Annotated in this window: 76 protein-coding genes, 1 tRNA gene and 2 pseudogenes; 34 read left to right on the top strand and 45 right to left on the bottom strand. The window is 66.8% G+C overall.

Features of this window, described 5'->3' with window-relative positions; genetic code table 11:
* Positions 1-98 precede the first annotated feature (98 nt).
* A complete protein-coding gene (locus BST38_RS22195; protein WP_083145639.1) occupies positions 99-752 on the bottom strand; it encodes a TetR/AcrR family transcriptional regulator in 654 nt (217 codons plus the stop codon).
* A 128-nt stretch (positions 753-880) separates the two neighbouring features.
* Here BST38_RS22195 and BST38_RS22190 point away from each other — a divergent pair, with 128 nt between their 5' ends.
* A complete protein-coding gene (locus BST38_RS22190; RefSeq protein WP_237160882.1) occupies positions 881-2,941 on the top strand; it encodes an MFS transporter in 2,061 nt (686 codons plus the stop codon).
* A gap of 79 nt (positions 2,942-3,020) precedes the next feature.
* Positions 3,021-4,628, top strand: coding sequence for an MFS transporter (locus tag BST38_RS22185; protein ID WP_083145638.1), 1,608 nt, complete (start codon positions 3,021-3,023; stop codon positions 4,626-4,628).
* 36 nt (positions 4,629-4,664) lie between these two features.
* On the opposite strand, the gene BST38_RS22180 is transcribed toward BST38_RS22185, so the two are convergent.
* Genes BST38_RS22180 through BST38_RS22150 form a run of 6 tightly spaced genes read right to left on the bottom strand, consistent with a single transcriptional unit; the run spans position 4,665 to position 12,172 of the window.
* On the bottom strand, positions 4,665-5,204 hold the full coding sequence (locus tag BST38_RS22180; protein WP_181792004.1) for a YceI family protein: 540 nt from the start codon (positions 5,202-5,204) through the stop codon (positions 4,665-4,667).
* A gap of 16 nt (positions 5,205-5,220) precedes the next feature.
* Positions 5,221-6,150 carry an NAD(P)/FAD-dependent oxidoreductase gene (locus BST38_RS22175; RefSeq protein ID WP_083145637.1) on the bottom strand — a complete coding sequence of 310 codons (930 nt, stop codon included), beginning with the start codon at positions 6,148-6,150 and terminating at the stop codon, positions 5,221-5,223.
* A 17-nt stretch (positions 6,151-6,167) separates the two neighbouring features.
* On the bottom strand, positions 6,168-7,136 hold the full coding sequence (gene nrfD, locus BST38_RS22170; protein WP_083145636.1) for an NrfD/PsrC family molybdoenzyme membrane anchor subunit: 969 nt from the start codon (positions 7,134-7,136) through the stop codon (positions 6,168-6,170).
* Positions 7,133-8,062 (bottom strand): 4Fe-4S dicluster domain-containing protein, encoded by a 930-nt coding sequence (locus BST38_RS22165; protein WP_165761624.1) that lies wholly within the window; start codon positions 8,060-8,062, stop codon positions 7,133-7,135. The genes nrfD and BST38_RS22165 overlap by 4 nt, the downstream gene beginning before the upstream one ends.
* Before the next feature lie 14 nt (positions 8,063-8,076).
* Complete coding sequence (gene fdh / locus BST38_RS22160; protein ID WP_237160881.1) at positions 8,077-11,370, bottom strand: formate dehydrogenase; 3,294 nt, start codon at positions 11,368-11,370, stop codon at positions 8,077-8,079.
* Between the two features lie 52 nt (positions 11,371-11,422).
* Complete coding sequence (locus BST38_RS22150) at positions 11,423-12,172, bottom strand: IclR family transcriptional regulator (protein ID WP_420872566.1); 750 nt, start codon at positions 12,170-12,172, stop codon at positions 11,423-11,425.
* 177 nt (positions 12,173-12,349) lie between these two features.
* Between BST38_RS22150 and BST38_RS22145 the strand changes: the two genes are divergently transcribed.
* From BST38_RS22145 to BST38_RS22135, 3 genes are read left to right on the top strand one after another with little or no spacing between them, the layout of a single operon-like run.
* On the top strand, positions 12,350-13,450 hold the full coding sequence (locus BST38_RS22145; RefSeq protein ID WP_083145631.1) for an acyl-CoA dehydrogenase family protein: 1,101 nt from the start codon (positions 12,350-12,352) through the stop codon (positions 13,448-13,450).
* Positions 13,450-14,475, top strand: coding sequence for an acyl-CoA dehydrogenase family protein (locus tag BST38_RS22140; protein WP_083145630.1), 1,026 nt, complete (start codon positions 13,450-13,452; stop codon positions 14,473-14,475). The genes BST38_RS22145 and BST38_RS22140 overlap by 1 nt, the downstream gene beginning before the upstream one ends.
* Before the next feature lie 16 nt (positions 14,476-14,491).
* Positions 14,492-15,271 carry an enoyl-CoA hydratase/isomerase family protein gene (locus BST38_RS22135; protein ID WP_083145629.1) on the top strand — a complete coding sequence of 260 codons (780 nt, stop codon included), beginning with the start codon at positions 14,492-14,494 and terminating at the stop codon, positions 15,269-15,271.
* Positions 15,272-15,319: 48 nt separating this feature from the next.
* On the opposite strand, the gene BST38_RS29435 is transcribed toward BST38_RS22135, so the two are convergent.
* On the bottom strand, positions 15,320-15,472 hold the full coding sequence (locus BST38_RS29435) for a hypothetical protein (protein ID WP_165761623.1): 153 nt from the start codon (positions 15,470-15,472) through the stop codon (positions 15,320-15,322).
* 129 nt (positions 15,473-15,601) lie between these two features.
* On the opposite strand from BST38_RS29435, the gene BST38_RS22130 reads away from it, so the two are divergent.
* On the top strand, positions 15,602-16,630 hold the full coding sequence (locus BST38_RS22130; protein WP_083145628.1) for a TerC family protein: 1,029 nt from the start codon (positions 15,602-15,604) through the stop codon (positions 16,628-16,630).
* Here the strand turns inward: BST38_RS22130 and nhaA are convergent.
* The 4 genes from nhaA to BST38_RS22110 all read right to left on the bottom strand — a co-directional run bounded on the left by nhaA (position 16,624) and on the right by BST38_RS22110 (position 20,998).
* The gene (gene nhaA, locus BST38_RS22125; RefSeq protein WP_083145627.1) at positions 16,624-17,844 is read right to left on the bottom strand and encodes a Na+/H+ antiporter NhaA; all 1,221 of its coding nucleotides are present in this window, start codon (positions 17,842-17,844) and stop codon (positions 16,624-16,626) included. The two genes, BST38_RS22130 and nhaA, sit on opposite strands and share 7 nt — an antisense overlap.
* Before the next feature lie 75 nt (positions 17,845-17,919).
* Complete coding sequence (locus BST38_RS22120) at positions 17,920-19,614, bottom strand: selenocysteine-specific translation elongation factor (RefSeq protein WP_083145626.1); 1,695 nt, start codon at positions 19,612-19,614, stop codon at positions 17,920-17,922.
* Positions 19,605-20,882 (bottom strand): L-seryl-tRNA(Sec) selenium transferase, encoded by a 1,278-nt coding sequence (selA, locus tag BST38_RS22115; protein WP_083145625.1) that lies wholly within the window; start codon positions 20,880-20,882, stop codon positions 19,605-19,607. Before selA ends, BST38_RS22120 begins: the two co-directional genes overlap by 10 nt.
* Positions 20,883-20,903: 21 nt before the next feature.
* Positions 20,904-20,998: transfer RNA gene (locus tag BST38_RS22110), tRNA-Sec, on the bottom strand.
* 40 nt (positions 20,999-21,038) lie between these two features.
* On the opposite strand from BST38_RS22110, the gene selD reads away from it, so the two are divergent.
* Positions 21,039-22,043 (top strand): selenide, water dikinase SelD, encoded by a 1,005-nt coding sequence (selD, locus tag BST38_RS22105; protein WP_110781863.1) that lies wholly within the window; start codon positions 21,039-21,041, stop codon positions 22,041-22,043.
* Here selD and BST38_RS22100 read toward each other — a convergent pair.
* The gene (locus BST38_RS22100; protein WP_083145623.1) at positions 22,040-22,864 is read right to left on the bottom strand and encodes a helix-turn-helix transcriptional regulator; all 825 of its coding nucleotides are present in this window, start codon (positions 22,862-22,864) and stop codon (positions 22,040-22,042) included. The genes selD and BST38_RS22100 overlap by 4 nt on opposite strands.
* Before the next feature lie 77 nt (positions 22,865-22,941).
* Between BST38_RS22100 and ilvD the strand changes: the two genes are divergently transcribed.
* Positions 22,942-24,786, top strand: a complete 1,845-nt coding sequence (gene ilvD, locus BST38_RS22095) for a dihydroxy-acid dehydratase (RefSeq protein ID WP_083145622.1) — start codon at positions 22,942-22,944, stop codon at positions 24,784-24,786.
* A gap of 3 nt (positions 24,787-24,789) precedes the next feature.
* Here ilvD and BST38_RS22090 read toward each other — a convergent pair whose 3' ends face one another.
* Positions 24,790-26,511, bottom strand: a complete 1,722-nt coding sequence (locus tag BST38_RS22090) for an MOSC and FAD-binding oxidoreductase domain-containing protein (RefSeq protein ID WP_083145621.1) — start codon at positions 26,509-26,511, stop codon at positions 24,790-24,792.
* A gap of 101 nt (positions 26,512-26,612) precedes the next feature.
* On the opposite strand from BST38_RS22090, the gene BST38_RS22085 reads away from it, so the two are divergent.
* The 3 genes from BST38_RS22085 to BST38_RS22075 all read left to right on the top strand — a co-directional run bounded on the left by BST38_RS22085 (position 26,613) and on the right by BST38_RS22075 (position 28,790).
* Positions 26,613-27,317 (top strand): haloacid dehalogenase type II, encoded by a 705-nt coding sequence (locus tag BST38_RS22085; RefSeq protein WP_083145620.1) that lies wholly within the window; start codon positions 26,613-26,615, stop codon positions 27,315-27,317.
* Positions 27,318-27,558: 241 nt separating this feature from the next.
* A complete protein-coding gene (locus BST38_RS22080; RefSeq protein WP_083145619.1) occupies positions 27,559-28,164 on the top strand; it encodes a TetR/AcrR family transcriptional regulator in 606 nt (201 codons plus the stop codon).
* A gap of 47 nt (positions 28,165-28,211) precedes the next feature.
* Positions 28,212-28,790, top strand: a complete 579-nt coding sequence (locus tag BST38_RS22075; RefSeq protein WP_083145618.1) for a TetR family transcriptional regulator — start codon at positions 28,212-28,214, stop codon at positions 28,788-28,790.
* On the opposite strand, the gene BST38_RS22070 is transcribed toward BST38_RS22075, so the two are convergent.
* From BST38_RS22070 to BST38_RS22045, 6 genes are all read right to left on the bottom strand, one after another.
* A complete protein-coding gene (locus tag BST38_RS22070; RefSeq protein WP_237160880.1) occupies positions 28,787-30,928 on the bottom strand; it encodes an EAL domain-containing protein in 2,142 nt (713 codons plus the stop codon). The genes BST38_RS22075 and BST38_RS22070 overlap by 4 nt on opposite strands.
* 182 nt (positions 30,929-31,110) lie before the next feature.
* Positions 31,111-31,533: an organic hydroperoxide resistance protein gene (locus BST38_RS22065; RefSeq protein WP_083145617.1), complete on the bottom strand. Its 423-nt coding sequence runs from the start codon at positions 31,531-31,533 to the stop codon at positions 31,111-31,113.
* A gap of 20 nt (positions 31,534-31,553) precedes the next feature.
* Entirely contained in the window at positions 31,554-31,976 is a 423-nt protein-coding gene (locus BST38_RS22060; protein WP_083145616.1) for a MarR family winged helix-turn-helix transcriptional regulator, read from the bottom strand.
* A 79-nt stretch (positions 31,977-32,055) separates the two neighbouring features.
* The gene (locus tag BST38_RS22055; protein WP_110781855.1) at positions 32,056-33,732 is read right to left on the bottom strand and encodes a PE-PPE domain-containing protein; all 1,677 of its coding nucleotides are present in this window, start codon (positions 33,730-33,732) and stop codon (positions 32,056-32,058) included.
* Positions 33,733-34,016: 284 nt separating this feature from the next.
* Positions 34,017-34,940 (bottom strand): DUF732 domain-containing protein, encoded by a 924-nt coding sequence (locus tag BST38_RS22050; RefSeq protein ID WP_083145645.1) that lies wholly within the window; start codon positions 34,938-34,940, stop codon positions 34,017-34,019.
* A gap of 14 nt (positions 34,941-34,954) precedes the next feature.
* A complete protein-coding gene (locus BST38_RS22045) occupies positions 34,955-36,049 on the bottom strand; it encodes a hypothetical protein (protein ID WP_083145615.1) in 1,095 nt (364 codons plus the stop codon).
* Between the two features lie 541 nt (positions 36,050-36,590).
* Here BST38_RS22045 and BST38_RS22040 point away from each other — a divergent pair.
* Positions 36,591-36,899, top strand: a complete 309-nt coding sequence (locus BST38_RS22040; RefSeq protein WP_237160879.1) for a DUF732 domain-containing protein — start codon at positions 36,591-36,593, stop codon at positions 36,897-36,899.
* 25 nt (positions 36,900-36,924) lie between these two features.
* Here the strand turns inward: BST38_RS22040 and BST38_RS22035 are convergent, their stop codons facing one another.
* From BST38_RS22035 to BST38_RS22015, 5 genes are read right to left on the bottom strand one after another with little or no spacing between them, the layout of a single operon-like run.
* Positions 36,925-38,076: a CaiB/BaiF CoA transferase family protein gene (locus tag BST38_RS22035; RefSeq protein ID WP_083145614.1), complete on the bottom strand. Its 1,152-nt coding sequence runs from the start codon at positions 38,074-38,076 to the stop codon at positions 36,925-36,927.
* A 50-nt stretch (positions 38,077-38,126) separates the two neighbouring features.
* The gene (locus tag BST38_RS22030) at positions 38,127-39,281 is read right to left on the bottom strand and encodes a Wadjet anti-phage system protein JetD domain-containing protein (protein ID WP_083145613.1); all 1,155 of its coding nucleotides are present in this window, start codon (positions 39,279-39,281) and stop codon (positions 38,127-38,129) included.
* Positions 39,278-42,649, bottom strand: coding sequence for an ATP-binding protein (locus BST38_RS22025; protein WP_083145612.1), 3,372 nt, complete (start codon positions 42,647-42,649; stop codon positions 39,278-39,280). The genes BST38_RS22030 and BST38_RS22025 overlap by 4 nt, the downstream gene beginning before the upstream one ends.
* Entirely contained in the window at positions 42,642-43,217 is a 576-nt protein-coding gene (locus BST38_RS22020; RefSeq protein WP_083145611.1) for a DUF4194 domain-containing protein, read from the bottom strand. Before BST38_RS22020 ends, BST38_RS22025 begins: the two co-directional genes overlap by 8 nt.
* Positions 43,214-44,653, bottom strand: coding sequence for a DUF3375 domain-containing protein (locus BST38_RS22015; RefSeq protein ID WP_083145610.1), 1,440 nt, complete (start codon positions 44,651-44,653; stop codon positions 43,214-43,216). The genes BST38_RS22020 and BST38_RS22015 overlap by 4 nt, the downstream gene beginning before the upstream one ends.
* A 123-nt stretch (positions 44,654-44,776) precedes the next feature.
* Between BST38_RS22015 and vapB the strand changes: the two genes are divergently transcribed.
* Positions 44,777-45,004: a type II toxin-antitoxin system VapB family antitoxin gene (vapB, locus tag BST38_RS22010; protein ID WP_083145609.1), complete on the top strand. Its 228-nt coding sequence runs from the start codon at positions 44,777-44,779 to the stop codon at positions 45,002-45,004.
* Positions 44,995-45,408, top strand: a complete 414-nt coding sequence (locus tag BST38_RS22005) for a PIN domain nuclease (RefSeq protein WP_083145608.1) — start codon at positions 44,995-44,997, stop codon at positions 45,406-45,408. Before vapB ends, BST38_RS22005 begins: the two co-directional genes overlap by 10 nt.
* A gap of 22 nt (positions 45,409-45,430) precedes the next feature.
* Here BST38_RS22005 and BST38_RS22000 read toward each other — a convergent pair whose 3' ends face one another.
* Complete coding sequence (locus BST38_RS22000; RefSeq protein WP_083145607.1) at positions 45,431-47,158, bottom strand: VanW family protein; 1,728 nt, start codon at positions 47,156-47,158, stop codon at positions 45,431-45,433.
* Positions 47,159-47,349: 191 nt separating this feature from the next.
* Between BST38_RS22000 and BST38_RS21995 the strand changes: the two genes are divergently transcribed.
* Positions 47,350-48,273, top strand: coding sequence for a ribonuclease HI (locus tag BST38_RS21995; RefSeq protein ID WP_083145606.1), 924 nt, complete (start codon positions 47,350-47,352; stop codon positions 48,271-48,273).
* 8 nt (positions 48,274-48,281) lie between these two features.
* A complete protein-coding gene (locus BST38_RS21990) occupies positions 48,282-49,271 on the top strand; it encodes a hypothetical protein (RefSeq protein WP_083145605.1) in 990 nt (329 codons plus the stop codon).
* A gap of 200 nt (positions 49,272-49,471) precedes the next feature.
* Here BST38_RS21990 and BST38_RS21985 read toward each other — a convergent pair whose 3' ends face one another.
* The 5 genes from BST38_RS21985 to BST38_RS21965 form a co-directional block, all read right to left on the bottom strand.
* A complete protein-coding gene (locus BST38_RS21985) occupies positions 49,472-51,130 on the bottom strand; it encodes a nuclease-related domain-containing DEAD/DEAH box helicase (protein WP_083145604.1) in 1,659 nt (552 codons plus the stop codon).
* 70 nt (positions 51,131-51,200) lie between these two features.
* The gene (locus tag BST38_RS21980) at positions 51,201-53,438 is read right to left on the bottom strand and encodes a S15 peptidase family protein (protein ID WP_083145603.1); all 2,238 of its coding nucleotides are present in this window, start codon (positions 53,436-53,438) and stop codon (positions 51,201-51,203) included.
* Between the two features lie 107 nt (positions 53,439-53,545).
* A complete protein-coding gene (locus BST38_RS21975; RefSeq protein WP_083145602.1) occupies positions 53,546-54,349 on the bottom strand; it encodes a hypothetical protein in 804 nt (267 codons plus the stop codon).
* A gap of 200 nt (positions 54,350-54,549) precedes the next feature.
* Positions 54,550-55,575 (bottom strand): patatin-like phospholipase family protein, encoded by a 1,026-nt coding sequence (locus BST38_RS21970; RefSeq protein WP_083145601.1) that lies wholly within the window; start codon positions 55,573-55,575, stop codon positions 54,550-54,552.
* A 168-nt stretch (positions 55,576-55,743) separates the two neighbouring features.
* Complete coding sequence (locus BST38_RS21965) at positions 55,744-56,826, bottom strand: fatty acid desaturase family protein (protein ID WP_083145600.1); 1,083 nt, start codon at positions 56,824-56,826, stop codon at positions 55,744-55,746.
* Between the two features lie 225 nt (positions 56,827-57,051).
* Between BST38_RS21965 and BST38_RS21960 the strand changes: the two genes are divergently transcribed.
* Positions 57,052-59,577, top strand: coding sequence for an SEC-C domain-containing protein (locus BST38_RS21960; RefSeq protein ID WP_083145643.1), 2,526 nt, complete (start codon positions 57,052-57,054; stop codon positions 59,575-59,577).
* Positions 59,578-59,613: 36 nt separating this feature from the next.
* Here the strand turns inward: BST38_RS21960 and BST38_RS29710 are convergent, their stop codons facing one another.
* From BST38_RS29710 to BST38_RS21945, 3 genes are all read right to left on the bottom strand, one after another.
* Positions 59,614-59,928: a hypothetical protein gene (locus tag BST38_RS29710; protein WP_237160878.1), complete on the bottom strand. Its 315-nt coding sequence runs from the start codon at positions 59,926-59,928 to the stop codon at positions 59,614-59,616.
* 4 nt (positions 59,929-59,932) lie between these two features.
* Complete coding sequence (locus BST38_RS21955; protein WP_237160877.1) at positions 59,933-60,718, bottom strand: hypothetical protein; 786 nt, start codon at positions 60,716-60,718, stop codon at positions 59,933-59,935.
* Positions 60,719-61,121: 403 nt separating this feature from the next.
* Entirely contained in the window at positions 61,122-62,774 is a 1,653-nt protein-coding gene (locus BST38_RS21945) for an SWIM zinc finger family protein (protein WP_133057254.1), read from the bottom strand.
* A gap of 61 nt (positions 62,775-62,835) precedes the next feature.
* Between BST38_RS21945 and BST38_RS21940 the strand changes: the two genes are divergently transcribed.
* Complete coding sequence (locus tag BST38_RS21940; RefSeq protein ID WP_083145642.1) at positions 62,836-64,167, top strand: plasmid pRiA4b ORF-3 family protein; 1,332 nt, start codon at positions 62,836-62,838, stop codon at positions 64,165-64,167.
* Positions 64,168-64,333: 166 nt separating this feature from the next.
* On the opposite strand, the gene BST38_RS21935 is transcribed toward BST38_RS21940, so the two are convergent.
* The 3 genes from BST38_RS21935 to BST38_RS21930 form a co-directional block, all read right to left on the bottom strand.
* On the bottom strand, positions 64,334-64,696 hold the full coding sequence (locus tag BST38_RS21935) for a hypothetical protein (RefSeq protein ID WP_083145598.1): 363 nt from the start codon (positions 64,694-64,696) through the stop codon (positions 64,334-64,336).
* The gene (locus BST38_RS29430) at positions 64,693-64,857 is read right to left on the bottom strand and encodes a hypothetical protein (protein WP_165761622.1); all 165 of its coding nucleotides are present in this window, start codon (positions 64,855-64,857) and stop codon (positions 64,693-64,695) included. Before BST38_RS29430 ends, BST38_RS21935 begins: the two co-directional genes overlap by 4 nt.
* 589 nt (positions 64,858-65,446) lie before the next feature.
* Complete coding sequence (locus BST38_RS21930; protein ID WP_083145597.1) at positions 65,447-68,878, bottom strand: DEAD/DEAH box helicase; 3,432 nt, start codon at positions 68,876-68,878, stop codon at positions 65,447-65,449.
* 126 nt (positions 68,879-69,004) lie between these two features.
* Here BST38_RS21930 and BST38_RS21925 point away from each other — a divergent pair, with 126 nt between their 5' ends.
* The 9 genes from BST38_RS21925 to BST38_RS21890 all read left to right on the top strand — a co-directional run bounded on the left by BST38_RS21925 (position 69,005) and on the right by BST38_RS21890 (position 83,680).
* Positions 69,005-72,415 carry a helicase-related protein gene (locus BST38_RS21925; protein WP_083145596.1) on the top strand — a complete coding sequence of 1,137 codons (3,411 nt, stop codon included), beginning with the start codon at positions 69,005-69,007 and terminating at the stop codon, positions 72,413-72,415.
* On the top strand, positions 72,415-75,201 hold the full coding sequence (locus tag BST38_RS21920; protein ID WP_083145595.1) for a DUF1156 domain-containing protein: 2,787 nt from the start codon (positions 72,415-72,417) through the stop codon (positions 75,199-75,201). The genes BST38_RS21925 and BST38_RS21920 overlap by 1 nt, the downstream gene beginning before the upstream one ends.
* Position 75,202: 1 nt before the next feature.
* On the top strand, positions 75,203-77,044 hold the full coding sequence (locus BST38_RS21915) for a DUF262 domain-containing protein (RefSeq protein ID WP_083145594.1): 1,842 nt from the start codon (positions 75,203-75,205) through the stop codon (positions 77,042-77,044).
* Complete coding sequence (locus BST38_RS21910; protein WP_181792003.1) at positions 77,044-80,379, top strand: Swt1 family HEPN domain-containing protein; 3,336 nt, start codon at positions 77,044-77,046, stop codon at positions 80,377-80,379. The genes BST38_RS21915 and BST38_RS21910 overlap by 1 nt, the downstream gene beginning before the upstream one ends.
* Positions 80,380-80,412: 33 nt before the next feature.
* The gene (locus BST38_RS29900; RefSeq protein ID WP_420872525.1) at positions 80,413-80,673 is read left to right on the top strand and encodes a T3SS (YopN, CesT) and YbjN peptide-binding chaperone 1; all 261 of its coding nucleotides are present in this window, start codon (positions 80,413-80,415) and stop codon (positions 80,671-80,673) included.
* Positions 80,674-80,710: 37 nt separating this feature from the next.
* Positions 80,711-81,870, top strand: a protein-coding gene (locus tag BST38_RS21905; RefSeq protein ID WP_110781853.1) for an IS3 family transposase whose coding sequence is annotated in 2 segments (ribosomal slippage) — positions 80,711-81,002 and positions 81,002-81,870 — 1,161 coding nt in all. Because the reading frame shifts where the segments join, the coding sequence is not laid out codon by codon here.
* A gap of 40 nt (positions 81,871-81,910) precedes the next feature.
* The gene (locus tag BST38_RS21900; protein ID WP_420872565.1) at positions 81,911-82,198 is read left to right on the top strand and encodes a T3SS (YopN, CesT) and YbjN peptide-binding chaperone 1; all 288 of its coding nucleotides are present in this window, start codon (positions 81,911-81,913) and stop codon (positions 82,196-82,198) included.
* On the top strand, positions 82,173-83,105 hold the full coding sequence (locus BST38_RS21895) for a S1C family serine protease (protein WP_237160876.1): 933 nt from the start codon (positions 82,173-82,175) through the stop codon (positions 83,103-83,105). Before BST38_RS21900 ends, BST38_RS21895 begins: the two co-directional genes overlap by 26 nt.
* Positions 83,106-83,209: 104 nt before the next feature.
* A complete protein-coding gene (locus tag BST38_RS21890) occupies positions 83,210-83,680 on the top strand; it encodes a hypothetical protein (protein WP_083145591.1) in 471 nt (156 codons plus the stop codon).
* 293 nt (positions 83,681-83,973) lie between these two features.
* On the opposite strand, the gene BST38_RS21885 is transcribed toward BST38_RS21890, so the two are convergent.
* Positions 83,974-87,060, bottom strand: a complete 3,087-nt coding sequence (locus tag BST38_RS21885; protein WP_083145590.1) for a DEAD/DEAH box helicase — start codon at positions 87,058-87,060, stop codon at positions 83,974-83,976.
* Between the two features lie 337 nt (positions 87,061-87,397).
* Here BST38_RS21885 and BST38_RS21880 point away from each other — a divergent pair, with 337 nt between their 5' ends.
* Positions 87,398-92,608, top strand: coding sequence for a RecQ family ATP-dependent DNA helicase (locus tag BST38_RS21880; protein ID WP_083145589.1), 5,211 nt, complete (start codon positions 87,398-87,400; stop codon positions 92,606-92,608).
* Positions 92,601-99,038, top strand: a complete 6,438-nt coding sequence (locus tag BST38_RS21875) for an SNF2-related protein (RefSeq protein ID WP_083145588.1) — start codon at positions 92,601-92,603, stop codon at positions 99,036-99,038. Before BST38_RS21880 ends, BST38_RS21875 begins: the two co-directional genes overlap by 8 nt.
* Positions 99,039-99,054: 16 nt before the next feature.
* On the opposite strand, the pseudogene BST38_RS21870 reads toward BST38_RS21875, so the two are convergent.
* Positions 99,055-99,606, bottom strand: a pseudogene (locus BST38_RS21870) (IS3 family transposase); the annotation flags it as partial.
* Positions 99,607-99,776: 170 nt separating this feature from the next.
* Between BST38_RS21870 and BST38_RS21865 the strand changes: the two are divergent.
* Both BST38_RS21865 and BST38_RS21860 read left to right on the top strand, forming a co-directional pair.
* Positions 99,777-100,916 carry a hypothetical protein gene (locus BST38_RS21865; RefSeq protein WP_237160875.1) on the top strand — a complete coding sequence of 380 codons (1,140 nt, stop codon included), beginning with the start codon at positions 99,777-99,779 and terminating at the stop codon, positions 100,914-100,916.
* Between the two features lie 86 nt (positions 100,917-101,002).
* The gene (locus BST38_RS21860) at positions 101,003-103,945 is read left to right on the top strand and encodes a serine/threonine-protein kinase (protein WP_083145587.1); all 2,943 of its coding nucleotides are present in this window, start codon (positions 101,003-101,005) and stop codon (positions 103,943-103,945) included.
* Here the strand turns inward: BST38_RS21860 and BST38_RS21855 are convergent.
* The 4 genes from BST38_RS21855 to BST38_RS21840 form a co-directional block, all read right to left on the bottom strand.
* Positions 103,938-104,555, bottom strand: coding sequence for an FHA domain-containing protein (locus BST38_RS21855; RefSeq protein WP_083145586.1), 618 nt, complete (start codon positions 104,553-104,555; stop codon positions 103,938-103,940). The genes BST38_RS21860 and BST38_RS21855 overlap by 8 nt on opposite strands.
* Before the next feature lie 115 nt (positions 104,556-104,670).
* A complete protein-coding gene (locus BST38_RS21850; protein ID WP_083145585.1) occupies positions 104,671-105,078 on the bottom strand; it encodes a hypothetical protein in 408 nt (135 codons plus the stop codon).
* A 163-nt stretch (positions 105,079-105,241) separates the two neighbouring features.
* The gene (locus tag BST38_RS21845) at positions 105,242-106,390 is read right to left on the bottom strand and encodes a serine hydrolase domain-containing protein (protein WP_083145584.1); all 1,149 of its coding nucleotides are present in this window, start codon (positions 106,388-106,390) and stop codon (positions 105,242-105,244) included.
* Positions 106,391-106,466: 76 nt separating this feature from the next.
* Positions 106,467-106,934: a 6TM ABC transporter family protein gene (locus BST38_RS21840; protein ID WP_083145583.1), complete on the bottom strand. Its 468-nt coding sequence runs from the start codon at positions 106,932-106,934 to the stop codon at positions 106,467-106,469.
* 202 nt (positions 106,935-107,136) lie between these two features.
* Between BST38_RS21840 and BST38_RS21835 the strand changes: the two are divergent.
* Positions 107,137-107,420, top strand: a pseudogene (locus tag BST38_RS21835) (penicillin-binding protein); the annotation flags it as partial.
* A 182-nt stretch (positions 107,421-107,602) separates the two neighbouring features.
* Here the strand turns inward: BST38_RS21835 and BST38_RS21830 are convergent.
* Complete coding sequence (locus BST38_RS21830; RefSeq protein WP_083145640.1) at positions 107,603-108,412, bottom strand: DUF1206 domain-containing protein; 810 nt, start codon at positions 108,410-108,412, stop codon at positions 107,603-107,605.
* Positions 108,413-108,545: 133 nt separating this feature from the next.
* Here BST38_RS21830 and BST38_RS21825 point away from each other — a divergent pair, with 133 nt between their 5' ends.
* Positions 108,546-108,884: a hypothetical protein gene (locus tag BST38_RS21825; protein ID WP_133057253.1), complete on the top strand. Its 339-nt coding sequence runs from the start codon at positions 108,546-108,548 to the stop codon at positions 108,882-108,884.
* Positions 108,885-108,989: 105 nt separating this feature from the next.
* Here the strand turns inward: BST38_RS21825 and BST38_RS21820 are convergent, their stop codons facing one another.
* On the bottom strand, positions 108,990-110,348 hold the full coding sequence (locus tag BST38_RS21820; protein WP_083145581.1) for an MFS transporter: 1,359 nt from the start codon (positions 110,346-110,348) through the stop codon (positions 108,990-108,992).
* A gap of 202 nt (positions 110,349-110,550) precedes the next feature.
* Here BST38_RS21820 and ponA2 point away from each other — a divergent pair, with 202 nt between their 5' ends.
* On the top strand, positions 110,551-112,902 hold the full coding sequence (gene ponA2, locus BST38_RS21815) for a transglycosylase/D,D-transpeptidase PonA2 (protein WP_083145580.1): 2,352 nt from the start codon (positions 110,551-110,553) through the stop codon (positions 112,900-112,902).
* Positions 112,903-112,904: the final 2 nt, after the last annotated feature.

Below are 112,904 nucleotides of genomic sequence, written 5' to 3'. Positions count from 1 at the left end.
CATCGAACAACACCCCTCGACGAATCAGGTGTTGCAGCGACCGATTGAGTCTGAGCGAGTAGACGCCTGCCGGAATGCAGTTTCGGCGGGAGATTCCGCTAGCGCGGCCGCGCGCCGTCGAGGAACAGCCGCACACAGATCCGGATCCGGTCGGCCACCGCGTCGTTGTCGAGCACCGCACCCCACAGCACCCCGTGGGCCGGCCCGCCGATCACCAGGCTCAGAAACGACGTCCCGAGCAATTCCGGATCGGTGATCGCGATGGAGCCTGCCGCGGCGTGCCGCGCGAGCACCTCGGCGATGAACCGCACCACCGGCCGGGTGCCCTGCTCGTAGGCGGTCCGGCTGAGTTCGGGGAACCGGTAGGCCTCGGCGTTGAGGATGCGCTGCAGGCGCACCCCGTCCGGGCTGACCGCGGTCTGCAGCCGGGCGGACGCGACGGCGATCAGCGTCTCCTCCAGATCCCCGGTGTCCAGCGCGCGCAGCTCGTCGACCGGCACCACCCATCGGTCGATTGCCCGCTGCACCGCAGCCCGGAACAGCGCCTCCTTGTCGGCGTACAGCACGTAGATCGTGCGCTTGGCCATGCCCGTCGTCGCGGCGATCCCGTCGATGGTGGCGTGGTCGTACCCGCGGTCCAGGAACACCTCCAGTGCGCAGTCGAGCAGTTCTTCGGCCCGCGCACGTGCCTGTTCGCGAGTCGGGCGGCCGGCGCGCGACCGGCCGGCGGCGACAGGGGCTGGGGAGTTCACCAGACCAGTATGGCGAATGAAACGACTCCGGTGCTATTCTTGCCGCGTATTGAAACGATTCGGGTGCCATTACCGGTTCGACGCTGAACCCACCCGCCGATAACCCCGCTTTCCCACAAGGACCTTTCTTGGCTACACAACTGGTCGAGCGCCCCGCGCCGCCCAAAGGCGGTGCCGTGCTCATCGCCGTCCTCGCCGCCGCGGGCATCAGCGTCTCGCTGATGCAGACGCTGGTCATCCCGCTGATCCCGCAGCTGCCCGACATCCTGGGCACGTCGTCGGCCAATGCGTCGTGGGCGGTGACCGCGACGCTGCTGACCGGCGCGGTCGCGACGCCGATGTTCGGCCGCCTCGGCGACATGTTCGGCGCCAAACGGGTGCTGATCGCGTGCGCGGTGCTGCTGACGGCCGGGTCGGTCATCGCGGCGCTGACGAGCTCGCTGATCCCGCTCGTCGTCGGCCGCGCGCTGCAGGGTTTCGGCATGCCCGTGATCCCGCTGGGCATCAGCGTGCTGCGCGCAGCGCTGCCCGCCGAGCGTGTCGGCGCCGCGATGGGCATGGTCAGCGCGTCCCTCGGGGTGGGTGGTGCGCTGGGTCTGCCACTGTCGGCGGTGATCGCCGAACACTTCAGCTGGCATGCGCTGTTCTGGTCCGCGGCCGTCCTCGGCCTCGGCTCCGGGTTGCTGTTCACGCTGTTCGTTCCCGACGTCGTGCCGTCGAAGTCTCTGGGACGCTTCGACTATCTCGGCGCTGTCGGCCTGGCCGCCGGCCTGATCCTGTTGCTGCTGCCGATCTCGAAGGGCGCCAACTGGGGATGGGGCAGCCCGCTGACGATCGGCATGCTGGTCGGTTCGGTGGCCGTGTTCGTCGCGTTCGTGTGGTGGCAGCTGCGGGTTCCGGCGCCGTTGGTCGACATCCAGACGACGATCAAAACCCCTGTGCTGCTGACCAACCTGGCCTCGATCGCGATCGGATTCGCGATGTTCGCGACGTCGCTGATCGGCCCGCAGATCCTGCAGATGCCCAGCGCGACGGGCTACGGATTGGGCCAGAGCATGGTCGCGGCCGGGCTGTGGATGGCTCCGGGCGGTCTGGCGATGATGGCGTCGGCGCCGATCGCGGCCCGGGTCATCGCCGCGCGCGGCCCCCGGTTCACGCTGATCATCGGCTGTGTCGTGATCGCCGTCGGCTACTTCTCGGCCACGCAGCTTCTCGGTTCCGCGGCCGGGGTGCTGGCCTTCTCCGTGGTGGTCAGCATCGGCGTCGGGTTCGCGTTCGCGTCGCTGCCGACGCTGATCAACGCCGCGGTTCCGGTGTCGGAGACCGCCGCCGCCAACGGCATCAACTCGCTGGCCCGCTCGCTGGGCACCTCGGTGTCGAGCGCGGCGATGGCCGCGGTGCTGGTCCAGACCGGAATGGACGTCGGCGGCCACACGATCCCGTCGCTCGGCGGGTTCCGCACCGCGCTGATCATCGCCGGCGTCGCCGCCGCGGTCGCTGCCGCGATCGCCGTGGCGATCCCGTCGGCCACCCCGGCCCCGGCGCCGGTGGACGACGTCGAGCCGGTGCTGTCCCCGTCGGCGGTGCGCCGCCGCGCGCAGCGGCTGGAGAACGTGATGACCGCGGTGGGACGGCAGTCCGCGGTCGCGCTCGGGGTGTCCTCGACACCGCACCGCCTCGACCGCGGCGACTACGTGATCGCGGCCTATCTGGGCGGTGCCCCGGCGATGACGCCGCCCGAATTGTGCGCCGCGCTGAGCAGCGACCCCAGGCCCGTCGAGGAGCGCATCTCGGCGCTGATCCGCGACGGCCTCGTCGGTCGCGCACCGGATCCGGATCACGCTGCGCCGCCACGCTTTTCGCTCACCACCCGGGGCCGGGCGATCTTCGAACAACAGCGGGCGGCCAACATCGGCGGCCTGGAGACGGTGCTGTCGCGCTGGGACGACGGCGACGTGGCCGCGCTGATCGGATACCTCGGCCGGCTCTCCGACGGCATCGACGAGGAACACCGCCGCAAGCTCACCGTCGCCCCGGCACCGGTCACGCCGCACGCGCCGACCACCCCGCTGCGGACCCCGCGGCCCGCCCACGGTGCGCGACCGCGTCCCGGACTCGCGGTCCCCGGACACCCGCACCGGCCTCACCCCGTGGAGCCCGTGACCGAGGCGCTGCGCCACCGTCGCTAGCCCGGGGGCGTGAACCAACCCGGCGCCGGGTAAGCATTCGCGGGCCTACAGTGTCCACGGGCGCAGTCATGGGAGGCAGATGACAACGGCGAGTTCGGCAGCGGCGAGTTCGACCTCCACATGGGCGCCGTTGCAGTCGCCGGTGTTCCGGGCGCTGTGGATCGCGCAGTTCGTGTCCAACCTCGGCACGTGGATGCAGACCGTCGGCGCGCAGTGGATGCTCGTCGACGACCCGCGGTCCGTGGTGCTGGTGCCGCTGGTGCAGACCGCGACCACGCTGCCGGTCATGCTGCTGGCGCTGCCGTCGGGGGTGCTCGCCGATCTGGTCGACCGCCGTCGCCTGCTGATCGCGACGCAGGGCGCGGGGGCCGCCGGTGTCGGTCTACTCGCGGCGCTGACGGGGGCCGGGCTGACCACCCCGACGGTGCTGTTGATACTGCTGTTCGTGATCGGCTGCGGCCAGGCGCTCACCGCGCCGGCCTGGCAGGCCATCCAGCCCGATCTTGTTCCATCGCAGCAGATTCCGGCGGCCGCCGCGCTGGGCAGCATGAGCATGAACGGTGCCAGGGCGATCGGGCCCGCGATCGCCGGTGCGCTGGTGTCGCTGATCGGGCCGGCGATCGTGTTCGCGCTCAACGCGGTGTCGTTCATCGGGATCGTGCTGGTACTCCTCTGGTGGCGGCGCCCGCCGGTGCAGAACGACTTTCCACCCGAGCGGGCGATGGCCGCCCTGTCTGCGGGCGGACGCTTCATCCGCAAGTCCCCGATCGTGCTCCGCATCCTGCTGCGCACCGTGCTGTTCATCGCACCCGGCAGCGCGGTGTGGGGTCTGCTGCCGGTGATCGCCCGCGACCAGCTCGGGCTGGGTTCGTCGGGCTACGGCGCCCTGCTCGGTGCGCTCGGCGTCGGCGCGGTGCTCGGCGCGTTCGCGTTGTCGCGACTGCGGTCCCGGTACGGACAGAACGCCTTGCTGATCGCCGGGGCCGGCGGGTTCGCGCTGGCGACCGCCGTGCTGGCGCTCGTGCACAATGTCGCGGCGGTCACCGCGGGGCTGGTGATCGGCGGCACCGCGTGGCTGCTGACGCTGTCGACGCTCAACGCGTCGATGCAGTTGAGCCTGCCGGGGTGGGTGCGCGCCCGCGGGCTGTCGGTGTACCAGCTGATCTTCATGGGCGGGCAGGCCGTCGGCTCACTGCTGTGGGGAGTGCTGGCCGGGGCCACCTCCAGTGTCACCAGTCTGCTGGTCAGCGCCGCGCTGCTGGTGTTCTGCGGGGTGTCGCTGGCGTGGTGGCCGCTGCACGCCGGCACCGGCAACCTCGACCTGACCCCGTCGACGCACTGGCCGGAACCGTCGCTGCTCTTCGAACCCGAGCCGCTGGACGGGCCGGTGCTGGTGATCACCTCCTACCGGGTGCTACCGGAGAACGAGGAGGCGTTCCTGGCCGCGGTGGCGGCGCTGGGCCGGTCCCGGCAGCGCACCGGCGCCGCGATGTGGCAGATCTTCCGCAGCGTCGAACAGGAGTCGACGTTCGTGGAGACCTTCATCGTGCGCTCCTGGGGCGAGCACATGCACCAGCACTACACCCGGCTCACCGGCCAGGATCAGCTCATCGAGCAGAGGGTCGAGCAGTACACCGAAGGCGAGGCGATCTCGCAGCACTACCTCGCCGTTCGCGACACCCAATAGCCGGCACCGCGAGCGCCACCAATGCCCGCGCCGGCGTCAGGCCTTCGGATACTCCGCGGAGAACGACACCACCACCTCGTCGGCGACCTTCAGCGCGCCCATCATCATCGAGTACGGCTTCAGGCCGAAGTCCGAATGCCGCACCTCGGTCTCGGCGGACATGCGCCAGCGCTCGCCGAGGTCCTCGACCTTGAGCTCGACATCGCAGTCACGCTCGCGGCCGCGGATCTGCAGGGTGCCGGACAGCAGATAGCCGTAGTCGGCGCCGGTGATCGCCGAGGACCGGAACACGATCTTCGGATGACGTTTGGCGTCAAGGATTTTCACCGCATTCCCCCGGGCCAGCGCCTTCTCGGGTCCGGACAGCCCCGTCACGCCGCCGTCACCGCCGAGCACCTCGAGGCTGCCGACGTCGACCGTCATCTCGACGGCGGCCGGCGCGTCCCCGGACCAGTGCACGGTCGCGTGCCAGTCCAGCCCGATGGTCAGCCGGTGACCCATCTTGGCCGCCGCACCCGTCACCCCCGTGGTCAGTTGAAGCTCACCGTTCCCGGAATCCAGTTCCCACACCGTCACCGGCCGAGCGTAAGCGCTACGCGGGCGGATACGGCAACCCGAAGTCGTCGGCGAGCAGGCTCTGCACGATGATCATCGCCGCTTCCGCCCCGGCGGCGATCGCGCCGGCGATGTGCGGTTGCTCGGTGCACACGTCGCCGGCCGCGAACACCCCGGAGGTGCTGGTGCGCGCGATCTCGTCCACGGTCAGCGGTTCGGTGCCCAGCGGCCCGGGCGTGCACGTCGCACCCAATTGCTGGGCCAGCGGTGAGCGTTGCCGCACCGGCGCCTCGACCAGCAGCCCGTCGCGGGCCAACCGGTCGCCGTCGGCGAACGCGACGGCCTCCAATTGTCGGTCCGCACCAATCAATTCGACGACGCGCCGGTCGTCGACCGTGACCCCGGCGCGGTCCAGGATCCGTTGGTCGTCCGGGCTGAGCTGGGTGCGCCCGTCGGTGAGCAGCACGACGTCGTCGGTCCAGCCGCGCAACATCAGCGCGGTGTGCAGCCCCTGTTCACCGGCGGCCAGCGCGGCGAGTTTCTTGTCGCGCATCTCCCAGCCGTGACAGAACGGGCAGTGGAACACCGACGTGCCCCACAGGTCGGCGACGCCGGGCAGTTGCGGCGGGCTGTACGACATCCCGCTGGCCAGCAGCACCCGCTTGGCCCGCACCTGGTCGCCGCCGGCGACCTCGAGGACGAAGCCGTGGTCGACCGCGCGGCCCTCCAGTACCTCCCCCGACCGGAACTGCACCGACGGGTAGGCCTCCAGCTGTGACCGGCCGGTCGCGTACAGCTCGTCGGGCGGCCGCTGATCGAATCCGAGCAGCCCGCCGATCACCGGCGCGGCCCGGTTGCTCGGCTCACCGGCGTCGATGACCAGCGTCTTGCGCCGCGCCCGCCCCAGCACGAGCGCCGCGCTCAGGCCCGCCGCGCCGGCCCCGACGACCACACATTCCCATTCCACGCACCGGTGATTCCCGTTCAGCGCGTTGTCGAACGTCCAGATTGCGTCTTTTCGGCGCGGGCATCGGCGCGCTCGCGCTGCGGCACCACCACGTACTTCGGGTCCTTGGTGGACGCGACGCCGGCCTCGAACACACCGAACCGCTGCAGCGCGCTGCCGGCCAGCAGGGCCGCCCCCGACGCGGCGACGGCCCAGCGGCGCCGGCCGGCGACCACGGCGCCGGCCGCCCCGCCGACGGTCAGGATCTCCGACCACTGCCGCAGCCGGTGCGGGCGTCCCGTCGTATAGGCCTCGGCGACCAGACCGAGGCGACGCTCCATCGTGCGGGACGCGGCTACCTCCAGCACCGCGCCGGTCACCGCCATCCGCCGGGCCGGACCGCACTCCGACACCGGGGCCAGCAGCATCCCGAACCCGCCGCCGCTGGCCGCGGCCGATCCGGTGAACACGAACGGCAGATACGGGTGGGCCTCGTGCCACGCCGGAACCGCGGTCTGCGACAACAGCACCGCGGTGTAGGACGCGACCCCGGGGGCGACGGCGGCGGCCTCCAGTCCCGCGGGCCGGGCCGCCCAGTCGGCGACACGGCCGAGGCGGGTCCGGCGCAGCCGCGGCGGCATCAGTTCCGCGACGGCGGCCAGTCCGACGCCGGGGCCGAACCCGCCGAGGATCCAGGTGCCCATGCTCATCGGGGAACTCGGCTTGGCCACCCGCAGCATGTGGTGGAAACGCTCCGGCCGGCCGAGGTCGCCGATCAGGAAGTACATGCTGGCCAGCAGGCTCGCCAGCGCCCCGAGCCGCGACACCCGCCGCAGCCGGGTTCTGCCGGTCAGGTCGGCCCCGGCGGCCAGCAGCGCCGACCCCGCCGACAGTCCACCGGAGAACAGATACGCCGCGATCATCCAGTTCCACACCGGCGTCTTGAGGATCTGCTTGCCGTAGTACGACCGGAACTCGGCCTTCGGCACCGCCAGTTGCTCTTTCACGGGCGCCTACCCGCAAACGGCCTACCCAGGAACGCCGACACCGCCACCCCGACCAGGGCCGACGCCGCCATCCCGGCGTAATGCCACATCGCGCCGGCGTCACGGGTCGGCACCACCGGATCCGGCGGCAGCCCATAGACTTCCGGCTCGTCGAGCAGCAGGAAGAACGCGCCGTCCCCGCCGACCCCGTCGTCGGGATCGTGCCCGTAGAGCCGCGCCTCGGTGATGCCGCGCTCGTGCAACTCGGAGACCCGCAGCGCGGCCCGCTCCCGCAGCTCGTCGAGCACCCCGAACTGGATGGAGTCGGTGGGACACGCCTTCGCGCAGGCTGGTTCGAGGCCGTCGTGCAGCCGGTCGTAGCACAGCGTGCATTTCCACGCCCGCCCGTCGCCCTCGCGGCGTTCGATCACGCCGTAGGGGCAGCCGGACACGCAGTAGCCGCAGCCGTTGCAGATATCCTGCTGCACAACGACTGTCGAGAACTCGGTGCGGAACAGCGCGCCGGTCGGGCACACGTCGAGGCAGCCGGCGTGCGTGCAGTGCTTGCACACGTCGGAGGCCATCAACCAGCGGAAGTCCTGCCGGGTCTCTGCGCCGGTCGCGTCGCCGGGCCGCTCGAATCCGGGCATCCCGAGGTCCACGGACTCGACAGGTTCGGGCCGGCTCTGCTCGATGAATGCGACGTGGCGCCAGGAGTTCGCGCCGAGCTCGCCCGTGTTGTCGAACGACATGCCCAGCAGGTTGAATCCGTCCCCCTCCCCCGAGACGGGTACCTCGTTCCATTCCTTGCACGCGACCTCGCAGGCCTTGCAGCCGATGCACACCGACGTGTCGGTGAAGAACCCGACCCGCGGCGGATGCTCGGCGTCGTAGCCGGCGTCACCGGCCACATCGTGCAGCGGGCCGTAGAAACTGTTGGAGCTGATGCGCTTCTCGGTACTCATGGGCTCTCCTCGGTGTGCTCGCGCGAGGGTTCGGTGGTGTCGAGGTGGGTGCCGGTCTCGGGGGTGATGCGGGCGCGCTCCCGGTAGGCCCGGATGTACTCCAGCAGCTGCGGTCCGCGCGGGCGCCGGCCCGGCTGGATGTCGCAGGTGGCGACCTTGCTCTCCTGGATGAACACATTCGGGTCGGCGACCACGCCGAGCAGGTCGTTGACGACGTCGCCGTCGATCAACCCGACCGAACCCCAGTGGTACGGCATCCAGATCTGGTGCACCGCACGGTTTTCGACACGCAGCGGGCGCATCCGGTCGGTGACGAACACCCGCGCGTCGACGGCCGCCCGGCTGGTCACCACGTGCGCCCAGTCCATGTGGGTGAGCCCGCGCAACTCGGCCAGCTCCGGGGACACCTCGACGAACAGGCCCGGCTGCAGCTCGGCCAGGTACGGCAGCTGACGGCTCATACCGCCGGCGGTGTGGTGCTCGGTGAGCCGGGCCGCGGTGAACACGAACGGGAACACGTCGCCGTGCGCGTCCGGCCAGGACGGGTTCGACGGATTGTCCGCGCGCCCATACACTTTGCGCGCCGGGTTGCCCTGCTGCGGATACAGCGGATTGCGCACCGGCGATTCGTGCGGTTCGTAGTGCGTCGGCAACGGTCCGTCGAGCACCCCGTTGGGCGCGAACAGCCAGGCCTTGCCGTCGGCCTGCATCACGAACGGGTCGTCGCCGCGCAGCGCCTCGACCCCGACCGCTTCGGGGCGGGGCCGGTAGTCCGGCGGCTTCGTCCTCTCGAAATCGGGGACGTCGTACCCGGTCCACTCCCCTTTGTCCGGATCCCACCAGATCAGCTTCTTGCGTTCACTCCACGGCCGGCCCTGCGGATCGGCCGACGCGCGGTTGTACAGCACCCGCCGGTTCAGCGGCCAGGTCCAGCCCCATTCGTTGTCGTACGGGCCCTCGTCCGATTGCGGGCTCCGCCCGCGGTGCTCCGATTGCGGTCTACGACGCGCCGCCTGGTTCACCTCGTCGGCATACACCCCGCTGTAGATCCAGCAGCCGCACGCCGTCGAGCCGTCGGCCTTGAGTTCGGTGTAACTGTTGACGGCGCGGCCGGTGGTCAGGTCGACACCGTTGATGCGCCGCAGCACGTCGGCTCCGGAGGGTTCGTCGCCGTCGAGTTCGTAGTCCCACCACAGGTCCAGCAGCGGCCGGTCGCGTTCATCGGTTGAGCCGGCGAGCTTTTCGCGCAGGATACGGCCCAGGTGGTAGAAGAACCACAGCTCCGAGCGGGCGTCACCGGGCGGTTCGACGGCCTGTTCGCGCCACTGCAGCATCCGCTGGGTCTGGGTGAACGTGCCGGCCTTCTCGACGTGTGAGGCGGCCGGGAACAGGAACACCTCGGTGCGGCAGGTGTCGGGGCTGATCTCGCCGGTCTCGATCTCCGGGGAGTTCTTCCAGAACGTCGCGCTCTCGATCTCGACGAGGTCGCGCACCACCAGCCAGTCCAGGTTGGCCATGCCGAGCCGCTGCAGCCGGCCGTGCGCCGACCCGACGGCGGGGTTCTGCCCGAGCAGGAAGTAGCCGAACACCTTGCCGTCCACCATGTCCATCACGGTGCGGTAGGTGCCGTGGTCGCCGTTGATGCGCGGCAGATAGTCGAAGCAGAAGTCGTTGTCGGGCGTCGCCGCATCGCCCCAGTACTCCTTGAGCAGCGACACCATGTAGGTATCGGCGTTGTGCCAGAAGCCTTTCTGGTTGCGGCTGACGATGTCGTCGATGTAGTCGGCCAGCGTCTCCTGGCCGGCGTGCGGCATCGCGAGATAGCCGGGCAGCAGGTTGAACAGCGTCGGCACATCGGTCGAGCCCTGGATGCTGGCGTGCCCGCGCAGCGCGAACACCCCGCCGCCGGGCCTGCCGATGTTGCCCAGCAGCAGCTGGATGATCGCACCGGCCCGGATGAACTGCGCACCCAATGTGTGCTGGGTCCAGCCGACCGAGTACACCAGTGCCGCGGTCTTGTCGCGTCCGGAGTGTTGCGCCCACTTGCGCGCCACCTCAAGGAAATCCGCGGCGGGCACCCCGCACACCCGCTCGACCATCTCCGGGGTGTAGCGCGCGTAGTGCCGTTTGAGGATCTGGTAGACGCAGCGCGGATGCTGCAGCGTCGGGTCGTTGGGGATGTCGCCGGCGCCGCCTTCGATCGGCGGCCCACCGGAGCCGGAGCGGTCGCCGGAGCTCTCCTCCTTCGCCTCGGCGCCACCGCCCTCGGCGTCGGTCGACTCGTACTGCCATGTCGACGGGTCGTAGGACGCGGTTTCGTCGTCGTAGCCGGAGAACAGGCCGTCGAGGTCCTCGGCGTCGGCGAAGCGTTCGTCGACCAGGAAGGACGCGTTGGTGTAGGCGGCGACGTACTCCCGGAAGTCGAGTTCGTTGCTCAGGATGTAGTTGATGACGCCACCGAGGAACGCGATGTCACTGCCGGCGCGCAGCGGCACGTGCCGGTCGGCCAGCGCGCTGGTGCGGGTGAACCGCGGGTCGATGTGCACCACCTGCGTGCCGCGCGATTTCGCCTCCATCACCCACTGGAATCCGACCGGGTGCGCCTCGGCCATGTTGGAGCCCATGATGACGATGAAGTCGGAATTGACGAGATCCTGCTGGTAGTCCGTCGCCCCGCCGCGACCGAAGGAGGCCCCCAGACCGGGAACCGTGGCGCTGTGTCAAATACGCGCCTGGTTCTCGATCTGTAATGCCCCCAGCGCGGTGAACAACTTCTTGATCAGATAGTTCTCTTCGTTGTCCAGCGTCGCGCCGCCGAGGCTGGCGATGCCCATGGTGCGGCGCAGCGTCAGGCGGTCCTTGTCGAACTGCTGCCAGCCCTTCTCGCGGGCGTCGAGCACCCGGTCGGCGACCATCTGCATCGCGGTGTCGAGGTCGAGGTCCTGCCACTCGGTGGCGTACGGCGCCCGGTAGCGGACCTTGGTCAGCCGCTGGGGGCCGGTGACGAGTTGCTTGCTGGCCGACCCTTTCGGGCACAGCCGGCCCCGCGAGATCGGGCTGTCCGGGTTGCCCTCGATCTGCACGACCTTGTCGTCTTTGACGTACACCTTCTGCGCGCAGCCGACCGCGCAGAACGGGCACACCGAATGCGCGATGTGGTCGGCCTCGGCGGTGCGCGGGGTCAGCGTCAGCGAGCGCTCGGACTGCGCGGCCTTGCCGCGGCCCAGCTTGTCGTCGCCGGTGAGTTGCCGGTACACCGGCCACGACGCCAGCAGCTTCTTGAAGTCCACCGGGCACCTCCGTACCTCATCGCTGGCCCCAAGTTACCCCGTCACAGCGCGCTCAACCACGCTCCGCGGGCCACTGGCGGGCACTGTCGGCCAGGGTCCCGGCGAGTTCGTCTCGTCGCCTCGCGATCTCGGCCCGCGGGCCGATGACACCGACCGCGGCGACCGTGCGGCCCGACTCCCGGACGGCGATGGATACGCCGTCGCCGTCCTCCGAGGCGTTCGGGGCGGCGCAGATCATGGTGCGCTCGATCTCCGGCAGGGCGGCCAGAAACCGGTCGACCAACGGTGAGTCCTCGTCGGCGACACCGCGCAGATGGGTCCACAGGTCTCGCTTGTCCATGCCCGCAAGCAACACCCACCCGCTCGACGTCCGGATCAGCGACCGCCGGATGTAATTCTCGGCGAGGTAGGCGAACCGGGGATCGGCCGAGCAGTAATCGACATAGAAGACGTCTGAAGCGACGGCGATCGACAGCACGGTCGTCAGTCCCGTCCGGGTGCGGATGCGTTCCAGATCGGTATGGGTGACGGCGGAGACCGGTTGCCGGCCTGCGAGGCGGTTGAGCAGATAGGGCGCGCTGCCGAGAAAATAGCGGCGATCCTGCTCGTCCAGGTAGCCGGTGGAAACCAATCCGTTCACCAGTCCTTGCACTGAACTGACCGGAGCATCAAGAGCTTTCGCGATTTCACTCAATGTCGATCCGGAGCGTGACCGAGCGGCTTCCTCCAGGATCGCGGCGATACGGTCAACGGTCCGGTGCCGGGGGCGCTTCCGCGGCCCGCTTTCGTCACGCGGATGCACCACCTCAGAACCCCTCCCGCCTACGTATATACGTAACATACACCGCTATTGTGTAATCGGCACTGGACTGACATCATCGTCCACCAGCGACATCGTCCACCAGCGACCCGACCGAAAGATGACCGCTCCGTGCCCCGATTCAGACTTGTCCCACCCGTTGCGGACGACCCCCACGCCATGGACGAGCTTCGGCGGGAAGTCCGCGAGTTCGTCGACCAGCAGCGCGCGGCCGGGAACATCGGCAGAAAGGTCGACTGCTGGCTCACCGGGTGGGACGAGGAATTCACCCGGGCACTGGCCACGCGAGGGTGGCTGGGGATGACGGTCCCCGAGGAGTACGGCGGGCACGGCCGCAGCTTCCTCGAACGCTTCGTGGTCACCGAAGAGCTACTGTCGGCCGGGGCGCCCGTCGCCGCGCATTGGATCGCGGACCGCCAGATCGTCCCGTCGCTGCTCAAGTACGGCACCGAGGTCCAGAAGCGCAAGTACCTTCCCGAGATAGCCCGCGGCAATTGCTACTTCGGCATCGGGATGAGTGAACCGGATTCGGGGTCCGACCTCGCCAGCGTGCGCACCAAGGCCACCCCCGTCGACGGTGGCTGGTCGATCACCGGGGCCAAGGTGTGGACGTCCGGGGCGCATCTGGCACACGCGTTCATCTGCCTCGCCCGTACCGAACCGGTCGATCCCGCGCACCGGCACGCCGGGCTGAGCCAATTCATCGTCGACCTGCGATCACCGGGCGTGGACATCCGCCCGATCATCTCGATGAACGGGCAGCACCATTTCAACGAGGTGCTGCTCGACGACGTCTTCGTCGCCGAGGACATGGTGTTCGGCACCATCGGTGATGGGTGGCAGCAGGTCACCTCCGAGCTGGCGTTCGAGCGCAGCGGCCCCGAACGCTTCCTGTCCAGCTTCCCGCTGCTGGCCGAGCTGGCCGGGCTGATGGACGACAGTCTTCCCCGCCACACCGGACTCGGCCGCTATGTGGCACGCGTGGCCGGACTGCATCAGATGTCCACCGCGGTCGCCGGAGCCCTCGAGCGGCACGAGCCGGCAGATACCGCGGCGGCCGTCGTCAAGGTGCTGGGCACCAGCACCGAAGGTGACATCGCCGACTTCGCCGACCTGCTCACCGACGCCGGCGTACCCGAGCACGCCGAGTACCGGTCGATGCTCGACGACGCGGTGGTCCAGCGCCCCGGCTTCACCTTGCGGGGCGGTACCAACGAGATTCTGCGCGGCGTGATCGCCCGCGGATTGGGGATGCGCTGATGACCACACCCACCTCAGTGGACAGCGACCTCGTGGAGATGATGGACGCGGTGTTCGCCGGCCACCGCGATCAGCTGGGAGCCGAGCGCCCGAATGCCACCTGGGACCCGGCACTGTGGAATCAGCTGGGCGAGTTGGGGTTGGTCCGCCTCACCGGCAGCGAGCAGAGCGGGGGCAGCGGCGCGGGCTGGCTGGAAGCCGCGGAACTCGTCCGCGCAGCCGCACAGCACGGTGTCCAGATCCCGCTCGCCGAACACGATCTGCTGTCGTGCTGGCTACTCGAGTCGGCCGGTCTCCCCATAGATGACGCCCGCCGTACTGTCTGCGTGCTCGAAAACGATGTCGCGCACAATGTTCCGTGGGCATCGGAAGCCGACAAGATCGTCGTCGTCTGGAAAGACGCCGGCGCTCACTTCATCGCCGACGTGGATGCCGCAACGTTGACCATCACTGCGGGAATGAATGTGGCCGGTGAGCCACGGGATACGGTGACTGTCACCCCCGGCACACTGAACGGCACCGCGGTCGCAGATTCGGTGGTCGACCTGTTGTTCCTGCGCGGCGCGCTGGTGCGCAGCCTGCAGGTCTGCGCGGTGCTGGATCAGATTTTGGCGCTGTCGGTCGAGCACGCCGGCGACCGCACCCAGTTCGGCCGTCCGCTGGCGAAGTTCCAGGCCGTGCAGAACCTGGTCGCCGACATCGCCTCCGAGGCCGCGCTGGCCCGTGCGGCGACGGAGGCCGCGCTCACCGAAGCCGTACGTACCGACTGGGCCGGCACCAACCTCGAATTCCTTGTCGCCGTGGCCCGCTCGTGTGCCGGGCACGCGGCGTCGGTGGTCGTGCGTAACGCCCATCAGGTGCACGGCGCGATCGGCACCACCCGTGAGCACCGGCTGCACGAGTTCACCCAGCCGGCGCTGGCGTGGCGTTCGGAATTCGGTTCGGTGCACTACTGGGATGAACGTCTCACGGCCGCGGCCATCGCCGCCGGCCGCGACGGCCTGTGGTCGTTGATCACGGCCTGACCCGGAAGGTAGACCTATGGCTGATCTGGAATACACCGTCGCCGACGGTATCGGGACGATCCTGCTGAATCGTCCGCACCGCAAGAACGCGTTCACCCTCGACATGCTCGATGCCTGGGCCGATGCGCTGCGTTCGGCACGCACCGACGAAGCGGTGCGCGTCGTGCTCGTCACCGGTGCCGGCGGCGCGTTCTGCGCCGGAGTCGATCTCGACGATTTCGCCGAGATCACCACGACGCTGGACCGGCAAGCGGTGCTGCAGAACCGGGTTCACCGGGTGGCCGCGGCGGCCTTGGACCTCGACAAGCCGCTCATCGCGGCCATCGACGGCGTCGCGGTGGGCGCGGGAATGGACATGGCGTTGGCGTGCGACATCCGCCTGGCCTCCACGCGTGCCCGGTTCTCCGAAGCCTATGTGCGGGTCGGGCTCATCCCCGGCGACGGTGGCGCCCACCTGTTGCCGCGCATCGTCGGCCAGGCCCGCGCGCTGGAGTTGTTGTGGACGGGCCGATTCGTGGAGGCGCAGGAGGCGCTGGACCTCGGGATCGTGCTGTCGCTGCACGAGCCCGAGGAGCTGGCGGCGTCTGCGGGTGAGCTGTGCCGGCGGCTGGCCGCCGGTCCGCCGGTCGCCATCCGTGCCATCAAGCGGTTGGTGCGCAACGGCGAACGGGTCGACTTCATGACCTCGCTGTCGATGGTCGCCGCCGAGCAGGCGGTGGTGCAGTCCACCCGCGACTCTGCCGAGGCCGCCGCGGCGTTCCGCGAAAAGCGCACCCCCGTCTTCACCGGCTCCTGATCATCACCGCGCTGAGGTAGCGGATTTTGCGCGCCGCGATGCGCCGGTCTATGTGTTGAAGTCCGGCAGACCGTTAACTGGAGCGGACTGTTCGTCGGCGACGTCGGCGTGCCGGTCCTCATCCCGCTTCGCCTGCTCCTGCACCTCGGCGGCGTGGCGCAGGTTGTCACCGGTGTTTTCCACGTGGTCGGGTGTCGTCACAACAACTCCTTGGATGCCCATTTCGTCCCGTCGTGATTCGACATACCCGTTTGCTGCCGCGACGTATCGGTAAAAAGGGAGCAAAGGCCGATCAATCTGGCCGCCTCACAGACGGGAGAGCGAACGCAAATGCTGGAGATCAGCGGGGTGACGTGGGGCGTGACGATCGGGGTGATCGTCGGGCTGCTCGCGGTGGATCTGATCCTGGCTGCGCTGCGGCCGCACCGGGTCGGATTCAAGGAGGCCACGGTGTGGTCGGTGTTCTACATCGCGGTCGCCATCGGGTTCGGGGTGTGGTTCGCGATGACCTACGGCGGCGATTTCGGCACCCAGTACTTCGCCGGCTACATCGTCGAGAAGAGCCTCTCGGTCGACAACCTGTTCGTGTTCGTCATCATCATGACGACGTTCGCGGTGCCCGAGGAACATCAGCACAAGGTGCTGACATTCGGCATCATCCTGGCGCTGATCATGCGGGCGATCTTCATCGCGGTGGGCGCGACGCTGTTGTCGCTGTTCTCGTTCATGTTCCTGCTGTTCGGTGTGCTGCTGATCTACACCGCGATCCAGCTGTTCCGGCACCGGGACGAGGACCCCGACGTCGAGAACAACATCATGATCCGGGCCACCCGCAAGATCCTGCCGATCAGCGACGAGTACGACGGCGGCAAGTTGTTGACCCGGCGTGAGGGCCGTCGGATGGCCACGCCGCTGCTGGCGGTGCTGATCGCGATCGGCAGCGTCGACCTGCTGTTCGCCCTCGACTCGATCCCGGCGGTCTTCGGTGTCACCAGCGAGCCCTACATCGTGTTCACCGCGAACGCGTTCGCGCTGCTCGGTTTACGGGCGTTGTTCTTCTTGGTGAAGGGTCTGCTGGACCGGCTGGTGTACTTGTCGACAGGGTTGTCGATCATCCTCGCGTTCATCGGTGTGAAGCTGATCCTGCACTGGGCGCACGTCGACATCAACCCGCAGATCCCGGAGATCAACACCTATCTGAGCCTCGTCGTGATCATCGGCATCCTGGCGATCGTGACGGTCGCCAGCCTGATCAAGACGCGCAAGGACCCGACCGCGAAAGCCCATCCCGGGTCGCTGCGCGCCACCCGCAAAGACCCTGCGCGACAAGACAAGCCGCAGACCGACGGCGCTCAGTGAGAGGTGCCGCGGGCATGGGTGCGGTTGCGCAGCCCCAGGATCGTGGCACCGAGTAGCGCCGAGATCAGCGAGCCGGTCAACACCCCGATCCGGACCTGGTCTGCCACGCTCCCGCTCGCGAAGGCGAGGTCTCCGATCAGCAGCGACACCGTGAAGCCGATTCCGGCCAGCAGTGCCACGCCGACGACGTCGACCGGGTGCAGCCCGGCCGCGGCACCGGAGAACCGGCGTACCAGCAGTGTGGCGCCTGCGATCCCGATGACTTTGCCGGCCACCAGGCCGACGATGATTCCGGTGGTCACGGGTTGGGCGAGCGCCTCGGTGAGGCCCGCGACGCCGCCGATGGTCACGCCCGCGGCCAGGAACGCGAACACTGGCACCGCGAAGCCGGCCGACAGCGGCCGCACGGAGTGCTCGTAGCGTTCGCACCACTGTGCCGCGGGCACGGTGAGGCCGAGCGCCACGCCGGCGATGGTCGCGTGCACCCCACCGGCGTGGACCAGCACCCACGTCGCGACTGCGACCGGGACAAGCAGCCACCACCTGGTGGGATGCCGCCGTGCGAGCCAGGCGAAGACGGCCAGCGGGACGAGCGCTGCCAACAGCGGCGCGAACGCCAGCGACCCGGTGTAGACGACGGCGATGATCATGATCGCGATCAGGTCGTCGACCACGGCGAGCGTGAGCAGGAAGACCCGCAGCCGCGACGGCAGGTTTCTCCCGACGACGGCGAGAACCGCGAGCGCGAACGCGATGTCGGTCGCCGCGGGGATCGCCCAGCCGTCGAGGGTGTCGGTTCCCGCGGCGGCGTTGATGCCGAGGTAGACCAGCGCGGGGACGACGATCCCGCACACGGCGGCGATGATCGGGACCGCCGCCCGGCGCGGGTCCCGCAGTTCCCCGTGGACGAATTCCCGTTTGAGTTCCAGCGCGACGACGAAGAAGAAGATCGCCAGCAGCCCGTCGGCCGCCCATGCGGACAGCGACAGCTCGAGCTTCAGCCACGACGGACCGAAAGTCCAGGCACGCAGGTCGTGATAGCCGCCTGACCACGGCGAGTTGGCCCAGACGAGGGCGGCGACACCCGCCGCGAGCAGGAGCACACCGCCGACGAGGTCCTGGCGCAGCGCGGTGCCGATCTTGGAAACCGCTGTGGGGGGCCGGTTCTCAGAGTTACCGGCAACTGGGGACGGCACGGTCGAAGCGCCTTGCATGCGAACACCTTTCGGGCAGGGATCAGTACCATGCCGACCAGGCTTCCCGGCGCGCCGTCCGGACAGTCTAGCAGGTCACCGGCCGCCGGCGCCGGCGACCGTGCGGGTACCGCTTGGCGACTTCGACGTAATCCGTTGCCTGTCAAGCAGTTCCAACAACGGGACCGCGACCCGGCGGGTGGTGTCCAGCGCGCGTTTGGCCTCGGCGACGGTGAACGGCTGAGCGATCCCGCGCAGCACGTCGGCGGCCCGGGCGACGGCGTCGGGCCCGAGCACCACGCCGTCGGCGATCTTGGTCAGCCGGCCAGAGCGCACCGCGGCGGCGAGCTCCTTGGCGCCCAACGCGAGCTCGGCGAGTTCGTCGGCGTCCGGTGCGCGGAACGGTTCGGCGGCCAGCCGGCCCTCGAGCACCCGCACGGCCCTGTCGACGCGCTCCGGCAACCGCCCGCCGGGACGGCGCACCCGGCCGTCGGCAACCTCAAGTCCGCTGCCGTCCAGCAGCGCAGGCACCAGGTCGGCGGCGGGCAGCCCGATCTCGCGGCGCAGCGTCTCCAGCGGCATACCCGCCGCGATGTCGTGCTGCGCCGACCAGTTCGCCACCGCCGCCGTCAGCTGTTCGCGCCGCTGCGCCCACCACCGCGGGTCGACCGTCCACTCCCCGACCCGCAACCCGGATTCCCGGAATCCCATGGCGCGCAATTCGTCCGAGCGCGCGCACTCCGGTGGCGGGGCGGCCCCGGTGGCCAGTACAGCGGCCCGGTCGCGGGCGGCGCCGCGGCGGCGCAGTGCGGGCGGGCGCACGTCGAGCACTTCGACACCCGCGGCGATCCGTTTCTCGCCCGGATCGCGCAGCACCCCGATGTCCCCGATCCGCAGCGGCAGCGGACGGGTCAGCCGCAGCCGCGCCGCGGCGTCGCCAAGCGGCCGCACGTGCACCGGTACCGCCGCCGACCCGATGTGCAGCACCAGCTGCTCATGCAGCTTCCCCGCCTCGCGCAGCGCGACGTCGATCTCCACGGTCGTCCGCCACGCGCCGGGTGTGCGCAGCGTGTCACCGCGGCCCACCTGGTCGCGGTCGACGCCGCGCAGGTTCACCGCGACCCGTGCGACCGCCGCCACGGCCGTCTCGTCGCGGCCCAGCGACTGCAGTCCGCGGACGGTGACGCGCCGGTCGCCGCAGTCGAGTTCGTCGCCGACCCGCAGCGTGCCCGCCGACAGGGTGCCGGTCACCACGGTGCCGGCGCCGCGCATCGTGAACGAGCGGTCCACCCAAAGCCGCACGTCGGCGTCGGTGTCGGGCGCGGGCAGCCGGTCGGTCAGCGCGGCCAGTTCCGCGCGAATCCGGTTCTGGTCGGTGCCGACCGCGACGGCCGCACCGGGGAGGCGTTGCCGCAGGTCGGCGATGACGGGTGCCGGGTCGGCGAGGTCGGCCTTGCTGACGACCACCAGCAGGTCGCGCACCCCGAGTGCGCGCAGCGCGGCGAGGTGCTCCTCGGACTGCGGCATCCAGCCCTCGGTCGCGGCGACGACGAACATCGCGGCCGGTACCGGGCCGACCCCGGCGAGCATGTTGGTGACGAAGCGTTCGTGGCCCGGCACGTCGACGAACGCGATCTCGCGCCCGTCGATCGTCGTCCACGCGAAACCGAGGTCGATGGTCAGCCCGCGGCGCTTCTCCTCGTCGAGGCGGTCCGGCCACATCCCGGTAAGTCGGTGCACCAGAGTCGATTTCCCGTGGTCGACATGTCCGGCGGTCGCGACTACGAACATGCCCGGACGGCCTCCACCAGTGCGTCGTCGTCCTCGGGTGCGACGGTGCGCAGGTCCAGCAGGCAGCGTCCGCCCTCCAGCCGCCCGACCACGGCGGGCTCGCCGACGCGCAGCGCGGCGGCGTAGTTCTCGGGCAGGCTGACCGCCGCGCTGGGCAGTTCGACCCCGGGCGCGCCGCCCCCGCCGACCGCGGCGACGCAGGGGACCGCGGCGGCGTCGGGCAGTTGGGCGGCGATCCGCTCGGCCCGCGCCCGCAGGTCGGCCGGGTCGGCGTCCAGGGCCTGCGCGACCGGAGGGGGCGGGCCGGTCAGCGTCGCCTCCAGCGCGGCGAGGGTGAGTTTGTCGACGCGCAGCGCCCGCGCGGCGGGGTGGCGGCGCAGCCGCTCGATCACGTCGGCCGCACCGAACAGCAGCCCGGCCTGCGGGCCGCCGAGCAGTTTGTCGCCGCTGGCGGTGACCAGGTCGGCGCCGTCGCGCAGCACGCTCGTCGCATCGGGTTCGTCGGGCATCAGCGGGTGCGGGGTCAGCAGCCCGGAGCCGATGTCGACGATCAGGGGCGCGCCCAGGTCGGCGAGCTCACGCACCGACACCCCCGAAGTGAAGCCGCTGACAAGGTAATTCGACGGGTGCACCTTCAGGATGAACCCGGTGTCGGGCCCGATCGCGTCGGCGTAGTCGCGCAGGTGGGTGCGGTTGGTGGTGCCGACCTCGCGGATTCGGGCGCCGGTGGACTCCATCAACGCGGGCAGCCGGAACCCGTCGCCGATCTCGATCAGCTCACCGCGGCTGACGATCATCTCCTTGCCCGGCGCCAGTGTCATCGCGGCCAGCAGCAGCGCGGCGGCGTTGTTGTTGACGACGTGCACGCCGCCGGCGGTCGGGACGGCGGCGGCCAGCGCGGCCAGCGCCCCGCGTCCCCGCTTGGCGCGCCGGCCCGTCTCCAGGTCGAACTCGACGTCGGTGGCACCGCTGGCGGTCACGATCGCGTCGATCGCGGCCTGCGACAGCGGCGCGCGGCCGAGGTTGGTGTGCACGACGACACCGGTCGCGTTGATCACCGGCCGCAGGCTCGCCGCGCCCGACGGCAGCGCCGCGACGGCGTGGTCGGCGACCTGGTCGGGGGTGATGTCGCCGCTGCGGGCCTTCTGCTGCGCGTCGGCGATCACCCGTTTGACCAGCGCCCGGCCCAGGGTGCGCTCCGCTTCGGCCAGCCGCGGGTCGGCCAGCAGCGTGTCGGTGCGCGGCACCCGCCGCCGGGGGTCCGTCATGGGCGAATTCGTCGTGGAATATGGCGGAGGCGGACGGGAATCGAACCCGCCAGCGACAGCGACTGCCGCTCAGCGATTTTGAAGATCGTGCCGGTCACCAGACCGAATACGCCTCCCTGACCCATGGGCCCATCATGACAGGGCAGCATGGAAGCCATGGCCACCCTGGAGAGTTTCCGCCTGACCCAGTACGCGCACGGCGGCGGCTGCGCGTGCAAGATCCCGCCCGGGGAGCTGGAGGAGGTGGTCCGCGGCCTGACCCACGCCCGCCCAACAGACCCGCTCGGTGAGCTGCTGGTCGGGCTCGACGACGGCGACGACGCGGCCGCGGTGCGCATCGACGGCGGCACCGCGCTGATCTTGACGACGGACTTCTTCACCCCGGTCATCGACGATGCGTACGACTGGGGGCGCATCGCGGCGACCAACGCGCTGTCCGACGTGTACGCGATGGGTGGGCGCCCGGTGGTGGCGGTGAACCTGCTGGGCTGGCCGCGCGACACGTTGCCGTTCGAGCTGGCCGCCGAGGTGCTGCGCGGTGGGCTGGACGTGTGCGGGGCGGCGGGCACACACCTGGCCGGCGGGCACAGCGTCGATGACCCCGAACCGAAGTACGGCCTGGCCGTCACCGGCATCGCCGACCCGGCGCGGCTGCTGCGCAACGACGCGGGTAAGCCGGGGGTGCCGCTGTCGCTGACCAAACCGCTCGGGATCGGGGTGCTCAACAGCAGGCACAAGTCCACCGGGGAACGGTTCGAGCACGCGATCGACGCGATGACGGCGCTGAACGCGCAGGCGTCGGCGGCCGCGCTGCGGGCCGGGGTCGAGTGCGCGACGGACGTCACGGGTTTCGGCTTGCTCGGGCATCTGTACAAGATGGCCCGCGCCAGCGGGGTGACCGCGGTGATCGACGCGGCGGCGGTTCCGTATCTCGACGGGGCCCGCGACGCGCTGGCCGCCGGGTATGTCAGCGGCGGCACCCGGCGCAACCTCGACTGGGTGGCCCCGCACACCGACCTGTCGGCGGTCGGAGAGGACGACGCGCTGCTGCTGGCCGACGCCCAGACCTCCGGCGGGCTGCTGATCGCCGGCGAGATCCCGGGTGCGCCGGTGATCGGTGAGCTGGTGCCGCGCGGCGAGCACACCATCGTGGTGCGCTAGTCCAGGAGGCGCCGAAGCCCTTCGGCCGCACCGGAATCGGGCACCGGCAGGTACGCGACGATCTGGATGTCGGGCACGTCGACGGGCGCCACCTGGTGGTGTTCGAGACGTAGCTCCCCGGCCACCGGATGCCGGAACAGCCGTTCGCGGGAGGTGAATCGCTCGATGCTCGTCGCCTGCCATGCCGCGGCGAAATGCGGGCTCTGCTCGGACAGGCGCGATACCAGCGCGGTGTAGGACGGCTCCCCGACCCGGGGGCCGGCGTCGGCGCGGAACTCGGCCAGGAAGCGGCGGCTGTCGCTGTCCCAGTCCGGGAGCAGCTCACGGATGTACGGGTCCATGAACACCAGCCACAGCAGGTTGCGGTCGGCCGGGTCGACGCGCTCGATGTTCGGGTACAGCGCGGCGTAGGCGGCGTTCCACGCCGCGATGCTCCAGTCGGGGGCCAGCGCGAACGCCGGATAGCCGGCCAGCGCGTCGAGGAAGCGCTGGATGTGTGGGGGCAGCGGCCCGCCGGAGCCGGCGTGGTCGACCGCGTAGCCGCCGAGGGCCAGCACGTATTCGTGTTCGGCGGGCGAGAGCCGCAGCGCCCCCGCGACCGCGTCGAGCACCTGTTTGGACGGGTTGATGTCGCGGCCCTGTTCCAGCCACGTGTACCAGGTGACGCTGACCCCGGCCTGCACGGCCACTTCCTCGCGGCGCAGCCCGCCGGTACGGGCCCGCGGCGCCGGCGGTAGCCCCAGCTCAGAGCGCACCACCGCTTTGCGCCGCGCGCGCAGGAACTCGCCGAGGGCGAGCCGCTGCTGCGCGCGTTTGTCCACGAGCCGAGACTAGTACCCGCACTACTAGTATCAGCGCCGTCTTCCGACTGACACCCAAAGCGACGAGCCTAGACGTCATGGCGGAATTGCGGTCTCGTACGGTCACCCACGGTCGGAACATGGCGGGCGCGCGGTCGCTGCTGCGCGCGGCGGGCGTGGACAGCGCCGACATCGGCAAGCCGATCATCGCCGTAGCCAACAGCTTCACCGAGTTCGTGCCCGGCCACACCCATCTGCAACCGGTCGGGCGCATCGTGTCGGAGGCGATCAAGGCCGCCGGCGGGGTGCCGCGCGAGTTCAACACCATCGCCGTCGACGACGGTATCGCGATGGGCCACGGCGGCATGCTCTATTCGCTGCCGAGCCGTGAGTTGATCGCCGACTCGGTCGAGTACATGGTCAACGCGCACTGCGCCGACGCGATGGTGTGTATCTCCAACTGCGACAAGATCACCCCCGGCATGCTGATGGCCGCGCTGCGGCTGAACATCCCGACGGTGTTCGTCTCGGGCGGGCCGATGGAGGGCGGCACCGCGGTGCTGGTGGACGGCACCGTGCGGACCCGGTTGAACCTGATCACCGCGATCGCCGATGCGGTCAACACCGAGGTGTCCGACCCGGACCTGGCCCGCATCGAGGAGTCGGCGTGCCCGACGTGCGGTTCGTGTTCGGGCATGTTCACCGCGAACTCGATGAACTGCCTGACCGAGGCGCTCGGGCTCGCGCTGCCGGGCAACGGGTCGGTGCTGGCCACCCACACCGCGCGCCGCGCGCTGTACGAGAAGGCCGGCGAGACGGTGATGGACCTGTGCCGCCGGTACTACGATGAGGACGACGCGAGCGTGCTGCCGCGCGCGATCGCCGACCGCGACGCGTTCGACAACGCGATGGCGATGGACATCGCGATGGGCGGCTCGACGAACACGATCCTGCATCTGCTGGCCGCCGCCCGGGAGGCCGAGCTGGACTACACGCTCGAGGACATCGAGAAGCGCAGCCGCCAGATCCCGTGTCTGTGCAAGGTCGCCCCGAACGGGCATTACCTGATGGAGGACGTGCACCGCGCCGGCGGTATCCCGGCCATCCTGGGCGAGCTGTGGCGTGGCGGGCATCTGCACGAGACCGTGCACTCGGTGCATGCGGGATCGCTGCCAGAATGGCTGCGCCGCTGGGATGTTCGCGGCGGGCAGGCGAGTGCGGAAGCTGTCGAGTTGTTTCATGCCGCACCCGGCTGCGTGCGGTCGGCGACGGCGTTCAGCCAGTCCGAGCGCTGGGAGTCGCTGGACACCGACGCCTCCGAGGGCTGCATCCGCGATGTGCGCCACGCCTATTCGGAGGACGGCGGGCTGGCGATCCTGCGCGGCAACCTGTCCCCCGACGGTTGCATCGTCAAGACCGCGGGCGTCGACGAATCGATCTGGAAGTTCTCCGGTCCGGCCGTGGTGGTCGAGTCGCAGGAGGACGCCGTCGACGCGATCCTGAACGGGCGGGTGAAGCCCGGCGACGTCGTCGTGGTTCGCTACGAGGGCCCCAAGGGCGGCCCGGGTATGCAGGAGATGCTGTATCCCACCTCGTTTTTGAAGGGCCGCGGGCTGGGCAAGGTGTGCGCGCTGGTGACCGACGGGCGGTTCTCCGGCGGTTCGTCGGGCCTGTCGATCGGGCACGTCTCCCCGGAGGCGGCCGCAGGCGGCACCATCGCACTTGTCGAGAACGGTGACCAGATCACCATCGACATCCCGCACCGCACGATCGCGCTCGACGTCGCCGACGACGAACTCGACCGGCGCCGTGCGGCATTGGAGGCCGCGGGCGGATACAAGCCGCTCAACCGCGAGCGGGTGGTGTCGGCGGCGCTGCGCGCGTACGCGGCGCTGGCGCTGTCGGCCGACAAGGGCGCCGTGCGCGACGTCGACGCGATCTGAGCTTCAGAGATCGAGCACGACATCCGTCGTCGGCACCGCTGAACAGATCAGCACCGAGCCCGGCGGCGGAACCTCCAGGGGCTGTTGGACGTAATCGGTGTCCCCGGACATCACGTCGGTGACACAGATGTGGCAGACCCCGCTGCGGCACGAATACCGGGTCGGGACGTCGCAGGCTTCCGCGAACTCGAGCAGGCTGGTGAAGCGCGGTGACCAGGGCGCGGCCAGTCCGCTGCGGGAGAACGTCACCGCGGGGCCGGTTCCCGGCTCTCCGGCCGGTGCGTGCGGCGGGGCGAGCGGCGGCGCGCCGACGACACCGGGATTGATCGGTGACCGTGCGCCGAACGATTCGCTGTAGACGACCGCCGGCGCGGTTCCTGCGGCGACCAGCGCCTCACGCATCTGCTCCATGAAACCTGTTGGGCCGCAGATGTAGACCGCCGCCCCGGTCGGCAGATGCATCGCCGCCAGGGTGTCGGCGCTCAGCCGGGGCCCGTCTGCGGTGTACACGTGGTGTTGCACCGCGGACGGCAGCGACGCGATCAGTTCGTCCACTTCGTCGGCGAACGCGTGCGAGGCACGGTCCCGGGTCGTGTGCACCCAGACCACCCGGCGCGCAACCCTGTGCGCTGCCAGCTGGTGCAGCATCGCCAGCACCGGTGTGCACCCGATGCCGGCCGACAGCAGCACGATCGGCTGCTCACCGTCGGACAACACGAACTCACCGCGGGGCGCCGCCGCGTCGAGCATCGTTCCCGCCCGCACGTGGTCGTGCAGCCACCCGCTCAGCAGACCGTGCGCGTCGCGTTTGATGCTGATCCGGTAGCTGCCGTCGGCGAAACCGCCTGAGAGCGAATAGCTCCGCAGCGGTGCGGGGTCACCCGCCCCCGGCACCCTGATGGTGAGGTACTGACCGGGTGTCGCCGCCGGGAGCGTGGCGCCGTCGCCGGATTCCAGCAGCACCGAGAGCACGTCGGCGGTCTCCCGGTGGGTGGCGGCCACCCGCAGCGCGCGAAAACCGTTCCACCCCGGCGCGTGCACTGGTTCGGGCGGGGTGAGCAGTTCCCGGAACGACTGCACCCAGCCCGGGCTCAGCGCGGGGATGTCGACGGCCTTGCGCAGCGTGTCGACGTCGCGATCGGGGAGGTAGAGCAGGGCATCGACGGCGGCCACCGAGAGAGCGTGCCGGCCGCGCTCGATCAGCAGGATGTCGTCACCGGCGGATACCGGACCCTCGGTGAGCACCCGCAGATAGAAACCCGGCCGGTGATGGGCCACCAGCAGATTCGGCATCGCCGGCTCCCCCAAACGCATCCCGACCCGGAAGCAGGTCACCCTCGGCTGCGTCACTTCGAACACGGCGTCGCCGATGCGATAGCGATCCCCGATGCACACCTCGTCGTCGGGCAGCCCGTCGACGGTGAAGTTCTCCCCGAAGCTGCCCGGGGTGAGGTCGTCGCGGCCCAGGTGGAGCTTCCAGTGGTCGTAGGCCTGCGTCTGGTAGACGAGCACCGCGCGGTTCTCGCCGCCGTGGCCGTTCAGGTCGCCTTGCCCGTCCCCGTCGATGTTCAGCCGGCGCACCATCGCCGGTCCGGCCGTCGGCTGTTTCCAGATCCCGGTGTGCACCTGGCGACCATTCCACGAAACATCCTGGGGCAAGCCGACATTCACCGATACCAACTGGCCGACCCGCGCCGTGTTCTTCAAGGCCGCCACCGCCGTCATCGACCCGGATGTTCGGCTCAGGCTACGACCGGGAATCGACGCGGTCAACAGTGGCCGGCGTAGGCTTGACGACGGTTGACCGCGGCGCCGGGAAGGATTCCATGACCGGAAACGACCGAATGACCGGAAACGACCGACCACGGGTGCTGGTCTTCGACGTCAACGAGACCCTGCTCGACATCGAGGCGCTGACCCCGGTGTTCGAGCGGGTCTACGGTGACCCGGCGGTGATGCGGGAGTGGTTCAACCAGCTGGTGTTGTACTCGATGACGTTGACGCACACCGGTTCCTACGTCGACTTCTTCACCCTCGGCCGCGCCGTCGCCCGGATGCTCGGCGACATCCGCGGTCGCGAGGTCACCGATGCTCAGTTCGACGAGCTCGCCGCGGCGATGGCGGCGATGCCGGCGCATCCGGACGTGGCACCGGGCTTGCGGGACCTCGGCGAGAGCGGGTTCCGGCTGATCGCGCTGACCAACTCCCCGACCGGCCCGAGCCGCCCGAGCCCGCTCGACAATGCCGGGCTCGGCGGGTTTTTCGAGCGCCAGTTCAGCGTCGACCCGTGCCGGGCGTTCAAGCCGGACCCGCGCGTCTACCGCCGGGTCTGCGAGGAACTCGCCGTTGACGCGGCGGACTGCGTGATGGTGGCCGCGCACGTGTGGGACACCCTCGGCGCGCAGGCGATCGGGATGCGCGGCGCGTTGATCACCCGGCCCGGCAACGCCGTCCTGCGGGCGGACGGCATCGCCGCACCGCATGTCGTCGCCGACGACCTCGTCGACCTGGCGCGTCAGCTCCAAACCTGAGGAGAGTAGCGCCGGTTCTGGTGATCCGCCCCCTGCCCGACCACCAGAACCGGCGTGCCCTCCCCCTGTCGCCCAACCCCTCGGTGGGCGGAGCGTCGCGGCCCGTAACGCGGGTTATATTACAGAAACAACTTTGTTCTTGAAGAACGAATCAGTTTTTCGGCCGCTGCCGCCGGCGCCCCGGAAAGCGCCGCTGAACTCGCCCTATACTTCGGTGTCAATCAGCGGCTAAGGAGGCGGCATGGCCGAGCGGCTCGCATCCGGCCGGCACCGCCTCAGCCGCGACGAGGTCACCGCCCACCAGAAGCAGCGGCTGTTCAAGGCGCTCGTGGCCGTGATGGGGACCAAGGGCTTCAACAACACCTCGGTCGACGACATGATCAAGCACGCCGGGGTCTCGCGCGCAACGTTCTACCAGCATTTCGATTCCAAGCTGGACTGCTTCATGGCCGGTTTCGCCGATATGCAGCGCCACGCCATGACGGCCATCCAGGCGGTACCGGCCACCGGGACCCCGATGGAACGCTTCGGGGTCATGCTGCACCGATATCTCGGCTTCATGGCGCTCGACCCCCGCGTCGCCCGGCTCTACCTGCTGGAGGTGTACGCCGCCGGGCCGGAGGCGATCCGCCGCCGCGCCGCGCTGCAGCAGGAATTCGTGGCCGGGGTGGGCCGGGTGTTCAAGGCGCGCAGCAAAGCTGATCGGTTTGCCTGTCAGGCCCTGGTGGCCGCGGTCTCCGCGATGGTCACCACCGCGCTTATCGACGACAATCCGGACGCGATCCTCGCCTTGGAGGCGCCGGTGCTGAAGTTCGCTGAGCGAGCACTGCGGGCGGGTCCGGGCTGACGAGGGCGGGTTTTGGTTAACACGGCTATCTGAGGGACACTGGCCCTGTGCCAGAACCGGAACCGCAGGGGCTGCGGGAGCGTAAGAAGGTTCAGACACGTCTGGACATCAAGCGCGAGGCGTTCCGGCTCTTCGACAGGCAGGGTTACGCCAACACCACCGTCGAGCAGATCGCCGAAGCGGCCAACGTCTCGCCCCGCACGTTCTACCGCTACTTCGGGGTCAAGGAAGCCCTGCTGCTGTCCGACGACCACATCCCGCCGATCATGGAAGCGTTCGCCAACGCGCCGGCCGATCTCCCGATCATCGAGGCCTACCGGCACGGCGTCGCCACCTTCTACGCGTCGCTGAGCCCTGAGCAGCGCGCGGCCGCCATCGCCAGCGAGCGGATGCTGTACGAGATTCCCGAAGCCCGGGGACTGCTCTACTCGTCGTACGTCCGGCTGATCGCCCTGATCACCGATGCGCTCAAACGCCGGCCCGACGCGCCGGCCGACGAACTCGAACGGCGGGTGATCGCCGGCGCGATCGTCGGCATCCTGATAGCCGCGTCGCACGACAACCCGGTGCCCGATTCCGCGCTGGACGAGATGCTGACGATCTTGGCCACGCGTCTGACGCGCTAGTCGCGCCGCCGCGACACTCCCAGCCTGCGGCGTACCCGCGGACGCCGGCGCCGCTGCTCGACGACGGCATGGTCGGCCAGATCCAGCACGTCGTCGATCGAGCGGTCGTCGCCGGCCCGGTGCGCCGCGACGCCGACGGTCAGCACCACGGGCTCCTCGACGCCTCCGGCGAGCGGGATCGGTGAGCCTTCGACCGTCGCCACGATCTGATCGGCCAGGCAATCCAGCATGCGGGCGTCGGTGCGGGGGGTGACGATCAGGAATTCGTCGCCGCCCCAGCGGGCCACCAGGTCGAACGGTTGGACCGCGGCGTGCAGCCGGTCGGCGACCTCGACCAGTAGCCGGTCGCCGGCGTGGTGGCCGTGCCGGTCGTTGACCGACTTGAACCGCTCGATGTCGCAGAACAGCACCCCGTACCCGGCGCCGTCGGCGTCGAGTTGTTCCAGCCGGGTCCACGCCGCCGACCGGTTCGCGATCGCGGTGAGCGGGTCGGTGGTGGCGCGGCGGGCCAGTTCGGCTTCCCGCACCCGGTCGGCGGTCACGTCGACGATCTGAGAGACGAAGCAGCGCGGTTGATCCCGGGGCGCGTGCACCAGCACCGCGGTCAGCGCGCACCACACGACGCTGCCGTCGGCGGCGATGTAGCGCTTGTCGATCCGGTACGACCGGCGCCGGCCGTCCAGGCATTCGTTGACCAGGGACAGGTCCAGATCCAGGTCGTCGGGGTGGGTGATGTCCTGAAAGGTCATCTGCGACATCGCCCGTCGGCTGTAGCCGAGCATCGCACGCAGCGCCCGGTTGGTGCGCAGGAACGATCCGTCGAGGCCGACGACGGCCATCCCGATCGGCGAGTGGGCCAGGGCGAGCTCGAAGCGCCGCTCCCCCAGCAGGTCGACCGGTGCGTCGATGGGATCGACCGGTTCGGCGGTGGCCAGCGCGGCGGGGAAACCGTGTTCGTGCGATTTGGGGCGGCTCAGGAAAAAGCCTTGCGCCCAGGAGATCCCCGCGGCGTTGACCGCGTCGAGTTCGCTCTGGGTTTCCACGCCCTCGGCGATCACCATCGCGCCGATCTGGCCGGCGAAGTCGGCGATCGCGTGGGCCAGGCGGCGGCGGGCGTCGTCGACGTCGATGTGGCGGATGATCGAATGGTCGATCTTGACGAACTCCGGTGCGAGCTCGAGCACGTGGGAGAACGACGCGAACCCAGCGCCGACGTCGTCGGCGGCCACCCGCACCCCGTGGGTCCGGCAAGCTTCCAGCGCGTCGTCGAGGGCTGCGTAGTTCTGTACGGCGTCGTGTTCGGTGATCTCCAGGACGATGCGGGCCGGGTCGACGTCCTGCAGCAGCTCGCTCCACGGGGCCGCCATCGCCGCGGCAGGCGACACGTTGATCGCGACGAACACGTCGGGCGGCAACTGCGGCATCAGCGCCAGGACGCGCCGCACGATCGCCATCTCCAGTTCGATGCCGAGCCCCATCTGGGCGGCCTGTTCGAAGAAGGCGTCGGGGCGGAACGGTTCGCAGTGGAACCGCGAGAGCGCCTCGACTCCGACCACCTTGCCGTCGGTGACGTCGTGGACCGCCTGGAACACCACTTCGAAATCGCTCTCGGCGACGACGCGGCGGATCAGGTGGCGGCGGTCGACGGAGTCGGACCGGTGCCCCGGGGTCTCGATCAGCGTGCCGATCAGTTCGGCGACCTGCTTGACGAGTTTCAGATCTTCTTCGCCGAGATAGGGTTTCGGCTCGCCGCTGACCAGGCAGACCATCCCGGCGGCGCCGGTGTGACCGGTCACCGGAGCGCCGACGTAGGCGGCCATTCCCGCCTTCTGCGTGACCGCCAGCGCGGCGGTGGTCTCGTTGGCCAAGGTGTCGGGCACGATGTTGGGCAGCCGGCCGTCGATGACGCGCACGCAGTAGGTCTCCGACAACGGCATGCGTTTACCCGTAGTCAGCCCGAGTGATTCGGCGTCGCCGTCGAGGACTTCGATGGTCTGGGTGCCGTCCTGAAACGAGGACAGCCAGGCGGTGTCGAGGCCGAGACGCTGGCGCAGAATGCCCAGCAGGGTGCGCACCAGGTCACCCGACACCCCGGGCTGATCCCCCATGAGGCGTTCGCCCGCCTCATTGACACGCATAGCAAAGGATCATAAACCGACCTTTACATTCAGCGCTCCTGTTCGGTGTCGTTGAATAAAGTGAGGCAGCCTGCAAAAATCCGGCGGGCACGATCAGTTGCTTCGCTGAATGGATAGACAGCCCGCTCCCAGGTTCCCGAACAGGGCAAATTCGACGTGCGAGCTGCCGAAACGCGTGCCGGTCAGTCGTCGGTGATGGTCAGCTTCACGTCGATGTTGCCGCGGGTCGCGTTGGAGTACGGGCACACCTGGTGGGCGGCCTCGGCCAACTGCTGGGCGGTGCCGGGATCGACGTTGGGCAGCGTGATCTCCAGCTCGACGGCCAGTCCGAAGCCGCCGTCGTCGTTGGAACCGAGGGTCACCTTCGCGCCCACGGCCGAGTCGGAGACGTCGGCCTTCTGCTGGCGCGCGACCAGGCGCAGCGCGGAGTGGTAGCAGGCCGCATAGCCGATCGCGAACAACTGTTCCGGGTTGGTGCCGACGCCCGTGCCGCCCATCTCCTTCGGAATGCTCAGCGTGACATCGACTTTGCCGTCGGAGGTGCGCCCGTGTCCGTCACGGCCTTCGCCGGTGGCCAGCGCTTCCGCGGTGTAGAGAGCCTTCATCGGGGTTTCCTTTCGTGGAGTCATTGCATTTGCCGCACAAGGTGTTTCAACGCGTCCCGCAGCTCGACGAGCTCGGTTTCGGAGGCTCCGGAACCGGCCAGCAGACGTTCGGGGACACAGGCCGCCCGGTCTTCCAGGCGGGTACCCGCCTCGGTCAGCGACACCTCGACGCGACGTTCGTCGTCGGCCGAGCGGCGGCGGGCCACCAGTCCGACGGCCTCCAGTCGCTTCAGCAACGGCGAGAGCGTGCCCGAATCGAGCTGCAACCGCTCCCCCAGGTGACTGACCGAGCAGGGGCCGTCCTCCCACAGCACCAACAGCACGAGGTACTGGGGATAGGTGATGCCGAGTTCGTCGAGCAGTGGCCGATAGGCGGCCGTGACCGTCCGCTGCGCCGTGTAGAGGGCGAAGCAGAGCTGGTCGTCGAGGCGGGCGGCATGCACGTTCCCGACAGTAGCGCGCAATTAAATTGTGCGCAATGTATTAGCGGCAGCGCAGGCTCTGGGCCTGCGGGGGCGGGTTCTAGGTCGCGACGTAGTACGTGGTGTTACCGACGACCGCGCGGACTTGCAGCGTGGTCACGTCGACGTCGTCGTAGGCGCCCGAGTGGTCGGTGAACATCCCGACGAACAGGCGGACCACGTCTTCGGCAATACGCTGCAGACTGGGCCAGTTCTCCCAGTTCGCCCAGCCGTCCCAGCGCTGGGCGATGTCGCGGACGGTGTACGCCGTGTTCTCGGGGGTCAGCGCGATCCGTAACCCGTTCCAGCCCATCCGGTCCGGGTTGGCGCCCAGCGCGCGACCCGGATTGCCCAGCAGCGTGAACCGGAGCCGGTCGGCGGGCGGCGCGTCGTGCAGGGTCGCATAGGTCGACAGCCACTCGCCGACGACCTGGGCGCCCTGCGACATCGCGATCACGTCGATCATCCCGGCGGTGGTGCGCAGCAACCGGTCGAGGTTGGCGGCGCCCTCGGTGATCGAACTCTGCCGCGCCGCGGCGGGATACGCCAGCGGAATCCAGGTGTTGCCTTCGGCTTTCGCGTAGCCCCGCAGGTAGTCGCCGGTGTCCTCCGGCCTGGTGCCGAGCCCGCCGATGGTGATGACGATCCTGCCCTCACCCTGCTCGGCCGGCGGCATCGGGTTCTGGGCGTCCGCGGGCGTCCGGTCCTTGGGAACGGTCGGGGGGCGCGAGCCCAGGGTCTTGATCGGCTTGATCGTGACCGTGACCGGGACGGCGACGACGTTGCCGCTGCCGTCGTCGACGGTGATGGTGAAGGTGTCGGTCTTGTCGGCCGCGGTCGCGGCGGCGGCACCCGCGGCTCGGCGCGCGGCAACGGTCGGGGTGTAGCTGAACCGGCCCCAACTCGTCACGGACACAGCACCTTTGGCGGCGGGGTCGACCCGGTAGACGAGCCGGTCGCCGTCGGGGTCGGTGGCGTTGACGCGGCCCCAGACGGAGCCGAACCAGCCGGGGGTGTGGACCGCCGGATCGGCGACGGGCGCGGCATTGACGGGCGTGGTGGCCGGGACATCCGGAACCTGCGGGACGACCGGGGTTTCCGGTGCGGTGGCGCCGGGCTTTTGGGGCGCAGCGGGTTTGGCCGGGGTCGCACCGATGTCGGAGCGGCCGAGCTGGCGCCACGCCGCGGACAGCAGCACCCACAGCGACGTGGTCTGCGCGGGGGCGGTGGGCACGGTCGCGGTGTCCGGGGTCGGCGCCGGTGGGTCGGACACTGGCACCGAGACGGTGTCGGCGGGCTCCGGCGCGGGTGGATCGGAGTCCGGGGCCGGCGCGGTGTCGTCGTCGGATGGGGCATCGACCGGTTCGTCGTCGGGCTCGGCATCGTCGGTGGGGGCAGCGTCGGTGGGGTCGTCCGCGCGCTCGCCACGGCCGGCGCTGGACAACGTCGGCTTGGTGCGGGACCGGCGCGGCGATTCCGACTCGGCGTCGTCGTCGGACTCGGCCTTCGGCGTCTTCGCGGTGGCGCTGTCGTCGGCGCGGTCGTCGGCGCCGCGGTCAGCCGAGGACTTCTTGGACTGGCTTGCCGACGAGCTGTCGGCGGAGGAGGCGCCGGCGGAACCGCTGCTGGAAGCCGTCTCGTCGGCGGATGCGATGCCGGGCGCGGCGCCGAGCCCGATGCCGACGCCAAGCGCTATCGCGAGCGCCCCAACACGCCCGACGTTTCTTGCATAACTCATGTAAAGCCTTCCCCCGCGGGCCACCCCGTAGCCACGTTGGGAGTCAATATTTTCTTACCCGTTAATACGGAGCGAGGGTTTCAGCTAAAAATTAGCAAGACCGTAAAAGTATTGTGACCTTGCCATACAGGCGACTTTGTCGCGCCTCAAGCGCTGAGCTGGGCTTTCACTTGAAAAACTGTGTCGAAGGTCACAGTTTGAAAACGGGCGATTTCGGGTTCCGCGGCGGCCGTTGCCGCGCCGACGAGGCCGGCTCCGGCTTCGGATTCGTTGCTGGAGGCGGGTCAGCCCAGGGTCAGCGCCACTCCCCCGACCCGAAGATCGGCGAACGAATAGCTCAACTCCCCGCGCTTGCCTACGGCCACCACATAGCGGTCCTGCCCTTCGGTGACCTCGAAGCTGAAGCTGAAGGTGCACCGGAAACGCCCGCCCTGACCGTCCTCGAGGTAGGTCGTGGTGAGGATCTCGCCCTTGCCGTTCTTCACCGTCACCGGCGTCCCCGGATGGACGTCGGCGAACCCGCCGGCGCCGACGCACGACGACCCGTCCACCTCGATCGCCGGGAGGTACGGGTTCGGGTCCTCGTCGTTGAGGGTGAAGCTTCCGGTGATGGTCGCCGTCTCGAGCACGTGGAATCCGTCGACGAACTTTGGGCAGAAGAACTGCACTGCGACTTCGTCGGCCGGCATCCCCTGCTGGGGTCCGCCTTCTTCGAGGGTCCGGCAGACCTGCTTGCCGTGCGCGACGGCGTTCGCGTCGGAGTTGAACTCCGCCGAGTACCCCGTTTGCTTCAGCGCGACGAGGTAGCGGTCGTCGGCCGTGGTCCGGTCGCGGGTCAGGTACGCATACGCCCCGATACCGGCACCGGTGACCGCGAGCACCGCCGCGACGGCGGCGACGACGATCCAGCGTTGCCGCGTGTGCGGTTTCGCGGCCGAAACAGGCTCGGCACCAACGCTATCCAGTTGTTGTTTGCCCATCGGGTCGAGTCCTTCGACACCGCCGTCGCGGACCAGATCGGTGGGCTGGCCGCCGACGAAGTACCGGCCCTCGTGCCGGCCCGCCGGATCCGGCTGCCAACCACCGCCTGCCCCACCCGACGGCGTGTACGCGGATTCGTGCCAGGTACCGCCGACGTTGACCGCGCCGCACGAATTGCAGTGCATGGCGTCGGTGAGCGCGCCGCCGCAGAACACACAGAAGCTCATCTCGGTGCCCCCACTCACTTCCGGTACGCCGTGGTGCCCTCGACACCGAACAGCGAGCTGACGAACTTGGCGAAACAGTCGTCGACGCCAATCCGCTGGGCGTCGCACCAGGCATTGGCCTCGGCCGGCGAGAGTTTCGGCTGCCCGACGACGGTCACCCAGAAGTCCCCCGAACTGAATGTCGTCCACTGCCCCGAGGACAGCAGCCGCACGTTGTTGTACTTGTCCCGCAGCGCAAGGTGATTGCGCAGCACGTCGGTGCTGGTGAGTGTCCGGCCGTCGACGACCAGGCCGGCCTTCTTCGCACCGATCTGCGGTATCCAGCGATTCGCGAGCGACCCGGAGACGTACGCGTAGTCGGCATCCCGCAGTTCGCGCAACACCGCTTCGGCCACGCCGTCGATGCTGCCGTGTTCCGGTTCGGCGACCGTGTGCGCGACCACGCGTTGCGACCCCGACGTCGCCGAAGCACTGGTCACCTCGTTGTCGTCGCCGGAATGGAAGACGAGTTGTGGTGCACCGGAGAACATCTCGGTGGTGCGCCAGTACGTCCCGGCGGGGAACACCAGCGTGCGGCGGACCGTCTCGCCGGGTTTCATCGTCACCGGTGCCGCGGAGAAGTCGAACAGGCCTGCCGCGATGTCGCGCTGACCGTCGGCGACGGTGATCCGCGCCGACGACGCGGCTTCGGTGTTGCCGCCCGGGCACTGCGACATGAACGCGGCGGCGACGGTCAGACCGTCGGGGGTCATGTCGACGGACTCGGCCTGGACCAGCGGCGCCGTCGTGCAGGCCGGGACGATGCCGGCCGGACTGGCCGTCCCGGCCGTGAATCCGCCGGCCTGTGGCGTGGCCGCTTCGTCGGTCGAGGAGCCCACCAGCAGCACTCCGGCCGTGACAGCGACGGCGACCACGACCACCGCCGCGACCACGCCGCCGATCAGCCACCCGCGGCGCCGACTCGGAGACGCCGACTCGACCATCCCGTCGTCGGGATAGGCCACGGCTCCGATCGGGGAACCGCACTGCCCGCAGAACCGGTAATGCCAGGCGTTGGCGTGCCCCTGCGGGCAGACCACCAACGGTGTTCCGTCGAACTCACCACTCATTCTCGATCCCCCGCAATCTCGCCCGGGTGTGAGCCTGCGCCCCTACCCGACCTGTGCGCCCGCAATGCGCGGCGCCTCCCCCGTACCTGCGCACTGTTTGCCCTCAAGCATCAAGCGGCAGCCTTGCGACTGATGATCCGCCTCCCCACCGACAAAGGGAATCGGGGATGTCCCGCGACATTGCGGCAATCAAGCATCAATTGCCCGATCTGCACCATGAGTCACATCCGCCACGCTCAACCCCTCGTCAGCGCGACGCTGCCCGAAACTCCCCGATCCCCGCGCGGCGCGGTGAACCTGCACCGTGTCTGCGATGTCTTCTGTCGCACGGACTCGCCGTAGCGTTACACACCGAGGCGTATCGCGCCGCGCAACGTCCCGTTCTCTTCCGTGTGCAACCTTCGCTGGGGGCCGCGTCCTGAAGGGCTGGGCGTTGTCACACATCGGAGCTACGCTTGCCCGCAGATACGCCTCCGGCAACGAAAGACCCCGGGTCAACGACATTTGCCAGCCCGTCTACGGCTGCGGATACAGGGATGACATGAAGATCTCCACAATGCTCGGCACCATCGCGGGGCTGGCGGTGACCACGGCGGTGGGCCTCGCCGCACCCGCGGGCGCGGCGCCCCAGGATGCCGCGTTTCTCAACCGGCTGCAGCAGGTGGGGATCACGGTCTTCAATTCGTACACGACCATCCAGGGCGCATACGCGATCTGCCGCGAACTCGACCTCGGCACGCCGCATTCGCGCGTCGTCGCATTGGTGTTGGCTGCCAACTCTGATCTGGACTGGGAAAGCGCCGCGGATTACGTCGTCCTCGCGAACATGACGTACTGCCCGCCCAGGTGACGCACGAATCTCTCGGCATCACAGCCTAATTCGTCGGCGCGACGCCGATCTCGGCGAGCACCTCGGCGGTGTGCTCCCCCAGCCGGGGCGCGCGGCCCCGCACCCGCCCCGGTGTGCGGGAGAAGCCGGTCGGGACACCGGGAAAACGCACAGGACCGTGCTCGGTCTCCACGGTTTCGAAGAAGCCGACGGCCTCGAGGTGGGGATCGGTGAACAGGTCGTCGGTGCTGCGCAACGGTGAGGCCGGGATGCCGAGTTCGTCGAACAACGCCAACCACTCCGCGGTGGTCCGGGTGCGGAGAACATCGCCGATCAGGCCGTAGACGGTGTCGATGTCGGCGGCGCGGGCGGCCATCGTCGCGTAGCGGTCGGTGTCCCAATCCGGTTGCACCGCATCGACGAACGCGTGCCACTGCTTGTCGTTGTAGATCAGTGCGGCGATATGCCCGTCACGGGTCTGATAGGGGCGGCGGTTGCGGGCGACCGTGCGGGGATACAGCGCCGGCCCCAGGGGCGGGTCGAACATCGCGCCGTTGGCGTGCTCGACCAACATGAACGCCGCCATCGTCTCGAACATCGGCACTTCGACTTCCTGGCCCTCACCGGTGCGGGCCCGGTGGAACAGCGCCATCATCGTCGCGTTCAGCGCGGTCAATCCGCACACCTTGTCGGCCATGATCGAGCCGACGTATCCGGCTGTGCCGGTGAGCTCTTCCTGCACCGCGGCCAGTCCGCACTCGGCCTGGATGGTGTCGTCGTAGGCGGGTCGGGCCGCGTATGGTCCGCTGCGGCCGTAGCCGTAGCAGTTGGTGTAGACGATCGACGGGTTGAGCGCGGCGACGGCCGGATAATCGAAACCGAGTTTGGCGATCGCGGCGGCACGCATCGAGTGGATGAAGACGTCGGCCTGCTTTATGAGCGCGCGCAAGGCCTGCGTGCCGACCTCGGTCTGCAAGTCGAGCACGACGCTGCGCTTGCCGCGGTTGACGTTGGTGAACACGCCGCTGAGCCCGGGCTCGGGGCCGACGGAGATGTAGCGCGCGTTGTCGCCCTGCGGCGCCTCGACTTTGACGACGTCGGCGCCCATGTCGGCCATCATCTGAGTGCAGTACGGCCCCGCGACGACGGCGGTCAGGTCGACGACTTTCACTCCGGACAACGGTCCCGCAGAAGGCATGGCGGGAACCCTATCCGCACCGCACGCGTGTAGGCGCAAGGGCCCGCGCATCACACGGTCCCATGGAGGTGCTCCTCGGCCCAGCTCCAATCGACGCGCTCCTGTTCGAGGCGCACCCGGTCACCCACGACCGCCTCCACCAGGTCCGTATAGAGGTTCGACTCTTCGGGCGTCAGGCGCGTAAGCGCCGACCTCGCTGGCCGCTCTTCTGTCACCCACCGATCGCGATGCGCCATCAGGGTCCTCCGATCCATCAACACCGACCGCGCCGCCGGCAGCCACGCCCGCAGCCGGTCCAATATCGCGAATCCATGGGTGTCGATATCTCCCCAGTAGACGACCTCAGCACCTCGCAGCCACGGCAAGCGGCCGATATTGTCAACATCGAAGCCCTTACCCCACAGGACTATTCCGCCATCTGGAACATCGACGCTCAGGTAGCTGATCTCGTTTTCGACGATGACCGCAACCCGCGGCCGCATCTGAAGTCGGGCGAGTTCGTCAGCGCGCACTGCCAGTTCGGTGAGCGCCGCGGGCAGGCCCAGCGACGGCGACGGCCGTAACCGGACCAGAGCAGGTTTGGGCCGCAGGCCGAGTTCGCGCAGGAACCCCGACGATGACGCCGCGACCCCCAACATGGCCGCCAACTCCGATCGGTGTCGCTCGACGAACTTGGTGTCCACTCCAGGCGCGCTGATCTCACGGAGATAGCGGCGCGACTCCCGGTGCATGTCGAGCCATTCGTACGCGGCGATCAGTTGCGGCATCTGCGGCGTCAACGTCAGAGCCTGGTGCGGATGCTCAGTGATCCATTCCCGCACCCGCGGTTGCGGACGGGACGCCTCCAGAAGGTCGTCGAAACGACGCACTGTTTCGGTCACGCCGAGTAGGGCCCACACCTGGTCGCGTCGACGTAGCACCGCTCGGGCAGGTAGTTCGTTGCGGCCGATCTTCCTGCCTCCAACTGATTTCCACTCCAGCTCGTAGCAGGTATCGTTGCGCCGCCCGGCATCCAATGCGGCTACCCACTCCCGTACAGCGGCAATGTCATCGCCGATCGCAGCCGGCGCGGGACCGCGCAGCGGCACGTCAACCGGCCCGAACGGTTCGTCCTTGGCGTGAGCCGTCAGCAGCGAGCCGTCGTCCCACCGCCGCCTGAGCCTTGTGACGATGTCACCGACCGTGGTCCATCCAGGTGAACTCACCGTCGTGGCCGGTCTCGCCGGTCCCGGTATTCCTCGATGGTCATCGTCTGCAACCGTGAGAAGGTTCCAGTCGGATTGTCGACGATCCCAATCGATTTCACGTACGGCTCGATGACATGCACCTTCTGCAGAGGGGTCACGATCAGCAGCTGCAATCCCAGTGTCGCGAACAGATCGAGGGCATACCGTGTGGATACATCGGAGCCCCGCCCGAATGCCTCGTCGATGACAGCGAAGCGAAAGTCGCGGGATCGTTCGACGCCCCATTCCAGTCCGAACTGGTAGGCCAGCGAGGCCGCGAGAATGGTGTAGGCCAGCTTCTCTTTCTGCCCACCGGACTTGCCATCGGAGTCGCTGTAGTGCTCCCACTCGACGTCGGTGTCGACATCACGCTCGGAGGCCGAGAACACGAACCAGTTTCGCACGTCGGTAACGCGGCGGGTCCAGTTCTTGTCCGACTCTGCGTAACCGTCGCGCCCCCGGAAGCGCTCGATGATCCGCTTCACGTCCAGGAATCGCTGTTCGGAATACTGGTCGCCGTCGACGGTGAGTGCGTCGTTGGTGAGGCTGCGGAGATCCGAGCGGAACTGCGCGACATCCTGATTGCTGGTCGGTTCCTTTTCCAATTTGATGTATCGGCCCGGGTTGTAAGGCACCGCACCCAGGGCCTCGTTGATTCGGCCGACGCGCTCGTCGATGGCGGTCGCCTGCCGGCCCAACCAGTTGTTGAACCCTGCCAATTCTTGGATGGCGTTCTTGTTGAGCTGTTCTTTGAACTCGCTTTCGAACCGGGGCAGGTCGTCGGTGGCGACCCGCTCCCGGAAGGCCAAAAAGTCTGCTCGGGATTCGACATTGACGTCCATGTCGGCCCGCAGTTCCTGCCATCGGTTCAGGACCGCCGTCATGTGCTGGGTCAGGTTCAACGCGTGCCCGTTGAGCTGACCGGACAATCTCTCGATACGCCGGTGCAGGTCTTCAGACAATGCCGACTCGGAGGTGGCGCAGTCCGCGGGGTGGGCGGGCGGGTTATCCGCCAGTCGTGCAGTCAGAGCCGGGTACGACGCGCGGGCCTTCTCTCGTTGATCCGGCGCTTGCGCGGCGACGAACGCGTCGTCGCGGTTCTGCTCCTGCTGTGCCTGATTCATTCTCGTCTGTGCGGTCGCCAACGTGCCGGTGAGCTTCTTGATCAGATCAGCCACCGCGGCGGCGTTGCCGGCGTTGCGCTCAAGCGCCTGCGTGATCTCCACCAGTCGGGTCGATCCGGCCTGAATCCGAATTCGTTCCGCGTCATAGGATTCTGCCCGTGATTGTGCCTCTTCGGCATCGATCTCACTCCAGGATCGGAACCCCTCGACACTGCGCAACGCTTCCAGTCTGCTCTGCACGGCGTCGCGCTCGTTCACGAACCGTGCGGCTTCGGCCGCCGCGTCGTCCCGTCGGGCTTCCAACTCGGCCAGTTCGGCACGCATCGCGGCGATCTTGCGTTCGTTGACCCAGCCCAGCACCCAACGCCTGGGATCGTCGACTCGGTGACGGTCGTCCTTCTCATGACGGTCTCCCGAACGCACCTGGCCTTCGCGGGTGACCGCGCGACGCTCGGCGCGGAACTCATCAAGCGTTGCTGCACAGCGGAAGTCGGCGCGCTTCATCAGCTCGGCGCGCAGGTACTCCTCGAACTGCCCGTCTCGGACTTCAATGCAGTCGGCCAGCATCAAGCCGTCGTGTGCCGTCGGTTGCAGTCGCACCCGATACTGGGGGACGCGTTCGTAGACCAGTTTTGCCCCGCGGCCGCCGAAGGAGAGCCTGCGCCCGTTCACCCAAGCGGTGACCGCGTCGTAATGCCGTTGCGGCACCAGCAACGACAACGCGAACCCGCGCAGCACGCGTTCAGCGGCACCCCGCCACTGCGCATGATCGTCGTGGACATCGAGCAGCTCACCGGCATAAGGCACGTCTTCCGGTGTCAACCCCAGCGCCGCGCACATCTCGGCCCGCACCATCACCTGCTCCTGCGGCAGGTTGTCGGTGCGCTGCTCCAGACTTGCTACCTCCCCGGCGATCGCGTCGCATCTGCGTTGGTGCTCCCGCTCACGACCGATCGCGTCGACTGTCGCGATGTCGAGGTCACGTTTCGCATCGGTCAGCTGGAGGCGTTCGGCGGCGACCTTGGCGCCGAGGGCGGCGAACGCGTCACCGTCGGCGACAGGCTCGAGGCCGGCCTCTGCCACCGCGGCGTCAAACAATGCCTTTGTCTGGCTTCGCGCATTCGCCTCCCCGCGGGCATCAGCGGCGAGTCGCTCCAGCTCGCCGATCCGGTCTCCGCCCGCTTTGGCGCGCTCCTCGATCAGTGAGTCGCGCTCGTGGCCGAACCTTCGCTGTTCGGCTTCGGCGGTGTCCAACTGGGTCATCAGCGACGCGCCGTCGGCTTCCAGCCGAGTGATCTCGTCGGCAAGCAATCCGGAGCGCAACTCGGCGATGAACAGGCGTACCGCCGCGCGCTCGAGCTCCAGCCCCGCGCGTTCCGTGAGAGTGGCGTCGTATTTCGCCGCGGTATCCACGATCGGCTGCAACGCCTCGAGTTGCTCGCGGGCGCGTTTGACGGCGTCGTGAGCTTTCGTCAAATCCTCAAAGTGAACGATGATTTCGCGGACACGCTCCGTTGAATCGCTGGGTTCGAGCATATGGTCGCGAACGAAATCATTCAGGTTCCCGACCGATTTCATCGACACGGTCTGGTGGAACAGTTCGAGGGCCTGCTCAGAACGGATACCGAGCAGTCGACGCAATGAGGTGGAGTACTTCGGGAACTCATCGAAGATCTCGGCCCCGGCACCACGCAACCGCCTGCGCAGGTCGCGGAGGTCGGTGCCGAAATCGGCGAAATCGGTCGCGATGGACAGTTCCTTGGTGGCGGTCACAAAGAATCGATAGGGCTGCCCGGTGCTCTCACGCTGCTGGAACACCTGAGCCAGAGTGACTGTCTCGTCGTAGCCGTGGTTGCGGAACACACCGAGAATCACCGAGTAGGTGCGCTTGTTCTCCCGTAGACCTTTCGGGCGCGATCTACCGGTGGATTCGTTGCGCTCGGATTTGTAATGGCCTTCGACGTAGGAGCGCAGTGTGCGCTCTTTGGCGTCGGCGCCGGCGGCCTTATTGTAGGCGGCCTTGTGCGCCGGGACCAGCATGGTGGTCAGCGCATCGACGATCGTCGATTTTCCGGATCCGATGTCGCCGGTCAGCAACCCTGTGTCGGTGCCGGGGGTGAACCGCCAGGCATGGCCGTCGAACGTTCCCCAGTTGTAGACCTCGGCGGACTGGAGTCGGTATCCCGCGCCGGGTTGGATTGCATCGCAAGGTGGTTCATTCATCGGAGGCCGCTCCGGCGTATTCACGAAGTTTGGAAGCGAAATCGTTCAGAGTCTGGGCGTCGACGTAGGCCTTGAGGATGCGTCTTACCTCCCAATGGTCGCGCTGGCCCCGAAGCTGACGCAGGAAACCGAGTTCGGCCGCCTTCTTGATGGTGGTCTCGGCCTGGTCGACGACGCGCGCATCGTTGGTGGAGTCGGCCTGGAAGAGCCGCAGCATCTCGACGATCTGCTCGGTGCTCAACACCAAGCGGCCCTCGCCGCCGCTGGTCTCGAACTCGACGAGTCGTTTGCGCAACAGCACCAGAAGCAGGCTGACGTTGTAGGTCAGGGCGCGCCTGCGCACCAGTCGCGGCAACGCCTCGTCGTTGTCGTCTTCTGGACGTGTGCGCAGGTACGCGTAGCCCTCGGTGTCGTCGATCACGACGTCGACGCCGATGGTCGAGAAGTGGTCGCGGACGCCGGCACCCAGCCGTTCCAGTGTGAGCCAGGTGTCCTCGTCGGATGTCCGGTAGACGACGCCCTGCATGAGTCTGATGATGGCCGACGCGACGGCACGGTCGTTACTCATGGTCGTCGGCTCCCGCGCCGTCGCACCGTCACCTTCGGTAGGCGGGCGCGCTTGATGACGTCGGGATTGGCCGGGTCGGGATAGTCCAGCACTGTCTCATCGGTGTCATCCATGTCGATGCTGACCTCGTCGTCGTTGAGAGCCAGATAACCGACGATCTCTGCGGCACCCTGTTCGATGGGATGCACAGCGATGACGTCGGACAGCAACGCCGACGAGTTCTCGGGCAGAACGGCACGGATGGTCTCGGCCAGCCGAATCTGGTCGATGTAGGTCTGGGTGAACAGCAGGTCGGCGTCGACATGGTCGGTGCCATCGGCGATACCGCTCTCGACCGCCACAGCGACCGGCGTTTGGTAGAGCGGGCGCTCGAACGGCAGGGCGATATCGACTCCCGGTTCGTCGACCTCGAGGCCGAACGACGGCGGGGTGTCGCGAACATCAAGGGCAGCGGCCTCAACCGCCCTCACCAGATCGAGCACCCGCCGATTCTCCAGCCATACCTGGTCGTCAAGAAACCGACGAAGCTGCTCGGAGATTTGGCGAACAGTGCGCTGCGCGCGGTCGGCAGCCTCGGACCAGTCGTGGTGGATACCCCTGATCCGCTCGTCGGCGTCGACGCTGTCCAGGGCGGTCACCTTGGCGAGCAAGTCGGCAAGCTCGGTTTGGCGCTGCTCGGACAATAAGAAGTCGAAGAATGCCTGAAAGCTGCGCCCCTGGTCAGAGCCGGCGATCTCGGAGCGACTGCCGATCAGCTCGGCCAGCAGTTCTCCTTTTGATCCATCCCAGGAGGCGATCTTCTCCCGAGCCGCCCGGTCCAGAAGGCGGAAGTTCTCCTCGACCTCGCGGAAATCGGACAACAACTCGCGCGCGGTGGTCGACAGCTGTTGATAGCGGTCGCGAATTCCGGTGGCGTCCAGGATGGCAACGTGCCCGGCCTCGACCGCCGCGATTTCGGCGTCGAGCTCATCGCGACGACGACGCAAATCGGCCAGCCGGACTTCGGGCTCCGTCTCGGTGCCCTGCACGATCTGACGCAGCAACGCCACCACCGTGTGCAACCGGGATTCGGTACCGACAAAGGATCTGGCTCGTAGGCTGTTAACCCAGGCGTAGGCCTTTTCGAATGCCGGGGTCGCTTCATAGTGGACCTCGTCATCGCCGGGCGGGTAGAACCGCCTGAGGTATCCCGCGTCGTCGGCGGCCCAGTCCTCCAAATAGGCTCGGGGCTGTTTCGGGTAGCGCACTTCGTCGGTGTTCAGCGCGTAGAGGTGGTCGTCCAGGGCGTCGGCGAGTGCACTGGCGGAGCATGCGCCGCGGTTGCCTTCGACGAAGAACTGGCCGAGGAAGGACAGGACCAGCGCGGCATTACCCGCGCGCAACAGGCGCCAAGCGGGGTGTCGCTCGCGCAGTGTGGTCAGGGCCGCATAGTCCACGACCTTGAGACTAGGGAGGCGCGGCGACAAGTTCCTGCCAGGAATCGCCGACTATCACACCGTCCCACCGCGTCGCCCGCGCAGAACCGCGTACGATATCAGTGATATCGGGAGGTCAGTCGGATGGCAGACATATTGATCAGAGATTTGTCGGACGCCGCCGTGGCTCATATCGACGCCACCGCCGCGGCACAGGGCCTGTCGCGGCAGGAGTACCTCAGGCGACGCTTCGAGGCCGAACGCCCTCACGGCGAACCTCGCCGTGGGTTGACGATCGACGATCTCCGCCGCGCGGCGCGCGCGGCCTCCGACCTCGATAACCCCGAGGTGATGGACCGAGCGTGGCGGTGAGGCCATGGCTGATCGATAAGTCGGCGTACACGCGGCTCGCGGACTCACCCGACGTCGATACCTGGATGCAGCGCATCGAACGCGGACTGGTCCGCATCAGCACGGTGACCCGCCTCGAAATCGGTTATTCGTTCCGCACAGCAGCGGAGGCGCACTCCGAAGTGATGTCGCCGCCCTTGGTGCTCATGCCGATCGAGTACGTCACGCCGGCCATCGAGGATCGCGCCCGCGAGATACAACTCAACTTGGCTGACCGCGGACAGCATCGGGCACCGTCGATTCCCGACCTGTTGATCGCAGCCACAGCGGAAATGTCCGGGCTGACGGTCCTCAGCGTTGACAAGGATTTCAGCCTGATCGCTGACATCACGGGGCAACCGATCGAGACGCTTCGAATGGCGTGACTGCCGCACGCACGGCCCGTATTCAGCCCCCACACACCACCTTCGGGATCGGGTCGTACCGCACGGTGTGCGATTCGGTGCGGGTGTCGCCGGTGGCGATGTCGCGCAGGGTGCGGGTGTCGGTGATGGTGAATCCCGGTGCGCCGCCGCTGGCGCTGCACGATTCGCCGGCCGGGATGGTGATGGTGCGCGGGCTGGTCGGTTTCGATCGTGGACTCTGCGCCGAGGACACCTCGTAGCGCTTGATACCGAGGATTCGCACGGTGATCGACCCCGACGTCCACACCGTCTGGATCTGCACCGGGGTGGGCCCGTCGTTGCGGAACTTCACGTCGATCTCGTCGCCGAACACGGTGGCCTCCCGGCCCGCCGGATAGCGGCTGATGTAGTAGCTGTGCTCCTGGTGCTCGACGAGCTCAAGACCCGCGAAGTACGCGGCGTTGAACAGCGTCGTAGCCACCTGGGACACGCCCCCGCCGACGCCGGTGTCGGGGCGGCCGTTGAGGATGATGCCGGACTCGACGTAGCCGTTGGCCGCGGTGCGCGGGTTGGTGGCAGCGTTGAGGCTGAACGTCTCCCCCGGCGCGACCACGATGCCGTCGATAGCCCCGGCCGCACGTTTGATGTTCACGCCGGAGGCTCCGGAGAAACCGGAGGTCTGGAATTCGCCGATCACCTCGACCGGGCCCAGCGCCTCGATGTCGGCGGTGGTGAAGCTGGCCGGGTCGTCGACGTAGACGGCCTCGAGCTCCCGGTCACTGGTCTCGGTCAGCACGTCCATCACGTCGAGGAGGGTCTCGTCGTAGTCGATGCGGCGGCCGTCCTGCGACGGCACCTTCTGCGCCGGTGTCGCGGCGAAGTCGATGGTGGCCTCGCGCACCGGGATCTCCGACTCGGCCAACTGAGGCCGCGCCGCTTCGGCAAGGACGTGGCGGTCGACGGTGGCGGTGATCTCGCCGTCCTCGGCTTCGAACGTCAGGGCGCTGGCGATGACGGCCGTTCCGATGGTGGCGCGGGCGTCGTCGTCGCCAGTGATGATCAGCGGCCCGGACACCGCGGGCGCGGCGAGGTCGGCGACGGCGGCATCGACGTCGGACGCCGTTGTGCGGGGCGCCGATTCGACGACGGGGAGGTCGATGGTGGTGCCGGCGGCCCAGTCGCGCTTGAGCAGTGCCGCGGCGGCGTCGACGTCGAGGTGGCGGCCGTTCTCCGGGTAGACGGCGACGGGCTCGTCCCCGTCGAAGCGCACGGTGCCTTCGGCCGGGTCCCGCTCGATGCGGGCGTCCAGGTCATCGAGTGCCGCGGTGAGCGCCGCGTCGTCGGCGGTGGAGACGACGCCGATCTCCCGGGTGGTGAACAGCGACGTCAGCCGGGTGAGCGGGTTCAGCGGCTGGGCGGCGGCCTGCTCGACGGTGGCGGTCCAGTCGACGGACAGCCCGGCGGGCTCCGGGTCGATGGTGGCACGCTGGTCGGCGGCGGTGACGGGGATCGGCCGGGTGATGCGCGGGCTGACGGCCGCGCGCAGCAGTTGCTCGGCGTCACGCAGCGTCATCCCGCCGATGGCGACCCCGGCCGCGGTCGTCCCCCGCGCCACGCGGTCTTTGCTGTACACCAGGTCGGCGAGGTAGACGACGGCCAGCAGCGCGAACGGCGCCGCGATCAGGGCCGGCAGCAGCCTGCGGCGCAGGCGTGCATCCGTCGCGGGCGCGGTCGCGTCGATGACCTGTGGTTGTGCCCTGTCGGCCTGCATGCTTGTCGATCCTTAACCCGTCGGCGGCGCTGCTCCGTGCGTGTTCCTACGCCGCGCGCTGCCACCCAGCCTAGCGATGCGGCACCCCCACCGCTCTGGGCGCGATTTGCTGACCGACGGCGACCACCGGAACTTGTCGGTGCCCGCTCCTACAGTGACGCTCCACGATCCAACCTGGGGAGGAGACGGAGATGGCACCTAAGCCTGGGGGCAGTTCTCGACCGATCGACATCGTGCCGGCGCGGCCGCGGCCGGTGATGTCGGTGGCGGTGGCCGTCGGAGGGCGCGGCCGGTCGGTGTTCGCGTACTCGGCCTGCGCCGAGGGGCACCGGTGGTCGGGGACGGTGGAGGCCGAGTCGGTCGACACCGCGGTGCTCGACGTGATCCGCCGGATCCGGGACGGGTCGGACGCGGGGCGGATCCGGTTCGTGGTGCAGGTGCCGGTGCGCAGCGCGTTGTGGGCGCTGCGCGACGAGGTCGCGCTGCTGATCCCGGGGGTGTGGATCGAGCGGCCGCGGCTGTCGGACGAGACGCTGGTGCGCCGCGCGTGTGCGGGGCTGCGGGAGGTGACGGTGCCCGGGCCGCCGGTATGCGTCGCGACCGACGGGTCGGTGCGCGGCCGCTACACCGGCTACGGCTGGCTGGCGGATACGGGTGAGTACGGGCTGCAGGGGTTCCGGCATTCGCAGAAACTGATCGGCCCGCAGGTGGTGCTGGTCGCGGAGTTGCGGGCGATCGGGGCGGCGGTGCAGAGGCTGCGCGGTCGCGACATCACGGTGCTCAGCGACAGCAAGATCGCGATCGGGATGGCGATGCGCTGGAAGGCAGGCGATTTCGTGCTTCCCGAGGGCTATCAGGTGTTCCGGGAGAGCGGTAAGACGCCCGGTCTGGTGCGCGCGCAGCAGATGATCTTCGAGGAGCGAGAGCGCATCACGCTGGGGTGGGTACGCGGGCACCGCGGTGAACCGTTGAACGAGGGCGCCGACGCGCTGGCCCGGTTGGCGTCGCGGTACGCGTTGGGCGACAACGCTCTTGACGGTGCGGAGTATCACCGCCGCGCTGAGGACCTGGCGGCGACGTTCTCCCGTGAGTTCAACCGGGCGCGGACGGCGTAGGGGTTCCGGTGGCCCGTTCGCAGCCGAGCGACGGCTCAGTGTTCTGCGCCATCCTGTTGCTGCTTTTGGCGGTCGGGTTCGTGATCAAGTACATCTGGTGGTTCGTCGGCGGGGCGGTGCTGGTGGCCTTGTTCGCCGCCATCTACTGGATCACGAAGAAGATGGAAGAGGACCGCGAGCTGGAGGCCGACGAGGCCTACCACCGGGAGTTCGAGAGGACGCGTCAGGCCGAGCGGCAGAAGCTGTGGACGCTGCTCGGCGACAAGCGGGCCATCTATGGTGAGGACGGCGCCGCGGCGATGAACACGGTCGCCGACGCCCCGGACCTCGACGTGGATGACGACGCGGACGACGATCCGACGATCGCACGGCTGGCGACCACACCGACCGCGCTGGCCGCACTCGTGCGGGACAAGCCCCGAGGCTGGGAGCAGGCGGTGTTCGTGTCGGCCTTGGTGCAGCGGGCGGCACCGCTGCAGTCTCGGCTGCGCGACAGCGAACTAGGGTTCCCGATGCTGCTGAGTTCGGGCGGGGTGACGTTGTCCCCGCGGGCGTTCCGATACATGGCAGTGAGCATGGTCGACGAAATGCTCACCACGGTAAGGCAGTTGGACGCGTTCATGGCCGCACCGGCATTCATGGGGTCGTTCTCCGGGCGCAGCGACGAGGACGCGGATCCGGAGGCGATCAAGCACATCGCGAATCGCCTGATGGATTTCCTGGAGCAGTTCCTGGAACTGTCGGAACGCGCGCGAGCGCTGCACGTGCGGTCGGACTGTGCCGAGATCGCCGCCGACCTGGCACGGGTGCTCCACGGTCCGGTAGCGAGCATCCAGCAGTTCATCGCCGACTTCGTCGATGTCGTGAACGCACTCCCGCGGGTGCTCAAGCACGCGACCGGCCCGGTGGATCTGGGTTCGCTCGCGCTCTACCTGAGTGTCGACGACAAGCGGTTCAAGGGCATTATCAAGAGGCTGGACGCGATCAAGCAATCGTGAATGAGATAGACGCGGGCATAACACCGACCCTGTCTTTCCCCTTATCTCGGCGCTACTACCGACGGTAATGCGCCGGGGGCGGCTGCGGATCCATAACGCGGTGGATTCGACTGCGGGACCGCAGGAAAGGGCTGCCGGATCCCCAGGGGAATGTGTCGGCGCTTCCGAGCGAACAATGGCTTATCGGGACAAAACAGTTCTCAAGCATCGCCGATGTTGAGCCGACGCGCGAGATCTGGTCCCCCGACGTCGCGCAGGAATTCGGGGTCACCGCAGACGACGAGTTGGTCACGCGCGCGCGACAATCCGACGTACAGACGCTCCCGGGAGCGGTCGAACGCGGACTGTTCGTTGACCACCAGCACGACCGCGCGGCGTTCGAGACCTTTGAAGCCCAGGACGTGGCCGTAGAAGACCTGCTCGGCATCCCAGAAGCTGTCCCAGTACGCCGCACTGCCCGCGGCCTGACGCTCACGCTGCTCAGGGTGCCGACTGCCGGTGGTCAACAACGCGACATCCTCAGGGCGCCAACCCTGTTCGAGCAGCATCTCCACCTCGTCGTCGCCGACATCCATCGCCTCCGATGGTGAACAGGGCACGAACTTGACCGCGGGTCCTTCCCCGCCGAGAAACCGCATCGGGTGGTCCACCAGGGGTTGGAACGCATTGGCGATCTGGCGGGTGTTGCGCAGGTTGTGGTCCAGCACGAGTGGAACCAGCGGCACCGGCGGTGAGCCGTGACGGTTGAACACCCGCTGGCCCTCATCGGTGAAGACATAGAGCCCACCGGTCTCCTCGTCCTTCAACGCCGCGAGCAGTGGATCCCACCAGGCATCGGCGAAGTCCTGCGCCTCGTCCACAACGATCGCGTCGAACCGGTGCCCCTCGACGAGTTGCGTTGCCAGCTCAGTCATCTGGGAAGGCAGATCATGCTCCCAGAACTGGACGGTCGCCGCGGTCCGCAGGGACTCGTCGGGGCCGTCCGGGGCGCCCCAGCTCCTACCGAGATCGTGGAACTCCCCGACATAGGCGGGGCGGTGACGGCGGTTCCAGGTCTCGGTGATGCGCTCCAGATATGACGCCAGCCCGTGCGAGTAACACACCAACGCCACACGCAGGCCTCGCTGGGCCAGCCTGCGGGCCTGCTCCATCGCCAGGAACGTCTTGCCGCTGCCGGCACCACCGCGGACCTCGACGCGATGCAGCAGCCGGACGGCGTCGAGGATGACCGACTGATGCTCGGTGAGAACGTCGGCGGCATCCTCGTTCTCCAGCGCGCGGGAGACGACACTGCGTTGCGGCAGACCACGCCCGCTCAGCGACTCGCCGAGTTGCACGATTCCCGCCTGGGTCAGCACGGGCCGGTCGAGTTCCTGGCTGAGCAGGATGTGACGCAGTTTGGCGGCGATGTCGGCCAGATCGGTGCGATCGATCACCTTCCAGCGGGGACACTCGGGCAGCGCGAAGTCCTCGGGCAGGTCGGTAGTCGGTAAGACCACGACGTGGTCCCAGCGCAGCCTGCCCTGGGTCCAGCGGGGGTCGCTCTCCACGAAACTGCGCAGCGCGTAGCAGGCTTCACGGGCCTGACGGACCGGGTCGATCTCCACCTCGCGGCCGCGACGCTTCTGCCACCAGCTGTGCCCGTCGTGCCAGACCTCCCCGCCCTTGACCTCGATACAGACGATCCCCGCACCTTCGATCGCCACGAAGAAATCGATCTCGTGGTCCTTGAGATGGTCGGTGACCCGCTTGCCCGGGATGACGAGGTCACCGGGCTCAAGCTGATCGATCAGGGCCTGCCACACCTTGCGCTCGGCCCCGTTGGCCAGGCGCGGTGTCTCGGCCGCGGTGACGGTCATCGCGACGTCCTCCCCTCCGTCACCGGGGATGATATCCAGTGACCTGCTCGCGCTGTACCGCCCGCCGGTTCTACGCCGCGACGGTCTGGGCGGCCCCCGAGGCCGCCAGGGTGGGCAGGCGCACGCTGAGCTCGTCGATGGTGATCGCCCCGCCGGAGTAGAAGTTCAGGAACGCGAACGACGACGTCACGATCTGCACCGTCAGCGTCTGCCCCGGCGCGAGCGTGTGGGCGACCTGCTCCAGCGACACGGTCACGGTGTGCGAATTCCCGTCCAGTTGCACCGGGATCGGCGTGGTGTGGTTGCCCAGCACCAGACCGGTCTCGTCGTCGACGATCTGCGCCCACACGTGCTTGGCGGTGCCGGTGCCCGAATACGTGAGCGTCACCTCGGGGGCCCCGACGACGTGCGTCGTCGCACCGCCGACGTCCGAGGCCGCGGAAACCTTCAGGTTCACCGCGTTGACCGCCGGCGCTCCCGAGGGCAGACCGAGCAGCGTCGCGATCAGTCCGCGGGTGATGATCAACGGGTTGGGCCCCGACCCGCCGACGAACGGGAAGTACAGCATCGACTGGTCCTCGGTGCGCTGCGCGGTGATCGGCGTCAGGTCCTGCGGCGCGGGATAGGTGTCCGAGGAGTACCAGTCGCCGTGCTGGTCGACCCACTCGAACTGGGCGCCGGTGTCGATGTCCTCGCCCTTGACGTGGCGGTCGAGCCAGTCCAGGGTGCGGCCGACGACGACGTCACCGTTGTTGACGCTGCTCAGGCAGGTGCCGTGCCCGCCGCAGTACCAGACCACCTTGGTCGTCGTGCCGGCCGCGATGAGCGCCCTGGCGTTCAGGTCGGCCTGCGAGAGCGGCAGCAGGGTGTCCACCGTGCCCTGGATGAGCAGCGTCGGGGCGGTGATGTCGGCGAGACGGTCGGCGAAGTTCAGCGATTCGAACAGGTCCAGGTCGGACTGCGCCACCTTGCCGGTCAGCACGCCGGTGATGGTGGCCGGCAGCACCCGCTCGTTGGGCCGCGACAGCGTCAGGATCAGCGCGGCGCTCAGGATGTTCCCCCACCCGTTGCGGACCGCGCCATTGGGGAACAGCGAATGGGCCAGGCTGTTCCACGCAATGGTCGGCACGATCGCGTCGATACGGTGATCGATTGTCGCGGTGGACAATTGAATGCCGCCGCCGTAGGACGCGCCGACCATGCCGATCTTCGGGTCGCCGTTGACGGTCTGAACCTCGTCGAGGGTGGCGAGGTAGCTGATGATGTGCGAGACGTCGCGGCCCTCGAAATCCGGTGACTGCAACTGCATCTTGCCTTCGGAACGCCACTCGCCGCGCGGATCCCAGGTGACGACGTTGTAGCCGGCCGTGCGCAGCGCGCCGATGCCGATCACGTCGTCGGGCAGCAGGCTGTCGACGTCGAGTTCCAACGTCGTGGAGCCGGGCAGCGACACCCCGGGCCCGTTCAGGATGGTCGGGGCGCTCTCGCCGGCCTGCAGACCCTTGGCGGGCATGAAGTTCACGAAGATCCGGGTGCCGTCGAACGACGTCACGCGGAAGCTGCGCGCCCGCGGCGTGCCGGGTGGGGCGTCGTGGTCGATCGGGAAGCCGAACACCGGGTGCAGGACGTCGCCGATGAGTGGGATGTTGTGCAGCAGGCCGACCAGCGGGGTCATCACGTAGCGGCCGAACAGCGGGATCTGCTGCAGCCATTCCAGCGGCGGGGTCCATTCGGTGACGACGACGTCGGTCGGGATCGGGTAGTGCGGCGCGTCGGCGGTGGCCCGGTCGGAGGACGGTTCCTGGGTGGCCTCGCGGCCCGCCGCGGCGACGGAGGTCATCAGCGAGGTGATGGCGGGGGCGGTGGGAGTTTCGGGGGCTGGCGTGTCGTCTTCGGTGACAGCATCGGTACGGGTGAGCCGGGCGGTGACGACCTTGGCCGGCTGCACATCGGTCGGGTCCGGCTCTGCCGCAGACTCTTCGGCGTCCGGGTCGACGTCGGGCTCGTCGTCGACGGGTACGTCGGTCGTGTCCTCGACGTCGCGCTCGTCGGCGTTGTCTTCGGTTGATTTCTTGGTGTCGGCCGTCGAGGAGTCCCCTGGGTCCGCAGAGGGGCCGGCGTCGTCGTTTCCGGCGGACACCGACGCCGTCTCGCGGGCCGACGGCTTCGCGGACTGCGAGGACTGGGACTGCGATGCCCCGGTGTCGTCGTCGGCCGCCGCGGCGCCCGCACCGATCAGGACAGCTGCACCGATTCCCAATGCGACCGCGAGACCGCCGACCCGACCCACATATGTGCCTGCACGCATAGAGATCATGCTTACCGGTTTCGAGTGGACCGCTGTGGGCGTTCGGCCATTTCGGCGGCCGTTGGCCGGTCGCGGCGTCTCAGAGGGTGGTCACGGTTCTCCCGTCCTCACCCGCCCTCCCGGGCCCGTTCAATCTGGTTCTTGATCTCCCGGTATGCCTGCACACGCGCCATCACTGCGGCCGCAGCCGAATCGCTTGACGCCGCGGTAGGTGCCGCCTCGATGCCATACAGCATGCCGCTCAGCTTCCCATGCAGCTCGGCGCGCTGTTCGGCAATACGCGCATCATCGCGTTCCGCCTGAAGCGATTTGTCGATGAGTTGCGCTTCGGTGGCACACTTTTCGATCAGAGTCACCCGCTCGATCGCCGCACCTTCGAGGGCCGTGATCGTCGTCTTCGCCTCCGCCAAGATCTTCGTGTCGTCGGCGTTGGGCTTGTCCAGGGCCGCCAGCTTGCTCGTCACCGCCCGCAGGGCGTGTGCCTTCTCGAAGTTCTCCGTGATGCTCTTGATGTCGGCGCTGAAGTCCACCTCTCCGAGCCATCCCGCGCGAGCCGCTTCGGACACCTTGACCTTCTGCACCGCGCTCAATGTGGATTCCACGCGTGCCGCGTTCTGTTTGCCGAGGGTGTCGATACGCCGCTGCCTCGCCTTGCGCACACGTTCCTCGCGCTCGCGTTTCTCAGCGGCAGCCTGCTGTGCGCGCTCGACGCGCCGCCGTTCCTCTTCGGCGGCTCGGCGTTCATCCACCGCCACGGAGATGCGGTAGAAGATCCAGGTCAAGGCCGTCAACGCAACGATGACACCGAGGGCGATCCAGACCGGCTTCGGGACCACCGCGATGAGGACGATGACGACGAAGATGACGCCGCCGACAACGCTGGAGCCGTCCGACGAACTTTTTCTGCTCATCGGCAGATCACCGTGCCACCGGAGACCGGTCGTTGCTCGCCACGTCTCAGATAGTCAGCATCATTCATCGACACAGTTCCCCACCCGCTTTACGGTGCCGCCCCCTGACAGCGCTCTCCGCCAAGGCTAGATGGCGCCTACGACAGATTGCCGGCAAACTACGCTTCCGCCGAGCCGGCGATACTGAGGACTGTTGGGCGTCACGTCGCGTCGTGCGCGCTGCGGAAGCGCCGCAGGTACGCCGGCCAATCCCAGCTCCTCAGAAACTCGGTGGCCGCCGCGTAGCCCTTGTCGTAGAGCGCGTCGGCCTCGGCTCGGGTGATGTCGAAGTCCAGGACGCCGACGTCGGTGGAGTCCACCTGGATGGCGCGCACCTTCACCCAAGGCTGGCTGAGGTGAGTCTGGTCGTGGCCGACCAACATCGTGGTGAGCAGGCTTTCCAGCAGCGTCGGCCCATTCCAGGGCAACCGGAGGCCGGGTATCAGCTGTTGGACGGTCGGGGCGGGCAGGTAGGGCACCACCGTCACGCCGAACGTCGGCCAGCGGGGTACGGCGCCGTCGGGTCGGTCGAAGGTGTCGATCGGGAAGTTCGACAGCACCCCGCCGTCGACCAGTGTGAACGATTGGCCGGCAGCATCTTTCAGCGTGACAGGCGGGAACAGAAACGGTATCGCCATGGAGGCGCGGACCGCGTCGGCGACCGATTGCTCATCGGGGTCCAACCCGTAGAGGCGTCGGTAGTCCCAGGGGAGCCGCACCAGCTGACCCGTCGTCAGGTCGGCCACGGTGACCACCAACCGATACCGCCGCTCGGACGGCAGGTGGTCGTCGTCGACGGCCAGGTCGCCGAAGGTGCTGACATCGAGATTCTTGAGTTCGCCGCGGATCCAGTCATGGGCGAAGTCGCCACGGTAGAGGCCGGTCCCCCGCGCCAGACCCCAGGCGGTGCCGACCAGCGGGATGCGCTCGATCGGGCCGCTGTCGCGGAACCTGCGGTAGGGCACACTCACGGCGATCTCGCGCAGCTGGTCGGCGCTGATCCCGCCGGCCTGAGTAGCAGCCGCCACGACCGCCCCGACCAGCGAGCCCGCCGAGGTGCCCGAGATGCGTTCGATCCCGTAGCCGGCGTCGCACAGCGCACCGACGGCACCGACCAGTCCGATGCCTTTGACGCCCCCGCCGGACAGCACCAGATCTGCGCGACGGGGGTTTCGTTTTCCAGCCATCACTCCAGCGTGACACGTTCGCTCGGCCCCGCGGGGTGAGCGGGCCAAAACGCCGACACCCTGGGCCAATAGCCACGCACGGATCCCCAGCTCAGGACCGTCTGACCACCCAGGAAATGACGGCAGCGGTAGCCCGGCGCGCGAAGTCGTTACGTACTGCGCGCGGTGTCAGCGTGCGGTCAAAAGACCGTCGGGGACCGCGAGCTTGTGGATGGTCCGCTGCGTCCGGAAGTACTGGCGCGGGAACGATCCGGTGTTGTACGGCAGGTCGTACTTCTCGCACAGTTCCCGCACGCGGACGCTGACTTGGGCGAGGCGGTTGCTTGGCAGGTCAGGGAACAGGTGGTGTTCGATCTGATAGCACAGGTGACCGCCCGAGAAGGCCAGCAGCGGGCCGGCTTTGAAGTTCGCCGCCCCGAGCATCTGTCGCAGATACCACTCGCCTTTGGTCTCGCCGTCGAGCACTGCCGGGTCGAATGTCTCTGCGCCGTCGGGGATGTGCCCGCAGATGATGTTCACATACACCCACACGTTGCGGAGTAGATTCGCGGTGAGGTTGGCGGCGAGAGTTCGACGCCAACGTCGAAGACTCAAGGCCGGCAGAACCACATAGTCCTTGCTCAATTGGCGGACGGCCTTGGCGAGGAACTTCCGCTCCTGCACGGCGACGGCAGCGGGCGTCTCGCCCCGGTCCCGCTCCGAGCGCAGGCCGTGCAGGGCGATCCCCCATTCGAACATCGCTGCCAGCACCAGGTTTCGCACCGGGGTCGATAGGTAGATCCGACGCCACGGCTGCTCCGGCGTCACCCGCAGCCAGCGATAGCCGATGTCCTCGTCCATGCCGAGCACATTGCTGAAGACGTGATGCCGATAGTTGTGCGAGTACCGCCATTGCGCTGACGACCCCACCATGTCCCACTCCCAGTTGCTGGAGTGGATCTCCGGGTCGTTCATCCAGTCCCACTGGCCGTGGGAGATGTTGTGGCCGAGCTCCATGTTCTCGACGGATTTCGCGTAGGCCAACGATGCGGTGCCCAGTACCCACCCGGTCTTCGACCGGCTGGTGGCGATCAGCAGGCGCGCCCCGACGTCGAGCGCGCGCTGGAAGGCGATCGTACGACGGATGTACGCCGCGTCCTGTGTCCCGAGCGACTCCTCGACGTCACGGCGAATCGCGTCGAGTTCGTCGGCGATCGCATCGATGTCTTGCTTGCTGAGATGGGTGTAGTCGGAGACATCGGCGATCGCCATCGGGGGTTTCCTCGGGTGGGGTTGCGTAGATCGGTAGTCCAGCCACCGTCGGTATCAGCACAGCAGCCTAAGGCCTCGGGTCTCACAGCGGGCATCCAGGTTCGCATTCGGACGTACAAAGGTCGCGTGACCTGCACTGAAGCCCGGCGGGGCGAGGCGTCACCCAGCCCAGCGCGAGGTCACCGAGATCGCCGAGCGCCGGCGCAATCGCCTACCGTGGTCGGCGTGGCAGCACAGCTTGATCCCACCGACGCCCTCGCCCGCATCCTCAGTGAGCACGGCCCACTGCACGAGGACGACATCGCGCACCGGCTGAGCGAGGCAGGTATCCGGAATGCGGAGGATGTACTCCCGCACTTGTTGAACGAGATCAATTGTGCTGCAGTGCCATTAGCCGATGAGAGCTGGGTGTGGCTGCCCGCGCTGCTGGCCGGCCGGATATTCACGCACCGGGTCGACGCCCAGGAGATAGCGCACGACATCCTGCTCGTCACCCCGGACCTCGACCCGATCGCCCACCTCTGCGAGTTCGAGGAGTACGCGCAGCTGGCCGACGGCACCCCCGTCAGCGTCGCGTTACCGGCGTTCGACGATGGGGTGCTCGACGAGCGCGACGTCCCGCTGGACATGGTCGACGACGGCGGCGCGCTGGTCCTGCCGCCGGGCACGTTGCGCGGCCTCGGCCTCGCAGCAGGTGACCTGGTCGGTCTGAGGTTGACGCCTGCGGGACTCACCCTGTCGAAAGTGACCGCGGACCCGGCGCCGCAGGTAGGCGCCGCACTGGCGGCCACCCTGGACCCTGACGAGCCGACGCCGTTCGATTCCGCGGTGTGGAGCGCGTGTTCGGCGGATCCGACGCTGTTCACCGAGCCCGTGCCGCCGCTGTCGGAGATCGCCGACGACCACAACCTGGTGCGCCGCCTCGACGTGCTCGCCCCCGCAGGCTTCGACTACGACCGCTGGCGCTTCGAGCTGGACTGCGAGGTGATGAGCAAGCGGTACGACATCGACGAGGATGCCGCACTCGCCCTACGCACGCTGGTCACGGTCTACGAGCAGATGTCACAGCTGATCACGACGACTTTCTCTGACGAAGAAGAGGCACCCGACGAGGACGCGCCGGCGCCAACCACCGAGGGTTACCGGGAGCTGGTCGCCGAGTTCGGAGCCGAGCTCGCCGATCCGCATCTGGCTGAGGTGCTGGTAGCCGAAACACTGGGCCGCAACCCTGATGGCGCCGCGGCGCTGGGGTTGTTCGCCGAGACGCTGGAGCCGCAGGTGCCGCGCCGCGCCCGGGTCGCGTTCCGCTGGCTGCGCGCGGTGGCGCTGGAACGCATCGGCGATATCGAGGCGGCCGAGCGGGAGCTGCTGGCCGCCGAGACGATGGACACCGACTGGCCGTTGCCGCTGTACGACCTGGCCCGGATCGCCTCCGACCGCGGTGACGTCGAGCGCGGGTTGGCGTTGCTCCATCGGGCGGGTGCCGCGCCCGACGATCCGATGCTCTTGTTGCTGCGCAGCCATCGGGCCGAGGCGCGCCCCGATGTGGGCCGCAACGAACCGTGCTGGTGCGGGTCGGGGCGCAAGTACAAGAAGTGCCATCTCGGCAAGGAGGAGTTGTCGCTACCGGAGCGGGTGGGGTGGCTGTACGCGAAGGCCGCGCAGCATGCGGTGGCGGGCGAGTGGCGCGGCCTGATCGCCGAGCTGAACTATGAACGCACCCGACATCAGGATGCGTCCGACGAGATGGTCGACCCGCTGATCGTCGATGCTGCGCTGTGTGAAGGCGAAGTATTCGAAGACTTCCTGGTTGTTCGCGGCCCGCTGCTGCCCGATGACGAGCGGTCGCTGGCAGAGCAGTGGCTGCTGATCGAACGCTCGCTGTTCGAGGTCGAGGCGGTGAGTCCCGGTCTCGGGCTCACGGTGCGCGACGTCCGCACCGGCGACGTGCACGAGGTGCGGGAGCGCACCGCCAGCCGGCAGCTCAAGGCAGGACATCTGATCTGTACCCGGGTGTTACCGGTCGGCGACGGCACCGCGCAGCTCTTCGGCGGAGTGGAACCCGTTGCGCTGCATCAGCGCAGCGCGCTGATCGAGCTTCTCGACGAGGGACCTGACCCCGTGGAGATCGTCGCGTTCCTGAGCGCCCGGTTCGCTCCGCCGACGCTGACCAATACCGAGGGTGATCCGCTGATGATCTGTGAAGCGGTTGTCCGCGTGAGTGATTCGGCGCGGATCGAATCCGCGCTCGACGACACCTACGACAGGGTCGAGGACGCGGAGTTGCCGCAGTGGTTTGAGCATGTCACCACCGACGGCATGCAGCGGATCCGCGCGACGGTGGTGCTCGACGGGGACACGCTGCGGGTGGAGACCAACAGCGAGGAACGGATGAACCGGGTGCTGGCCACGCTTAAGCGCCTCGATCCCGAGATGCGGATCGTCGACGACATCCGCGAACTGATGGACGACCCACGCGAGATGGCAGCGAAGATGCCGGTAACCGCTCAGGGCGCGGTGGACACGGACGATCCGCATGTGGCCGCGCTGCTCGATGCGATGATCCTGGATTACGAGGCGAAGTGGCTCGACGAGTCGATTCCTGCGCTCGACGGGCACACTCCGCGCCAGGCTGCCGACGACCCGACCCGCCGGCCTGATCTGATCCGGCTACTCGACTCCTTCCCGACCGACGCAGGCCGGCACGCGATGAATGCGGATCGGCTCAGGGCGGCGCTGGGGCTGGAGTAAGCCGAGCTCGCGTGGACGACAGTTGACGACCCGCGTCTATCCCGCGACGCTCAACCCGTCACCCATCTGGCTCTCATCGAGGGCGGCCAGGGCCTCTGCAGTCAAGCCGTCACGGATCCCGCTGCGCTGGTGCGCGAACGGGATGAATGCCCGCAGGAGGGCGGGTACCTCGAGGAGGACCTTTAACGAGTGGTCGTGGAGCGTCGACGATTCGAGCACATGCTCGACGCGCCGGGCGCTCCACCGCAGGGGGTCCCTCGTCCCGGATTCCATGAGGTCCGTCAACAGCAGCAGGTGGTCACGGCGATCGAAGCCTGCGCCGGCCTCGCATGCGAAGAACTCGTCGGCCAACTCCCTACCCGATCCCCATGCCGAACCCGACCACTGGTACCCGTCGCCGCCCTCCCGGCATATGACCGACCAGCCATCGCACCAGCGGACGGCAACCAGGCCACGTCGCAGTCTTTCGGAAGACGAACTTCTGCTGCAGGCTGCGTTCGATCCACGCCCGCGCATCAGCGAGGCTCATGTCCACGGTGGTGAAGTCAGCATTGGAGCTTCGCCGCACGTGGATGTCGATCGCGTCCACCCAGAGGTCTGCATCGACGATCTCGGAGTCTTCGAGGTGCTCCATCCGGATCACGCAGGTCGCTTCCCGCCCGTCGGCGAGGCGGGCACCGATCCAGAGCTCGTCGAAATCTCCGAGCACATATGAGTGACGCACCGCCCGATGAACCTCGACCTCGCGGAGCCCGGCGACCCACGGCGGTAGCGGCCCCTGGTACGCGTCTAGCGCCACCCGATAGCGCTGCTGCAGCTCCTGGTCGTCCAACAGCTCACTGAACAGCGCGACGAGCAACGCGCTCTCGGAATGGGGAGCGTTGAGGAAATTCTGGAGGAGGTGACCGAAGTCTACTGAAGTGCGTTGATCAGACCGCCAATTCGAGAACGGGTCTGGCTTCGCCGCCTCGACTTTCTCGCTCGCGAACATCAAGAGACCCCACGGGTTCTCCATCGCGAACGAGATCAGCGACCGATCATCGGGAGGCGGCTCGGGGACGGCATCCACCCGGCGCTTCTTTGCACGACGCGCATCGCGTCGCGCCTGCTTCATCTTGCGGTTCCTACGTCCGTCACTCATGACGCGGACGCTACGCACGAGCGCCGACATGTCGGCACACTCCGAGAGGTTCTTTCAGGAGCGTCTCGCAAGGGCCGATTACGGCACGGTGTCGGCCGCGCGAAGAGGCACGACGGTGAAGCGCCTCGACCTCGTCGTCGGATCCAATGGCGCGGGCAAGTCCTCCCCGACTCCAAGAACCGGCAGCGCTACCAACGGTTGTGGGAGTTGGTCGCCACCGCGGCGGGTCGGGCGGACGAGGCAACGTTCTACGACAACAGCGCGATCCGGGGTCCGCGTATCGTCGCTCAGCTCGCTACCGGCATTGCAGTGGGTTCGGTCTGGTGGCCTGGCTGGACACCGGCGCCGCTCGCCAATCGCTGGCCGGGCGGGTGACGGAGGTTCCGTCCCGCGCATCTGGCCATCAGAGGCCTCGGGCCTTGAGCGCCTTCATCAGCGACGGTCGCCGACCATAGTCCTGGCGGATCTGCGCGATGAGAGCCGCGAAATCGTCACTGCGCCCGCCACGTTCGTAGAGCTCAGCCATGGTCGCCAGGGTCGCGGCGATACCGGGGTAGAGCCGGGTGTTGGCGTGTCGAAGATCCTCCTCGAGTTGCGGCCGGTACAGGTCGGCAGCGGCAACCGGCCGTGCCTCGGCGCCGCGGTCGGCGAGCTCCTTCCACGCCCAGCCGGGACCGTAGCGGTCGGCGGCGTCCCAGGCGGCATCGAGTTCGCCTTCGCTCAGAAACAGCTGAACCAGAACCGCGCCGCCATCCGGGCGGTCCGCGGCGAGCTGTCGCGCATGATCGAACGCCCATTCGCGTTCAGTGTCGCCGCGGCCGATACCTGCGGCGAAGCCGCACAGCGCCTGATAGGAACGGACCGAGGGCTGCCTGACGAAGTCGTTGCGCAGGACGTCGATCGCGTCCTCGACGCGGCCGTGTGTTTGATAGGTACGCGCGACATCGACGGGGCTCAGCCGGTACGCGTTGCCGCCGCTGTGCCCGCTGACGCGTCCCTCCGCCACGGCGCGATCGATCCACGTGAGAACCTCGCCGTCACGCCCGGCGGCCCGCAACCGGGCGACGATCGCCCCGTACTGAGGATGTTCGCGCTCGTTCAGCAGCTTGACCGCCCGATCGACGTCGCCGTCGTGGTCGGCGAGCTCCAGCAGCATCGTGTCGACGTGGAAGCGGTTCCAGCGATCGCCTTCTGCGAGTTTGTGATCGAGTTCGATTACCGCCCGGCGGTAGACTTCGAGCGCGTGGTCGTCGAACGCGTCGACAAAGTCCGCCAACGCCACATCCGGCCATCCGGGCGAGTCGGCACGGAACGTCACCAGCCACGTGGCGAGTTCGACCGGGTCGGGCGCACCTTCCCGACAGGCCCGCGCGTACAGCTCGGCAGCCCGCTGGCATTCACCTCCGATAGCTCCCGACGAGTCGTCGGCGTGCTCGGTGATCGAGCGCAGCAGCGTCACCGCAGACAACAGGGCCGGCCGCACGATCTCGGCGGCCCCGTCGTTCAGGTGATTCTCCAGCTCGTCGAGCACCCGTCCCGCCGTTTCGGCCACCACGAAGGATTCCCGGTAGTCGGTGAAGCCGTAGAGCTGCAACGCATTTCGCACGTAATTTTCGAAGTCCGCCTTGGCGGCCGCGTCGTCCCCGGACTCAGCCGTCGCACGTACCTCCAGCATGCGGCGAACTTCGCCGTCGCGCTGTGCGAGCGTCATGACGAGGTCGCGGAGCTCGTGGACATCCATCGCCTCCACCGCTGCCTGCACCGCAGATTCCGGTGTGATGTCCGAGGCGCCTTCACCGCGGTCGATTGCGGCGAGCCCGACCGCGACCAGATGCTTGCAGAAGTGACCGTCGGCGTGATGAAGGCAGGTACAGGAACCGGCGGGCAGTGGACCGGACCAGTCCAGTTCCACGGTGTAGACGCTCTTGGCCTGGACCGACGCATGTGCCTTGTCGGCGGCGACCCGCAGACCACGGACGTAGCGGACGTAGTCTTCACCGCGGGCAAAGATCCGATCGCCGGCCACCTCGAGCAGCATCGTCTCCGATAACGGCATGGCGTCATGGTGCCCGATGAGCACAGTCCCCCGCGACCGGCACGGCTCTACAGTGATCACGATGAACACGCGCCGACGACACCTGCGGTTGGTGACCGACCCGGAGACACGGCCCGATCTGCGGCACCCGCGGCGAAGTGATGTCGTCGTCTACCGGGTCAGGGTGGACATCGACGACGCCGATCCGCCGATCTGGCGGCGTATCGATTTTCGCTCGGATCTGACGTTGGACGTCGTGCATCAGGTCCTGCAGGTGGCGTTCGGCTGGACCGACTCCCATTTGCACCGCTTCTCACTCGGCGGCGGCGCGTTCGACTGGGACAGCCAGCTGTTTCTGTGCCCGTACGACGTCGCCGACGCCGACGCCGTGGACGACGGCCTTCCCGCCGCCGAGACCCATCTGGACGAAACCCTCACTGCTCCCGGCGATGCGCTGCACTACCTCTACGACTACGGCGACAACTGGGAGCTGACGCTGCGCCTGGAGCAGGTGCTGCCCGCCGAGGGCGAGTATGCCGCGGCGCTGGTCGTCGACGGTGAACGGGCCGCCCCGCCGGAGGACTGCGGGCACCTGGTCGACGCGGTGAGCCTCGCCGAGGTGCCTCCCGACCCTGCCCGCTTCGAGAAGGATCGGATCAACGACGCGCTGCGCGGCCCGTACTTCGTGTTGCGCGAAGCGAAAGTCGACCCGCGTCTGGTCGACCTGGTTCATCGGCTCGGCTACACCGCGCATGGCGACAGCCTGTCTCAGGCGGCGCTCGCGCTGACCGCCGCACCAGCTTCGCTGGAGGCGGCCGATATGGTCGGCCACCTGCGCGGCTTCCAGTGGTTCTTAGATCGGGCGGCAGACGGCGGTATCCCGCTGACCGGCGCGGGCTATCTCAAACCGGCTGACGTGGTGGAGGCGTCGAAAGTGGTCCCCGTGATGGCGGATTGGATCGGAGCGAAAAACCGCGAGGCGCACTGTTACCCGCTGCTGCAGTTCCGCGAGATGCTGCAGGACTTCGGACTGCTGCGGAAGTACAAGGGCCGCCTATTGTTGACCAAGACCGGTCAGGCCGCCCAGCGCGATGTCAACGCGTTGTGCGAGCACCTGGCCAGTCGGTTGAACCCCAAGGCCAGCGATGAATTCCACGTGCAGGCCAGCCTGCTGACGCTCGCGTACGCAGGGGCTTCCCCGGACGCTCAACTGCCGCTGAGCACAATCGCCGCGATCCTCACCGAACTCGGCTGGCGCCACGCGAACGGGACTCCCGTCACCGGATCCGCCGTGCGCTACCTCCCCGTCTACGAGGTTCTCATCAACGTCACCGATCAGCCTGTCACCTTGCGTCGGCGGGATGTGGTCAGTGCGGGGGCAGCCGCGTTGGCGCGGAGGGCACTTGGGCTCTGATCGCCCACCAGTCTTTAAGTGCCTGCCGGGTTGAGCGGTGACAAGGCCCGCCGTCAGCGTTTGGATTCGAATCAGCCGGTGTCGAGCGCGGAAGAGCACACCAGTAACCGGTGCGCATCAAACACTGGGTGGTTCAGAACTCCCATCCAGCTGAATGGACCATGACCTAAGCCTCGTACAACTCGAGAAGAGTTGGCCGGGTGGACCGAATGTGCACACCCGGAAACTTCGCTAACAGTGCACACACAAATGCCGACCGCTTGACGTTCAACTCGTTGAGTAATTCCTGTTGACTCAGCTCCCCCTTGTCGCGCAACCTGTTCCACGCCGCGGTGATCATCCATGCCGGCACCAACTGCGGTCCTGTCCCAAGCCTCATCGAGCGCTCAGTCTCCACCCACACTCCCTTGCGCTCCACGGCTGTGATCCTGTTGAGGCTATTGGTGGACAGCGTCAGGATCGCAGTACCAGGGCTCACTACTTCCGAGACCTGGTCGAACAAAGCATCATTGAACTCGGCTGCGCTCATGCAGATCCGACCGCAATGATCCCCAACGGCACCAGCGTGGGGACGCCGATGGCCAGGACCCGTTTCGATGCCTCAGCAAGACGCCCACAGATGCCGTGGGTGATACCGATACCACCAATCAGCGCCAACGCCTCAGCCGGCTCGCTCACCTGATTCATCACGCTTCCGACAGTTCGAACTGCGCGCGATACAGCTTCGACGGTAGCTGGAAAATGCAGTCACACCATCGCTCACTCCCAGGCCGGATGGTTGCATTCACCAGGGCGTACAAATCGTCACTCATCTCCATGAATTGGACACTACGAGCGGCGCCCGAGGCCGGGCAATCCTCCGCGGACAGTGTGGACGCTCTGCGAGGCAGTCCCACGCCAGTACTCCTTCGCCGTTCCTCGTAATGCACCGATTAGCACATCCGCCAACGCTTCAAACGGTTCAGTTTGAGCAGCCGAATAGCCGTGCGCGACAAGTTCAGCGATCACCCTTTCACGCTCACGCTGGTTTAGCGCACCCCAGTAGTAGGCGACTACTGCAAGGTAGTCACTGTGACTCGCGCGCGGCGTCTCGAAGCCGTGCATCCGATAACAGTTCCGCAGATTCCTATGTATTTTGACCCAGTACTTGTCTTCGTAGCTGCACTTGCCACACAAGCCGAACTTTTTCTTACCCGCCGACTCAAGACCACAACGTGAACACTCTCGAGCTGACAAAGGCATTGCGCTAGCCCTCCTTACAGGTTCACAAGAAATCGGTTCAGCCACTGTTTCTCTGTCTAACGAGGTGTCCCACTACGGCAGTTACCTGCCGTACATCAGCAATGGACAGACCGTCACCCAACAGCTGTTGCAGTCCATGTACTAGTTCGTCCTCGGATAGCCTACGATTGCCAGACACTTCTTGGCAGTACTGCACCAATTCCGATGGTGGTACGACATCAATGGTCCGCGGTCCTAACTGTCTTGCCGCCGTTGTGGGTTGACGCCGCAGGAAAAAGGTCCTCGGCTTGTTCCCGGGTTGACTCAAGGGATTTTCCGAGACAATGCGCCGCTGACCCTCGGCAGCCGATATCGCGCGGTTCACTAGACGAGAGAACTCAGCGTGCGACTCCCGGCCCGTTGCGCGTTGTCGGTATACCTGGTGTAGCCGCCAGCCGGTCACTGGACCCTCCACGCTTATGATTCGAACGATGTAGTCAACGATGCGTTCCGGTGGAGTTTGCGAGATCGGCGGCAGGACATCGGAGAATTCTGGGTACGGCGCCAGTGCCAGCCGGCCAGGATCGGCAATTTGTTGTTGACCCGCCGAATCCCCTGCCCGCAAGTCGTGCCGCGAATTGGCGTCGAGCATCTGCCCGGTGGGCCTGTTTGCTGAGCGGGGCTCATTCCTGACTAACGTTCCTGGCCCCACAACGCCACTTGGGTTGATTTGCGACGTGCCCCTACCAGGTTCCGGCCAATCTTGTGAGAACTCCGGCGCGGAGCTCTGCCGATCCACCAGTCTCTGCGCGCTATGACCACCAGTGGATTTCGATGTCGATACGCCCGGCGACAGCGCGGCTGGCGCCGCGATGCGTTCGCGCTCAGCGGCGATGATGTCGCGAGCTAATTGCGCTTCGGTGACGTCGTAGGCTTCTGGAGCGGCTGCGGCTATGTCGCCCTCACGGGCGAAGTTGTCGAAGAGTTCCTTCTTGGTGGCAAGAAGCTCGCGGATTCTCTGATCCACGCCCTCGTCCGACAGCAGCCGATGAACCTGCACGGATTCCAACTGTCCCATCCGGTGCGCTCGGGCAATGGCCTGCCATTCCGTGGTCGGCTTGAGCTGCGGTTCGCAGATGACTACGACCGATGCCGCCTGAATATTCAAACCCACACCGCCGGCGACGATTTGGGCGACCAGCACAGCGCCCTTCTTGGCGGCGGAGAAGTCATCAACTATAACCTGGCGTTGATTGGCGGCAACCGATCCGGTGAGAGGCCCGAAGACTCGGCCGGGCATGTGCCGCGCCACGTCGTCGAGGACTCCAAGGAAGTGCGAGAAGACGACCACGCGACGGCCGTTGGATTCCGCCTCGGCGACAATTTCCACCAGGCGTTGCATCTTCGTCGACTTGACCCCTTGCCACATCGCCGCTTGACGCATCGCCATGAAGTTTCCCTGCTCGACAGCGGCGCGGTAAGCAGATGTGTCCTCTCGCGACATCGGCATCCACTCATCGACCTCGACGAGCTCGGGCAACTCGGCAAGCACATCTTCCTGATTTCGGCGGAGGTACGCTGGGGCCACTTGTCTGCGGAATTTCTTGGGAGCGAACTCGTTTGCGTCCAGCACTAGGTCGGGGCGGAGGTATCCAACGAGGTTGCGGAACTCGTCCAATCGATTCTCCAGTGGTGTTCCCGTCAGAAGAATCGCTCGCTCGCAGGCGTTGATCAGCTGCACAGTTCGTTGCGAACGGAGTGCATCCGGGTTTTTGATGTAGTGCGCTTCGTCAACGACGACACAGCTAAGTGCCGGCATTGAGACCTCGTCATTGAGCCAGCGCAGGGTCTCGAAAGTGGTGACGCCAACGCCGCCGTTTCGTTCCCAGTTCTTGGCTGCCCACTGCCGGTCAGGCCCGTGTAAGCGGTGGGCGGGCAGTTTGGATTTGGCGGTGACCTCGCGGACCCAGTTGGTCACCACCGCAGCCGGGCATACCACAAGAAAGTTCTGGTCTCCCTTCGCGCGAAGGTGCGCCAGTGCCGCAATGGCTTCGACGGTCTTACCCAGGCCCATTTCATCGCCGATAATGACTTTTCTTTGGACCAGCGAGAACCGCGCCGCGAAGCTCTGGTAACCACGAAGCGACGCACTGAGGTAGTCACCCTTCAGCTCGAAATTGCGGACCGCATCGATGATCTCGGCCGGAAGATCGCCATGGGTCTTTTCATCGTCTTCGGTGATGAAGCCGAGTTCGGCCAGCAAGGCGAAGTAGTCAGCGGGTCGTGCGAGGAAGTCTTCCCACGGATCACTTGTTGTTGCCGCGTCTTGGGCGTCCGCGATCGCGCGAGCTGTTTGGGCAACGATCTGGACGGCGTCCCGGAAGTCGTCGATAGTCGATAGTGCCGTGGGGACGACTATGGCATAGTTGACCGTCTTATTGATGGCAGCCGCGACAGGTGCCAGTTCTTCGACGATCGCCATATCCGCGGGCGACGCGGATGCCCGGCGCGCGGCGTCCCAGCTGCGGAGACTGCGCAGGAATTCGGTGTGCTCCCGGCTGCGATTCTTGATGTCAATGCGCATGGGCATTTCGTCAAACGTGTTCTGTCTCAGTGTTCGGGCCGCGGCGCGGATGCGGGTGGCGGACGTCGCACCGATGCCGTCGAAACGCTCCAGAATTCCCTCGTTGACGAGGACGTCTCGCACGGTGGTTATGCGGTTGTCCATCAGAGCGCTGACACGGATCTTGTCGCGGGTGGCTTCGCGGAGCCGTTCCACGGACATCTCAGCGAGCATGCGATCGGTTTCTGCGTTGCGGACGGTGTTGCCGGCGTCCACCGCAGCTTTGCGTAGCTTGGATTCCTCGGTGGCCGCGTGCCGGATGACGGCGGTGGCGTTGGGCAAAATGGCGAAGGACCGAGATTCCTCGACCACCGCGGCCTGACCGTGCCCGGGAAGCTGCTGCTTGAGGCCGACCCAGTCAGCGAGAGCCCCGCCGACAGTCAACGCGTGGATCCGCGGATCGTCGATCGGTGCGGCCTGCTCAATGACCCTGCCCATATTGCTGGCAAGGAGCCACCGGCGGTATTCGGTGAGGAATCGCGCCGCCTCATTAGCTTTGTCCCTGGTACCGCCGAATAGCAGCAGACGGCCGAACCCAGTGACCTTGCTCAGGTCCTCTACCGCGGAAGCGACCTCCGTGGTTAGCCGCTCAAGCTCCCGTCGATCGTCGGGCCGGACATGCGGCAGCGTCGCCTTGCCGGCAACGGCCCGCACGAGATCGAGGTCCCCCACGCGCAGGGGGAGGAAGTACCAGAGCACCCTGTCGTCGCGACGGGCCTCGACGATGCAGTCCAGCAGCGCTTTGGAAGCCTTGCTTCCGGCAACAATTAGCTGGACTCGCGCTGCGCTAACGGCTTGCGCGGCTTTTACCCAGCGGCGGACCTCGTCGCCGATTTCAGATGTTGACGGCTGTTCGTCCCTACCCATGGTCCCCGCGTTACCTCACTTGATTTCTACGGAGGCTAGCCGACCTCGGGACCAGTCGCGGGATCCCCGGATATTGTCGGTGCCGGGGACTAGCGTGGGCCGGCTAACTGATGGGGAGGGCAAACAGTGCTGCTGGAAGAGTTAAAGCCTGGCCTGCGCATTGCCGGGTTGATCCCAGCCCAGGTGATCACGGTGATCTTTGCCCAATGGCACGGCACCGACGCCCTTGAGCTGACCTACAAGACGAACGACGGCGCACTCGGCCAGCAGGTCGTGTTCCGTAAGGACCAGGACAACCTCACCGTCGCCCAGACCGGCAGCCGCGCGTTCGATGCCAACGCCACCGACTTCAAGATGGTCGCCGAGGCCCAGCGGATCACCCTGGCCGGCCTGTTCGACCCGATGCTGGCGGTGGCCACCAGCGATGTCCGGCCGCTCCCCCATCAGATCCGCGCGGTCTACGGCGAGCTTCTCCCCCGCACCCCGTTGCGCTTCCTGCTCGCCGACGACCCTGGCGCCGGCAAGACCATCATGGCCGGCCTCTACATCAAGGAGCTACTGCTGCGCGACGACGTCCGCCAATGCCTGATCGTTGCGCCGGGCGGGCTGGTCGAGCAGTGGCAGGACGAGCTGTTCTTCAAGTTCGGGCTGCGGTTCGACCTGCTGACCAACCAGCTCATCGACGCCAACGTCAATCTCAACGTCTTCGAGACCAACCCCCTGCTGATCGCCCGGATGGATCAGCTGTCACGCAACGAGGAGCTGCAGGCCCAGCTCGCGGAAACGGAGTGGGACCTGATCATCGTCGACGAGGCGCACCGCATGGGTGCCCACTACTTCGGCGGCAAGCTGGAAAAGACGAAACGTTTCCTGCTCGGTGAACTGCTCGGGCAGATTACCCGGCACCTACTGCTGATGACCGCGACACCGCACTCGGGCAAAGAGGAGGACTTCCAGCTCTTCCTCACCTTGCTGGACCGCGACCGGTTCGAAGGCAAGAACACCAAGACCGCCAACACCGACGGCATCATGCGCCGCATGGTCAAAGAAGACCTGCTGACCTTCGAGGGGAAGAAGCTCTTCCCCGAGCGCCGCGCCGAGACCGTGCCCTACGAGCTCACCGCGCTGGAGTACTCGCTCTACGAACAGGTCACCGACTACGTGCGCGAAGGGATGAATCGGGCCGACCGGGTCGGAGGCAAACGCAAGAACACCGTCGGATTCGCCCTCACGGTGCTGCAACGGCGCCTGGCGTCCAGCCCCGAAGCCATCTACAAGAGCCTCGTGCGCCGCACCGAACGCCTCGAGCGTAAGAAGCAAGAGATCCTCAACGGCACCTACATCGACAAAGAGCCCACCATCGATTTCGAAGGACTCGACGCCGACGACTACAACTCCGAACAGATCGAAGAACTCGAAGAGGAACTGCTCGACGCCGCCACCGCCGCGCAGACCGTCGAGGAACTCGATGCCGAACTGCTCGAACTGAGAGACCTTACGACGGTCGCCAAACAGGTCCGCGACTCCGGCACCGACCGTAAGTGGACCGAGCTCAGCAGAATCCTGCAAGACGAAGCGCTGACGGTCGACGCCAACGGCTGGCCGCGCAAGCTCATCATCTTCACCGAGCACCGCGACACCCTCGACTACCTCGCGAGCCGCATTCGGACGCTAATCGGCAAGCCGAACGCCGTCCAGGCCATCCACGGCGGGGTGCGCCGCAGAGAGCGGCGCGTGATCACCGAGGAGTTCACCAAGAACCGCGACTGCCAGATCCTGCTGGCCACCGACGCCGCCGGCGAAGGCCTCAACCTGCAGGCCGCCCACCTGATGGTCAACTACGACCTGCCATGGAACCCCAACCGCATCGAACAGCGATTCGGCCGCATCCACCGCATCGGCCAAGAAGAAGTCTGCCGGTTGTGGAACCTCGTCGCCAGCAACACCCGCGAAGGGGCGGTCTTCGAACGCCTGCTGGAAAAGATCGAAGAGCAGCGAAAGGCATACGGCGGCAAGGTCTTCGATGTCCTCGGCGAAGCATTCTCCGAAACGCCGCTCCGCGAACTGCTGCTGGACGCCATCCGCTACGGTGAACGCGACGATGTGAAAGCGAAGATGCACGAGGTCATCGACCACAAGGTGGCCGATGGACTCAAGGAGTTGCTCGACGAACGCGCCCTGGCCTCGGATCACCTCGCCGACGCCGATCTGGCCAAGCTGCGTGCCGCCATGGACGAGGCCCGCGCGCGGCGTCTACAACCGCACTACATCGAGCTCGCATTCAAGGCGGCGTTCACCCGACTCGGTGGTCGCATAGCCAAACGCGAACGCGGTCGCTACGAGATCGCCAACGTCCCAGCACAACTCAGAGCCAGCAAGTACCAACCGATCGCGACCAAATACGACCGAGTCACCTTCGACCTGGAACACGTGCACTCCGAAGAACTGACACGCGCCGACCTGCTCGCACCGGGACACTCGCTGCATGACGCGGTGATGGATGAGGCGATCCGGCATTTCGGCGGCACCCTCAACAGCGGCACCGTATTGGTATCCGCGACGCTCGAAGAACCCCATCTTCTGGTCGGTGTCGTTGAAGAGGTCGGCGACGCCACCGGCGCCGCGGTGTCCCGACGATTCGGCTACGCGTATGTGGACAGCCTTGGTACGGTGACCCCGGCGGGACCGGCACCGTACCTGGATTGTGTCGCTGCCCCTGACGCTCCGGCCGTTGACGCGGCGCGCCAACTCCCCTGGCTGGCAGAGGCCGAGGATCGTGCCACCAGTTGGATCATCACGACCCGACTGCCGGAGTACCTCGCTGAGGTGCAACCGCGTCGTGCAGCCGAACTCGCCAAGGCGCGTGAGCTCGTCGTGAAACGGCTTGAAGGAGAACGTGACCGACTTCTGCTGGACGCTGCCGTCGCCGCCGAGAAGGAACGATCCGGCGAGAAGCCGAAGGAGACTGCCGAGAGCCTCAACCGGAAGGCGGTCGAGCTTGACGCTCGTCTACGCAAACGTCTTGAATTGCTGGACAGGCAGGCCTTGATGTCAACCAAGCCGCCGCGCATCATGACCGCAGCACTGGTTCTGCCCGTCGACATGGTCGACGGCGACCTGCCCATATCGGCACCGATCCACGCCAAAGAGACCAAAGAAGTCGAGCGCCGCGGTGTCGATCTGGTGATGGCGACGGAGCGAAGGCTGGGCCGTTCGCCTGTCGAACAGTCGTTCAACAACAAGGGATTCGACATCCTGTCCTCGGATGCCAGCGGTGACACCTACCGCATCGAGGTCAAAGCCCGACTGGATGGCGCCGCCGACTTCTTCGTGACGCACAACGAGGTCATCGTCGGCAAGAACGCAGCACCGCGGTACCGGCTGGCTCTGGTCAAAGTCGATCCCCGAGGCCCGACCCATGACGAAGTTCGTTATCTAGACAACCCATTCGCCTCGACGGATCTCGGCGACTTCGCCGCCACCGGAGTGCGTGGCGACTGGAACAAGATGTGGAACAAGGGAACTGAGCCATTCTGATGACGACCGAAAACCAAGTGCCAAAGCGCAAGCTGATCGAGGTCGCGCTGCCTCTGGAAGTGATCAACCGGGAATCAGCCCGAGAGAAGTCGATCCGGCACGGCCACCCCTCCACCTTGCATCTGTGGTGGGCCCGCCGCCCACTCGCCGCCGCCCGCGCGGTGCTGTTCGCTCAACTCGTTGACGATCCCTCCTCACATCCTGAAGAATTCCCTACCGAGGAGCTGCAACGCAAAGAACGCGAGCGCCTGCACAAGCTCATCGAGCGCCTGGTGGTGTGGGAAAACATCCGTGATGAGAAACTCCTCGCCGAGGCACACGCAGAGATACTCAAGTCCACAAACGGGAAGCCGCCGCCCATCCTTGACCCGTTTGCGGGTGGCGGGACGATCCCACTCGAGGCTCAGCGGCTCGGCCTTGAGGCACATGCATCAGATCTGAATCCGGTTGCCGTATTAATCAACAAGGCGTTGATAGAAATCCCGCAGAAGTACAGCGACCAACGCCCACTCTTCCCAGGACTCGCCGAATCCGAAATCCGCTCATGGCGGGGTGCCGAAGGACTCGCGGCAGATATTCGGGCATATGGAACATGGTGGCGTGACGAGGCGGAGCGGCGGATAGGCCATCTTTATCCGAAAGCCACGCTTCCCAACGGCTCGAAAGTGACGGCTATCGCATGGATATGGGCGCGATCAGTCACCTGCTCAAACCCGGCCTGTGCTGCAGAAGTGCCTCTTCTATCATCACTCGACCTCAGCAAGAAGAAGGCGCGCGAGATCTGGTTGCGCCCCGTGCCAATTCAGGGACGTATCACTTTTGAGATCGCCACGGGCCCGCGGCATGCAGAACCCAATAAGCATGGACAAGGCGCCAAGTTCTCGTGCTGGATTTGCGGCAGCGCGATTCCGCCCGAGCAGGTTCACGCCCAACTCGACACCCATCAAAAGCCGTCCAACCGTATGCTCGCGGTGGTCGGCGTAGCTGACAGAAGACGCGTCTACGCAACACCAACGGTTGACGACGAAGTCGCGGCCGAGTCAGCCCTTTCCGCCGCAACTGAGATACGTGCCGGAGATGCATCTCTCGGCGCTGAATGTCGCGGCACGTTCGGAGGAAACGCTCAAGGAAGGCGTTATGGGTTCTTTACCTTCGGTGACTACTTTAGCGACCGCCAACTTGTTGCACTTACAACATTCAGCGATCTTGTGCAGGAGGTAAAGGAACGTATCGTTTCTGATGGCGGAACAGAAGATTACGCCGTAGCAATCTGTACCTACCTGGGCCTCGTCGCAAGCCGTCTCACTGACTATCAATCGACCATGACGACCTGGGCAAGCAACCCCCAGATGGAAATTCTACGAAACATGTTCTCCCGTCAGGCAATCGCTATGACTTGGGACTATGCCGAAGGTAATCCATTTGCGGACAGCTCCGGCAGCCTGACGAGGATGTTGGCCGCAGTCGCCAACGCGATCGAGTATGTCCCTACAGCATCGAGACGGGCCTTGGTGAAGCAGGCCGACGCACGAGACGCAATTACTGAGACTGCCCTCGTAAGCACCGACCCGCCCTATTACGACAACATTGTATATTCCGACCTCGCCGACTTCTTCTATGTGTGGCTCCGGCGTACCTTGAGACCCATCCATCCAAATCTGCTGGCAACCATGCTGGTGCCCAAAGCCGATGAACTAGTTGCAAATCCATATCGCCATGGCGGCAAGGATGGAGCGCAGGAATTCTTCGAGGATGGCTTTCGGGAGGTCTTCCGCCGCGCGCGCGAATCGGCTGTACCAGGGTTCCCGATCACCGTCTACTACGCCTTCAAGCAGTCAGAGAGCACAGAGGCTGGAGAAGCGTCTACAGGCTGGGAGACTCTGCTGGAAGGGATGATTCGCTCTGGTTGGGCCGTGACTGCCACCTGGCCGCTAAGGAGTGAACGAGGCGGTCGGATGATCAGCGTTGGAACAAATGCGCTGGCATCAGCTATAGTCCTCGCGCTTCGACCACGTCCAGCGGATGCGCCGCAGACGGATCGCCGTCAGTTTGTCGAGGCGCTCAGGGCAGACCTTCCAACTGCGCTCAAGGAACTCCAACAGGGGGCCATCGCACCCGTTGATCTCCCGCAGGCGGCGATAGGGCCCGGTATGGCGGTGTTCTCGCGCTATTCAGCTGTTCTCGAGCCTGATGGTTCGAAGATGACGGTGCGTTCCGCGTTGGCGCGAATCAACGAGATACTCGACCAGGTGCTTAATGAGCAGGAAGGCGATTTCGACCCGACGAGCCGGTTCGCGATCGCGTGGTACCGCCAACATGGCTACGGCACTGGAACTTTCGGGGATGCAAACAACATCGCCAACGCCCGCAACACCACTGTCGACTCAATGGACCGCGGCGGTATTCTGACCAGCCGGGCCGGCAAAGTCCAACTCATCAAGCCGTCGGATCTGAGCACGGACTACGACATTCTCGCCGACCTCCACACCAGCAACTGGGAGGCGCTGCACCACCTGATCAAGACGCTCGAAGGCGAAGGTATCAGCGCAGCGGGTGATTTCTTACGCAGCGCACTGAGTCGTCCCGACGGTGCCGTCGACGCCGACCTCATCAAAGAGCTGGCGCATCTCTTGTTCCGCATTGCGGAGAGCAACGGCTGGACCAAGGACGCATTGAGCTTCAACACTCTGGTCACCAGTTGGCCCGAGATATCCGATGCCGCGCGGACGGATACGTCTGCAGGCAGTTCGCAGAGTGCATTCGACTTCGATGAAGGGGACGACTGACATGGGATTCCTGACACCGATGTACGAGTTGGGCGAGTACCTGAAGTGGACTCGTTCCGGGGAGATTCAGTTGCCGGACTTCCAGCGCGGATACAAATGGGAAGACGAACGCGTCCGTCAGCTCTTGGTGACGGTGCTGCGAGCACACCCGATGGGTGCGGTCATGCTGCTGAAGACCGGCAACGCACAGGTGCGGTTCAAGCCACGGGCCATCGAGGGTGTCGACCTCAGCCCAGGCACCGAGGCGAAGTACCTGCTGTTGGACGGGCAGCAGCGACTGACATCGCTGACGCAAGCCCTCAGCGGAGATGGCTTGGTCGCGACGAAAGACAGCCGCGGCCGATTGCTGGACCGACGCTACTTCGTCCACATGGAAACCGCTCTCAGCGACCCGAACCGCGTGGATGAAGCGGTGATTTCGGTACCGGCCGACGGAGTCGTTCGGTCGAACTTCGGCAAGGACGTGGTGCTCGATCTCGGCGACCAGGACAAGCAACACGAGCACGGCTACTTCCCGCTGAACCTGCTCTACGGGGACTTCATGAGCTGGATTCTGGAACTGCAGAACCCGGCGCTAGGTAAGCAGTTTCATGACAAGTTCATCAAACAGGCAACCACCTACGACATTCCCGCGATCGTCTTGGACGAGGACACTGACAAAGCCGCCGTGGCCACCGTCTTCGAGAAGGTGAACATTGGTGGCCTGCCTCTCAACGTGTTCGAACTGCTCACCGCAGTCTTCGCCGGCGACGCCGACTACTACGCCAAGACCGGCGAAGACTTCCGGCTCAACGACGACTGGCGGGAGACCCAACTCAAGTGGTCGTCCTACCCGGTGCTGGCCGCCGTGGAGAACACCGATTTCCTCCAAGCAGTCACCATGCTCACGACCCGCCAACGCCACCTCGCCGACACCTCCGACCGGCCGCCGGCCATCTCCGCCAAGCGCGAGGACGTCCTGAAGCTGACCTTGAGCGACTATCTCCGGTGGCGCGAACCTCTGCGCGAGGCGTTCATCTGGGCGTCAACATTCCTGGCTGATCGGCACATTTTCGCGCCACGAGACGTGCCCTACCCCAAACAGCTGGTTCCGCTGGCTGCCATCAAGGTGGTGCTGGGCAAGCAGGCGGATCTGATCAGTGTGAGTGAACGTCTCGTCCGCTGGTACTGGTGTGGCGTGCTCGGCGAACTCTACGGCTCGGCGATCGAATCACGGTTCGCACGCGACATCGAGATGGTTCCGCCCTGGGCCACCGACGGCTCCGCGCCGGTGCCGAGGACCGTGCAGGACGCCAGCTTCACTGAATCCCGTCTACACTCGCTACGCACACGCAACGCGGCTGCCTATAAGGGCATCGCGGCGCTCATCCTCGCCGGCGGGGCTCGGGACTGGATGGAAGACAAAGCGCTCGACAAGGTTCAGTACGTCGACCTCGCGGTCGACATCCATCACATATTCCCCCAGAAGTGGTGCGACACCAACGGCATCGATGCCGAGCACCGGGAGAGCATCGTCAACAAGACGACCATCAGCGCACGAACCAACCGCACCATCGGCGGCGTCGCACCGTCGTCCTACCTTCCCGTGATCGAAACCCGCGCGCAGATCGACTCGACGCATCTCGACGGTCTTGTGGCCACCCACCTGATTCCCGCCGACTTGCTCCGCCAGGACCACTTCGAGAACTTCTTCCGCACGCGCCGCGAATCGCTGTGCAAGCTGGTCGAAAACGCGATCGGTAAAGCGGTGCAGCGAGACATCGACTTGGGATTCGCCGAGGAAGACTCGGCACAGTTCGAATCCGATGAGTTTCCCGACGAAGCAGGGATGGAGAACGACTGATGGCGCTGAGCAACCGCGACCGCATCGACCGCATGTTCCAGACGATGGCACCCCCGCTCGATGACTTCATCGCCTCCGTCATTGGCCAAGGCGATCCTGCGCTGGGAGCTGCCTGGACGCAACTGGTTCAACTCAAGGACGGGAAAAAGGGTGCGCCGTCGGACAAGACCTACAACCCGCTCGATCCGCAGGTCCAATTCCGCATCCTCACCGAATCGAACATCACTAACGGGTTCAAGCAGGGGTGGTACCCATTCAGCAAGACTCTCGGAAAAGCCGGCGAATCCTTCGCGATCGAACTGCGCGAAGTCCGCAACAACTGGGCCCACAACGGCACCTTCAGCGATGATGACGCCTATCGCGCGTTGGACACCGGCGAGCGTCTGCTCAAGCTCATCGGCGCTGCCAAGGAAGCCGACGAGGTTCACGCCATCCGCCTGAACCTTCGCCGGGTGACCGCCGACAAAGATGACAAAAAGACACTCAAAGCTGCCGTCGATAACCCTGAGGCCGCCGGCCTCAAACCCTGGCGCGAAGTGCTGCCACCCCACCACGATGTCGCCACCGGCAACTTCGCCGCCTCCGAATTCGCCGCCGACCTCTACAAGGTGGCCTTCGGCGGTGAACAAGATTCCGGCTACGCCGACGCGGTTGAGTTTTTTCGCCGCACCTACCTCACCGAAGGCCTGACCGACCTCGTCGGCCGCGCAGTCCGCCGACTCTCCGCCGACGACAACGCACCCCCAGTTATCAACCTGCAGACCAACTTCGGTGGCGGCAAGACACATTCGATGCTCGCACTGTGGCACGTCGCCGCAGGACTGCCCGTCGGGCAGTTCCCCCAGGAAACACAGGAACTGCTGACCAAGAACGGCTACACCGGTGCCAAGGTCAACCGGGTCGCCATCGTCGGCAACCACTTCAGCCCGGCCGGCACGACCAAGGACGACGGCACCCACGTCAACACCATCTGGGGCGAACTCGCCTGGCAGCTTGGAGGCGCCGAGGCCTACGCACTGGTCGCCAAGGCCGACGCAGACCGCACCACACCCGGCGAGGCCCTGCACGAATTGCTTGCGAAGTACTCCCCAGCCGTCATCCTGATCGACGAGTGGGTCGCGTACGCCCGCTCACTCGTCGGCCGCGACGACCTGGCCGGCGGCACATTCGATGACCAGTTCACCTTCGCGCAATCCCTCACCGAGGCGGCAAAGGGCACTTCCGGCGTTCTGCTCGTCATTTCCATCCCAGCTTCCGAAACCGGGGACGACTCCGACAACATCGTCGCCGGCAACGCCGAAGAAGTCGGCGGCGCGCACGGCCTCGAAGCGCTCAAACGACTGCAGAACGTCGTGCGTCGCGTCGCCGAACAATGGCGACCCGCGTCCTCAGCCGAGGCCTATCAGATCGTCCGGCAACGCCTGTTCGTCCAACCTGACGGTGCGGCACTGGCCTCCATCGGCGCCACCGCGCGCGCGTACGTCGACATGTACCGCAAGTACACCGACGACTTCCCGCGCGAATCCCGCGACGCCGCCTACGAAGACCGCATCAAACGGACCTATCCGATCCATCCGGAGTTGTTCGACCGCCTCTACGAAGAGTGGTCATCCCTGGAGCGCTTCCAGCGCACCCGCGGCGTCCTGCGGCTCATGAGCACCGTTATTCACGCGCTGTGGACTGGCGAGGACGCATCACCGCTTATCATGCCTGGGTCCATCCCGCTGGCCACCGCCAACGTGAACGCCGAACTCACCCAGTACCTGCAGGATTCGTGGAAAGCCATTATCGACGCCGATGTCGACGGGCCGAGCTCCGAACCTGCACGGATCGACAAGGAGAAGCCCGTCTTCGGTCAGCGATCACTGACCAAGCGGCTGGCCCGCACGGTATTCTTCGGCGCCGCACCCACCATCGGGTCGGCCCACAAGGGCCTCGAAACCCAGCGGGTCTTCCTGGGCACAGCGGTCCCTGGTGATGTTCTTGGGAACTTTCATTCCGCGCTGACCCAGCTTGGCGACCGGGCCACGTACTTTTACTCCGGTTCCGGCAAGTACTGGTATGACCTGCAGGCCAACATCACCCGCACCGCTAAGGACCAGGCGGAGCGACTACACAAGGAAGATGTCTGGGCCGAGATCGTCCGCCGGCTGCAGGGACAGGCGAAGACTCGCGGCGACTTCACAGGTGTGCACGTGTGCCCCGAATCGAACGCGGACATCCCCGACACCGACGAAGCCCGACTGGTCATCTTGCACCCAAAGGTTGCACACAAACGCGGATCGGACTCAGCTGCCAAAGCGTTCGCCCAGAAGGCAACCGAGCAGCGTGGCACTGCCAACCGAACCAACCGCAACATGCTGGTGTTCTTGGCAGCCGACGAAGCGCGGCTCGAGGAACTCGACGCCGCTACGCGTGACTACCTCGGCTGGTCACATGTGCTGGCCAACGAGGCCGATCTGGATCTCACCCAGAACCAAAAGAATCAAGCGTCCACTCGGCAGGCGCAAGCCGACCAGACGGTGAAGTCGCGTCTGCTGCAGACGTTCACTTGGGCATTGGTCCCGTCCCAGCCCGATGCGAGTGCTCCCTTCGTCGTACGAGAAACGAAGGTCGAGGGCCAGTCGGAGTCGTTGGCCGAACGAGTCTCCCGCCGACTCGGCAACGACGGCGACCTGTCCGTGCGCCAAGCTGCGGTGACGATCCGTCTCGCCATCAACAAGGTGCCGCAGATCTGGAAGGACGGACACGTCGCCCTCGGCGCGCTGTGGGGACTGTACTGCCAGTATCCCTACATGCCGCGCCTGCGGGACCGGCGCGTTCTGGAGGAGGGTGTGCTCGACCTTCCGATGATTTGGGAGACCGATGCCTTCGCCCTGGCTACCGGGATCGACGCTACCACCGGCCGGTACATCGGACTGTGGATTCCCGGCGACGCCAATTCAGCTCCTAGCCCGGCGGACTCGCTGCTCTTGGTGCGTCCCGATGTCGCGATCCATCAGCGTAAACATGAGAAAACACCAGCCGAGCCTCCTCCTGTCCCCGGTCCAGGCCCGGAGCCGGTACCAGGCACTGGCCCAGAGCCCAGCCCAATCGATATCGCATTCACTCGGTTCTACGGAGTGAAGACGCTCAGTTCCGACAAGATTGCGATGGACTTCAAGAACATCGCCGACGAGGTGATCGCCAATCTTAGGGAACAGGGCATCAACCTGGTCGTGAAGATCGAGATCGAAGCGGTCGACGCAACAGGTTTCGATGAGGGCAGGATTCGCACGGTGTCGGAGAACGCGAAGACCTTGAAGTTCGACCAGTCGGGGTTTGAGAAAGAATGACTACTGGCAATCTCGCAGAACGGAGATGGTGAGTTGTCCAGATTCGCACCACGAATACAGTCGACACCACTACTGGGCCGGATATTCGGGTCGGGCGGCGAAGGCCGCGCAGGCGAACTCGACAAGTGGCTTGAGGACACACTCAAGAGAGAGTTCAAGGTTGACGCGATCGAGCGTGACGAGGACGGCGACATCCCCATCCCGAATGGAAGCGCAGTCGTGTACGTACACACTGCGGATGACGATCCACCGCGCATAGAGATCGGGACTGCCCCCAGTTTGGTTGACTCCTGACCTGTGAGGATTCGTCCTTGCTGGAAGGATCAATTCCGTGCCGAAAGCATTTCCCGCCGAGTTCCGCGCTGACGTGATCGCTGTAGCCCGCAAGGGCGAAGCGCCGCTCCGTCAGATCGCGAAGGACTTCGGCATCTCCGAGGCCTGCCTGCATCGCTGGCTCAAGATCGCCGACCGCGAAGACGGTATCGACCGAACAGGAGTAACCGCGACCGCGGGTGACGTGTCTGCCGAGCTGCGTGAAGCGCGCAAACGGATCAAGCTCCTCGAGCAAGAAGCCGAGATCATGCGCCGTGCCGTCGGCTACTTGTCCCGGGACGTCAACCCAAAATGATGTACCCGCTGGTCCTTGATCTTGCCGCAGACGGTGTCCCCGTCACGGTGACCTGCCGGGTTCTTGGATTCTCCACCCAAGCGTTCTACAAGTGGCGCAAAGCCCCAGTGACACAACGCGACTGGGACGATGCACATCTCATCAACGCCGCCCTCGCCATCCACGCCGACGACCCCGCCTTCGGCTACCGCTTCATCGCCGATGAACTCCCCGCACGCGGGATCATCGCCGGCGAGAATCGAGTGGCTCGACTATGTTCGCAAGAACGCATCTGGTCGGTCTTCGCCAAGAAACGCGGACTGAACAGGAAGGCCGGACCCCCGGTGCACGACGACCTCGTTGGCCGCCAATTCTCTGCCCGGACCGCCAACGAGATCTGGTTAACCGACATCACCGAGCACCGCACCGATGAAGGCAAGCTCTACCTCTGCGCCATCAAGGACGTGTACTCCAACAGAATCGTCGGCTACTCGATTGATTCGCGGATGAAGGCGTCCCTGGCCGTAGCCGCCCTGCGGCACGCCGTCAGCGTCCGCTCGCCCGTCGCGACGATCGTGCACTCCGACCGTGGCAGCCAATTTCGGTCACGGAAATTCGTACACATACTGTCGCACAACGGTTTACGAGGCTCCATGGGCCGCGTCGGGGCATGTGGAGATAACGCCGCCATGGAGTCTTTCTTCGCGCTATTGCAACGTAACGTTCTCGACCGGCAACGGTGGTCCACCCGAGCCGAACTGCGACTGGCAATTGTCACCTGGATCGAGCGCACCTACCACCGACGCCGCCGCCAACGCGCCCTCGGCAAGCTCACCCCGATAGAGTTCGAACTGCTCCACACCCCAGCCGCAACCGCGGCCTGAAATTCACACCCCACGAGTCAACTGAACTCGGGGCAGTCCCATCTTCTCGCCACTGCTAGAGGACTTCACGATGCGACCCGAGGTGTTCGCCGCAGTAAATACCATCAATCGCAATACGCCGTTCGCCAAGGCATACGTCGATCCGGACAACGCTCAGATCGTGCTGACCGCGGAGTTGTACATCTTCGATGGACTCTCTTCCGAGCAGTTGTTGGCCACCATCGAGCTTGTGGCCGACCGGGCGGACCACTACGACAGTCTTCTTCAGAAGCGATTCGGTGGCAAAACTATGCTCGACGATGATGAAGGCGACGAGTTCGATGTCTAACACGTCGCGGAGATTGCTTCGGCAGTTCAGCGACGAGATCATCGAACTGGCTGAGCGGGTAGTGCTTTCGACCGCCATCGTCAAGGGACAGACCCAGGACTTCGAGGAAGGCGGCGGGTCGGCGTTCCTCTACGACGCCGAACACCTTGTCACGAACCATCACGTGGTGCAAGACCTGGTCGAGCCCATCCACGTTCAGCTTCCCACCGCACACCAGACTGAGGCGCGGGTTGTCGGGCGCGACCCGCTGACCGATCTGGCGGTCCTTCGCGTAGACCCGCAATCTGCTGAGCCACTGATGATTTCACCCCTGAGGGCACGGCTTGGCGAACTCTGCTTCGCATTCGGCAGCCCACTCGGTGAGTTCCCAGAGAGCATCAGCATCGATATCGTAAGCGGTTTGAAGCGAAGCCTCCCCACCGGCGACAAGCAGGCGATCTTCGATGTCATCCAGACGGATGCGGCGATCAACCCGGGGAACTCCGGCGGCCCATTGGTGAATGTCGATGGCCAAGTTATAGGCGTGAATACGGCGGCCATACCCGAGGCGGACGGCATCGGCTTTGCGGTCCCTGCCGACACCGTCGCCGAGGTCGTCCATGAACTTATCACCTACGGGGCGGTTGAACGTGCGTCGCTCGGAGTGAGCGTCGCTCGCCGGGTCGTTGATCGCGCGCCCGGTGGCCATGCACTCGTGGTGACCTCTGTTCGCAGCAATTCGGCAGGCCCCTTCGAACCCGGTGACGTCATAGTCGCTGTCGGCGATCGGGACATCCGCTCCCAGAACGACCTCCTGCGCGCATTGCGGCGCGATGTCGCCAACCGAAAAGTCACGGTCGTCGTGCTGCGCGATGATCACGAGGTGTCGATCGAATGCCGGCCCCGCAGCGTGCGAACTTTGGGCTGACCGAAGACAAGGATCATCGGTCTCATAGAAGGCAGGATCCCGTGCCGGCACGTTCGAACGTTCCATCCCACTTCGAATAAGTCGGAGGTGTGTAACAGTTGGTCATGGTCCCCACTGGCGAATGCCCTATTGATTCGATTCGCGCAGAGATCCAACAGATCCTGATCGACCACCCTCGCACCCGCTATGCCAAGGTGCTGCTTGGCATGCTGCGCGGACTCACCGACGCCGAAATGGCGCAGGAGGCTTCCCAGGCAGGGGAACCGATCAGTGCCGACAGCGTTGCCAATGTTCGCAGGTTGGTGCGATTGTCGCTCGCGGACGAGCTTGTACCGGCTCCCTCTGATGCCGAGGGTCAGGCTGGACTTTATCGCGAACTGCTGAACTACCGGCGCTCACCTGAACTGACCCAACACATCAAAACCAAGTTGGCTAAGTTGGGGGATCTGGACCCCAAGATTCTGCTGACCCCTCTCGGCCATGTCCACCTCGGCGCGAACGATCCCTCGAAGCCAGAGAAGCCGGAAAAGGTCTGTCCTTACTGCTATTTGGTGCATGTAGGCGAGTGCCCATGAGCACCAGACTCAGCATGACCCCAGCGCACCTTTGTGTCTCCACCGCGGCGCGGGCCGTCCGACAACAAGCGTCGGGGGCCACTCGATACCTGATTAACTCGAAAAGCGCGCCGCGCCCCTGCAATCCCAAGTACGACATCGCAACGTCAGACCTCGTGGCTGCCCAACGGGGGCGCACTCCGTCCCGCCACGATCCGCAAAGCCAGTCATCAGCGTTTTGAATCGGAACAGCGATTGAGTAGCGCAGCCACATCAACCCAGATCCCTGCTTCCCTCCCCTGATCTCTCTTCCGCTACGCCACCGCGGCCCGCGCCCCCAGATACACCTCCGCCGGCATCGGATGCCGCAACCGCCACGTGGCCGCCATCGGCCGGTCCCCCTCATGCGAGACGTAGTCCGCCGGTCCCAGGAAGATGTACGGCGCCGCACCGAGCGCGTTGGTCTTTGCCTCTCGCACAAACAGCAGGATGTGCGAGCCGCGCTCGCGGTGGTGGATGTACCGCTGCCCTGTCGGCGATGCCGCCGACGTGGTCGACTGCGACTCCCAGTGGAACAGGTCCGGGCTCAGCGCGAAGTCGCGGTACATCGTCGTGGGCGAGTAGTCGGTGTCGGTCTTCTTCAGTGTGATGAGGAATGCGTCCGCATTGACCGCTGGGCACCAGGCCACCCCCTCCCGCATGGTGGAAGGCGTCCGCTTCTGCGCCACCCAACCGAGCCCGGCGAGGATTTCTTCGCGGGAGTAGGTGGCGTGCAAAGCCAACGGCACGTCGGCCAATTCCGGGATCAGGTCGCCCAGCGCGTGGGTGCTGCGGTGTGCAGCGTCGAAGGCAATGTCGACAACCTGACGCATCTCCGCCGCGACCTCTTCCCCGCGGAGGACGTCGAGTCCCGCTGCGGCACTGTCGAATCCCCCACCTTTCGGGAAGAGCGAGTAGAACAGCATGTCCGCCAGCCGCTGCTCCGTCATGGCACCGCCGGCCAGCAGAGCGCGATATGCCTGCGCCCGACGGTGGTCATCCACATGCGCGAGGGCCTTGACTCGCTTCACCAGTTCGGACTCCCGCGGATCGGGCTGCGGCCCCAACTTCCCGGCGTCTCGGCACAGCGTGGTCCATGACCGGTCGGTGCGCAGAATGTCCTCCAGAGCGCGCCCGGACTCTTGCAGATACGAGGAGAGCTGGTCGTCGGGATGCGCCCGAATTTCGGAGACTAACGTCGCCTTCTTCGGGGCGACCTGCTGTCGGACGTTCTCCAACACGATCCGCTCGGCGACCTCGTCCAGCACAATCTGGCTACCGGACGGCAGGAACGGAAAACCCTGCTCGATCTCCTTTTCCAGCCGTTTACGCCCGAGCCCGGTCAATGCACGGAACCGCTGGTCGAACCGGAACTCTTTCCGCTGATGCCCCACGAAGTCCAGCGCCGTCAGCACCGACTTGCCCGGCGCGAGCCGCAATCCCCGCCCCAGCTGTTGAAGGAAGACGGTCGCGCTCTCGGTGGGCCGAAGAAACAGCACGGTGTCCACCAACGGGATATCTAGACCTTCGTTGAACAGGTCGACAGTAAAGAGCACGTTGATATCGCGGTTGCTCAACGCCGCCAGTGCTTCTCGACGCTCCGCGCTGTCATCGAGACCCACAACCGCACGCGCCGGGATGCCGGCGGCGACGAACTTGTCCGCCATGTATCGGGCGTGCTCGACGCTGACACAGAATCCGAGGGCGCGCATGGCGCCGACATCGGCGATCTTGTCTCGGAGCTGATCCAGCACAATCCGGGTGCGTGCGTCGCTCGCGGTATAAACCTCGCTCAGTCCGGCGAGGTCATACCCACCGCGGCGCCACTGCAGTCGTTCCAGATCGGTGCCGTCGTACACCCCGAAGTAGTGGAACGGACAAAGAAGGTTCTGTTCCAAGGCATCCCACAGCCTCAGCTCCGCGGCGACGCGCCCGGCAAAGAACGCGCGGACGTCGATGCCGTCGCCGCGTTCGGGTGTCGCGGTCAGCCCCAAAAGTTCCACGGGCTCAATATGGTCGAGCAGCCGGCGGTAGGACGCCGCCTGGGCATGGTGGAACTCGTCGATGACCACGACATCGAAGTGATCAAGACTAATTGTGGAAAGACGGTCGGCCGTGAGTGATTGGATGCTGGCGAAGACGTGGCGCCATTTCGTGGGCTGCTCCCCGCCGACGAGCAGTTCACCAAAGGTGGGGTCGGTGAGGACTTCCTGATACATCCGCCGGGACTGCGTCAGGATTTCTTTACGGTGTGCCACGAACAGCAACGTGAGGTCCCGCCTGTGCACTTCACGGGCCAGCTGGCGGTAATCCAAGGCGGCGATCACCGTCTTGCCGGTGCCGGTTGCCGCGACAATCAGGTTGCGGTGACGATCATGGAGCGTTCGTTCGGCGTCGAGCTGTTCCAACAGTTCTGCTTGGTACGGCTTCGGGGTGACTTCCAAGCCCGACAGCGTGATCGCCAACGGGTCCCGTTCCTTCTTCCCCGAGGCGATCTCCAGCGCGTTGCGCAACCTCGCGCCATCCTCGTCCGGCCGGTAAGTCTCGAATTCTCGGTTTTCCCAGTAGGAGTCAAAGGTGGTGCGGAACTTCTCCAACAGGTGCGGTGTCGCGACGGCTGACAGTCGCACGTTCCACTCCAAGCCGTCCACCAGCGCAGCATGCGACAGGTTGGAAGAGCCGACGTAGGCGGTGTGAAAGCCGGTATTGCGCCGCAACAGCCACGCCTTGGCGTGCAGACGTGTCATGTTGGTGTCGTAGGTGATGCGCACTTCGGCGCCGAACTCATTCACCAGGGCATCGAGCGCCCGGGCATCGGTGGCACCGAGATAGGTCGTGGTGATGACACGCAGGGGCACCCCGCGTTCGTGCAGGTCGGTGAGCTCCCGTTCAAGCAGCCGCAGGCCATGCCATTTCACGAATGCACACAGCAGGTCCACGTGGTCGGCACTCCCCAATTCCGCGCGCAGCTCGGCGGCGAGGGTCGGTTCGTTTCGGGCGTTGGTCATCAATGCGGCATCCGACAGCGGCGTGGCCGGCCGCGGCGGCTGCACCCAGCCCAACGCATCAACCGTCACGGCGTCCAGGCGGCGAATCTTCGTCGGCTCGTCCTGATACGGCGCATCCTCTAAGACGTCGGGGTCACCGAGAGCCGCCAGGATCTTCCGGACGAGGTGCGCGCGCTCTTCAGCGCCCCGCGCGGCTCGCAGCTGCCGCTCGATCAGCGGGCTCAGGTGGCGGGCGAGGACGAGCGCCTGCTCAGCGTCGTCGACCGTGCTCAGCTCGGTGTGCAACCCCGATGTGTCTGCAAGCGCTGAGTGCAGCCGCGAGGTGAGCACTGATTCGTACAGTCCGGTCTCCACGCGGGAAGGCTAACGCGGTCCGGCGACAACACCGCGCACGCCGCTCTGAGCGTCTCGGAGCCGTATCGGCTCGCAGTCCAGCAGACGAACCCTTACTCGCATGTTTGCTGAATGCTGGCCGGGCCGCCTCCCAGGCGCTAAGCTTCCCGATCTGCCCTGATCAACCCTGGCGCAGGACTCCGAGGTCAGCTTGTCGCAGATGCTGAGTATCGTCTGCCCATTCGCGCTATATTGACGCGACCGGAGTTGTTCAGGGGGGTAGCTCGGTGATCGGTGCAGCGAAAACAGCGTGGTCTGGTGACGTGCGCCATCGACCCCGCGCCGCGTCGGTCCGTTGATGAGCACACCCAACCGCGCCCTACCGCCGGCCGCCGAGACGGCACATCGCCTCCTCGCTGAGCACGGACCGCTGGCAGCGCCGGACCTCAGGGAGAAACTCCGCCAGGAGGGGTTCGCTCAGCCGCTGGAGCGGCTCCAGCAGTGGCCCGATCGGTTCCCCCACCGCTTCGCCGTCACGGACGACGGGCTGCTCTGTGTCGCGATCGCCTACAAGAACGAGACCGAAACCCGCAACATCCCCGAGCCCGAGCACTGGTACTCCCCGCAGACCGCACGGGTTCCGCTGGACCGGGTGGCGGTGTTGGATATCGAGACCACCGGTCTCAACCGAGCCGCGGACTTCGTCACCGAGATCGCTCTGGTCCGGCTGGACGGCACCACCCTGATGGATGTCGAGGTGGCGGTGCCCGACGGCGACGCCGACGCCGACGCGGTGACGTTGTCCCACGCGCTGGACCGCCTGTCCACCCGGTTGCAGAACGTCGACCTGCTGATCGGGCACAACCTGCTCGCCTTCGATCTGCCGTTCCTCACGCAGGCCGCGAAGCGCCACGGGCTCGCTGTCCCCCAGTTCCCGCCGAGCGCCGACAGTCTGCACCTCTCGCTTCTTGTCGATGTGGCGATGCCCAACCGCCAGCTCGCCGACCTCACGCTGCGCTACGGCGTCACCAACGACGAAGCCCATCGGGCCCACTCGGACGCGACGGCAACCGCCGCTGTCATCCGCGCGCTGCTGTCCGACATCGACATGTCGGAACCCAGCTGGCCACTCGCGGTCGCCATCCTCGAATCCCGCCGCAACCCCCTCGCGTTGCTACTGCCATCGCTGTCGGGCCCGCCCGACTTGTCCACTCTGCGCAGGGAACCCGACCCCCTCCTCCAGCCGAAAGGTCCCACCGCCTCCGATGCGTGGTCGGGTACCCGCGACACCTTTCCCGTGCTCCGCGAGCGCCGCAATCTCCGTGAACGACCCGCGCAGCAGGAAATGGCGCACGCGGTGGCCGAGGTGTTCGACCGCGGGGGCAACCTGGCGGTCGAGGCCCCCACCGGCACCGGTAAGTCACTGGCCTACATGCTGCCGGCCCTGGCCCGTGCATCACGGCCCCGCCAACCCGTGATCATTGCGACTGCAACAAAAGCGCTGCAAGGTCAGCTGCGCACTGAGGCCGCCCGCCTGCAGCAGGAGGGGCTCCTCGGCGCCCCGTTCCGGCAGCTGCAAGGCGTCGCCAACTACGTATGCGCCCGGGAACTCGAAGATGCCGTGTCCGACCGTGAGACCGCCGGTCTCGCCCTGGCTGTCGCCTTCCGCGCCATAGCCGAATCCCCCACGGGCACCTGGGATGACGTCACCGACGATGTCCTCAAACGCGCCGACGCGCGGTACGCCCGCACCCGCGCGCGCCTGCGCACCAACGCGGCGGGCTGCGACCGTGCCGGCTGCACCTGGGCCAAGATCTGCCCAGTGGTGCAGCAAAGTGAGGGCCTCGCCACCACACCCGGCGTGGTGTCGGTGAACCACGCCCTCATGGCAGCCTGGGTCACCGCCGCACAGGCGCCCGGCGACATCCTCGCCGATCGCCGAGCCGACGTCGTGTTCGACGAGGCGCATGCCCTGGAAGATTCGCTGACCTCCGCGTGGACCGGTCGAGTCGACGCCATCGACCTCGAGATCGTCGTCAATTCCCTGCACCCGCGGGCCCGGATGATGCGCGATATCCGGGACCGGTCGGGCGGCAATCCCGAGGTGAAGCAGGCCAATGACGACATCGCGAACGGCTGCAACGCGATTCGGGCGGCCGGCACCGAATTCACTCAGGCCATAACCACATATCTCCATGAGTACGGCGGCCGGGCGCACGCGGCGGTGCTGCAGTCCGGAATCGTCAACGCTCGACCGGAATTCCGGGTGCTGCGTCAGTCGGCGTCAGCACTGCGCTACGCCCTGATCCAACTGGCGAAAGCGGTTTCCGCGCTCAACCGGTCGCTCAGCGACGTCAAGGGTGTCGGGTCCGCGAGACGCCGCCTCAACGGGCATGCCGAGCGGATCGACAACGCCATCGCGATCCTGGAAACCCTGGGGCCGCTGCCCGACAGCCACCTCTGGGTGTACCGGCTCGCCGCCGAGGAGGACGATCCGGACGCCTGGGCGTTTGAGCGCCTACCGATCCACGTGTTCCCCGAGTTCCAGCAGTACGTGGTCGACAGGATGCACTCCACGGTGTTGTGCTCGGCAACGCTCACCGTGGAAAAGCGCTTCGACTACCTGAGCTCACGACTCGGAATCACGATCGACGCCGCACCTGAGGATGGCGCCTTCCGCGGACTTCAGCTGCGGTCCCCGTTCGACTACGCAAAACAGTCGAAGGTGGTGCTCACCAACCACTTACCGATCCCGATCCCGGTCAACGAGCGCGAGTTCTGTGAAGAGATGGCCGCCGATCAGGCCGGGTTCCTGTCCCTGTCCGGCGGGAAGACGCTGACGCTGTTCGCCGCGCGGACCCGTATGGAGATCGTCGCCGACGGGGTCCGCGCCAAAGCGGCCGAACTCGCCGAACGCGGCGTCGAACTGCTCGTCCAGGGTGAACACGGCCGGTCGCAGATATCGCATCGGTTCAATGCCGAACCCGGCACCGTGCTCTACGGCCTCAAGTCGTACTGGGAGGGTTTCGACGCCCCCGGCGAAACCTTGTCCTATCTGTTCATCGAGAAGCCACCGTATCCGCACCCCGACGATCCGTTGGTCTCTGCACGCCAACGCGCCATCGCCGAGCGCGGCGGTGACCCGTTCCTCGAGTACGTCCTGCCGATGACCGCAATGCAGTTCACCCAGGGGTTCGGCCGGCTCATCCGCTCCGAGAGCGATATCGGCGCCGCGCTGATCTGCGACCGCCGGCTGCATTCACCGACTCAGGCGCAGCGGGTACTGCTGGGGTCCCTGCCCGGTCCGGCGATCCACGAGGCCGTCGACCGTGACGACGCATGGACGACGGCCATCGAATTCGTCACCGGCACAGCCCCCGATCTCACCACGGCGATCTCCTTCGGCCGAGACGACGTCAGCCAGCTGCTGGAGAATCTGCGCCTCATCGAGGGCGAGGATCCGACTGCGAAACTCATCGAAGCCGCCGAGAAACTGTTCGGCATCACCAACCTTCACCCCAAACAGCTCGAAGTGATGCGCGCGATCATCGAAGGTCGTGACGTGATGGCCGTGCTACCCACCGGGTTCGGAAAGTCACTGTGCTTCCAGCTGCCCGCGCTGCTCGCTCCTCAGGCCCGGGCCACCGTTGTCGTCTCGCCGCTTATCGCACTCATCAAAGATCAGGTCAACGATCTGCGTGGCCGTCGCGGCATCCGACCGGTCCAAGGCATCACCGGCAACACATCCCGAGTGGTACAGACAGAAATCCTGCGCGACACTGCCAATGGCCAGGTCCGGCTGCTGTACGTCTCCCCAGAGCGACTGGCCCGAGACCCGGTGCTGCGCGGCGCATTGGGGCGTCAACAGCTCAACCGCGTCGTGGTCGACGAGGCACACTGCGTCTCGGTGTGGGGACACGACTTCCGTCCCGAATTCCGCCAGGTACCCGCATCGGTGGCGACTTTCGACACCCGCCCACCCCGCGCAGGATTCACCGCGACGGCCACACCCGAAGTGGAGACCGACATCATCGGGGCGATGGACATGCTCGACCCGACCGTCGTGCGGGAGCCCAGCGACCGCCCCAACCTGCGTTTCCGCGTCCACCGATGCGCCGACGAACGCGACCGGGTCCGCGAGCTCCTCCGCTTCGTGACCTGGTCCGAAGACAAACCCGGCATCGTGTACGTAACCAAACGTGCACTCGCCGAGGAGATCGCGGCCATGTTGCGACGCGCAGGTCATGCCGCGCGGGCCTACCACGCCGGCATGGTCCCTGAACAGCGCGATGCGGTCCAAGAAGACTTCGACTCCGACACCACCCGGATCATCGTGGCCACCAAGGCTTTCGGCATGGGCATCAACAAACCCAATATCGCGTGGGTGGTCCACTACGACCTCCCGGACTCCCTGGACGGATACGCCCAGGAAGCCGGCCGTGCTGCCCGTGCCCCCGACGTCACCGGCGATTGCGTTCTCTTCTACACCCGGGGCGATATCGCCCGACGTCGCCGCCTGATCAACGCACACGAGTCGAAGACCGACGCACAGCTCACCCAACAACTCCTGACGTTGCTGTGGACGTGCCCCGAGCGCGGTGACAGCCGAGTCTTCGACGTCGACGAACTGGCCGACAAACTCGGTATCGACGACGACGAGGTCAATGTGCACCTGGCCCAACTCGAACGGGTCGGAGCGCTGAAACTCGGCCTGGACTGCTCCGCCCGCGGCACCGTCGACGTCGGCTTCCGCGAACCCACCGACGAGGACGAACGACGCCTGTTCCGAGAGTTGTTCTACAAGGCGAACCGCGCCCGCCCCAACGTCCGCGTCCAGATCGACTTCCACCAGCTCCGCGATGAACGTGGTTACGACCCAGATCAGCTGGAGCAAAAGCTGATCGACTGGTCCCTGGACCGGTTCGTCACCTTCTCTAGTTCTCGCCGGCTGCGCCGGGTCCGTCTGCTGTCCCGCGCCGCACCGCGAGATTCGCTGGAACGCGAGTCCACCCGGTGGAAGCACTGGCAGCAACGCCGCCTGCAGGCGATAATCGAGTACGCCGAACAAGCCGCGTCATGCCGTCGGATCGCCATCGGGCAGCATTTCGGTGACACCGTCGCCGACTGCGACAGCCGGGACATCGTCGCGTGCGACCGGTGCAACGACGAGCCACCACCGTGGGCAGCGCTGCCCGACCACATGGTCCCCGACCCGGAACTGCTCGTGAATGCCGAGTTGACCGTCTTGCAGGCTGTGGGGTGGGCATCGGCCTTCAAGAAGGGTGCTTACGGCGAGGCCAGCCTGCGTGCCGCAGTACTGGGTCTGGAATCGCTCGGCGAGGGCAGACCGCTCGGCGCGGGTGTCCTGAGTTGCCCCCAGTTCGGAGCTCTGCGCCACGTGCGCAACGGCGAGAAACGTTGGAATACAGCAGTCGAGAAGCTCCTCACCGATAGATTGATCGACCGGCGCACCGTGGAACGGGAGTCCACCCGCACGCCCTACCAAAGCCTCGCCCTCACGCCACGCGGCGCCCAAACACTCGGAATCACGGTGACACAGGATGCTTGAGAAGCGGATCACCCACCAGCTCCTCGAAACGGGCGAGCTCTCACTCACCGAACGGGAACGTGAGGCACTCACGCTGCCCGCGCACAGCACCACCCTCGCCCTCGAACTGGACGGCGAGACCTTCCACGCCCAATGGAGCGGCAAGAGCAGGCATCTGACAGGGGACGTCCTCGCCGAACGCCTGCAGGACTACGGCCAAGACGGTGGCCTGCTGCGTCTACGTCTGGTCGGCGGCGTCTATCGGCTGCAACTGTTGCCACCCGGCTCACCGATGCTCACCATCCACACGCCGCCAACGGTCACTCCGATTCAGAACAAGACGGTGGCGGCGAAGGTTGCACGACGCCGGACAGTTGATCGCCAGTTCCACGCCGACAAGGAGTACGACTGGTCAGCCGGCGGCGGCAGAGCGATCGGCTTCCTCAGGGACGCACGGGTCCTGCTCAGCGAACAACTCAAGGCCGCAGGCTTCGACGATCTCGAGTTGGTCGAGCTGCGGCTGCAAGGTGAAGAACTTGCCACGCTCGATGATTTCGAGGAACTGCTGGCCGTCGACGTCGCCAACGTCGACCGTATGCCTCACCAGGAGGCCGTCGCCCGACATGCGTTGTCGCGTCTGCGCGGGCGCGCTGTCCTCGCCGACGAGGTCGGTCTCGGTAAGACCATCGAAGCCGGCCTGGCGGTCAAGGAACTCACCCTGCGGGGTCTGGCGAAACGGGTGCTCATCCTGTGCCCCGCTCCGCTGCGCGAGCAATGGCGCGAGGAGATGCACCAGAAGTTCGACCTGAACTTCGAGGTAGCCCTCCGCGGTCCCGATGTTCACAAGCAGGACAAGCTGATCATGAGCCTGCAGCTCGGACTTCGGTCAGCTTCGAAGCTGACCGCGGAACCCTGGGACATCGTCATCGTCGACGAGGCGCACCGCGCCGCCGGTGCCGGCGCCCGGAAAACCCGCGAGTTCATCACTTCTCTCACGACCGCGTGTCGGTATGCCCTGTTCCTCACCGCCACCCCGGTCCAGAACGATCTGCTCGAGCTCTATCGGCTGGTCGAGCTGCTGAGGCCCGGCACCTTCACGTCTGTCCAGGATTTCAAGCGGCAGTTCATGCGGGGATACGACCCACGCACCCCGAATGATCCTGCGGCACTGCGACGTTTAATCAGCAGCGCGATGATCCGTACAACCCGCGCCCAGGCGGGGGTTGACCGTGTCACCCGGCGTGCCGTTGACGTACCGGTGACGCTCGGGCCACGCGAGCGTGAGCTTTACGCGCTCTGTACGAACTTGCTGCGCAGTGTCATGACCAACCCCAGTGACACCATGCGCCGACGCAGCCTCGCACTCCGGCTCACTGCCAGCCCGTTCTCGATGGGGACCACCGCGCTGAGGATGGCCGAGAGGCATCCCGACTCCAGGGTGCGGGCGGTGCTCACCGAAGTCGGCCACCTCGCGATGGACATCAACGATTCCGCGCGTGAGAACACGGCCGTCGAGATCACCCACAAGTGGCTCAAGGAGCACGGCCGAGTCCTGATCTTCACCCAGCACACCGACACCGTGACCGGTCTCCTTCGCCGCATGGAGGTCGAGGGGATCACCGCGCGCTCGTTCCACGGGTCGATGTCTGCCGGTGAACGCGCGGCCACGATTGCCGCATTCCGGTCAGGCGAGGCGCCAGTGATGATCTCCACCGACGCGGGTGCCGAGGGCCAGAACCTGCAGTTCTGCAACTGCGTGCTCAACTTCGACCTGCCCTGGAATCCGATGCGGATCGAACAGCGGATCGGGCGCGTCGACCGCCTCACCCAGCCTAAGGACGAGGTGTTCATCGCGAATCTGTACGCGCAGGGCACCATCGACGAGAGCGTGTATCGCCTGCTCGCCGAGAAGCTACGAATGTTCGAGCTGTTATTCGGCCAGGTCACCACGATCCTCGGCGAACTCGACGATTCGAAGTCCGCCAGCTTCGAAACTCGAATCCTCGAAGCACTTTTCGCGGACAACGACAAGAAGATGCAGAACCTTCTGGGCCAACTCGGAACCGAGCTTGCACAGGCTCGCGAAAGCGCCTCCACACTCATTGCTGCCGACAGCGGCCTGAGCAACTGGATGGCCTCGGCGTTCGAGCATCGAAAGGGTCTGACCAAGGCGGGATCCAGCGATTTGGCGCCGGAGGTGAGTGAACGCGCGCGTATGCGGCAGCGTCGCGTTCAGACCTGGACCCGCAATGTCCTCAAGGCCCTTGGCGCGGAATTGCTGCACGACACCGGTGAGGGCGATGGGGCGTTCATCACCGCGCAGTTCGACGAAGAGTACAAACAGGAACTCGACGGCCGCACGCTGATGCACCTCGCGTTCGACCGCATCGGCATGGAGCACCATCCGGATGCCGAGCTGTGTGCCGTCGGCTCACCAGTGTTCGACGAGATCCTCGGGCTGCTTCGCATGCGTGGCGATATGCACGCAACCGTCCCGGTGGTTCCGGACGACATCGGTGACAGCCCGCTCAAACGCGCCGCCAACGTGACGTTGTTGCGTAGGCGTCTCGTCCCCTCGGGTTCATGGAGCGGGCAGGCAACGTTCCGTGCGGCGGTGGGCGAGAGCGAGACAACAGAGCATCTGTTGACGGCGGACATCAACGGTCATCACAAAGTGTGGCTCCCCCGCAGACCATTGCAGGACGGTGAAACCCTTCCTGCGGCATTCGGTACCCCGACCGAGGTGATCGCTGCGTTCGAGAAGGCGGCCACCAGTCAATTGGAGAAGTTGCGGCGCGACCTGTCGGAGAAGGTCGAAGCCGATCAGGCGGCTGAGCTCACGCGCATCCGTACTGGATACACCGCGCAGATCTACGAGGCCTCCTACGAGGACAGTGTCCGGCTGCAACGCGCGTTGGATTCGGAAGAGAAGCGCCTCAGCCGGGTTCCCGACGTGCGCGCTCGGGCCAAGATTCTCGCACTCACCCTCGATGAAGATGACTGGCTGGTGGAGGAAACCTGGACCGGCCCCAACGATGCCGAGACCACGTTGACCTACGAGTGGGAGGATCCGGAGCCACCGCTGGTCGAAAGCGATGCGTCCGGTGACCCGATCGAGGTGCTGGCGTTGTGCTCGGACTCGCATTGCGTCGACGAATCGGAGACGCAGTACTGCGAATCATGTAATCACGTGTTCTGCGGGGCCTGCGGTGAAGATGCCGTGTTCGCCGACTGCCCGGTCTGCGGACTGGCTAGCTGTGGTGTCTGCCGTGCTGCCGGCGGCGGACTGTGCCGCGGGTGCGCATCCCCGCAACGGGCCCCGAAGCTCGACAACGAAACCAGGATTGGTTGGCGGTTGAACGGCGGCATCAGCCTGGTCGTCGGCAATCGCGTGGCCACGTTGCAGCGATCCGACGGCGTCGTACAGAACCTCGTCCGCGATGACGACCTCAACAACCGGGATCGCAAGATCATGCGGTCGTATGCGGTTCACCACGGACTGCCCCTGGACTCGGGACTGACATTGCGGGATCTCACTGAGCGGCCGCTTCTCGCCGAGGACGAAGACCGAGCCAGACTGTCATCGGTCATGGCGGTAGGCGTCGAATTCGCGTCTCGCGGCGCGGCCGGTTCCGCGATCGACCGTCGCGCCGTCCAGCAGCTACCGCAGCTTCCTGACGTCGAGGTTGTGTCCGAAAGAGTGATGGGCATCGCTGCCCTGCTGAACAGGCTGCGATCCGAAGTGCCGCCCCCCGCACCTCCCAGCGTGCAGGTCACGCGTCGTGCGATCTTTACTGACTTCTATCTGGAGCCCACGGGCTTGGCGCGAGAAGTATCGACCGTCGCCGACGATGGTTCCATCCAACTGGAGGACAGCAGGTTCGAACGACTCAACTGGGCACGTCCGAGACTCGACACTGCAGAGGTCGCTCAGGCCGAGCTCGATGGCGTCGCGGTCGAGCTACACCGTAGAAACGAAGCGATCCTGGTATCTGTACACATCTCCGATCAGGCTCGAACCGAGTCGTGGGCCGCCTGTCCCTACGATCGGTCGCTCGAGTATCAGCTCGGCTGCTTCGAATACCTTGAGTCGATCAGTATGCCCGGAGGCAGGTTGGGCAAGACCGTGAACGACGTCCGAACGATCAGGGAAGCGTTCCCCTCCCCGACCGAATGCCATAGCGTTGAACGCGAGATCCAGCCGATCGCCGCGCTGACCGAACTCGACTCAGGCATCGACCTGGAAATTCCCGACGACGCCTCACTCGCGGCACTTGGGATCCAGGCCGATCACGATGCGGCACGCAATGTTTCTCAGCTTCCCGTGAGTTTGAGCCGCGGCCTGTTGGAGCAGGCACAGCGCCCCTTCACTGCCTTGCTGCGCAACGGTCTTGCCGTCACGGAACAGTGGCGCGGGCACGGGACCGCTACCTTCTTCTATCGCACTTTCGACGGCAAGCCACAAAGCCCGTTCGGTTCGCCGGAAACCGACTTCGGTGTCTGCCGCGATGGCCACTTCTACCCGGGCGGCACCGCAGCGCTGTGCGGCTCGTGTCATTCCTGGGCGTGCCCGTCCTGCGATGAGCTGGAGCAGCAAGCGCTGTCGGACTGCCCCGGGTGCTCCGCTGCGGTCTGTCGCCGTTGCCTCGCTACCGGGCATACCGTGTCTGCCACTGCCTGCGTGTTGTGCGGCGATCATTCGTGCGCAGACTGCGGCCGTGATCCCGAAGTTACCGCGTGCCAGATGTGTGACCGAACGGTGTGTGGCAACTGCCGGGTTGAGGACACCTGCCCTGCCTGTGCGCACCTCGACGCCCCTGCCGACGCCCAGCGCGCATCGCTTCCCGCATTGCTTGCCCTATCGGGCGTCGACATCGGCATCGGCTCCGACGCCGATGCCGATGTCGTCCTCATCAAGCGCGGTGACGGCTGCGAACAGGCCATTGTCCGCAATAACTCTGTCGATTCCTGGAAAGTATTCGGCAAGAGCACTATTAACGACGCTGACCGATTGGCCTTGGCAGCGAGCGGCATCTTGGACGCCCCGGTCGCGCCCAAAGTGCAAGACCTCGAACCCGAAGCTCCCCTCGACGTGATGCGCTTTGTTGTCAGTTCTGAGCGCACGTATCGTCCGGTTTGGTCGGTCGACGCGTTGCAGGCATCGGGTACTGGAACCCAGGAATTCGATAGCCCCGTTGGGAATCTGATCCGCATCATCTCTTCAGAGTTTCCGCCGCCGAGGCAAGAGCCGACTCCGACGCCGGCTACGCCGCCACGGTTAGCTCGCGAATTCGCGGCCATGCCAACGACGCCGCCTTCCAACCTCGAGATCTCGTGGAAACGCTTCGGCTACACCATCGGCGTCTCTACCCAAGGCCTATGCCGAACCATCGTCGAACACTCGGTAGCCCAGGAATCGACCGCAGAATGGGCATCAACAACGGCCATGCCGCAATGGATCCGCGAAGACTGGGAGCCGCTCCCCGCGGTCCGGGCGCTCGCAGTCAGCTACGGCACACCGATGGCCGAGGCCGCGATCGTCGAGTTGGCATCGCTGACTGCGCTTGGTCTCCGTATCGGAGAGCAGACCGCGTGGTACGCGATCAACAGTTCCGAGAATGCGCCCGCGGCAACGGCTTTGTCTCGGTGGCTGGGTTTAGGGGACGCCGACGCGGTCAGTGTGTTCACTGATCCGCATCAGGTACGACTGTCCACCGTGACTAATGAAGTGCAGTCCTCCGTGACCGTGGATCCGATCGGCGCACTGAACAGTGCGCCCAGAGGTGGTGCCGATGTGTCGGGGGCAGCGCGTATGGCGTGGAACCCGCCTATCGAGGTTAGGACACCGCAGCTCGAAAAGCTCCCCGATCGGGTCCGGATCAACCTGGCTCAGGCTTTCCAGCCAACGACCACTTGGAGCCAGCTGGAGATCGGCGCACACGTCAAGCAGCTCGTCACCGTCGAGGACGGTCGCGACTGGCTGTACGAACGCACCCTAGCGGCCGGACAGACGGAGGCCCGGCGAGTGAATGCCAGCACGGGGTACCTGTTCGATTCCGGCGCGATCGACCGAGAAGGCCACTTCGGCACAAACTTCGAGTCCTGCAGCTACTGCGGCGGAACGACCTGCGGCGTGTGTCTCGACAAAGCCGTTGCATGCGACGGCTGTGGGATCAATATCTGCAAGCGCTGCGTAACCGAACCGCACGCCAACCTGTGGCTATGCCCGGCGTGCATTGCGATACGCCCGCCGACGCGCAGGGAGGCTCGCGAGCACGGCCGCCTTCTGTCAACGCGACGGATGCTTATCGGCGCCGACGCGCAGCACACGGTGGTCGTCGAACGATCCAAGAACCACTGGACACGCAAGACAGCCGATGGTGATAGCCAGGTGATCGCCAGCCCATCTGTGAACAATTTCCTGGATGAACGGCTGACCGTCACAAACTGAAGGGTCTGCTGCACCATCAGGTGACAGTTTCGGTCAACCGCCCGAGACCGGACTGTCGGCGGCGCCGATGGTAGGTGCGTTCGATCCAGGTGACGATCGCGATCCGCAGCTGTTCACGTGTGTCCCATAGGCGGCGGTCGAGCACGTTCTTCTGCAGCAGGCTAAGGAAGCTCTCCATGGCGGCGTTGTCGCCGGCGGCCCCGACACGGCCCATGGAGCCGACCATCTCGTGGTGATTCAGCGCGGGTACGAATCTCCCTGACCGGAACTGAGATCCGCGATCCGAGTGGAGAATGCACCCTGCGACAGCTCCGCGTCTGGCCACCGCGCTGTGTAGTGCCCGGATGACCAGTTGTGACTTCATCCGGTCATCGATGCTGTAGCCGACGATCCGGTTGGAGAACGCGTCCTTAATCGCACAGAGGTAGAGCTTGCCCTCTGCGGTGCGGCGCGCAGTGATGTCGCTGAGCCACACTTGATTTGGCGCTTCAGCGGTGAAGTCACGCTCAACAAGATCGTCGTGCACCGGCGGGCCCGGCCTGCCATTCTTGCCGTGCTTATTGCCGAACGTGCCCGTTCCCACGAGAACCGGAGGTCACCGCCGGCCAACTCCGCGGCCTTGCCACCGAGGGCGGCACCTATCTGGGCGGCCCCGGACTGTCCGCCGCCGGACCCACCGAGGAGCGGTTCCTGGCCCTTGGCGGCTGGAAGGACAAGGACGAGGCGCACCACAGCGGCGTGTTTCCCGGCAAGGTCAACGTTTACGCCGACCGCGGTCAGATCGCCGACCGGTACACCACCGACCTCGAACCGAGCCGGTACTGGTATCACGCCGAGTTGATCGACACCGACCGGCTGACCCGGCTCGCCTCCCGCGTCACCGCCCCCAACCTCAGCAGAATCGTTGCGCGACTGAACAATCCGTCTCTGCTCTGCTACTACCTGTTCTTCCCCGCGCACACCGAGTCCGTCGGCGCCGGCGCCTGCCCCAACATCGAGGCCAGGGAAGTCGGCGGCCACGCCGGTGACTGGCAGTGCGTGGCGCTGCTGCTCGAAGGCGACGGCACGGGCGCACCGGCCAGCTTCACCCCGAAGTTCTTCGGGCACACCGGGTTGCGGCCGGCGCCGGTCGACCCGACCGGTACGCCGATGTTCCGTCCGCACGCCTTCGACGGCGACGAACGGACCGTGATGACGGTGGAGGCGTGGCGGGCCGGGTCACCGACCGCGCCGATCCAGCCGGAGGTCGTCGGCGACCACCCCCGCTTCTACGTCGCGCTCGGCTCGCACAGCCTCTACACCACGCCCGGCCCGCACGCCGTCTCGCCGTACCCGCACTCACAACCCGGTCAGTGCGGCCGCTTCGACGCGCCGCCGACGCTGCCCGGAGGCGACACCTCCCCCACGCCCGTCGGGGCCATCGTGGCGAAGCTGGTCAGCGGCGGCCTTTTCGGTCTGCTGGGTCCGGGGCTCATCGCGGCCTGGATCGAACTCATCGCCTCCGCCGGCGGCGGATACCTGCCCAGCGAAGGCACCGGCGACCCGCCGACCCCGGACCAGGCGCCCGCCGCGGCGGGTGCCGGTCGGACCGTCAAACCCGCGAACCTCGCGGTGCCCGACGCCGGCGCCGACGTGCAGGACTGGCGCGCGCAGGAAGGGCTGGCGGCGAACGGGCGGACCTACGGCTTCGTCGTCGACCGCGCCGCCCAGGGGTTGTGGCCGTCGGATGACCTGCAGAACGGCTTCCGCGGCCGGTGGGGGCAACGGGTGACCGGCGACCCGGTGTCACGGCGCTGCGGCCCGACGTTCCCCGAGTACTGGAAGATGTTCCTGACCGTGCTGGCCGACGGCGACGCCTGCGGCACCCTCACGCTCTAGAGTTCACTCTCTGATTCGGCCGCTCGCGGGGCCTCGGCTGGGTACCGTGAACGCAGTACTCGCAGTTCACCGGAGGACGTGAGGCGATGGCGGGCGAGATTGCCTACGAACTGGCAGTTGCCGGATTCGACGACGCCGTCGAAGTGGGCCGGGGCGGTGGCGGCGTCGTCTACCGCTGCCACCAGCAGTCCCTCGGGCGCACCGTCGCCATCAAGGTGCTCGCCTCCCACCTCGACGAGGACGACCGCGAGCGGTTCCTGCGCGAGGGCTACGCGATGGGCGGCCTGTCCGGCCACCCCAACATCGTGAACATCCTGCAGGTCGGCATGACCGAGCAGAACCGGCCCTTCATCGTAATGCCCTACCACGCACGGGGATCGCTGGCCGACCACGTGCGTCGGGAGGGCCGGATCCCGTGGCCCGACGCGCTGCGGATCGGCGTGAAACTGTGCGGGGCGCTCGAAACCGCCCACCGCACAGGCACTCTGCACCGCGACATCAAACCCGCCAACGTACTCGTCAACGACTACGGCGAGCCGCAGCTCAGCGACTTCGGTACCGCGCGCATCGTCGGCGGCTACAAGACGGTGACCGGGTTCTTCACCGGCACGCTGTCCTACACCGCGCCCGAAGTGCTCACCGGGAAGCCGCCCACGGTCGAGGCCGACGTCTACTCCCTGGGCGCCACGCTGTACGCGTTGATCGCTGGAAAGGCCGCCCACGAACGCAGCGCCGACGAGGAGCTGATCGCCCACTATCTGCGGATCACCTCGCAGCCGGTGCCCGACCTGCGCCATCTCGGTATCCCGTCCGATGTGTGCGCGGCGATCGAGAAGGCGATGTCGCTCGACCCGGCCGCCCGGTTCGACTCGGCCGCCGAATTCGGCCGCGCCCTGCAGGAAGCCCAGCGGCACAACGGGTTGACCGCCGATCACATGGCGCTCGGCGAGCCCGCACCCGCCCCGGAAAAGCCCGAGGGCACCCAGGCGCTGCCGCTGTCCGAACCCTCCAATCCGGTTGTCCCGCCGGCCTTCCCGCCGCCACCGGCGCCGCCGCTGCCCGACATGTCCGCCGCCCCCAGCCCGGCGAGCGCACCGTGGCAGATCGGCCCGCCCCCTGCACCGGTACCCGCCGCACCGAAGAAGGGCTCGAACAAGACCTGGATCGTGCTCGCCGCCGCGGCGGCCGCGGTGCTGCTGGTGGTCGGCACCGTCGTGGTGGTGGTGTCCCGCGACACCGGCGGTGACGCAGGCAATGTGACGACCGCGGCGCGCCCGACCGCCGAAGCGCAGCCCGGGTGGCGGCCGATCGCCGACGCCCGCACCGCCCTCGACGCGGCCGCGGCCACCGAAGCCGACGGCACCATCTGGATCTTCGGCGGCATGGGCGCCGACAACCGGGTCAGCGGCGCCCACGAGGGGTACGACCCGGCCATCGACAGCTGGAAGGGCGGCGAGGCGCTGCCCGTCCCGGTGCAGCGGGCGATGTCGGTGACCTGGCAGGACACCCCCGTCGTGCTCGGCGGCTGGCGCACCGAGGGCGCCGACACCCAGGTCGCCACCGACCAGGTGTGGCGGGTGGTCAACAGCCGCTGGGTGCAGTTGCCGCCGCTGCTGCAACCGCGCGCCGCGGCGGCCGCGGCCGTGGTGGGCGACCGCATCGTCGTCACCGGAGGCGTGGACGCCGACGGCCGGGTGCTCGACACCACCGAGGTGTTCGACGGGCGCGGGTGGACGCCGGCCGCGCCGCTGCCGACGCCGCGGCAGCTGCTGGCCGCAGCGTCGGACGGCAAGCTGGTCTACGCGCTCGGTGGCACGAACGGGACGGCCGACCTGGCGACCGTCGAGGCGTACGATCCGGCCGCCGACACCTGGAAGGCCCTGCCCGCGCTGCCCGAGCCGCGCAGCGACCTCGGGGTCGCGGTCACCGACGCCCGGCTGGTCGCGGTCGGCGGCGCCGCCGCGGGCCGGCCCGTCAAGAACGTCACCGCGCTCGACCTGACCACGTCGACGTGGTCCGACCTGCCCGACCTCGGCACCGCACGCCGCGGCGCGGCCGTCGCCGCCGTCGGCAAGACCGTGTACGCGATCGGCGGGGCCACCGGCGCCGGCGACGGCGCGGCCACGTCGTCGGCCGAGGCGCTGAAACTTTCGCCCCGCACCCCGCAGCCCGCGGCGCAGTGGCGCTCGCTGCCCGACGCCCCGACCCCCCGGCTGATGACCGCCTACACCGTGCTCGACGACCAGATCTGGATCGCCGGCGGCATCCGGGAAGGCGAGACCCTGCAGACCGTCGAGAGCTACGACACCCGCACCCAGCAGTGGCAGACGCAGCCGTCGCTGCCGATCCCGCTCAACCACGCGGCGGCGGCGACCTACCGCGGCGAGGTCGTGGTGATCGGCGGCGCCACCGACACCATCACCCAGGCCTCGGACAAGGTGTTCGCGCTCCGCGACGGCAAGTGGGTCGAGCTGGCGAGCCTGCAGCACGCGCGGGCCGCGCCGGCAGCGGCGGTGGTCGGCGACAAGCTCGTCGTCGTCGGCGGGCAGGACGACAAACAGATCGTGCCCCAGACCGAGGTGTTCGACGGCACGTCGTGGACGCAGGCCGCCGACATGCCCACTCCGCGTGAGCATCTCGCGGCGGTCTCGGACGGCGTGTACGTCTACACCGTCGGCGGCCGGTTCCTGTCCGCCGACGAGAATACGGCGGCCTTCGAACGGTTCGACCCGCAGTCCGGGAACTGGGAGAAGCTGCCGGACATGCCGACTCCGCGCGGCAGCTACGGCGCGGCGTACCTCGACGGGCGCATCGTGGTGGTCGGCGGCGAGGAGCCGACGCGGGTGCTGCCCACCGTCGAGATGTACGACGTCGGCATCCGCAAATGGAGCACCCAGGCGCCGCTCAACACACCGGTGCACGGCCAGGCGGTCGCCGCGGTCGGCTCCACGGTGTACGTCATCGGGGGCGCCGACCGGCCCACCCACGAGGGGCCGGTGGCCACGGTCGAGGCACTGGACTTCACGTAGCGCCGTCGCGCAGCTGGGCGAGGGTGACCGCGCCGCGGCGCAGCGCCTCGTTGGCCAGCCGGACGCGCCGGTCGCCCTCGGCGGGGACGGCGAACTTGTCGTAGAGGTTCTGCAGGTGCTGTTTGACGGCGGCCTCGGTGACGTAGAGCTCGCCGGCCATCGCCCGCACCGACGCGGGCTCGGGGAACGGGTCGTCGGAGACCAGCGGCCGGCACAACACCACGAGCACGTCGAGTTCGCGCGGGGTCAGCCGCGGCGGCGCCTCGACGGGTTGGGCGGTGACGGTCTCCTCGTCGCGGCAGCCACCGGCGGGGTCGCGGACCATCCAGAAGATCAGCCGCGACTTACCGACGCGCACCTCGTCGCCGGAGTGCAGCACGCGTTCGGCGGTGATCTTCTCGCCGTTGAGGTAGGTGCCGTTGCGGCTGCCCATGTCACGGATCGACCATGCCGCGCCGAGGTTTTCGAAGACGGCGTGCAGCCGCGAGACCGTGTCGTCGTGCTCGAGCGCGACGGTGTTGCCGGCGGCCTTGCCCAGGGTGACGCGCTGGCCGGCCAGCGGGACGAGTTCCCGGCCGGTCGGCTTGAAGACTTCCAGGTGGGAAGACATGCGCACCTCCTATTCGGGCATTCTGGCGCAGCGGGCGGGTCCTGGCTCGCGAACGCGGCGTTCCAAGAGGCTCGGCCCGCCACCGGTTGCGGTGACGGGCCGAGCGGGCGGGGGGTCAGGGCTGGGCGAGCACCGGACCGCGGCCGAGCACCGGCGGCCGCAGGACGCCGCCGCTCTTGGGCGTCGTCGGTTCGAGGACGCCGCCGTTGTCGGCCACCGGCGGCTGGAAGACGCCGCCCTTGGGTCCCGTCGGCTGGAAGATCCCGCCGCTCTGGGGCGCCGTGGTGACGGTGATCGTGCCGCCGCGGCAGCTGACGATCTTGCCGTCGACGAAGACGTCCTGGCCGTCGTCGATCGGGATCGGGTAGCCGTCCGCATCGGTGTAGGTGCAGCCGCCGCCGGGCGTGGGCTCGTTGTCGACGGCGAACGCGGTGGCCGGGGCGACGGCCAGCACGGCGAACGCGCCGAGGATGGTGGCGGCGTACTTGATTCCGGTCAGCTTGCGGGTGCTCGATGCGGTCATGATGTCGTCCTCTCAGGATGGGGGTCGTTCTGTTGTTGAGAGGAATACTGCTGGTCAGAGGCCGCGCCGGTAATCGCCGCCAAGCCAGAGTCCGGTGCCGGAACGGGAAGACTTTCCTGTCCGCCAGGTAAGGGAAGCGAAGGCCGAGCCGTAGGGAAAGACCTCAGACCCCGGCACCGAGTTCGGCGTAGACCGCGGCCTCGAACCCGAGGATCGTCTCGACCACCTTGTCATCGAAGAACGGCAGCAGCTGCGTCGCGATCACCGCCCCGATGCCGGCTTTGCGGTCGATCCAGAAGAAGCTGTTGAACAGCCCCGACCAGTCGGCCGAGCCCGCGCTGCGCATCCCGGGCAGGTCGACCAGGTACAGGTGGAATCCCAGGCCCCACCCCTGCGGCACGTCGAGCAGCTCGACCGGCCTGGTCAGCTCGGGGATCGCCGGCTCCATCTTCTTCGGCAGCGGCGCCCCGTCGAGGTGGTCCCGCAGCGCCAGCTCCACCGTCTCTTCTTTGAGGATGCGCGCGCCGTCGAGCTCGCCGCCCCTGAGCCAGGCGCGCACGAACCGCCCGTAGTCGGCGACCGTCCCGTAGGACCCGTGGCCGGCGGCGTCCCATTCCGGCGCGGCAGGCAGGTCCAGGTCGGTCGGCACCAGGCCGCCGTCCGGCGCCCGAAAGCGGATGGGCAGCAACCGTGCCCGCTGCTCGTCGGTCGGGTTGAACGTGGAATCGGTCATGCCCAGCGGGCCGTATACGTGCTCGGCGAGGTAGTCGGCCAGCGTCTGGCCGCTGACCGACTCGACGACCATGCCGAGCCAGTCGGTGCTGACGCCGTACTCCCAGACCGTGCCGGGATCGTGCACCAACGGCGCGCTGAGGCTCCGCTTGAGTCCCTCCAGCGGGTTGGGGAAGTCCTGCCCGGTGCAGTAGGCGAACAACTCTCCGTTGAGGAAGTGGTAGCCGCAGCCGGCGGTGTGGTTCATCAGCTGCCGGACCGTCGCCTGGGTTCTGGGTGCGCGCAGGACCGGCTCGTCGCCCTCGAACCCGTCGAGAACCTGCAGCTCGCCGAACTCGGGCACGATCGACGCGACCGTCGCATCGAGCTGGACGCGACCCTGCTCGACGAGCTGCAGCGCCGCGGTCGTGGCGACCGCCTTGGTCATCGACGCGTTGCGGAACATCGTGTCGGGCTTGGCATCTCCGGCCGCGCCCGCGTAGAGGACGCCGTCGCGGCCGACGACCGTGGCGGCGACGCCGTGCAGCGACCCGTCGGCGGTCACGGTGCTCAGAAGGTCATCGACTCGCTCAAACCCCATCGGAAGCTCCTCTGCTTTCACCGGATACGCGGGCCATCATTACACGGGGCGACAGGCCTGCCGGCGAGAACAGCTCCTACCCGGCCGGAGTCACGTCCCGGCTCGCGTTCATCGCGTGCGCGGCCGGTCGGTGATGGTCCGGCGCCCAGCCGACATAGGTCAGGTACGCGCCGATCAGCGCGGCCACGACGCACGCCGCGACCCACCACACCGTCGCGCCGATCATGCTGTCGGCCAACGACATGAGCGTATCCGGGAAGAAGAGCAGGAACATCGCGCGCACGACGATCAGCCAGCCCAGCGCCGAGACGATGATCGCCGCGGGGCCGTGCCAGTGCTGATGCAGGGCGACCACGACCAGCCCGGCGATGAGGATGAACGCACCCGACATCCACGGCCACGCCGAGTTCGCCGAGAAGTCCGACAGCAGCGTTCGCATATCCGACGCCCGCAGCACGGCCGCGACGTCGACGATCACCAGGAAAGGTCCGAGCACGCGGGCGAACATCCGCGTGCTGTCGTGGACCTGTTGTGACGTGTTCATTGCAGTGACCTCCATCCGACGGACGGCCGTGTCCGTCGGTCCGGACAACGCCGTCCCGTCGACTCCATCAGAGCACCGAGTTCGTTTCCCGGATAGGGACCGAAGTCACCATATTTCGACTGCCCTGCGAGTCCTCGCCATCACAGTCAGGTACCGCGAACCGTCCCAAGCTGACGCGGGCGAAGTGGGGGGCGATCGCCAGGGATCGGTCGGGTGGGAGCTGCCGATGGCGGGTAAGACCGGCACCACCGAGTCGCACCGGTCGTCGGGCTTCCTCGGCTTCACCAACCAGTACGCCGTCGCGAACTACATCTTCGACGACTCGCCGACACTTTCAGGGCTGTACTCGTATCCGCTGCGCCAGTGCCGCGACGGAGACCTCTACGGCGGAACGAACCGGCCCGCACCTGGTATCTGGCGATGAAGCCGATCGCCGACTACTTCGGCCCGGTGACCATGGCGCCCACCGATCCGCGCTACGTCGACAGCTTTCTCAGTGACACGGAATCCGATCTACTTCGCGACATCGTTCTCCGCCGTAAGCCAACCGTTTTCAACCGACTTCGCGCCGAGGATACGGTGTCGCGATCAGACGCCGAGGAGATCGTCAACGCCCTCGGTGACGAACTGACCAATAGTTTGAATGACGATTGGGAACCGACCGAGCCCTACATCCGCGAATACCGCGTCAACGCAAAGCTGTACAACCCGTACGCCGCAAACCCCGCCGCCGCGATCATCAGCAGCGCCGGGCCGTGCTGCGTCTCCCCCAGCGCCCGCACCGCGGCGTCAAGCCCGGTCGCGCGCGACGGATCGCGCAGGAACGACGCCCCGATCACCGACGCGCCGGCAGCGAACAACACGATGCCCTCGGCGACATGGCCGCAGACCCCGAGCACGGTGATCAGCAGCCCGCCCGGCACGGTGAGGTCGTCGAGGAACTTGCGCGACGCCCCCTTGTAGACGAAGTACGCGCCGAACGCCGCGACCCCGACGCCGACGGCAACCAGCACCACCTTGCCCCCACCGGTCTGCATCAGCCGCGCGCTCAAGCCTTCGGCCCGTTCACTGCCCTGCCGCCCGACCCCGAGCGCGAACTGCGCCGCGGCGAAGGACAGCGCCAGGTACAGCAGCGCCAGACCAAACGCCTTGAGCCGGTTCATCAATGGCGATTCCCGCAGATGCGCGAAACTGTGCTCACCCGGATGCAGGCCCAGGATCGTCTCGGCGATCCGCCACATCGCCAGCGCGAACATGCCGAACGCGACGATCCACAACGACACCTGCCCACCCGGCTGTCCCGCCAGCGTCGCCAGCGCCCCGGTCTGGTCGGCCTCCCCACTGAACCCCGACGCGATCCGCACGATGATGTACGCGATCAGCAGATGCAGCAGCCCGTTGACCGGGTATCCGGCCCGGGCGATCCACTCGATGGTGCGGCTCCCGGTGGCAGCGTTCACCGCACCCTTGAACGTCACCACACCATCCCCGTGTCCACCCGCAGCACCCGCCAGGGCTACCCACCTGCAGGTTTGGTGAAACGAGGTGGGAGCGGCCCACCGCGTTGAACTGACGACCTTCGGCCTGACGAGATGGGCTGAGAATGGGAGAGTGCGTGCTGGATGCCTTTCTGGCGACGTGGTCCCGTGCCCGGGCAACGTACGGCGATGGCCCGATCCCGGCCCGTGGCAGGACACCGACGAAGCCGCGCTGCACTACCTGCTGATCGACTTCGACGAGAATCAGCCGAACACGTCCCCAGACAACGCCGCCGATCCGGACGTCATCTGGTGGTTCGGGCAGCCTCAGCCGGACCTTCCGCACAAAGTGTCGGACCTTCCGGACTCGTACCGCTTTACGCCAGCCGAGCGAAACCAGGTTGCCGCCAAGCCTGAAGGCCCATTCCTAGCCGACCCACGCCGCTACGCCGACCCGCCGGGCGACAAGTAAGCCACCGAGATTGCGGCCACGGTCGTGAACCCACGCCTGGGCACGACCCTCAGCTCAATCTCGGCGCCCCGACCGCGCCCGACCTGACCCGCCGCCCGCCCAACCTCAGTCCCGCACCGCCACCGTGAACGCCGACCCCCGCTCGCGGTCCAGATACGTCTCGCTCTTGTTCTTCAGGAAGAACACGTACACGATCAGCGACACCGCGACGCACACCGTCACGTACCCGATGAACCACGGCACATGGCCGTGCTCTTTGGCGGCCTGGTAGATCAGCGGGGCCGTCCCGCCGAAGATCGAGTTCGCCATCGCGTAGCCGATCCCGACGCCGAGTGCCCGCACGTGCGCCGGGAACAGCTCCGACTTCACCAGCGCGTTGATCGACGTGTATCCGGTCAGGATGATGTAGCCCCCCGCCACCAACGCGAACGACAAGAAAGCAGAGCTGCTTTCGGGCAGGAACGTGATCAGAATGTAGGTGTAGAACAGCGCGCCGACCCCGAAGAACACCAGCATGGGCTTGCGGCCGATCTTGTCGCTGATCAGCCCACCGATCGGCTGCAGCAGCATCAGGAAGATCAGCCCGATCAGGTTGATCCAGGTCGCCGTCATGCCGTCGTCCTTGAACGCGGTCTTGACGATCGCCGGCGCGTTGACGCTGTAGGTGTAGAACGCGACCGTGCCGCCCATCGTGATCAGGAAGCACATCAGCAGCGGCCGCCAGTAGTCGGTCAGCAGCGTGCGCATCGAACCCGCAGCCGGATCCGCCCCGGAGCGGGCCGCCTCGATGACCTCTTCGGACAGCGATTCGTCCATCGTGCGCCGCAGCCAGAACACCACCACCGCGGCCACACCGCCGATGGCAAACGCTATGCGCCAACCGAAGTCGCGCATCTGGTCGTCGTCGAGGAACACCTGCAGGATCAGCAGCGTGAACTGCGCGAGCACGTGTCCGCCGACCAGCGTCACGTACTGGAACGACGAGAAGAACCCGCGCCGCTCCCGCGTCGCCGCCTCCGACATGTACGTCGCCGACGTGCCGTACTCCCCGCCGGTCGCGAAGCCCTGCACCAGCCGCGCCAGAATCAAGATCACAGGCGCCGCGATGCCGATCGAGGCCTGCGACGGCACCAGCGCGATCACCGCCGAACACAGCGCCATCAACGACACGCTGACCGTCAGCGCGGCGCGGCGGCCCCGCCGGTCGGCGAACCGACCGAAGAACCACGACCCGACCGGGCGCATCACGAACGTGATCGCGAAGATCGCGTACACGTACACCGTCGAGTTCTTGTTCTCCTCGGCGAAGAACTGGCCCTCGAAATACGTTGCGAACACGGTGTAGACGTAGACGTCGTACCACTCGACGAGGTTGCCCGAGGAGCCGCGCAGTGTGTTCCAGATCGCACGCCGGGTCTCGGCCGGGCTGGACCGCGGAGCCGGGGCTGCGGTGTTCGTCGTCATATAGTCCTTTCCAGTGAGCGCTGCACGGCGGCTACCTGAGGCCCGCGGCGCGCCCCGTCTGGCATGCACATCCCCCGCGCCGCGCTCGCGACGTGGAGCAGGCTACCGCGCCCCGATCCGCGACGGGAAGCAGGTTGGCGCAGAACAAGATCAGTTTCTCGAAGCACTCACCGCGCCCTCCGAGCCCTTCTACGCTGGCGCCATGCGCGACCGCCGTCGGGCACGGGCCATCGCCGCCGCCAAACTTGCCGGCTGCTGCTTGATCGCGGGCCTGCTCGTCGCCGCGCTGGCATTCCCCCTCGTCGGCGGCGCGGGCACCGCGGTGCTGCGGATCTCCAACTCCGCCACCGACGAGTCCGCCGACCTGCTCGGGGGCGAGGTGCCTGCGGTGTCCACGATGGTCGACGCCGCCGGAAACCCGATCGCGTGGCTCTACGAACAGCGCCGGTGGGAGGTGCCCGCCGAGCGCATCGCCGACACCATGAAGCTGGCGATCATCGCGATCGAGGACAAACGGTTCGCCGAGCACAACGGCGTCGACTGGCAGGGCACCCTGACCGGGCTGGCGGGCTACGTGCGCGGCGACAAGGGGGTACGCGGCGGGTCCACGCTGGAACAGCAGTACGTGAAGAATTTCAACCTGCTGGTGCGCGCCGAGACCGACGCCGAACGGCGCGCCGCCGTCGAGGTCACCCCGGCCCGCAAACTGCGCGAGATCCGGGCGGCCCTGGCCATGGACAAGATGCTGTCCAAGACCGAGATCCTGACCCGCTACCTGAACCTGGTGTCGTTCGGCAACGGCGCATTCGGGGTTCAGGACGCCGCGCGCACCTACTTCGGTATCGATGCCGCCGACCTGGACTGGGGGCAGGCCGCGCTGCTGGCCGGGATCGTGCGCTCCACCAGCCTGCTCGACCCGTACACGAACCCCGACGGGGCGCTGTCGCGGCGCAACCTGGTGCTCGACACGCTGATCGCGAACCTGCCCGACCGCGCCGACGCGCTGCGCGCCGCGAAGGCCCTCCCGCTCGGGGTGCTGCCGCGCCCGGATCCGTTGCCGCAGGGCTGCATCGCCGCCGGTGACCGCGGCTTCTTCTGCGAGTACGCGATGCGGTTCCTGGCCCGCGCGGGCCTGAGCGCCCGCGATGTGGCCCGCAACGGCTACCTGATCCGCACCACACTGGCCCCGGACATCCAGGCCGGCGTCAAAGCCGCGGTCAACCAGTACGCCGACCCCGACGACGCCGGGGTGGCCAGCGTGATGAGCGTTGTCCTGCCCGGCCGCGACGCCCACCGGGTGGTGGCGATGGCCGACAGCCGCAATTACGGGCTCGACCTGAGTGCCGGTGAAACCGTGCAGCCGCAACCGTTTTCGCTCGTCGGCGACGGCGCCGGATCGATCTTCAAGATCTTCACCACCGCCGCGGCGCTGGAGATGGGGCTGGGCATCAGCGCCCAACTCGACGTTCCGCAGTCGTTCCGGGCCACCGGCCTCGGGGACAGCGCCGAACCGGGATGCCCGGCCAAGACATGGTGCGTGAAGAACGTCTCCAACTTCGGCGGCCGGCTCAGCGTCACCGACGCGCTGGCGAAGTCGCCGAACACCGCCTTCGCCAAACTGATCTCCCAGATCGGGGTTCCCCGCGCGGTGGACATGGCGGTGCGGCTCGGGCTGCGGTCCTACGCCGAACCCGGCACCGCCCGCGTCTACGACCCGGACAGCAACGAGAGCCTCGCCGATTTCATCAAACGGCAGAACATCGGCTCCTTCACCCTCGGGCCGTTCGAACTCAACGCGCTCGAGCTGACCAACGTCGGGGCCACCCTGGCCTCGGGCGGCATGTGGTGCCCGCCCAACCCGATCGACAAGGTCTTCGACCGGCACGGTAAGGAAGTCCCGCTGCAGGCGCCACCGTGTGAGCAGGTGGTCCCCGAAGGCCTGGCCAACGCGATGGCCAACGCGCTCGGCAAGGACCACATCAACGGAACCGCCACCGGCGCAGCGGGTTCGGTCGGCTGGACGCTGCCGATGTCGGGCAAGACCGGCACCACCGAATCGCACCGCTCGTCGGCGTTCCTCGGCTTCACCAACCGCTACGCCGCCGCGAACTACATCTTCGACGACTCGTCGTCACCGTCGGGGCTGTGCTCCTATCCGTTGCGTAAATGCGGCGACGGCGACCTCTACGGCGGCACCGAACCGGCACTGACGTGGTACCGGGCCATGAAACCGATCGCCGAGAACTTCGGGCCGGTCGCGCTGCCGCCCACCGAACCCCGCTACGTCGACGGCGGCCCCGGCAGCGAGGTGCCCGACGTCACCGGACTCAAACTCGACGCCGCGCGGAACAAGTTGACAGAACTCGGGTTTCAGGTCCCGCCCGATCCGACATCGGTCAACAGCAACTCCGCGAAGGGCACCGTGGTCGGCACGTCACCGCGCGGGAAGACGATTCCCGGCTCCATCGTGACAATCCTGACCAGCAACGGCGTCCCGCCGGTGGTCTACCGGCCGCCACCGCCGCCGGAAGCGCCCCCGCCCCCGCCGCCCTGATC

This window comes from Mycolicibacterium parafortuitum (assembly GCF_002086815.1).
Lineage (GTDB): Bacteria > Actinomycetota > Actinomycetes > Mycobacteriales > Mycobacteriaceae > Mycobacterium > Mycobacterium parafortuitum.
Note: the sequence above shows the minus strand (reverse complement) of the source record. Positions and strands in the feature narration are given on the sequence as shown.

What these genes read in the sequence shown, in the direction of transcription:
- BST38_RS22135 (WP_083145629.1), top strand. Translation starts at nt 14,492, where the DNA reads ATGGCTGATCTGGAATACACCGTCGCCGACGGTATCGGGACGATCCTG.
- BST38_RS22025 (WP_083145612.1), bottom strand. Translation starts at nt 42,649, where the DNA reads ATGAATGAACCACCTTGCGATGCAATCCAACCCGGCGCGGGATACCGA.
- BST38_RS22085 (WP_083145620.1), top strand. Translation starts at nt 26,613, where the DNA reads ATGACCGGAAACGACCGAATGACCGGAAACGACCGACCACGGGTGCTG.
- BST38_RS22000 (WP_083145607.1), bottom strand. Translation starts at nt 47,158, where the DNA reads ATGCAGGCCGACAGGGCACAACCACAGGTCATCGACGCGACCGCGCCC.
- BST38_RS21840 (WP_083145583.1), bottom strand. Translation starts at nt 106,934, where the DNA reads ATGAACACGTCACAACAGGTCCACGACAGCACGCGGATGTTCGCCCGC.
- BST38_RS21875 (WP_083145588.1), top strand. Translation starts at nt 92,601, where the DNA reads ATGCTTGAGAAGCGGATCACCCACCAGCTCCTCGAAACGGGCGAGCTC.
- BST38_RS22020 (WP_083145611.1), bottom strand. Translation starts at nt 43,217, where the DNA reads ATGAGTAACGACCGTGCCGTCGCGTCGGCCATCATCAGACTCATGCAG.
- BST38_RS21970 (WP_083145601.1), bottom strand. Translation starts at nt 55,575, where the DNA reads ATGGCTGGAAAACGAAACCCCCGTCGCGCAGATCTGGTGCTGTCCGGC.
- BST38_RS21965 (WP_083145600.1), bottom strand. Translation starts at nt 56,826, where the DNA reads ATGGCGATCGCCGATGTCTCCGACTACACCCATCTCAGCAAGCAAGAC.
- ponA2 (WP_083145580.1), top strand. Translation starts at nt 110,551, where the DNA reads ATGCGCGACCGCCGTCGGGCACGGGCCATCGCCGCCGCCAAACTTGCC.
- BST38_RS21945 (WP_133057254.1), bottom strand. Translation starts at nt 62,774, where the DNA reads ATGCCGTTATCGGAGACGATGCTGCTCGAGGTGGCCGGCGATCGGATC.
- BST38_RS21860 (WP_083145587.1), top strand. Translation starts at nt 101,003, where the DNA reads ATGGCGGGCGAGATTGCCTACGAACTGGCAGTTGCCGGATTCGACGAC.
- BST38_RS21845 (WP_083145584.1), bottom strand. Translation starts at nt 106,390, where the DNA reads ATGGGGTTTGAGCGAGTCGATGACCTTCTGAGCACCGTGACCGCCGAC.
- BST38_RS21890 (WP_083145591.1), top strand. Translation starts at nt 83,210, where the DNA reads ATGGTCCCCACTGGCGAATGCCCTATTGATTCGATTCGCGCAGAGATC.
- BST38_RS21880 (WP_083145589.1), top strand. Translation starts at nt 87,398, where the DNA reads ATGAGCACACCCAACCGCGCCCTACCGCCGGCCGCCGAGACGGCACAT.
- BST38_RS22090 (WP_083145621.1), bottom strand. Translation starts at nt 26,511, where the DNA reads ATGACGGCGGTGGCGGCCTTGAAGAACACGGCGCGGGTCGGCCAGTTG.
- BST38_RS22185 (WP_083145638.1), top strand. Translation starts at nt 3,021, where the DNA reads ATGACAACGGCGAGTTCGGCAGCGGCGAGTTCGACCTCCACATGGGCG.
- BST38_RS22070 (WP_237160880.1), bottom strand. Translation starts at nt 30,928, where the DNA reads ATGCGTGTCAATGAGGCGGGCGAACGCCTCATGGGGGATCAGCCCGGG.
- BST38_RS22040 (WP_237160879.1), top strand. Translation starts at nt 36,591, where the DNA reads ATGAAGATCTCCACAATGCTCGGCACCATCGCGGGGCTGGCGGTGACC.
- BST38_RS22130 (WP_083145628.1), top strand. Translation starts at nt 15,602, where the DNA reads ATGCTGGAGATCAGCGGGGTGACGTGGGGCGTGACGATCGGGGTGATC.
- BST38_RS21930 (WP_083145597.1), bottom strand. Translation starts at nt 68,878, where the DNA reads ATGGGTAGGGACGAACAGCCGTCAACATCTGAAATCGGCGACGAGGTC.
- selD (WP_110781863.1), top strand. Translation starts at nt 21,039, where the DNA reads ATGGCCACCCTGGAGAGTTTCCGCCTGACCCAGTACGCGCACGGCGGC.
- BST38_RS22050 (WP_083145645.1), bottom strand. Translation starts at nt 34,940, where the DNA reads ATGAGCTTCTGTGTGTTCTGCGGCGGCGCGCTCACCGACGCCATGCAC.
- nhaA (WP_083145627.1), bottom strand. Translation starts at nt 17,844, where the DNA reads ATGCAAGGCGCTTCGACCGTGCCGTCCCCAGTTGCCGGTAACTCTGAG.
- vapB (WP_083145609.1), top strand. Translation starts at nt 44,777, where the DNA reads ATGGCAGACATATTGATCAGAGATTTGTCGGACGCCGCCGTGGCTCAT.
- BST38_RS21910 (WP_181792003.1), top strand. Translation starts at nt 77,044, where the DNA reads ATGGCGCTGAGCAACCGCGACCGCATCGACCGCATGTTCCAGACGATG.
- BST38_RS21975 (WP_083145602.1), bottom strand. Translation starts at nt 54,349, where the DNA reads ATGAGCAGAAAAAGTTCGTCGGACGGCTCCAGCGTTGTCGGCGGCGTC.
- BST38_RS22120 (WP_083145626.1), bottom strand. Translation starts at nt 19,614, where the DNA reads ATGTTCGTAGTCGCGACCGCCGGACATGTCGACCACGGGAAATCGACT.
- BST38_RS21940 (WP_083145642.1), top strand. Translation starts at nt 62,836, where the DNA reads ATGAACACGCGCCGACGACACCTGCGGTTGGTGACCGACCCGGAGACA.
- BST38_RS22035 (WP_083145614.1), bottom strand. Translation starts at nt 38,076, where the DNA reads ATGCCTTCTGCGGGACCGTTGTCCGGAGTGAAAGTCGTCGACCTGACC.
- BST38_RS22055 (WP_110781855.1), bottom strand. Translation starts at nt 33,732, where the DNA reads ATGAGTTATGCAAGAAACGTCGGGCGTGTTGGGGCGCTCGCGATAGCG.
- BST38_RS21895 (WP_237160876.1), top strand. Translation starts at nt 82,173, where the DNA reads ATGAAGGCGACGAGTTCGATGTCTAACACGTCGCGGAGATTGCTTCGG.
- BST38_RS21935 (WP_083145598.1), bottom strand. Translation starts at nt 64,696, where the DNA reads ATGAGCGCAGCCGAGTTCAATGATGCTTTGTTCGACCAGGTCTCGGAA.
- BST38_RS21985 (WP_083145604.1), bottom strand. Translation starts at nt 51,130, where the DNA reads ATGACCGTCACCGCGGCCGAGACACCGCGCCTGGCCAACGGGGCCGAG.
- selA (WP_083145625.1), bottom strand. Translation starts at nt 20,882, where the DNA reads ATGACGGACCCCCGGCGGCGGGTGCCGCGCACCGACACGCTGCTGGCC.
- BST38_RS21855 (WP_083145586.1), bottom strand. Translation starts at nt 104,555, where the DNA reads ATGTCTTCCCACCTGGAAGTCTTCAAGCCGACCGGCCGGGAACTCGTC.
- BST38_RS21850 (WP_083145585.1), bottom strand. Translation starts at nt 105,078, where the DNA reads ATGACCGCATCGAGCACCCGCAAGCTGACCGGAATCAAGTACGCCGCC.
- BST38_RS21995 (WP_083145606.1), top strand. Translation starts at nt 47,350, where the DNA reads ATGGCACCTAAGCCTGGGGGCAGTTCTCGACCGATCGACATCGTGCCG.
- BST38_RS22145 (WP_083145631.1), top strand. Translation starts at nt 12,350, where the DNA reads ATGGACGAGCTTCGGCGGGAAGTCCGCGAGTTCGTCGACCAGCAGCGC.
- BST38_RS22140 (WP_083145630.1), top strand. Translation starts at nt 13,450, where the DNA reads ATGACCACACCCACCTCAGTGGACAGCGACCTCGTGGAGATGATGGAC.
- BST38_RS22080 (WP_083145619.1), top strand. Translation starts at nt 27,559, where the DNA reads ATGGCCGAGCGGCTCGCATCCGGCCGGCACCGCCTCAGCCGCGACGAG.
- BST38_RS21980 (WP_083145603.1), bottom strand. Translation starts at nt 53,438, where the DNA reads ATGCGTGCAGGCACATATGTGGGTCGGGTCGGCGGTCTCGCGGTCGCA.
- BST38_RS21820 (WP_083145581.1), bottom strand. Translation starts at nt 110,348, where the DNA reads ATGACGACGAACACCGCAGCCCCGGCTCCGCGGTCCAGCCCGGCCGAG.
- BST38_RS22065 (WP_083145617.1), bottom strand. Translation starts at nt 31,533, where the DNA reads ATGAAGGCTCTCTACACCGCGGAAGCGCTGGCCACCGGCGAAGGCCGT.
- BST38_RS22045 (WP_083145615.1), bottom strand. Translation starts at nt 36,049, where the DNA reads ATGAGTGGTGAGTTCGACGGAACACCGTTGGTGGTCTGCCCGCAGGGG.
- BST38_RS21920 (WP_083145595.1), top strand. Translation starts at nt 72,415, where the DNA reads ATGACGACCGAAAACCAAGTGCCAAAGCGCAAGCTGATCGAGGTCGCG.
- ilvD (WP_083145622.1), top strand. Translation starts at nt 22,942, where the DNA reads ATGGCGGAATTGCGGTCTCGTACGGTCACCCACGGTCGGAACATGGCG.
- BST38_RS21955 (WP_237160877.1), bottom strand. Translation starts at nt 60,718, where the DNA reads ATGAGTGACGGACGTAGGAACCGCAAGATGAAGCAGGCGCGACGCGAT.
- BST38_RS21915 (WP_083145594.1), top strand. Translation starts at nt 75,203, where the DNA reads ATGGGATTCCTGACACCGATGTACGAGTTGGGCGAGTACCTGAAGTGG.